This window comes from Mesorhizobium sp. B2-3-15 (assembly GCF_006442875.1).
Taxonomy (GTDB): domain Bacteria; phylum Pseudomonadota; class Alphaproteobacteria; order Rhizobiales; family Rhizobiaceae; genus Mesorhizobium; species Mesorhizobium australicum.
In genome coordinates, this window is sequence record NZ_VFVO01000013.1 from 1 (window position 1) to 114,339 (window position 114,339).

General features: G+C 61.9%; 101 protein-coding genes and 6 pseudogenes. 60 read left to right on the forward strand and 47 right to left on the reverse strand.

Features of this window, described 5'->3' with window-relative positions; translation table 11 throughout:
- Positions 1–240: 240 nt before the first annotated feature.
- Positions 241–447, forward strand: a complete 207-nt coding sequence (locus tag FJ954_RS24060; protein ID WP_246681135.1) for a hypothetical protein — start codon at positions 241–243, stop codon at positions 445–447.
- Positions 448–607: 160 nt separating this feature from the next.
- On the opposite strand, the gene FJ954_RS24065 is transcribed toward FJ954_RS24060, so the two are convergent.
- From FJ954_RS24065 to FJ954_RS24075, 3 genes are all read right to left on the reverse strand, one after another.
- Positions 608–838, reverse strand: coding sequence for a hypothetical protein (locus FJ954_RS24065; RefSeq protein ID WP_246681136.1), 231 nt, complete (start codon positions 836–838; stop codon positions 608–610).
- A 121-nt stretch (positions 839–959) separates the two neighbouring features.
- Positions 960–1,178: a hypothetical protein gene (locus FJ954_RS24070; protein WP_140663629.1), complete on the reverse strand. Its 219-nt coding sequence runs from the start codon at positions 1,176–1,178 to the stop codon at positions 960–962.
- A 1,336-nt stretch (positions 1,179–2,514) separates the two neighbouring features.
- On the reverse strand, positions 2,515–3,384 hold the full coding sequence (locus tag FJ954_RS24075) for an SDR family oxidoreductase (RefSeq protein WP_140663998.1): 870 nt from the start codon (positions 3,382–3,384) through the stop codon (positions 2,515–2,517).
- 790 nt (positions 3,385–4,174) lie between these two features.
- On the opposite strand from FJ954_RS24075, the gene FJ954_RS24085 reads away from it, so the two are divergent.
- Both FJ954_RS24085 and FJ954_RS24090 read left to right on the forward strand, forming a co-directional pair.
- A complete protein-coding gene (locus tag FJ954_RS24085) occupies positions 4,175–5,350 on the forward strand; it encodes a zinc-dependent alcohol dehydrogenase (protein ID WP_140663633.1) in 1,176 nt (391 codons plus the stop codon).
- 9 nt (positions 5,351–5,359) lie between these two features.
- Entirely contained in the window at positions 5,360–5,908 is a 549-nt protein-coding gene (locus FJ954_RS24090) for a hypothetical protein (RefSeq protein WP_140663635.1), read from the forward strand.
- Between the two features lie 176 nt (positions 5,909–6,084).
- Here the strand turns inward: FJ954_RS24090 and FJ954_RS24095 are convergent, their stop codons facing one another.
- On the reverse strand, positions 6,085–6,345 hold the full coding sequence (locus tag FJ954_RS24095; RefSeq protein ID WP_140663637.1) for a hypothetical protein: 261 nt from the start codon (positions 6,343–6,345) through the stop codon (positions 6,085–6,087).
- Positions 6,346–6,770: 425 nt separating this feature from the next.
- Here FJ954_RS24095 and sdhD point away from each other — a divergent pair, with 425 nt between their 5' ends.
- On the forward strand, positions 6,771–7,160 hold the full coding sequence (gene sdhD / locus FJ954_RS24100) for a succinate dehydrogenase, hydrophobic membrane anchor protein (RefSeq protein WP_015316581.1): 390 nt from the start codon (positions 6,771–6,773) through the stop codon (positions 7,158–7,160).
- A gap of 89 nt (positions 7,161–7,249) precedes the next feature.
- Here the strand turns inward: sdhD and ctaD are convergent, their stop codons facing one another.
- Complete coding sequence (gene ctaD, locus FJ954_RS24105) at positions 7,250–8,908, reverse strand: cytochrome c oxidase subunit I (RefSeq protein WP_140663638.1); 1,659 nt, start codon at positions 8,906–8,908, stop codon at positions 7,250–7,252.
- A 307-nt stretch (positions 8,909–9,215) separates the two neighbouring features.
- Here ctaD and FJ954_RS24110 point away from each other — a divergent pair, with 307 nt between their 5' ends.
- Positions 9,216–10,043, forward strand: a complete 828-nt coding sequence (locus FJ954_RS24110) for a DUF2243 domain-containing protein (protein WP_140663640.1) — start codon at positions 9,216–9,218, stop codon at positions 10,041–10,043.
- Between the two features lie 21 nt (positions 10,044–10,064).
- Here the strand turns inward: FJ954_RS24110 and FJ954_RS32120 are convergent, their stop codons facing one another.
- Entirely contained in the window at positions 10,065–10,478 is a 414-nt protein-coding gene (locus FJ954_RS32120) for a hypothetical protein (RefSeq protein WP_245262972.1), read from the reverse strand.
- On the opposite strand from FJ954_RS32120, the gene FJ954_RS32125 reads away from it, so the two are divergent.
- Together FJ954_RS32125 and FJ954_RS31700 are read left to right on the forward strand one after the other, a co-directional pair.
- Positions 10,468–10,809: a hypothetical protein gene (locus FJ954_RS32125; RefSeq protein ID WP_246681137.1), complete on the forward strand. Its 342-nt coding sequence runs from the start codon at positions 10,468–10,470 to the stop codon at positions 10,807–10,809. The two genes, FJ954_RS32120 and FJ954_RS32125, sit on opposite strands and share 11 nt — an antisense overlap.
- Positions 10,810–10,852: 43 nt before the next feature.
- The gene (locus FJ954_RS31700; RefSeq protein WP_051041272.1) at positions 10,853–11,122 is read left to right on the forward strand and encodes a hypothetical protein; all 270 of its coding nucleotides are present in this window, start codon (positions 10,853–10,855) and stop codon (positions 11,120–11,122) included.
- Positions 11,123–11,262: 140 nt separating this feature from the next.
- Here the strand turns inward: FJ954_RS31700 and FJ954_RS24120 are convergent, their stop codons facing one another.
- Positions 11,263–12,990, reverse strand: a complete 1,728-nt coding sequence (locus tag FJ954_RS24120; protein WP_140663642.1) for a hypothetical protein — start codon at positions 12,988–12,990, stop codon at positions 11,263–11,265.
- Positions 12,991–13,161: 171 nt separating this feature from the next.
- Positions 13,162–13,621: pseudogene (locus FJ954_RS24125) on the reverse strand (transposase); the annotation flags it as partial.
- Between the two features lie 718 nt (positions 13,622–14,339).
- Here FJ954_RS24125 and FJ954_RS24135 point away from each other — a divergent pair.
- From FJ954_RS24135 to FJ954_RS24160, 6 genes are all read left to right on the forward strand, one after another.
- Complete coding sequence (locus tag FJ954_RS24135; RefSeq protein WP_015316575.1) at positions 14,340–15,533, forward strand: glycosyltransferase family 1 protein; 1,194 nt, start codon at positions 14,340–14,342, stop codon at positions 15,531–15,533.
- On the forward strand, positions 15,526–16,686 hold the full coding sequence (gene glf, locus FJ954_RS24140; protein ID WP_140663645.1) for a UDP-galactopyranose mutase: 1,161 nt from the start codon (positions 15,526–15,528) through the stop codon (positions 16,684–16,686). Before FJ954_RS24135 ends, glf begins: the two co-directional genes overlap by 8 nt.
- A 15-nt stretch (positions 16,687–16,701) precedes the next feature.
- Positions 16,702–18,891 carry a sugar nucleotide-binding protein gene (locus tag FJ954_RS24145; protein WP_224720449.1) on the forward strand — a complete coding sequence of 730 codons (2,190 nt, stop codon included), beginning with the start codon at positions 16,702–16,704 and terminating at the stop codon, positions 18,889–18,891.
- Between the two features lie 28 nt (positions 18,892–18,919).
- Positions 18,920–20,104 carry a beta-glucosidase gene (locus FJ954_RS24150; RefSeq protein ID WP_140663647.1) on the forward strand — a complete coding sequence of 395 codons (1,185 nt, stop codon included), beginning with the start codon at positions 18,920–18,922 and terminating at the stop codon, positions 20,102–20,104.
- Positions 20,076–21,866 (forward strand): ABC transporter ATP-binding protein, encoded by a 1,791-nt coding sequence (locus tag FJ954_RS24155; protein WP_140663649.1) that lies wholly within the window; start codon positions 20,076–20,078, stop codon positions 21,864–21,866. The genes FJ954_RS24150 and FJ954_RS24155 overlap by 29 nt, the downstream gene beginning before the upstream one ends.
- A gap of 173 nt (positions 21,867–22,039) precedes the next feature.
- A complete protein-coding gene (locus FJ954_RS24160; protein WP_140663651.1) occupies positions 22,040–22,810 on the forward strand; it encodes a DUF3383 domain-containing protein in 771 nt (256 codons plus the stop codon).
- Here the strand turns inward: FJ954_RS24160 and FJ954_RS24165 are convergent.
- From FJ954_RS24165 to FJ954_RS24180, 4 genes are all read right to left on the reverse strand, one after another.
- Positions 22,800–23,396 (reverse strand): response regulator, encoded by a 597-nt coding sequence (locus tag FJ954_RS24165; RefSeq protein ID WP_181173032.1) that lies wholly within the window; start codon positions 23,394–23,396, stop codon positions 22,800–22,802. The genes FJ954_RS24160 and FJ954_RS24165 overlap by 11 nt on opposite strands.
- 719 nt (positions 23,397–24,115) lie before the next feature.
- Entirely contained in the window at positions 24,116–25,336 is a 1,221-nt protein-coding gene (locus tag FJ954_RS24170; RefSeq protein WP_140663655.1) for a cation:proton antiporter, read from the reverse strand.
- A gap of 89 nt (positions 25,337–25,425) precedes the next feature.
- Positions 25,426–27,522 carry a pyrroloquinoline quinone-dependent dehydrogenase gene (locus FJ954_RS24175; protein ID WP_140663657.1) on the reverse strand — a complete coding sequence of 699 codons (2,097 nt, stop codon included), beginning with the start codon at positions 27,520–27,522 and terminating at the stop codon, positions 25,426–25,428.
- The gene (locus tag FJ954_RS24180) at positions 27,519–27,893 is read right to left on the reverse strand and encodes a hypothetical protein (RefSeq protein ID WP_140663659.1); all 375 of its coding nucleotides are present in this window, start codon (positions 27,891–27,893) and stop codon (positions 27,519–27,521) included. The genes FJ954_RS24175 and FJ954_RS24180 overlap by 4 nt, the downstream gene beginning before the upstream one ends.
- A gap of 294 nt (positions 27,894–28,187) precedes the next feature.
- Here FJ954_RS24180 and FJ954_RS31860 point away from each other — a divergent pair, with 294 nt between their 5' ends.
- Positions 28,188–28,700, forward strand: a complete 513-nt coding sequence (locus tag FJ954_RS31860) for a hypothetical protein (RefSeq protein WP_210243330.1) — start codon at positions 28,188–28,190, stop codon at positions 28,698–28,700.
- Here FJ954_RS31860 and FJ954_RS24190 read toward each other — a convergent pair.
- The 5 genes from FJ954_RS24190 to FJ954_RS24210 form a co-directional block, all read right to left on the reverse strand.
- Complete coding sequence (locus FJ954_RS24190) at positions 28,684–29,553, reverse strand: hypothetical protein (protein WP_210243331.1); 870 nt, start codon at positions 29,551–29,553, stop codon at positions 28,684–28,686. The two genes, FJ954_RS31860 and FJ954_RS24190, sit on opposite strands and share 17 nt — an antisense overlap.
- Before the next feature lie 63 nt (positions 29,554–29,616).
- Positions 29,617–30,351, reverse strand: a complete 735-nt coding sequence (locus FJ954_RS24195; protein ID WP_140663661.1) for a hypothetical protein — start codon at positions 30,349–30,351, stop codon at positions 29,617–29,619.
- Positions 30,327–30,578 carry a hypothetical protein gene (locus FJ954_RS24200; RefSeq protein ID WP_140663663.1) on the reverse strand — a complete coding sequence of 84 codons (252 nt, stop codon included), beginning with the start codon at positions 30,576–30,578 and terminating at the stop codon, positions 30,327–30,329. Before FJ954_RS24200 ends, FJ954_RS24195 begins: the two co-directional genes overlap by 25 nt.
- Before the next feature lie 74 nt (positions 30,579–30,652).
- A complete protein-coding gene (locus FJ954_RS24205; protein WP_140663665.1) occupies positions 30,653–31,390 on the reverse strand; it encodes a hypothetical protein in 738 nt (245 codons plus the stop codon).
- Positions 31,360–32,325 carry a DUF2213 domain-containing protein gene (locus tag FJ954_RS24210; protein WP_246681139.1) on the reverse strand — a complete coding sequence of 322 codons (966 nt, stop codon included), beginning with the start codon at positions 32,323–32,325 and terminating at the stop codon, positions 31,360–31,362. The genes FJ954_RS24205 and FJ954_RS24210 overlap by 31 nt, the downstream gene beginning before the upstream one ends.
- Positions 32,326–32,678: 353 nt before the next feature.
- On the opposite strand from FJ954_RS24210, the gene FJ954_RS24220 reads away from it, so the two are divergent.
- Genes FJ954_RS24220 through FJ954_RS24230 form a run of 3 tightly spaced genes read left to right on the forward strand, consistent with a single transcriptional unit; the run spans position 32,679 to position 33,930 of the window.
- On the forward strand, positions 32,679–32,957 hold the full coding sequence (locus tag FJ954_RS24220) for a type II toxin-antitoxin system RelE/ParE family toxin (RefSeq protein ID WP_140663671.1): 279 nt from the start codon (positions 32,679–32,681) through the stop codon (positions 32,955–32,957).
- The gene (locus tag FJ954_RS24225) at positions 32,957–33,268 is read left to right on the forward strand and encodes a HigA family addiction module antitoxin (RefSeq protein ID WP_140663673.1); all 312 of its coding nucleotides are present in this window, start codon (positions 32,957–32,959) and stop codon (positions 33,266–33,268) included. Before FJ954_RS24220 ends, FJ954_RS24225 begins: the two co-directional genes overlap by 1 nt.
- A 5-nt stretch (positions 33,269–33,273) precedes the next feature.
- Positions 33,274–33,930: a hypothetical protein gene (locus tag FJ954_RS24230; protein WP_140663675.1), complete on the forward strand. Its 657-nt coding sequence runs from the start codon at positions 33,274–33,276 to the stop codon at positions 33,928–33,930.
- Between the two features lies 1 nt (position 33,931).
- Here FJ954_RS24230 and FJ954_RS24235 read toward each other — a convergent pair whose 3' ends face one another.
- Positions 33,932–34,519: a phage minor head protein gene (locus tag FJ954_RS24235; protein WP_210242406.1), complete on the reverse strand. Its 588-nt coding sequence runs from the start codon at positions 34,517–34,519 to the stop codon at positions 33,932–33,934.
- Between the two features lie 744 nt (positions 34,520–35,263).
- On the opposite strand from FJ954_RS24235, the gene FJ954_RS24240 reads away from it, so the two are divergent.
- Positions 35,264–36,736, forward strand: coding sequence for a protein adenylyltransferase SelO (locus FJ954_RS24240; RefSeq protein ID WP_140664003.1), 1,473 nt, complete (start codon positions 35,264–35,266; stop codon positions 36,734–36,736).
- Positions 36,737–37,387: 651 nt separating this feature from the next.
- Here the strand turns inward: FJ954_RS24240 and FJ954_RS24250 are convergent.
- The 4 genes and pseudogenes from FJ954_RS24250 to FJ954_RS24265 all read right to left on the reverse strand — a co-directional run bounded on the left by FJ954_RS24250 (position 37,388) and on the right by FJ954_RS24265 (position 41,214).
- On the reverse strand, positions 37,388–37,906 hold the full coding sequence (locus FJ954_RS24250) for a TMEM175 family protein (protein WP_246671869.1): 519 nt from the start codon (positions 37,904–37,906) through the stop codon (positions 37,388–37,390).
- Positions 37,907–39,632: 1,726 nt separating this feature from the next.
- Positions 39,633–39,880 (reverse strand): annotated as a pseudogene (locus tag FJ954_RS32130) (hypothetical protein).
- An 80-nt stretch (positions 39,881–39,960) separates the two neighbouring features.
- On the reverse strand, positions 39,961–40,164 hold the full coding sequence (locus FJ954_RS24260; RefSeq protein ID WP_246681140.1) for a hypothetical protein: 204 nt from the start codon (positions 40,162–40,164) through the stop codon (positions 39,961–39,963).
- Between the two features lie 846 nt (positions 40,165–41,010).
- The gene (locus tag FJ954_RS24265) at positions 41,011–41,214 is read right to left on the reverse strand and encodes a hypothetical protein (protein WP_140663680.1); all 204 of its coding nucleotides are present in this window, start codon (positions 41,212–41,214) and stop codon (positions 41,011–41,013) included.
- Positions 41,215–41,927: 713 nt separating this feature from the next.
- Here FJ954_RS24265 and FJ954_RS32135 point away from each other — a divergent pair.
- A pseudogene (locus FJ954_RS32135) lies at positions 41,928–42,558 on the forward strand (LysR substrate-binding domain-containing protein).
- Between the two features lie 613 nt (positions 42,559–43,171).
- Here FJ954_RS32135 and FJ954_RS24285 read toward each other — a convergent pair.
- Positions 43,172–44,074: a GNAT family N-acetyltransferase gene (locus FJ954_RS24285; protein WP_140663685.1), complete on the reverse strand. Its 903-nt coding sequence runs from the start codon at positions 44,072–44,074 to the stop codon at positions 43,172–43,174.
- A gap of 240 nt (positions 44,075–44,314) precedes the next feature.
- On the opposite strand from FJ954_RS24285, the gene argE reads away from it, so the two are divergent.
- The 6 genes from argE to FJ954_RS24315 all read left to right on the forward strand — a co-directional run bounded on the left by argE (position 44,315) and on the right by FJ954_RS24315 (position 50,892).
- Positions 44,315–45,439, forward strand: coding sequence for an acetylornithine deacetylase (argE, locus tag FJ954_RS24290; protein WP_140663687.1), 1,125 nt, complete (start codon positions 44,315–44,317; stop codon positions 45,437–45,439).
- Between the two features lie 12 nt (positions 45,440–45,451).
- Positions 45,452–46,375: a glyoxylate/hydroxypyruvate reductase A gene (locus tag FJ954_RS24295; RefSeq protein ID WP_140663689.1), complete on the forward strand. Its 924-nt coding sequence runs from the start codon at positions 45,452–45,454 to the stop codon at positions 46,373–46,375.
- Positions 46,376–46,398: 23 nt separating this feature from the next.
- Positions 46,399–46,752, forward strand: coding sequence for a cupin domain-containing protein (locus FJ954_RS24300; RefSeq protein ID WP_140664006.1), 354 nt, complete (start codon positions 46,399–46,401; stop codon positions 46,750–46,752).
- A gap of 147 nt (positions 46,753–46,899) precedes the next feature.
- On the forward strand, positions 46,900–48,363 hold the full coding sequence (locus FJ954_RS24305; protein ID WP_140663691.1) for an aldehyde dehydrogenase family protein: 1,464 nt from the start codon (positions 46,900–46,902) through the stop codon (positions 48,361–48,363).
- Positions 48,364–48,373: 10 nt separating this feature from the next.
- Positions 48,374–49,417, forward strand: a complete 1,044-nt coding sequence (locus FJ954_RS24310; RefSeq protein WP_140663693.1) for a tartrate dehydrogenase — start codon at positions 48,374–48,376, stop codon at positions 49,415–49,417.
- A 17-nt stretch (positions 49,418–49,434) separates the two neighbouring features.
- Entirely contained in the window at positions 49,435–50,892 is a 1,458-nt protein-coding gene (locus FJ954_RS24315) for an NAD-dependent succinate-semialdehyde dehydrogenase (protein WP_140663695.1), read from the forward strand.
- A 35-nt stretch (positions 50,893–50,927) separates the two neighbouring features.
- Here the strand turns inward: FJ954_RS24315 and FJ954_RS24320 are convergent, their stop codons facing one another.
- Together FJ954_RS24320 and FJ954_RS24325 are read right to left on the reverse strand one after the other, a co-directional pair.
- Positions 50,928–52,202, reverse strand: coding sequence for an FAD-binding oxidoreductase (locus tag FJ954_RS24320; RefSeq protein WP_140663697.1), 1,275 nt, complete (start codon positions 52,200–52,202; stop codon positions 50,928–50,930).
- Positions 52,203–52,218: 16 nt separating this feature from the next.
- The gene (locus FJ954_RS24325) at positions 52,219–52,887 is read right to left on the reverse strand and encodes a haloacid dehalogenase type II (RefSeq protein ID WP_140663699.1); all 669 of its coding nucleotides are present in this window, start codon (positions 52,885–52,887) and stop codon (positions 52,219–52,221) included.
- On the opposite strand from FJ954_RS24325, the gene FJ954_RS31715 reads away from it, so the two are divergent.
- From FJ954_RS31715 to FJ954_RS24360, 8 genes are all read left to right on the forward strand, one after another.
- Complete coding sequence (locus tag FJ954_RS31715) at positions 52,886–53,026, forward strand: hypothetical protein (protein ID WP_181173042.1); 141 nt, start codon at positions 52,886–52,888, stop codon at positions 53,024–53,026. The two genes, FJ954_RS24325 and FJ954_RS31715, sit on opposite strands and share 2 nt — an antisense overlap.
- Before the next feature lie 181 nt (positions 53,027–53,207).
- Positions 53,208–54,047, forward strand: coding sequence for a GNAT family N-acetyltransferase (locus FJ954_RS24330; protein ID WP_140663701.1), 840 nt, complete (start codon positions 53,208–53,210; stop codon positions 54,045–54,047).
- Between the two features lie 13 nt (positions 54,048–54,060).
- Positions 54,061–55,434: an aspartate aminotransferase family protein gene (locus tag FJ954_RS24335; protein WP_140663703.1), complete on the forward strand. Its 1,374-nt coding sequence runs from the start codon at positions 54,061–54,063 to the stop codon at positions 55,432–55,434.
- A 237-nt stretch (positions 55,435–55,671) separates the two neighbouring features.
- Positions 55,672–56,394, forward strand: a complete 723-nt coding sequence (locus FJ954_RS24340) for an HAD-IA family hydrolase (RefSeq protein WP_140663704.1) — start codon at positions 55,672–55,674, stop codon at positions 56,392–56,394.
- Between the two features lie 63 nt (positions 56,395–56,457).
- Complete coding sequence (locus FJ954_RS24345) at positions 56,458–58,068, forward strand: ABC transporter substrate-binding protein (protein ID WP_140663706.1); 1,611 nt, start codon at positions 56,458–56,460, stop codon at positions 58,066–58,068.
- Between the two features lie 86 nt (positions 58,069–58,154).
- Positions 58,155–59,105: an ABC transporter permease gene (locus tag FJ954_RS24350; protein ID WP_140663708.1), complete on the forward strand. Its 951-nt coding sequence runs from the start codon at positions 58,155–58,157 to the stop codon at positions 59,103–59,105.
- Positions 59,106–59,107: 2 nt separating this feature from the next.
- Complete coding sequence (locus FJ954_RS24355) at positions 59,108–59,953, forward strand: ABC transporter permease (protein WP_140664008.1); 846 nt, start codon at positions 59,108–59,110, stop codon at positions 59,951–59,953.
- Positions 59,950–61,605 (forward strand): ABC transporter ATP-binding protein, encoded by a 1,656-nt coding sequence (locus FJ954_RS24360; RefSeq protein ID WP_140663710.1) that lies wholly within the window; start codon positions 59,950–59,952, stop codon positions 61,603–61,605. Before FJ954_RS24355 ends, FJ954_RS24360 begins: the two co-directional genes overlap by 4 nt.
- Before the next feature lie 39 nt (positions 61,606–61,644).
- Here FJ954_RS24360 and FJ954_RS24365 read toward each other — a convergent pair whose 3' ends face one another.
- From FJ954_RS24365 to FJ954_RS24370, 3 genes are read right to left on the reverse strand one after another with little or no spacing between them, the layout of a single operon-like run.
- Positions 61,645–62,121, reverse strand: a complete 477-nt coding sequence (locus tag FJ954_RS24365) for an Lrp/AsnC family transcriptional regulator (RefSeq protein ID WP_140663712.1) — start codon at positions 62,119–62,121, stop codon at positions 61,645–61,647.
- 9 nt (positions 62,122–62,130) lie between these two features.
- Positions 62,131–62,661 (reverse strand): hypothetical protein, encoded by a 531-nt coding sequence (locus FJ954_RS32395; protein WP_318011848.1) that lies wholly within the window; start codon positions 62,659–62,661, stop codon positions 62,131–62,133.
- Positions 62,662–62,698: 37 nt separating this feature from the next.
- Positions 62,699–64,162: an NADH:flavin oxidoreductase gene (locus tag FJ954_RS24370; RefSeq protein ID WP_348641143.1), complete on the reverse strand. Its 1,464-nt coding sequence runs from the start codon at positions 64,160–64,162 to the stop codon at positions 62,699–62,701.
- 91 nt (positions 64,163–64,253) lie between these two features.
- Between FJ954_RS24370 and FJ954_RS24375 the strand changes: the two genes are divergently transcribed.
- On the forward strand, positions 64,254–65,114 hold the full coding sequence (locus FJ954_RS24375; RefSeq protein ID WP_246681141.1) for a LysR family transcriptional regulator: 861 nt from the start codon (positions 64,254–64,256) through the stop codon (positions 65,112–65,114).
- A 100-nt stretch (positions 65,115–65,214) separates the two neighbouring features.
- On the opposite strand, the gene FJ954_RS24380 is transcribed toward FJ954_RS24375, so the two are convergent.
- Positions 65,215–65,691 carry an Lrp/AsnC family transcriptional regulator gene (locus tag FJ954_RS24380; RefSeq protein WP_127327820.1) on the reverse strand — a complete coding sequence of 159 codons (477 nt, stop codon included), beginning with the start codon at positions 65,689–65,691 and terminating at the stop codon, positions 65,215–65,217.
- 221 nt (positions 65,692–65,912) lie between these two features.
- Between FJ954_RS24380 and FJ954_RS24385 the strand changes: the two genes are divergently transcribed.
- Positions 65,913–67,238, forward strand: coding sequence for an FAD-binding oxidoreductase (locus FJ954_RS24385; RefSeq protein WP_140663714.1), 1,326 nt, complete (start codon positions 65,913–65,915; stop codon positions 67,236–67,238).
- Positions 67,239–67,279: 41 nt separating this feature from the next.
- Here FJ954_RS24385 and FJ954_RS24390 read toward each other — a convergent pair whose 3' ends face one another.
- From FJ954_RS24390 to FJ954_RS24410, 5 genes are all read right to left on the reverse strand, one after another.
- On the reverse strand, positions 67,280–68,641 hold the full coding sequence (locus FJ954_RS24390; RefSeq protein ID WP_140663716.1) for an FAD/NAD(P)-binding oxidoreductase: 1,362 nt from the start codon (positions 68,639–68,641) through the stop codon (positions 67,280–67,282).
- On the reverse strand, positions 68,638–68,940 hold the full coding sequence (locus FJ954_RS24395) for a (2Fe-2S)-binding protein (RefSeq protein WP_140663718.1): 303 nt from the start codon (positions 68,938–68,940) through the stop codon (positions 68,638–68,640). The genes FJ954_RS24390 and FJ954_RS24395 overlap by 4 nt, the downstream gene beginning before the upstream one ends.
- Complete coding sequence (locus tag FJ954_RS24400; protein WP_140663719.1) at positions 68,937–70,922, reverse strand: hydantoinase B/oxoprolinase family protein; 1,986 nt, start codon at positions 70,920–70,922, stop codon at positions 68,937–68,939. The genes FJ954_RS24395 and FJ954_RS24400 overlap by 4 nt, the downstream gene beginning before the upstream one ends.
- Before the next feature lie 4 nt (positions 70,923–70,926).
- Positions 70,927–73,005 carry a hydantoinase/oxoprolinase family protein gene (locus FJ954_RS24405; protein ID WP_140663721.1) on the reverse strand — a complete coding sequence of 693 codons (2,079 nt, stop codon included), beginning with the start codon at positions 73,003–73,005 and terminating at the stop codon, positions 70,927–70,929.
- Positions 73,006–73,094: 89 nt separating this feature from the next.
- Positions 73,095–74,000 (reverse strand): LysR family transcriptional regulator, encoded by a 906-nt coding sequence (locus tag FJ954_RS24410; RefSeq protein WP_140663722.1) that lies wholly within the window; start codon positions 73,998–74,000, stop codon positions 73,095–73,097.
- Between the two features lie 115 nt (positions 74,001–74,115).
- Between FJ954_RS24410 and FJ954_RS24415 the strand changes: the two genes are divergently transcribed.
- The 4 genes and pseudogenes from FJ954_RS24415 (at position 74,116) to FJ954_RS24430 (ending at position 78,298) form a co-directional block, all read left to right on the forward strand.
- Entirely contained in the window at positions 74,116–75,237 is a 1,122-nt protein-coding gene (locus FJ954_RS24415; protein WP_140663724.1) for an FAD-binding oxidoreductase, read from the forward strand.
- Between the two features lie 255 nt (positions 75,238–75,492).
- Positions 75,493–76,398, forward strand: coding sequence for a serine hydrolase (locus FJ954_RS24420; RefSeq protein ID WP_140663725.1), 906 nt, complete (start codon positions 75,493–75,495; stop codon positions 76,396–76,398).
- Between the two features lie 402 nt (positions 76,399–76,800).
- A pseudogene (locus tag FJ954_RS24425) lies at positions 76,801–77,199 on the forward strand (AGE family epimerase/isomerase); the annotation flags it as partial.
- 175 nt (positions 77,200–77,374) lie between these two features.
- Complete coding sequence (locus tag FJ954_RS24430; RefSeq protein ID WP_140663727.1) at positions 77,375–78,298, forward strand: nucleotidyltransferase and HEPN domain-containing protein; 924 nt, start codon at positions 77,375–77,377, stop codon at positions 78,296–78,298.
- 249 nt (positions 78,299–78,547) lie between these two features.
- Here FJ954_RS24430 and FJ954_RS24435 read toward each other — a convergent pair whose 3' ends face one another.
- The 3 genes and pseudogenes from FJ954_RS24435 to FJ954_RS24445 form a co-directional block, all read right to left on the reverse strand.
- Positions 78,548–79,633, reverse strand: a complete 1,086-nt coding sequence (locus FJ954_RS24435; RefSeq protein WP_210242405.1) for a recombinase zinc beta ribbon domain-containing protein — start codon at positions 79,631–79,633, stop codon at positions 78,548–78,550.
- Positions 79,634–79,922: 289 nt separating this feature from the next.
- Positions 79,923–80,414 carry a DUF4142 domain-containing protein gene (locus FJ954_RS24440; protein ID WP_140663729.1) on the reverse strand — a complete coding sequence of 164 codons (492 nt, stop codon included), beginning with the start codon at positions 80,412–80,414 and terminating at the stop codon, positions 79,923–79,925.
- 190 nt (positions 80,415–80,604) lie between these two features.
- Positions 80,605–80,829, reverse strand: a pseudogene (locus tag FJ954_RS24445) (efflux RND transporter periplasmic adaptor subunit); the annotation flags it as partial.
- A 343-nt stretch (positions 80,830–81,172) separates the two neighbouring features.
- On the opposite strand from FJ954_RS24445, the gene FJ954_RS24450 reads away from it, so the two are divergent.
- Together FJ954_RS24450 and FJ954_RS24455 are read left to right on the forward strand one after the other, a co-directional pair.
- A complete protein-coding gene (locus FJ954_RS24450) occupies positions 81,173–81,916 on the forward strand; it encodes a cytochrome c oxidase assembly protein (RefSeq protein ID WP_246681142.1) in 744 nt (247 codons plus the stop codon).
- Positions 81,897–82,310, forward strand: coding sequence for a c-type cytochrome (locus FJ954_RS24455; protein ID WP_140663731.1), 414 nt, complete (start codon positions 81,897–81,899; stop codon positions 82,308–82,310). Before FJ954_RS24450 ends, FJ954_RS24455 begins: the two co-directional genes overlap by 20 nt.
- Before the next feature lie 3 nt (positions 82,311–82,313).
- Here the strand turns inward: FJ954_RS24455 and FJ954_RS24460 are convergent, their stop codons facing one another.
- Genes FJ954_RS24460 through FJ954_RS24475 form a run of 4 tightly spaced genes read right to left on the reverse strand, consistent with a single transcriptional unit; the run spans position 82,314 to position 86,009 of the window.
- On the reverse strand, positions 82,314–83,120 hold the full coding sequence (locus FJ954_RS24460; RefSeq protein ID WP_140663733.1) for an ABC transporter permease: 807 nt from the start codon (positions 83,118–83,120) through the stop codon (positions 82,314–82,316).
- The gene (locus FJ954_RS24465; protein WP_140663735.1) at positions 83,117–83,842 is read right to left on the reverse strand and encodes an ABC transporter ATP-binding protein; all 726 of its coding nucleotides are present in this window, start codon (positions 83,840–83,842) and stop codon (positions 83,117–83,119) included. Before FJ954_RS24465 ends, FJ954_RS24460 begins: the two co-directional genes overlap by 4 nt.
- Positions 83,839–84,801, reverse strand: a complete 963-nt coding sequence (locus tag FJ954_RS24470) for a PQQ-dependent catabolism-associated beta-propeller protein (protein WP_140663736.1) — start codon at positions 84,799–84,801, stop codon at positions 83,839–83,841. The genes FJ954_RS24465 and FJ954_RS24470 overlap by 4 nt, the downstream gene beginning before the upstream one ends.
- Positions 84,789–86,009 carry an ABC transporter substrate-binding protein gene (locus FJ954_RS24475; RefSeq protein WP_140663738.1) on the reverse strand — a complete coding sequence of 407 codons (1,221 nt, stop codon included), beginning with the start codon at positions 86,007–86,009 and terminating at the stop codon, positions 84,789–84,791. The genes FJ954_RS24470 and FJ954_RS24475 overlap by 13 nt, the downstream gene beginning before the upstream one ends.
- Before the next feature lie 951 nt (positions 86,010–86,960).
- Here FJ954_RS24475 and pqqB point away from each other — a divergent pair.
- From pqqB to FJ954_RS24530, 10 genes are all read left to right on the forward strand, one after another.
- Entirely contained in the window at positions 86,961–87,899 is a 939-nt protein-coding gene (pqqB, locus tag FJ954_RS24485) for a pyrroloquinoline quinone biosynthesis protein PqqB (RefSeq protein WP_140663742.1), read from the forward strand.
- Positions 87,896–88,654: a pyrroloquinoline-quinone synthase PqqC gene (gene pqqC / locus FJ954_RS24490; RefSeq protein ID WP_140663744.1), complete on the forward strand. Its 759-nt coding sequence runs from the start codon at positions 87,896–87,898 to the stop codon at positions 88,652–88,654. The genes pqqB and pqqC overlap by 4 nt, the downstream gene beginning before the upstream one ends.
- On the forward strand, positions 88,651–88,947 hold the full coding sequence (pqqD, locus tag FJ954_RS24495; RefSeq protein ID WP_015316539.1) for a pyrroloquinoline quinone biosynthesis peptide chaperone PqqD: 297 nt from the start codon (positions 88,651–88,653) through the stop codon (positions 88,945–88,947). The genes pqqC and pqqD overlap by 4 nt, the downstream gene beginning before the upstream one ends.
- Positions 88,944–90,065, forward strand: a complete 1,122-nt coding sequence (gene pqqE / locus FJ954_RS24500; RefSeq protein WP_140663746.1) for a pyrroloquinoline quinone biosynthesis protein PqqE — start codon at positions 88,944–88,946, stop codon at positions 90,063–90,065. Before pqqD ends, pqqE begins: the two co-directional genes overlap by 4 nt.
- Positions 90,066–91,021: 956 nt before the next feature.
- Positions 91,022–92,017 carry a glycosyltransferase family A protein gene (locus FJ954_RS24505; protein ID WP_140663748.1) on the forward strand — a complete coding sequence of 332 codons (996 nt, stop codon included), beginning with the start codon at positions 91,022–91,024 and terminating at the stop codon, positions 92,015–92,017.
- A gap of 8 nt (positions 92,018–92,025) precedes the next feature.
- On the forward strand, positions 92,026–93,804 hold the full coding sequence (locus tag FJ954_RS24510) for an ABC transporter ATP-binding protein (RefSeq protein WP_246681149.1): 1,779 nt from the start codon (positions 92,026–92,028) through the stop codon (positions 93,802–93,804).
- A 4-nt stretch (positions 93,805–93,808) separates the two neighbouring features.
- Positions 93,809–95,032, forward strand: coding sequence for a glycosyltransferase (locus tag FJ954_RS24515; protein ID WP_140663750.1), 1,224 nt, complete (start codon positions 93,809–93,811; stop codon positions 95,030–95,032).
- Complete coding sequence (locus tag FJ954_RS24520; RefSeq protein ID WP_140663752.1) at positions 95,029–96,408, forward strand: glycosyltransferase; 1,380 nt, start codon at positions 95,029–95,031, stop codon at positions 96,406–96,408. Before FJ954_RS24515 ends, FJ954_RS24520 begins: the two co-directional genes overlap by 4 nt.
- A complete protein-coding gene (locus tag FJ954_RS24525) occupies positions 96,326–97,066 on the forward strand; it encodes a class I SAM-dependent methyltransferase (protein WP_140663754.1) in 741 nt (246 codons plus the stop codon). Before FJ954_RS24520 ends, FJ954_RS24525 begins: the two co-directional genes overlap by 83 nt.
- Before the next feature lie 120 nt (positions 97,067–97,186).
- Complete coding sequence (locus tag FJ954_RS24530) at positions 97,187–98,302, forward strand: glycosyltransferase family 4 protein (protein ID WP_246681143.1); 1,116 nt, start codon at positions 97,187–97,189, stop codon at positions 98,300–98,302.
- A 10-nt stretch (positions 98,303–98,312) separates the two neighbouring features.
- Here FJ954_RS24530 and galE read toward each other — a convergent pair whose 3' ends face one another.
- Positions 98,313–99,296, reverse strand: coding sequence for a UDP-glucose 4-epimerase GalE (gene galE / locus FJ954_RS24535; RefSeq protein ID WP_140663758.1), 984 nt, complete (start codon positions 99,294–99,296; stop codon positions 98,313–98,315).
- Positions 99,293–100,267, reverse strand: a complete 975-nt coding sequence (locus FJ954_RS24540) for a UDP-glucuronic acid decarboxylase family protein (protein ID WP_140663759.1) — start codon at positions 100,265–100,267, stop codon at positions 99,293–99,295. Before FJ954_RS24540 ends, galE begins: the two co-directional genes overlap by 4 nt.
- Positions 100,268–100,557: 290 nt before the next feature.
- Here FJ954_RS24540 and FJ954_RS24545 point away from each other — a divergent pair, with 290 nt between their 5' ends.
- The 6 genes and pseudogenes from FJ954_RS24545 (at position 100,558) to FJ954_RS24575 (ending at position 106,356) form a co-directional block, all read left to right on the forward strand.
- A complete protein-coding gene (locus FJ954_RS24545) occupies positions 100,558–100,803 on the forward strand; it encodes a hypothetical protein (protein WP_140663761.1) in 246 nt (81 codons plus the stop codon).
- Positions 100,804–101,056: 253 nt separating this feature from the next.
- The gene (locus tag FJ954_RS32140; protein ID WP_224720459.1) at positions 101,057–101,221 is read left to right on the forward strand and encodes a hypothetical protein; all 165 of its coding nucleotides are present in this window, start codon (positions 101,057–101,059) and stop codon (positions 101,219–101,221) included.
- Positions 101,222–102,030: 809 nt separating this feature from the next.
- A complete protein-coding gene (locus tag FJ954_RS24555; protein ID WP_224720460.1) occupies positions 102,031–102,390 on the forward strand; it encodes a hypothetical protein in 360 nt (119 codons plus the stop codon).
- Between the two features lie 431 nt (positions 102,391–102,821).
- The gene (gene ligD / locus FJ954_RS24565; RefSeq protein ID WP_246671868.1) at positions 102,822–104,714 is read left to right on the forward strand and encodes a DNA ligase D; all 1,893 of its coding nucleotides are present in this window, start codon (positions 102,822–102,824) and stop codon (positions 104,712–104,714) included.
- A gap of 65 nt (positions 104,715–104,779) precedes the next feature.
- Positions 104,780–105,226 (forward strand): annotated as a pseudogene (locus tag FJ954_RS24570) (AGE family epimerase/isomerase); the annotation flags it as partial.
- Between the two features lie 206 nt (positions 105,227–105,432).
- Complete coding sequence (locus FJ954_RS24575) at positions 105,433–106,356, forward strand: nucleotidyltransferase and HEPN domain-containing protein (protein WP_140663767.1); 924 nt, start codon at positions 105,433–105,435, stop codon at positions 106,354–106,356.
- Between the two features lie 57 nt (positions 106,357–106,413).
- On the opposite strand, the gene FJ954_RS24580 is transcribed toward FJ954_RS24575, so the two are convergent.
- The 4 genes from FJ954_RS24580 to FJ954_RS24595 form a co-directional block, all read right to left on the reverse strand.
- The gene (locus FJ954_RS24580) at positions 106,414–107,178 is read right to left on the reverse strand and encodes an AAA family ATPase (protein ID WP_140663769.1); all 765 of its coding nucleotides are present in this window, start codon (positions 107,176–107,178) and stop codon (positions 106,414–106,416) included.
- A complete protein-coding gene (locus FJ954_RS24585; protein WP_140663771.1) occupies positions 107,175–107,993 on the reverse strand; it encodes a hypothetical protein in 819 nt (272 codons plus the stop codon). The genes FJ954_RS24580 and FJ954_RS24585 overlap by 4 nt, the downstream gene beginning before the upstream one ends.
- Positions 107,994–108,042: 49 nt before the next feature.
- Positions 108,043–108,957, reverse strand: a complete 915-nt coding sequence (locus FJ954_RS24590; RefSeq protein WP_140663773.1) for a hypothetical protein — start codon at positions 108,955–108,957, stop codon at positions 108,043–108,045.
- A 601-nt stretch (positions 108,958–109,558) separates the two neighbouring features.
- Entirely contained in the window at positions 109,559–110,482 is a 924-nt protein-coding gene (locus FJ954_RS24595; RefSeq protein WP_140663775.1) for an SMP-30/gluconolactonase/LRE family protein, read from the reverse strand.
- 133 nt (positions 110,483–110,615) lie between these two features.
- Here FJ954_RS24595 and FJ954_RS24600 point away from each other — a divergent pair, with 133 nt between their 5' ends.
- Genes FJ954_RS24600 through FJ954_RS24610 form a run of 3 tightly spaced genes read left to right on the forward strand, consistent with a single transcriptional unit; the run spans position 110,616 to position 114,309 of the window.
- Positions 110,616–112,109, forward strand: coding sequence for a sugar ABC transporter ATP-binding protein (locus FJ954_RS24600; protein ID WP_140663777.1), 1,494 nt, complete (start codon positions 110,616–110,618; stop codon positions 112,107–112,109).
- A gap of 9 nt (positions 112,110–112,118) precedes the next feature.
- The gene (locus FJ954_RS24605; protein ID WP_140663779.1) at positions 112,119–113,198 is read left to right on the forward strand and encodes an ABC transporter permease; all 1,080 of its coding nucleotides are present in this window, start codon (positions 112,119–112,121) and stop codon (positions 113,196–113,198) included.
- A 13-nt stretch (positions 113,199–113,211) separates the two neighbouring features.
- Positions 113,212–114,309 carry a substrate-binding domain-containing protein gene (locus tag FJ954_RS24610; RefSeq protein WP_140663781.1) on the forward strand — a complete coding sequence of 366 codons (1,098 nt, stop codon included), beginning with the start codon at positions 113,212–113,214 and terminating at the stop codon, positions 114,307–114,309.
- Positions 114,310–114,339: the final 30 nt, after the last annotated feature.

A 114,339-nucleotide genomic window follows, 5' to 3' on the forward strand; every position in this document is an offset into this window, starting at 1 on the left:
CGCTGGATCGCTTTTGGAGAGCGGCTTGCAGCCGTGCAGCGGCCAGCAAAACGCTGTCCGGGGTCGGTTCGGGGGGACTGGCCTTTCCATGTTTTATAACAAATGTTAGTTCCGATTGTTCCGGCTGAGGCTGCTGGCGCGTGTGTCTACGGCGCAGTGTTTTCAAGTCGCGAGCTGGCCGGAACCAAAGCGGAGAATGAGTATTTCCTAATGGAAGGGGGCTCCCAGGGACGCGACACAATGGATGGACATTTCGAACTGGAGCTAGCTAAGGCCAGGCTGAGCGTGAGCCAAACTGAATCCGACCTGAAACGCCTCGAGCGGATAACGGACAAGCGCTATGGCGTGGGCATCGATCTCGCCCTCTGCGACACAATAAGAGGCGCCCAGCGGCGTGTCGGCGAAGCAAGAGCGCACCTGACGAGGATCAAGGCCGGCAAAGCCTGATCTCGCATTAGAAAAGCAAACGCCCACTGGTGCGAGCCAATAGCCAGTCACGGACGACGGTCGCCCGCATTCGATCAGCCCTGGCTTCTGGACCCCTCATATGGAGTGGCCTGTCAGGCCTGTCGGGGTTTTGTTACCGCCCCCTACGGCTGGGTAGTGCCTAAATCCGAACGACCCTATCCAGCCTTAAGCGTATCCGCTGGCCTTCCGCATAGGACAGCGCAAAAGATTCCAGTATAAATGACCGGGTGAGTTCCCGGTCTTTCTCAAGCACGCGGACGAACCATTCTCCGCAGGCCTCGAACACTTCAATGCAAGGCAGAGCCTTGCCGTTCTGCATCACGACAACATCATCCATCACAGCTCCCTTGAAGGCAACGCGCAACGTCATTTCTACACGTCCGTTGAAATCTGTCTTTCAATTACAAAAGACATACAACTTCGATTCTACAGTGCCGGACTGTTGAGGACATAAGGCGCTGCTGGTGGGCCGAGATTTACCCGCGCTAAGTTTAGTCCAGCTTCTGGATCCGGCCCTTTTCGATGTGGAACGCCCCGCTGTTCCCGCCTTGGCGTTCGAAATCCGACTGAATTTCGTCCCATGTGCCAAGATACTGGCCGCACTCGGCGCAGTTGATCGGCGTTGAAGGTTGAGCGTCTCCAGGAATCTGCAGGCGGATCGTGCCGCAGTATGGGCATTCCAGGAGATGGTCCAGGTACTTACCGGCCATGGTTGCTTCCAATGCACTCCGCACAGAGTTCTAGCGAGAAGAGTTCAAACGCAAGGATGTTGTCCCGCTCCGGCGCCGAAAAATTTCAATCGCTTAAGGGGCACGATTATCATATGTTAATCCCTGAAGCGCCGAAACGGGACGCGACGATGACAGGTAAGAAGCCGCCGCAGGACAGCCTCATCGAAAGGCTTATCCGAGAGACCGGGATAGCGAGGCGCAAGCGACAGAGCTTGTCCTGTTGCTGGGCAGAGAGTGGAATTCGCTCGTTCGCGAGGCGAAACTCCTTCTGGGCGAAAAATAGCATGCCGGCCAGTTCTGATTGTACATGCGAGGCTCGACGGAAAAAGCCCGCCGGCCGAGCCAGCGGGCAAGGGTCACTTGGGAAGGCCGCTGGAGTGGACGGCCCGATCCCGAACACTCGTGTCCGGTAAATGTTCCATAGCTAAATTAGTCCACCAACAGTCCAGCTTGCAGTTAGTCGCGATGGTGACCTTCGCCAGCAAGTCTCTGAACAATACCGTCGCAACGGTGGTGGTGTGTTCCGAACCCGTCGGCCACCAAGGGGGACGGCGGCGGCGCGGGCGTGAGGCTGCGGAGAATCTGGCGTGATCTTCAGCAGATATCAGGCGGGCGGTGGCAACGACATGCCCGACCCGGCAGTACAGACGAAAGTCGCTCGCACTTGATCAGCGCTGGCTTCTCACATCACACGTTGCTCAGGCCGGATACGGCTACCTGGGCAGCGATGCTACCCAGGCGTTCGCGCTTCTGCAGTTCTGCCTTTTCATCGGCCTTCTTCACGGTAACTCTCCCCCGCGTTGTCCCTCAGCGTAAAAAACTGGCTTTGTCGACAAAGCTTGTCAAGCAATGAAATGGCCCGCTGCCACGAGGGGAAAGCAGCGGGCCGGTGCGCCACGGGCGGGGAGCATGAGTATGGCGCCTGTGGGTGGAACTTCGGCTAATCCAACTTGTTCCGGAAGGATATGGCTCATGGTGCGCAATTGGCCAACCGACATAGTGAGCTGATCCGCTCAGCATATTTGTGGCGGAGAGTCCTTGAATGGCGGCGCCGCTGTCGCCCATGGGAGACGGAAGGCTGCTGACGTTCCAAACGTGAGATCTCTTACCTCAGTATGAATACCCGGCAATTAGCATAGGCGGCAGGATCATCATCACCAAAAACTTTGGTGACGACATGATGGGTATGATCACATGCTCGCCTTCTTGATGATCATCGTCGCCATCGCCAAGCGTGATTGTTCTTTGCCGAGTCCACGCTGGGAGCCGCCCCTGACTCAGCATCTGGTGGCGGGGCTGGCGACGGCTGCACCGACTACATCAGGCGGCCACCGGTGACCGCAATGACAGCTCCGGTGATATAGCTTGCGCCTGCCGTGGCAAGCAGAACGTAGGTGGCCGCCAACTCGGCCGGATGGGCGGGGCGTCCGATGGGCGTGTTGCGACCGAACTCGGCGACCTTTTCCGGTGGCATCGTTGAAGGGATCAGGGGAGTCCAGACGGGGCCGGGGGCGACGGCGTTGACACGGACGCCGCGCTTGGCGACCATTTTAGACAGTCCCTTGGTCAGATTCACGATAGCGCCCTTGGTGGCGGCGTAGGCCAGGAGCTGTGGGGACGGATCGGCTGCCTGGATTGACGCGGTGTTGATGATGCTGGCACCATTGCCCATGTGCCGCAATGCTGCTTTTGACAAAAAGAACTGGCTGTAAATGTTCGTCCTGAACGTCTGATCCAGCTCTTCCGCAGAGAGCTCCGCAATATCGTCAAGCGTGGCTTGGTGAGCAGCGTTGTTGACCAGGATGTCGACTTGCCCCAACTGACGCATGGCCGCCTCGACTATGTCTACGCAATGCCTTTCGTCCCCGACGTCGCCGGCAACAAGAACGGCACGCCTGCCCGCTTTCTCCACCCAGTCGGCCGTCTCGCGCGCGTCGTCGTGTTCATTCAGGTAAGACAAGACAATATCGGCACCCTCCCTGGCAAAAGCAATGGCCACTGCGCGACCGATCCCGGAGTCCCCACCCGTGATAATAGCCGTTTTGCCTTCAAGCTTGCCACTCCCCTCGTAACTGTGCTCCCCGTGATCGGGCCGCGGGGACATTGCGTTCGTCTGGCCCGGAGCACGCTGCTGTTGCTTCGGCAGTTTCTCTTGCAGGTCGGGGGTGTCCACATCAGAGATCATATTCATTCGTCTCCTTAACCGCTGCGCCCAACCACTCGAAGACCGGGATGTTCCACTGAGCCGTCGCTTAAGGACTTCAAGCGCAAGCGCCGGCCGCCCCCTCGCATCCCGTTACCATCTTCGCAGAAGGCGGTTGCACGCGCGAATACCTGGCCACGCGCTGGTCTGTCTGGCGGACAAGACTGGCGGCGCATCCAAGATGCTATGAGCAAATTTTTGGGTGCATTGCCAGAAGCCGGCACGATGAGGGCGTGCCTGTCAGGATCAGACAATTTCAACCCTAGGAAACACACAAAAAGCTCGCTGATCAGGGTGCTGGTCCACGAATATCTGCTTGCCTGCCTCACGCTCAAGCGCGTCTTGAGTGTCACGGTAGTTTCAAGAAAGTTCACGCCCTGGATTGCCAAGCAGTCACCGCGATGGATGCGGCTCATGCCAAATCAGCTCCGCTGATCCCAATGTCGCCGTCAAAGATCTTCGGAACAGTCGTGCCCTGATGTCGAGCCCTGTTTCTCTCGGCGTCCAGCAATTCATACTCCCCAGCTAAGCCGTTCATGAACAGCTTGAGTAGGTGTGCAGCCAAGCGCTCCCGCTGTGGCGACTTGGACGCGACACCGCGCTCGTTACTGATCGTCTCTGGAATGGCTCCAAAATTCTCTCCACGCACCGGAACATCGGTCCGCCGTTGCGGTTCGACAGGCAGCGGACACAGTCGATCCAAAGAAGCATCGGCCCGCTTACGACAGGCGCGAGGTCCCACCCCTAGATCTTGCGGGCAGAGGAGCAAGCTATGCGGGCGTTGGTCTGGCACGGCAAGGAAGACATACGCTGCGATCAGGTTTCCGATCCGGAAATTGTGGATGAGCGTGACGCCATCATCAGGGTGACGAGTTGTGCGATTTGCGGCTCCGACCTTCACCTCTACCATAATTTTGTGCCGGCCATGCTGCCCGGCGACATCATGGGCCACGAGATGATGGGGGAGGTCGTGGAGGTCGGGAAGGGAGTCAACGGCGCTCTGAAGAAAGGCGACCGGATCGTCGTGCCGTTCACCATAATCTGCGGCGAGTGCGACCAGTGCAAGCGACAGAACTTTTCGGTTTGCGAACGCACGAACCGTAAGAAGAATCTCGGTGACAAGGTGTTCGGGCACACCACCGCGGGTCTGTTTGGATACACTCATCTGACCGGCGGCTATCCCGGGGGACAGGCGGAGTACATGCGGGTGCCGTTCGCCGACGCCACGCACGTGAAGGTGCCTGACAGCCTTACCGACGAGCAGGTCCTCTTCCTCGGCGACATCTTTCCCACAGGATGGCAAGCCGCGGCTCAGTGCGAAATAGAGCCCACCGATACCGTTGCGGTGTGGGGCTGCGGCCCAGTTGGGCAGATGGCGATACGCAGCGCCCTGCTGCTCGGCGCGAAACAGGTGGTGGCGATCGATTGCCTGCCGGAACGGCTGTCGATGGCCGCGGCAGGCGGTGCCATAGCCATCAATTTTGCCGAGGAAAGTGTCGTTGAACGGCTGCAGGAACTCACCGGTGGGATGGGTCCTGAGAAGTGCATCGATTGCGTCGGCATGGAAAGCCACGTCTCGCTGGCCCAGCCCGATACCCTCTACGATCGCGCAAAGCAGTTGATGCTGATGGAAAATGATCGACCGCACGTTCTGCGTGAGATGATTTATGTCTGCCGGCCGGCCGGCGTGATCTCGATCCCCGGCGTCTACAGCGGGCTGGTCGACAAGCTCCCGATGGGACCGGCAATGAACAAGGGGCTCACGTTCCGCATGGGACAGACCCATGTCAACCGTTGGACCGAGGATCTGTTACGCCGCATCGAAGATGGCCAGATCGACCCGTCCTTCGTCATCACCCATACCGTCGGGCTTGAGCAGGGACCCGAAATGTACAAGGTGTTTCGCGACAAGCAGGACAGCTGCATCAAGGTTGTACTGAAACCGTAGGAAATCGTCATGACCGTGGTTGCTAAAGTTTCCAACATCACCCGATCGCCTGGCGATCCCAAAGTCCTGAAGGCTGGGCCGAGTGTGGTCGGCGCCTCCGACGGCCTTGCCCGCAAGCTCGGCTGGTTCAGCATCGTGCTTGGTGCCGTCGAGTTGCTTGGCGCCGAGCGGATGGCCGGCGCGCTCGGGATGAGCGGCAAGGAAGGGCTGATCCGCGCCTATGGGGCGCGAGAAATAAGCAGCGGCATACTCTCGCTTTCGGTGGACAAGCATGCCGGGCTGTGGAGTCGGGTGGCTGGCGACGGCCTGGACATCGCGACATTGCTGACGGCGTATCGGGATGACAACCCAAAGCGCGACAATGTGGGCCTTGCGCTTGCCATGGTCGCCGGTCTTGCACTGCTCGACATCATCGGTGCGAAAGGGGTGACCGGGCGCCACTCACGCAACGGAACCAAGCCGCGCGACTACAGCGATCGCAGCGGCTTTCCCCGAGGCGCTGCAGTAGCCCGAGACCTTGCCCGCTCGCAGCGCCGCCGGGAGGCCGGCGCAGCCTGACAGAGTTGCCGAGCCCGTGGCGGCATGGACCCGCGACAGGTCGTGTCCCAGAGGGGGTTGGTCTCGGCGACCCTACGTTGATAGAACAGGCTGGGCCGTGATCATGACCGTCGAGTGGCCGTTCTGTGCGTCAGAAGCATCGGGGCACGGTAGCCCGCAATGTGTTCGGGCGATCCTCAGGCCGAGCCGCTTTCGGGCAAGTCGGTCTCTTCCGCCACCTCTTTTCGCAGATCTCGGCGCAAGCGTTCCGCTTCGTCGGAATTGTTTTCGTCGTCAGTCCGCTCAAGTTCGCGATCGATCGTCTCGCGCGAGCCTTCCACCGGATCCTGTTGCGGAGATGTTTTCGGGCCGGTTTCCATCTTGCCTTTGTTCGGAACGGCGCAGTCGAGAGATTTCGACATCTTTAGCTTCCCTTCGTCTGCCAACATGACCGACATTTGGAATGAGTATCGTCGGACCCTGCCGAACCGGATCGTCGATGATTTGTTCCGGGCTAAACCCCGGTTTCGTTTTGCCCGTCCGCATCAGGCGATGCCCCTCCCCCGTTCCAAGTTTCGCTGAAATTCCTGTGTTTGGCGCCACCGTTGCAACGGAACTACAGCCGCGCAGAGTCGAACCGGTGAAGGCCCCGCTGGTCAAGCAGACCGATGCGGGTCCGCCTCAGCATCTCGCTGCTTGAAAGCGAGTTGTGGAAAGCTGGCAGTCGCAGGAACATTTGATGGCGTTCAGGGTATCAGCTAACAGCCTATAAAGCCCGCCTCGCTGGACTTGAGAGCGTGCTTGCAACCTATGCACCCATCGGGCGTTGGACAGCAACAGCTCGGGTGATGCGCAACGCACCAAGTGATTTGCGGGAAGCAATATGGCTGACAGGCGCTCAATCAGAACTCCGCTGGCTCGAGTGCGGGGCCTTGGATCGGCTAAACATGGAACCGAAGCGTTCATACTGGAACGGCTGACATCTGCTGCACTGTTGATCCTGGTCATTTACATCGTCGCGGTCGTTATCAGGCTGATCGGAGAGCCTCGAGATGTCGTCGTGCGCGTCATCGGGTCGATCTATGTCGCACCCGCCCTCATCGCCTTCATTTTGGTCAACTGCATCCACATGCGGCTGGGCATGCAATCGATCATCGAAGACTACTGCCACGCGACCGTGCTGAAATCGGTTCTGCTGATCGCCAACTGGTTGTTTTGCTGGGCGGTAGCCCTCGTCAGCTGTTTCGCCGTGCTCGTGATCAGCTTCCGATAGGCGGAGGTTCTCCCTTCAAGATCACGGCCTGCGCGGCGCGCCTTCCAACTCAGCACCGTCCCGTCACCTGTCGCGCGCGGCAGCCGCCATCATTCGATTCTCGGGAGCTTGTCCCATTGATGGAAAGGGGGTGGAGAGGTCAACTCCCACTCCAATGTGGTGGCTCCTGCTCCCCATGGGTTCATGCCGGCCGCCCTTCGCCGGGAGAAAGCCTCCAAGATGCCGAAGAGGAAAACCACGACACTCGCGGCCGACAAATATGATCCGTACGATGAAATCATGTTCCAGCCGGCGAATGCGTCGGGATAGTCGATATAGCGACGCGGCATGCCCGCCAGGCCAAGGAAGTGATGGGGGAAGAAGACGAGGTTGACACCGACGAAGGTCGTCCAGAAATGGATTCCAGCCAGAAGCGGGTTGTACAGATAGCCCGTCATTTTCGGGAACCAGTAATACCAGCCCGCGAATATGCCGAAGATCGCTCCGAGTGAAAGTATGTAGTGGAAATGCGCGACGACAAAATATGTGTCGTGCAATTCACGGTCGAGGCCGGCATTTGCGAGTTGGACGCCCGTCACCCCGCCAACAGTAAAGAGGAATATGAAGCCGAGCGCCCAGAGCATCGGCGTCCGCAGGCTGACTGAACCGCCCCACATAGTCGCGATCCAGGAGAACACTTTTATCCCGGTCGGCACTGCGATCACCATTGTCGCGAAGGTGAAGTAGCGCTGAGTGTCGAGGCCTATTCCGCTTGTGTACATGTGGTGTGCCCAGACGACGAAGCCGATCGCCCCGATCGCCACGATTGCGTATACCATCCCGAGATACCCGAAGATCGGCCTTCGCGAGAAAGTCGAGATCACCTGACTTACGATGCCGAAGGCGGGCAGGATCATGATGTACACTTCCGGATGGCCGAAGAACCAGAAGAGATGCTGGTAAAGCAGCGGGTCGCCTCCGCCGTCCGGCGCGAAGAACGTGGTTCCGAAATTGCGGTCGGTCAGGAGCATGGTGATGGCGCCGGCCAACACCGGCAGAGCTAGCAGCAGCAGAAAGCCGGTGATGAGGATCGACCACACAAACAGGGGCATCTTGTGCAGCGTCATCCCCGGCGCGCGCATGTTGAAGATGGTCGTAATAAAATTGATAGCCCCCAGTATAGAGGAGGCACCCGCAATGTGCAGCGACAAGATAACCAGATCGACCGCGGGACCGGGATGGCCGGAGGTCGACAGTGGCGGGTAGAGAAACCAGCCGGTCCCGGAGCCATAGCCGCCCGGCACGCTGGGCACGAAGATTGACAACAAAAGCAGCATGAATGCCGGTGGCAGCAGCCAGAACGAAACGTTGTTCATACGTGGGAACGCCATGTCGGGGGCGCCGATCATGATCGGAACCATCCAGTTGGCGAAGCCGCCGATCAGGGCGGGCATTACGGTGTAGAAGATCATGATCAGCGCGTGGGCCGTCGTGAAGACGTTATAGAGTTGCTTGCCCGCATCGATGGCCTCGTCGCCTTGATAGCCGTAGATCATCGACGCCAGTCCGGGGAAAAACTGGATCCCGGGTTGCTGCAGCTCAATTCGCATGCTCACCGACAAAAGCATACCGATGACGCCCGCGAGGAAAGCGAAGATCAGATAGAGTGTACCGATGTCCTTGTGGTTGGTCGAGAACAGCCACCGGGTAATGCCGCTTGGCCTGTGGTCGTCGCGACTGCCCAGATCTGTTGCGATATGTTCACTCATGACCGTCTCCGCTTGGGCCGTCCGTCAACCAGCACCGAACCGTGCTGGCAGTTGAATGTTCCCCCCACAGACCTGCGTCTGGAACATTCAACGGAAGCCATGGTTTGGCTCAGCGCAGCATCACCCTGCGGAGGAGGATCAGCATTCATGCTGGCGATAATTGCTGCGGCAATGGTTCTGACGACGGTGGTTGGTGGGCTGATATCCGCCTTCTCGATCGAGGCGCGTCACGGCCTCCACGACCCCACGCTAGACCAGTCCACGCCTACGCGACGGCCCACCCCGGCCTGGAGGCAGTGGTCCTGACATGGATGCGATTGCCGAGACGTTCGATCGGAGAATCCGAGCAGGGTGGCTGCTGCTCGGCTTCGCGCTCGGTGGGTTTCTCGACGGCATCGTCCTGCATCAGATCCTGCAATGGCATCATCTTCTCTCGGGCCTCGCCGACCCGGCGGGCTCCAACCTGCGCTTCCAGATCATGGCCGACGGCCTCTTTCACCTTTTCATGTATGTGCTCGCGGTGGCCGGCGCAGTGCTGCTTGTGGCCGCGAGGGCGGCCGGCGCGCGGCCTGGGACCACGACTGAGATCCTGCGGGTTGCCTTGGTCGGGTTCGGCGTCTGGCATATTTTTGATGCCGTTTTGTTCCATTGGCTGCTAGGGCTGCATCGGATCAAGATGAACAGCGACATGCCGCTCGCCTGGGATATGGCGTGGCTCGTCATCTTCGGCATTGTGCCCCTTCTTATGGTGGTGGTGCTGCCCAACCGCGGCGGACCGGCACGCGGCGCGTCGGCAGCGCTTACCAGCATCGTCTTGCTTGCAGGATTGGCAGCGGGCGCCGGCCCGCTCTTCAACGGTGCCGCCAATTCGGTCATCGTCTTTCGGGGCGGCATGGAACCAGCGACGATGATGCGGGCCATTCAAGTCGCCGACGCCCGTCTGAAATGGGTCGACGGCAGCGGCACCGTCTGGGCGGTCGACCGCGTCTCGTGGCGCGGGTTGGTGATCCTTTACGTGCGCGGCGCCCTAGTCGTCAGCACGACGCCAATTATTGCCGGATGCCTCGCCTGGACCGATCCCGCCGGAGCGAGCCCTGACTTCAGATCGCTGCGAGCCATACCTGACAGCCTATGACTTTCGAACCGGACAGGAGCATCAAGCATGCAACTCGCCAAGAGCAGGCATGGGCGAATCTTGAATTCGCGCATCGTCGTGGTCGGCAGTGGCTTTGCCGGTCTGAAGGTTGCCAAGGCGCTCGGAAGGCGGAGATCGGGGGTGACGATCATCGACCGCCACAATCACCACCTGTTCCAGCCCTTGCTCTATCAGGTTGCAACCGCCGCCCTGTCGGCGCCTGACATCGCCGAGCCAATCCGCAAGATACTGGGCCGCTGTCCCTCGGTTCAGTTCCTCTTCGGCGATGTCGCTGAGATCGGCACCGAGGGCGGGATGCTTGTGCTGGCCGATGGAACCACGGTTCCCTATACATACTGGTCCCGGCAACCGGTTCGCAGCCGTTTTATGTCGGCCAGGACAGCTGGGCTCAGGTTGTCCGGGCTTGAAGACCATCGAGGATGCCGGCACGATCCGGTCGCGATTGCTGCTGTCGTTCGAGCTTGCGGAATGGATAACCTATCCAGTCGAGCAATCCCGGCTAATGACGATCGCCATCATCGGAGGCGGCCCGACCGGCGTGGAACTCGCGGGCTCGATCGCAGAACTCAGCCGGCACACCCTGGCGCGCGACTTCCGTAACATCCGGCCGGAGAAGACAAGCATCATACTCGCCGATGCCGGCGACCGTCTGCAGCTGGCGGATTCTGCGCCTGGAAAGGCTCTGCGTCGAGGTCGCCCCTCGGCAATCGCGTCGAGGCGGTCGAAGCACAGAAGATCACGGTAGGCGGCAAGGTCATCCCGGTGGCCTTGACGCTCTGGGCCGCGGAGTGGCCGCTTCGCCGCTGGCGGCCCGGCTTGGTTTCGGGCTCGACCGCGGCGGCCGGGTGAAGGTTGCATCCGACCTGCAGGTAATCGGCCGTTCCGACATCTTCGCGCTTGGCGACGTGGCGCTGTTCCTCGACGAGAACGGCCAGCCATTGCCGGACCTTTCACAGGGCGCCAAGCAGGAGGGCGAGCACCTCGGCAGGGCACTGGCACGCCGGGTGGATACCGGCGAGGCGTTGCGGCGCCAGGCTGATCGCCGAGGAACGGGTTGAACCGGGTTCACCATCGTCGCCCGTCGCGGAACAGCCAACCCCGAGAGAGGCGTTGCCAGGGATGCGGGCGCCCTCCCGGCATTGTCCGCGCGCCACCATGAGATTATAGCGCGTGCGTTCGGGGGCTCACCGGGCTGCGCTCAGGGTTGAAAACCAGCCTTCAGCGATCTCAGGAGACGCCCGGCAAACGGTCGTGGTTCAAGAGCCAGCGTGAAAATGCCGGAGGGGTTGAGGAGGGTTTGCGGCCTGGACACCGACAGGGCTGTTTCCCACCCCCAGCTATCGAGCAGCGGGTAGATGGAGTAAGCAAGCAACGGGACGCCAGCCGATGCAGCCGCAGCGCATTCTAGCAGCATCTCCTGGTGCCAGCGCGCGCCATAGTTGAAATAGGGCGTTCCGGTTTCGGTGACCATCATAGGCAGGTGGTAGCGATTGTAGTAGTCGGTGATCACCGCCTCGAGGCCCGCGCGCGCGCCTGAACTGACCTCGCCGGCATAATTCTGGGGCTCGGCACTGAGGTGTTTTCCTTTCGTGTCGAAGTCCTCGTTGTGAGCGTAATAGTCGACCCCGAAAACGGTGTCCCTCTTCATCGTTACCTTGAACTCCCTGTTTAGTTTTCGATGCAGGTCCTGGACTTCCTTCAGCATATGCAGGACCCGCTGCAGGCTGTCCGGCAGCGGCCGGCCGGTCGCCGGGCTGCCGTCGAGATAATGCTTGATGGCCCAATCCAGGGATGTGCGCGACGAGGGCGCGGTCGCGTTCCATTTCGCGAGGTGCTCGGCGGGCGTCATTAGCTCCAGCTTTTCGAAATCCGCTTCGAGCAGCCAGTCCTCTCCAAGAATCAGGTCGCTGCCGAAAAAGCGTATGTGCCGGTTGAACTCATCCCATCCTGGCTTGAAGACCGCTGCCTCGGGGTGGATGTAAAGCATGCGCCGTTTGCTTGGCGCCAGTTCCTCCTCTATGGCAAGCCGCGCCAGCACGGCGGCCTTGGCGACCTGCACGGCACGCTCGATGTAGTAGGTGGTGTGCAACGGGCTTTGCCAACGCGGAAATGCCCCGTTCCACATCTCGCTGTTGAAGCCGATGGTCGTCTCCGGCTCGTTGATCAAGGTCACTGCCTTGATCCTTGGGCCATAGCGATTGATCGCCGCCCGCGAGAAGGCGGCGAAATAGGCTGGCCAGTCCTGATTGAGGTAGTAGCTGGCCCGGCCCTTGGTGCGACCGTCCGGTCCGGCGACCCGGAACCGATCCTCGATGCCGAAATGGTGCAGGTCGAGGCTGACCCGCAGGCCGGCGCGGTCGAGGTCGTCGATCAGCCCGTCATGCGCCAGCCAGGTCTCGTCCCGCTCCGGATCAATCAAGTGGTTCGAGAGGCCAAGCCTGACGTTCAGGATCCCGAGATAAAGCAGACGGGCAGCTAGGACACGCCGCCGCTCGTGGTCAAAGAGGCCTTGGTCGTCGAGGGAATCCCAGCGGTAGCTTTCGTCGCGGGTCAAGGGATTGCCGGATTCGACACCCGTCCAGAGGAAGCTCTTAAGCGACGGCCGCCCATATATCTGCACGTATAAGTCGCTAGTCGCCGCATTCCGCGCGCGCTCGTCGGCTGATGGCGCAACGACCGGTGTCACGGCGCGACTGATCAGGGTCGGCTCATTGAACTGGGGATCTACCGATCGCGGCTCCCGGTCGAGTTGCTCGACAAGAAGGGTCTTCGCTCTTGCCCAGTTGATGAGCGCGGTGTCCGTGTCCCCGGCAAGCGCTGCCCAGCTTTGGGCGAGACTGATAGAAAACAACAGGAGCAACGCGGCGGCGGAACTCAGGCAGGTGTCCGACGGAGCCAGTTTAATGCCGGATGATCGTACGGGCATGGTCTTTCTGCTGCTCACTTAGGCCTCAGGACTTCAGGTCCCCGGGCCGAACTGCAACCTCGCCGCTAAGTTCCTCCTCCGGCAGCGCTTCGATGTGTCGGAATAGTCGAGGGTTCGTGATTGTGCGCGCCAAAGCCGGAGCCTTATTGACGTTCCGTACGCGCTCCGACCATCGCCCTCGATCGGCCGCTCGAGGAAGGCCTTCACCTTGCCGTCGATCTCCTCGCACAGCCGCGAGACCTGGCTCTTGGAGACGCCGCTCATCCCCATGGCCTTGACCAGGTCGTCAACCGATCGGGTCGAGATGCCTTGCACATAAGCTTCCTGGATAACGGCGGTCAGCGCCTTCTCGGCCATGCGGCGCGTTCGAGGAAACCCGGGAGGTAGCTTCCCTTCCTGAGCTTCGGGATGCGCAGCTCGACCGTGCCGGCCCGCGTCTCCCAGTCCCGGTCGCGGTAGCCATTGCGCTGGGCGAGCCGCAGCGGGTTCTTCTCGCCATAGCCACTCCGGTGGCAGCCCCAACCTCCATTTCCATCAGCCGCTCGGCGGCAAAGCCGATCATCTCCCGCAGCAGATCGGCATCCGGGGTCTTCTCCACGAGCGTGCGCAGGTTCATCATGTCGTCGGTCATCGGTGGTCCTTCCGAAGTGGGGTTGGTGTCAACAACCAAACTCTACCGGAAAGCGCCGATGACCACCGACACGCCGCTCACTCGCTACAGCGCTACTAACGGCGCGCTCGTGAGTGGCTTCGTAACCGCCGAGCTACACCACCCGATGGGACACGACCCGACGACACGAAGTTCATTCCAGAAATCGCGGACGCGGCACGCAACCATCCACAAACCTCCGCGGTGCCGGAGCGGTAGCACCGCAGTGTCTGCATCCGGCGTGACGGTCGCGCCAGGATTATCTCAGGGCAGCGCTCCAACGCCGGTGTATTGCAGCCACTTGCGCGTGTTTGCTTGGCGTCCAGATCAGCTGGGTTGCTACCCTTATTGTTGGCTCTGCCCCTCGCTCTGCCTGCAGTACACGCCGCCGCAACGCTTGCTATTGTTCGGCGAGTTCATCCGGAGGGACTGAGCGAACATGTTTCATGGGCGCTGGACGTTTTACGGCTCGATGCCTCGCCTAAACACGGGCGAACGGCTGCATGGGACGTTCGGCCGGGGCCGCTCTGTGAGTACCACCTCAGCACGTCAGGAGATAGAGCTGCCGGCGCGGTATGCCGGCTGCAAACCATAATTCAACATCACTGCCAGCATCATTTAATACATCGTGCGGAACATCCGCGCGACGGCGAGGTTTGGCTGGCACTGAACGCCTCTCATAATATTTCTAAGGACCAAGATGGATATCGATCTTCAGCGTAAAAACAACCACAGGCTGCCACAAATCCGCAGAAGCTTATTGTGCTTCTCTCACCTTAGATGGAACTTCGTTTTTCAAAGACCTCAGCACATTCTAACCCAGGCAAGCCAATGCTACGATGTATTTTTCTTCGAAGAGCCGATTTTTACGGAAGAAACCACTGCCTACCAGAAAAGCTATACGAGCACTGACGGGGTGACGGTGGTCGTGCCGCACATTCCCAGACATCTCAACGGACCGCAGATCACGCGTGCGCAACGCAAGCTGGTTGACGGCTTGGTGGAAAGCCTCGAAGCAACGCCAGCACTGCTGTGGTACTATACGCCCATGGCCCTGCCTCTCAGCCGGCACATTTCCGCTGAGCTTTGCGTCTACGACAACATGGATGAGCTTTCGAGCTTCCGCGCGGCGCCGCCCCGGATGATGGCGCTGGAGCGCGAACTTCTCAGGCGCGCCGATGTCGTCTTCACCGGTGGTCAGAGCCTTTATGAGGCCAAGCAGCATCGTCATCGCAACATCCACCCATTTCCAAGCAGCATCGACAAGGCTCATTTCGGCAAGGCCCGCCTTGCCGGTACGCCGTCTCTCGATCAGGACAGGATCCCCGGCCCCAGGCTTGGTTTCTTCGGCGTCATCGACGAGCGCATGGATCTGGACCTGGTGGATCGCATGGCAGCCTTGCGGCCGGATTGGCAGTTCGTGATGATCGGCCCGGTGGTCAAGATCGACCCGGCAGACCTTCCGCGCCGGCCGAACGTTCACTGGCTGGGCGGCAGGGATTACAACCAGCTTCCTCATTATCTGTCCGGGTGGGACGTCGGCATCATGCCGTTCGCCAGGAACGAGTCGACCCAGTTCATCAGCCCGACCAAGACCCCGGAATTCCTCGCCGCCGGCGTACCGGTGATTTCGACCTCGGTCCGGGATGTTGTCCGGCCGTACGGACAGCTCGGCCTGGTCGAAATCGCGGATACTGCGGAGAAATTCATAGAGCGTGCCGAACATCTGCTGGCTCGCCCGAAGGATGAGTGGCTGCGAAAGGTGGATCGACACCTGTCCGGCATGTCCTGGAGGTCGACCTGGCAGGAAATGCTTTCGCTTATCACGGAGACGCGAGAGCGGCGCACGTCCGGTCCCCAAGCGATACATGCGTCGGAGAGCAGCTATGTTTGATTGGCTGGTTGTCGGCGCCGGCTTTGCCGGGAGTGTGCTCGCCGAGCGCCTCGCCTCCCAGCGGGGAGACCGGGTCCTCGTGGTCGACCGGCGTCCGCATGTCGGCGGCAATGCCTATGACTGCTACGATGAGGCCGGCCTGCTGATCCATAAATATGGACCACACATCTTCCACACCAACTCCGAGCAGGTCTTCGATCATCTTTCGCAGTTCACGGAATGGCGTCCGTATGAGCACAGGGTCCTGGCCGAAGTCGACAAGAAGCTGGTGCCGGTCCCGATCAATCTCGAAACGATCAACACACTGTACGGGCTGGATCTGACGCCGGAGCAGCTCGAGGAGTGGTTCGCTGCGCGCGCCGAGCCGGTCGAGGAAATCAGATCGTCCGAAGACGTGGTGGTGAGTCGTGTCGGGCGTGAGCTCTACGAGAAATTCTTCCGCGGTTATACCCGCAAGCAATGGGGCGTCGACCCCTCGGAACTGGACAAGTCGGTGACCGCGCGCGTGCCGACCCGGACCAATCGCGACGACCGCTATTTCACTGACAAGCTTCAGTACATGCCTGCCGCCGGCTATACTCGCATGTTCGAGCGCATGCTTCATCACCCGAACATCCAGGTCATGCTCAAGACCGACTATTCGCAGATGCGCGAAGAGTTCGCCTACAAGCGGCTGATCTTCACGGGACCGGTCGACGAGTATTTCGGCTACTGCTACGGCCGGCTGCCCTATCGCTCGCTGCGCTTCGAGCACAAGACGCTGCAAAAGGAATGGCACCAGCCGGTGGCCGTCGTGAACTACCCGATGGAGCACGACTACACGCGCGTCACTGAGTACAAGCACCTAACGGGTCAGCAGCATCCCTGGACCAGTTTGACCTTTGAATACCCAACGGCGGACGGCGACCCCTATTACCCCGTACCGACGGCGGAGAACGCCGATCGCTATCGGAGGTACGAGGCCCTGGCGCGTACCACGGAAGACGTCTGGTTCGTCGGCAGGCTGGCTACCTACCGCTACTACAATATGGACCAGGTCGTCGGTCAGGCCCTCGCCACCTACCGGAGAATCGAAGCCTCGGTTCCCAGTGACAACCGCGCCCCTCTTGAGACCGCGGTGTCCAAGATGAGCGGCATTCTGCAAGCGATTTAATGATTGGCGGCGACGATGCGGACCGAGACCATGCAGGCCACGCCGGAGATCTGGGGAGGCGTCGAGTGCAGCATCATTCGGTTGAGGAACCGATGGCGTGACGAATTATCGGAGACGGGACATGCCGGCAGGCTGGACGATCTGGACCGCATCCGGCAGCTTGGCATACGAACGCTCCGGTACCCGCTGCTGTGGGAATCGATCTCGCCGGACAATATCGAAACCGCCGATTTCGCCTGGCACGACAAACGGATGCCGCGGCTGAAAGAGCTAGGCATCGAGGTCATCGCCGGACTGCTACACCATGGCAGCGGCCCCCGCTACACCAATTTGCTCGATCCGGCTTTTCCCGAGCTCCTGGCTCGGCATGCCCGGCGCGTCGCCGAACGCTACCCCGAGATCCGCCGCTTCACCCCCGTGAACGAGCCGCTGACCACAGCCCGTTTCAGCGCTTTGTATGGACATTGGTATCCCCACCGCCGGCACTTGCCAGATTTCGCACGAGCGCTGATCAACCAGTGCCGCGGTGTGGCGCTTGCCATGCGGGCGATCCGCGAGGTGACGCCGCACGCGGCTCTCGTCCAGACCGAGGATCTCGGCAAGACGTTCAGCACGCCATTGCTTGGTTACCAGGCGGATTATGAGAACGAACGCCGCTGGCTGACGTTCGACCTGCTGTTTGGCCGTGTCGAGCGCAGCCATCCATGGTTCTCCCGCCTGATCGATCATGGGATACCGGAGCAGGAGCTCCAGGCCTTCGTCGACGAGCCCTGCCCTCCCGATATTGTGGGGGTCAACTACTATCCGACCAGCGAGCGTTTCCTTGACCACCGCTGCTCCAAGCTCCCAGCTGGAGCCTCGGTCGGCGGCAATGGCCGGCATCACTATGCCGACCTTGAGGCCGTGCGGATGCATCTTCCGCTTGGGTCGGACGGGCCGGAACCCCGCCTGCGCGAGGTCTGTGCGCGTTATGACCGGCCGGTCGCCGTAACCGAAGTTCACCATGGCTGCAGCCGCGACGAACAGCTTCGCTGGCTGAACGAAGTCTGGAGCGCTGCCAATCGGCTCGCTGGCGAAGGCAAGAACATTGCCGCCGTCACCGTCTGGGCCCTGTTCGGATGCGTCGACTGGAACAGCCTGCTGCTGCGCAAAGATGGAGCCTATGAGGCGGGAGCCTTCGACGTCCGCAGTCCATCGCCGCGCATGACCGCCCTGGGAAGTGCGGTACGGGAAATGGCCGGCGGCGCCGGCCTGAAGCATCCGGTTCTCGACAGCCCCGGCTGGTGGCGCCGGGACACGCGGTTCTTCAGCCCACCTTTCGAAACCACCGCCGAACGCAGCGGGGGCGGAGACGCGCGCAAGGTGCTCATCCTCTGCAAGGATGCGGCGCTGGGTAGCGCCTTTTGCCGGATCGCTGCCCACCGGGGGCTGGAATTCATCGCCTTTCCCGCCAATCAGATGGACATCACCGACCCTCATTCCATGCGCCGCCTGCTGCTCAAGTATCGGCCTTGGGCCTTCGTCCACGCCGCCACTCCGCAAGGGGCCGAAGCGGGTCCTGTCGGCTCGATTGGGACGAGCAACGGGCCGGCGGATGGCGCGGTGCTGGCATCTGTCTGTGCCGCCGCCGGTGTTGCGTTGATGACCGTGACGTCGGATGCGCTGGTCGGCAAGACGCTCACCGACCGTTTGGTCGAGAGCAGCCCCATCACCCCGGCATCGGGCATACGCAATCTCAACGCGGCAGCCGAAACGATGGTGATGAAGCATCATCCCGCCGCGCTGGTCATCCGCACGAGCGCCGTCTTCGGACCCTGGAACACCGCAGACGTGCTTTCGCAGCTGCTGGATGAAATCGCAGCCGACCGTTCGCTCCGCTTGCCGGCGGACGCAGTGTGCTCCCCCACTTACCTGCCGGACCTGGCTCACGCCGCGCTCGACCTGTTGATCGATGGCGAGACGGGAATATGGCACCTCGCCAATGACGGCGCGGTCAGTTGGTCCGATTGGGCAAGAGAGGTCGCCCAGTCGGCCGGTCTCGATGCGCGCCTGGTGCTGGGCGATCATGGCCGCGGGGTCCTCGCCCCTGCCGCCCTGGCAAGCGAACGGGGTCAACTCATGCCCTCCCTGGCAAGCGGCATGGGACGCTTCCTCCGGGAGTGTGATGTTCGCTGGAACAAGACCTCGGCTGCCCTCGGCAGCTGAGAAAGCGACTGAAGTCCTAGAGGCCGAGATGAGAGAACCGACAGCGTTTAACAGCTTTTTCCTTGGTGGATTCGAGTGCTCGAGCCATCGCCGGGCCGATGGCGTCCGCCTCGATCTGCTTCGCGCCACCAGCCATGACGAAGCGTCCGAGACCGACTATCGCGAACTCCAGCGTCGGGGGATCCGCACCGTGCGCGACGGGCTGCGCTGGCACCTCATCGAGAAAGAGCCCGGCAACTACGACTGGTCGAGCTTTCTGCCAATGCTGCGCGCCGCCGACGCCACAGGGACACAGGTGGTTTGGGATCTCTGCCACTACGGATGGCCCGACCATATCGACATCTTCTCACCGGAATTCGTCGAGCGCTTCGCCCGCTTCGCGGAAGCCGCAGCCCTGGTCATCCACGCCGAGATCGGCTCGGTGCCGTACTTCTGTCCGGTGAACGAGATTTCATACTGGTCATGGGCGGGTGGCGATACCGGCCGGATCAACCCATTCGCGAACGGCCTTGGAGGCCAATTGAAGCGCATCCTGGTAAGAGCCGCCATCGCTGCTATAGACGCGATCCGACGAATCGATTCCCGGGCCCGCTTCATCACCGCGGAACCGTTGATCAATGTGGTCGGCTATCCTCACGATGTCGAGCATCAGCTCGAGGCGGAGGGTTACAGGCTCTGTCAGTTTGAAGCGCTCGACATGCTTGCCGGGCTTCAGGAACCGGAGCTGGGCGGCCGGCCCGAATACCTCGATATCGTCGGCTTGAACTTCTATCCCGACAATCAATGGCTCCTGCACGGCCCGACAATCCCGTTCGGGCACCATGCCTACAAGCCGCTGGCCGACATGCTCGTTGAAGTCGCACAACGCTACAATCGACCCCTCTCGATGTCCGAAACGGGCGCCGAGCGCACGGCCAGGCCATCGTGGGTGCACTATGTCGTGGCCGAGGTCCTCGAGGCCATGCAGCGGGGCGTCCAGATAGAGGGAATCTGCCTCTATCCAATCATCGACTACCCCGGATGGGACAATGGCCGGATGTGCGATGTCGGCCTGCTCGGCCCGATGGGGGAGCACGGCAGGCGTCCAGTTTGCAAGCGCATGGAGGATGAATTGGGCGAGCAGAGCCGAAAACTGCTGGCGCTTCAGCGCGAACTCACGTCAGGGCCATATGCCGGAGGGACCTATGCGGTATCTGAAGCCACAGGCAAGTAGCCCGCTGCCTCCGTTCCTGGAGGGGTCGGCTGCCTTCATAAGGCATTATGTGCGCAGGCAGCTGCCGCAATTCATCATCCTCGCCGTGCTGGTGATATCGGCCGCGTCCTGCGCTGTCGCCATCCAGTACGTGATGAAGGTGCTCGTCGACGCGATGGCGGGCCCACGCGAAGGCTCAGCCGCGCAGACAGCGCTCGCCATTTTCATCAGCCTCATCGCGGTGGAGAGCATCCTCTGGCGTCTCTGCGGCTGGCTCGGCTGCAAAGCGACCCTCGCGATCGGCGTTCAGATGCGGCTCGATCTGTTCGACTTCCTGAACGGTCAGCCGATGAAGTACTTCGCCGAGAACCTGGCGGGTTCCCTTGGCCAGCGGGTTACCGCGACCGCGGGCAATTTCGGCGCCCTGACTAACATCGTCATCTGGCGGGTCGCGCCGCCGGCTGTCGACTTCATCGGCACCGTCATCGTGTTCACGGTCGTCGACTGGCGGATGGCGGTGGCCCTGGCGTCCGCGGTCGTCGTTATCATGGGCGGCCTGCTTGCCTTCGGGGAACGTGGAAAGCACCTGCACCGCACATATGCATCTTATGCGAACGAAGTCGGTGGAAGCCTGATCGATGTCATCACCAACATGTGGTCTATCAAGGCGTTCTCAGCCCGGTCACGCGAGCACGCAAGGCTGGCAGCGAGCTTTCGAGCCGAAGCCGATGCCCAGCGTGACAGCTGGATGTACACGGAAAAAGCGCGCCTCATCCACGACATTGCACTTTGGGTCATGGCCGGCGGCATGCTCGCCTGGGCGGTCCGGCAATGGAGCCGGGGGGAAATCACGCCCGGCGACGTGGTCCTGGTCAGCGCCTTGACGTTCCGCATTCTTCACGGGTCGCGCGACATGGCGTTGTCGCTCGTCGACATGGTCCAGCATTTCGGGTTCATCGAGGACACGTTGCGCATCATCGGCCAGCCGCAGACCGTGGTCGACCTTCCGGGGGCGCCGGCAATCCGTCCGCATGGCGGGGCGATCGAGTTCCGCAAGGTTTCTTTCACCTACGGCACCGAGGTCGATGCGATCCACAACCTCGACCTGTCCATCCCCGCGGGCCAGAAGGTCGGTATCGTCGGTCCGTCCGGAGCGGGCAAGTCGACTTTCGTCCACCTGCTTCAACGGCTCTACGACGTTCAGGGCGGCCAGATCTTGATTGACGGCCAGCCGATTGCCTCGGTCACACAGGATAGTCTGCGCGAAGCGCTGGCCGTCGTGCCCCAGGAGATCCTGCTGTTTCACCGGACCGTGATGGAGAACATTCGTTTCGCCCGTCCCGAGGCCAGCGATGAAGAAGCCCGCGCCGCTGCCCGGGCCGCTCACTGCGAGGCGTTCATTTCAAGACTGCACGAGGGCTATGACACGGTGGTCGGGGAACGGGGGGTGAAGCTCTCCGGTGGCCAGCGGCAAAGAATCGGGATTGCCCGGGCATTCCTGAAAGCCGCTCCGGTCATCGTTCTCGACGAGGCTACGTCTGCCCTGGATACCGAGTCCGAACTGGTGATCCAGGCCTCGCTGGTCAAGATGTTCCGCGATCGCACGGTGATCGCCGTCGCGCATCGCCTTTCCACGCTTTCCAGCTTCGACCGCATCTTGGTGATGAATGGGGGGCGCGTTGTCGAGGATGGCAACGCGGCGGAGCTCAGAGCTCATGGCGGTCTATTTGCCCGCATGTGGAGGATGCAGGCCGAAGGCCTCACCCTTGACGCGGCTGAATGAAATGCAATTAGGCGAATTCAAAGCATGCAGAAGACCCTATAGCATTCGATTGTGAGGCAACCCCGCATCGCTAACCCCTTCACGAAATCAGAACACCGGCACCGCCTGCAAGGGAATGATCACCATCACAGGCCTCCTGCTGGCAGGCCAGACGAAGTTTGGAATGCCGCTAGTTGCGGGCCGGTCACCTCTCCGGCGCCACAAGCTTCTCGGCTGCGGCTGCGGTGCTCCAGGCTGACCTCAACGCCACGCTGGCCTCGGTCGCGTCGGTGACTGGTGCGATCGCGCCGACAACGGCCGCTGTGGTCGCGTCGATCGCCGGCCACGTCATGACCGTTACCGGCGTCACCTCGGGTACGCTTGTGGCCGGTGCTGTCCTGTCCGGAGCCGGTGTCGCGGCGGGGACGGCGATCACCAATCAGCTGTCGGGCACGCCGGGCGGCATTGGCGAGTATGCGGTCTCGATCGCACAGATCGTCGCCAGCGAGGCGATCTCGGCGACCTATGGCACGCTCACGGTCACTGCGATCGCTTCCGGTACCCTGTCGGTTGGCCAGACCCTTGGCGGTGCCGGCGTGAGCGCAGGCACGCGCATCACGCAGCTCGGCAGCGGTCGGGGCCTTGCCGGCACCTATTTCGTCAACCTGACGCAGACGGTGGCGAGCGGCACGGTCACCGGTTCCGCGACGCCGCTCGGTGTCTCCTTCGAGTCCGTGGCTGGCGGCTTCGTCATCACCTCCGGCATAGCCGGCGAGCCGTCGAGCACGGCTTTTGCGACCGGCACGATTTCGGACGATCTCTTCCTCACCCAGGCGACGGGCGCGGTGCTCTCGCAGGGCGCCGATGCAACGACCCCCGCCGCCTTCATGAACGGCATCATCACCCTCACCCAGAATCGTCCTCCGGCCCCTGGCTTGGGCTCGAAGGACAGATTCAATGCATGAGATTTGCGCCATGGGTGTTCGCCATCTCTCGCATGATCTCGTTGAGCCAGTTCTCCGTGGACTGACCGAGTTGCCTATAGTCGACGTCTCGGATGGCTTGCTCAAGCGTCCGCTCGACCAGCCGGTCAGATGCGTTTACGTCTCCCAGCAACAGACGCGCTGCGAGGCGCAGTTTGGGCAACAGTGTGAAGACGTCGTCTGGCGGAGGGGGCACGGAGGTGTCCGCGTGTTCAGACAGTTGTGCGGGGAAAAGTGCGTGTAGCACGGCCTTGCTGCCTGATGATTTCCGCAAATTGCTGGCGTGGCGAAGATGTTCGGGAATAGGGATGTCGTCGTCGCCACTGAAGAAGACGAACGGGATTCCTCGGCGCATCAACTTGTCCGCAATCGGGAACACGTGTCGACCGTTGAGATTGACGTCCAGGATTGCGGCTTCGGCTTGATCGGTATGTTCAGACGCCTGCTCGACGCTCGCCGCAGGTCCGAGAACAATGGCGCCCATATTGCTGAAAAACTCCGCAAGCTCTCCCGAAATCGACCATTCGTCCTCGACAATCAGAATGTGCAGCCCCCGCAATTCGCGCACGTCCTCATCCTTTCTTCGACGGGAGTTCAGGGTGCAGAGAAGCTAGTTCCCACTCTCTGTCATCCAGCGCCGCCTGCAATTGTTTCGCAAGCACCAGCATGCGAACTGGGACGGGCCCTGGATCTAGACATTCGATTGATCGAGTCGCTTCCCGCGCCCTTGTTGCCAGGCGCTTCAAGCCAGCGGAGCGTTTTGTCATTTGAACCACCACGGGAATAACTTTCAACGTCTTACCCGCTGTATCGTTCCATTTGGGCCGAATGCGACAAATTCGGCGCGTTTCCGAGCGCAACGCACGGTCAGCATACTGAGGGAAACCACGTCAGACGGACTTGAACTGCATTGAGAGCGCGGCGGGCCTCCTGTTCCTCCAGGTTTGACCACGGGTTCAGGCTCAGACTGATGTTGGATGCGCTCCCTGTGGAGTTCGGCAATGCCATTTGATCCGCGACCTTCCGGAATCGTTTGCCACGGTGCGCGGCCGAGAGCACGACCGTCACCGTGCGGATGAGATGTTGAGCGTAGTTCCTCGCATTCTTGCGCTCGCACCCGCTCAGCCTTCTTCGCTCGACGTGCGCTGGGTTCGCAAAATGGTGCATCGCGGTCTCGTGGACAGGCATGCGCCCGCCGCCCGGTGCTGTCCGAGTTGCATCGTCTTTCCAGCACTGCTGACATCACAGCGCCTGAGCAGTCGAAACCCGAGAAGGCTACCGGCTTCTTTACCCGCCGCTGCGGTCGCGTGTAGCCGAAGCCGCGCTTTCGGCGGTCAGCCCCAAGCGTCTGATAACCCACGGCATGGTCAACCCTTGGACAAAGATGGAAAAGGCAACGACTGCGAACGCGGCAACGACTATTTGACTGCGCTCGGCGACGTTTTCAGGAAGGGCCAGCGCCAGGGCCAGAGCAAGGGCACCGCGCAGCCCGCCCCAAACCAAAACATGCTGGTAGCTTGCATCCACCTTCAGGGACGTCGCAGCAAGGAGGGCACAGAAAGGATAGATAGCCAATGTCCTGCCAACCAGCACGAGCATGATGGCGACCGCCGAGGTGCCTGAAAATATCCCAAGTGGCTGATGGGCTTCATGGCCACCGATCAATATGAACACGATCGAATTCGCCAGAAAGGCCGCGTACTCCCAGAACGCCAGAACGTGACTTCTGGCGTTGGCGGAAATCGCGCCTTTCCACCCTACGTTGCCTACAATCAAGCCTGCGGTGAGAGTAGCCAGCACGCCCGACATGCCAAGATCCTCCGCAAGCAGAAACGAACCATAGGCCGCAATCGTCGTCAGGGTTATTTCAACAAGATGATCTTCGGTCCGACCGGCGATCAGAAGGAGCAAGGCTGACACCCCTGCTCCTGAGGCAATCCCACCCGCGATAGTCCACAACAGCGATCCAGCAACGCTAAGGGGCGTCGCCTCGGCGCCTGCCGCGATTCCGGCCAAGATGCCGAAGCCAACTGCGGCTGCGCCGTCGTTGAGCAGACTTTCCGATTCGACAAGAAGAGCGAGGCGGGGCTGAACCTTCATTTCCTTAAAGGCCGCGATGACCGACACCGGATCCGTCGCTGCTATCAGCACGCCGAACAGCCCCGATCCGATCCAAGTCCATCCGAGCAGCAAATGCATGCCAGCCGCGACCACTGCGGCGGCGATCGCGACCCCAGGAAAAGCGAGCAGAACCGTGACCGGCAGGTCCAGTCGAAAATGACGCCATTCGATCGCAAGTGCCGCCTGGAAAATCAGCGGCGGCAAAAACACGGTGAAAATCAGATCCCGGCTGAGGGGGAGTTCGGCAACGCCGGGCATGAAGCCAAGGGCGATACCCGCCGCAACGAGCCCGACACTGTAGGGAAGTTCCAGCCGTCTGGATATCATCGCCACCAAAGAAGCGGTGAGCAAGATCATCCCCAGTGTGAGGATTGGAAGATCATTCATAGCGGCCTCAGATAAGGTCCGATCACACAAGTAGCGCTCTGACGTCGTACTGGACCGCCGACCAACCTCACCGGTGGTGGCGTTGGACATCACGGCCCGGGAAGGGCATAAGCGGCAACCTGATCGCCGACCTGGTCCTTCAGAATGGTGTTCCCGCCGGCCACGAACACCACGTACTCGCGGCCGCGGTACTCGTACACCGCAGGATTGGCCACCGCGGGCGCCTGGACGATGTCGGACCACAGTTCCTGTCCGTTCGCGAGAGAATAGGCGCGCACCTTCGCGTCCATCGAACCCCCGATGAATATCAAACCACCCGCCGTCACGGCGGGGCCACCGATCGTCACCGAGCCGAGGGATTCAGGCATATAGAAGCCCCACTTCTGCGATGCTCCCATCGGCCGGCGCCATTTGACGTCGCCGGTGGTCATGTCGATGGCGGCGATTTCTCCGAAGGGGGGTGCCCAGCACGGCATGCCAAGCCAGTTGAGAGCGTTGTGCAGCGACATGCCGTAGGGTGCGCCCTCTTGCGGATAGTAGCCCTGCTCATTGCCGGAATCGCCGGCGAGCCGTTGGTATTCATCGCGCGGATAGAGCTTGATGGATTGGACGACATGCGAGAAGTTGACCACCGCCGTTTGGGTGCTTGGATCGAAACCGACCCCGCCCCATTGCACTCCGCCCGCCGAATCCGGGTAGGCCAGCACGCCCTCGCCCTTGTGTGTCGGCGGGCTGTACATGCCACGATAGGAGAGGTTGTCCCATAAGCGGGAGCACTCGCCCAGGCCGACGACATCAGCTATTCGCCAGATGGGTGGCTTTTTGGACTGGTCCAGCAGCGGTGCGGGTTTGGTGGGGAACGGCTGCGTGGGAGCGTAGACTTCCCCTTGGACGCTGCCGTCGCCGCCCGGTACAGGGCGTTCATCGATCGGCCAGACGTCTTTTCCGGTGCGCCGGTCGACGACGAACAGAAAGCCCATCTTCGTCGCCTGCATGAGGGCAGGAATTTGTTTGCCCGCCACGGTGATGTCCATAAGCGTAGGCGCCGAGTTGATGTCGTAGTCCCAGATGTCGTGATGGACCCACTGTCGTGACCAGACGACCTTGCCGGTTTCAAGATCTAGTGCGGTGGTGGACGTCGCAAGCGGTATCGGGTCGGCACGATTGCCGCCCCAGTAGTTCGGCGATGGGCTGGAGACCGGGAGGTAAACAAGCCCGAGCCCTTCGTCCACGGACATTGCGGTCCAGACGTTGGCGGTCCCAGTACGTTTTGCGATCTGCGCCGGCAGCGACGAGAACGACCACTGTCGCGCGCCCGTCTGAGGATCCAGCGAGAAAACCGTGCCGGGGGGAGCCTCGGCATAGGCCCAATCCTTTCCAGCCCAGCCGAGGATGACGTGGTCGCCGGCCACGGTGGGCGGCTGCAATAGGGAAAGCGGGTACTTGGCGTTGATGTCGTTCCACTGGTTCACATCCAATACGCCACCCGAGCCAAATTTCTTGCAGAGCTGTCCGGTATCGGCATCGAGCGCAAAGAGGTGCGCATCCATGGTGCCTAGATAGACAATCTTCTGACAGCCCTCGCCCGCCACGGCATTCTTGCTCTGCCAGTAAGCAACGCCACGGTTTTTCAGGGCCGGCTGCGTCAAGGCCTTGAGAGTGGATTTGGACTCGAATTTCCATTTGATCGCCCCTGTGCCCGGGTCGAGCGCAAGCACCCCATAGAAGGGGGTCCCGATATAAAGGGTGTCATTGGCAAAAATGGGGGTTGCGGACCAGACCGACGGTGGCAATGCGCCCGATCCGTCTGACATATCGCCAGTATGCAACTCCCATACTTTGCGGAGCGAACCGACGTTCTCTGCGGTAATCTGTGTAAGCGGAGAGTACTTCTGGCCATTGAGCTGGCCGTGAAAGCTGTTCCAGGTCGGCTGTGGCGGGATCAGCGGGATTGGCTTGGGCTCAGGGAGCGGGGCTGTTGCCGCCTCCTCCGGCGAGCCTGCTTCCCCGGCCAAAGGGCTGGCGCTCCCGCTGCTGTCCTTCGGCTGACTGCCGGCATCCGGTATGCCGCCCGGTTGTGACGCGGGTGAAGTATTGTCATTCTGGGCAGAGACGGAATGAATGCCGAGCCCCAGCAACAGAAAGACGGCAAATGCCAGGCTCGAGCCGAAGACGGCAGTTCTCATCGGGACGTATCCTGAATGTTGGTCTGACGGAAACCCAGGGTGATCAACAGCCCAGCCAGCACAACGGAAACGGCCGCCACGAGCCACCAAGCGTGGAGAAAGATGGCCGCAATGAATGTGCCGAGTGCTCCTAGAAGGCCCAAGACCCACGCTAGGGTGAAAACGACACCACCTCTTCTGAAGCGCAGTACAAGCCCATCCAGCGCAAGAGCCAGGCTGGCGACGAGCACGAGCATGGCTCCGGGGGTTCCGGTTACCCCAGTCAGCGGGGTGGCGAAGTAATAGAACGCGATTGCGAATGCCAGTACCGCCGCTGTGATGACGACGAGCGGGCCACGATGACTAGTGTTCGGCAGTAGTTGTGTTTTCATGAACGTTCCTGCGACGTTTCTTAAGCGACCGGTTTCTTAAGCGACCGTCCGCGGGGGGGGCGTCTTGCGATACGAAGCACGTCGCTAACCCGAGCTCAGCCGGTATGTTCCAACCTCCGCTTCACCATCGCGTGAGCGGCGGACGCGCCAGAGAAATGCGGTTTTTGACATTCTCCGGTCTGGATTGCCTTTCCGGCCTCAACTTCGCGGGCATCATACCACCCAGATATGTGCATACGCTTCAGCACTGGGCGGCTTTCGCACCTCACGAGGCCGGGAGTATAGGGGAGCAATGTGGCGCGGAATTCATCCCAAAGCGGCAACGAACAATGTGGCGCGCAATTCACCCCAAGGCTGGCAGCCGACTATCCGAAAGCCGCTGTCGGAAAGAGCCGCGGCAGGAAGGGCGAGCGCCTGGCGATCGAGCCGGGTCGCCCCTCGCAACGACTGGCGCTCGATGGCGAGATCGGAGCGCACGGCAAGCGCCAGCCGCCGGCGTACGTGAGCGTGCTCGAGTTTGCGCAGTTCAACGACCGAGCCATGCCGTCGCGTTGGCAAGCGCCCTTAGACGCCAACCATCTGGGAAATGCCCATGGGCTGTCGAACTATGGCACCCCAGGTGCCGCTGGTCATCTTCTTCTTCCACGAAGACAGCGCGCGCACGATCGGGTGAGCGCGGAGCTTTTCGTTGAAGGCGCAATAACCCATCTGCTGGCCATCGATCCCATCCGCAATGAACTGTACTTCATTGCCGGCAGCGATGCCGCCCGGGTTGATAGCGGTTTGCCCCCTATATTGCACCGCTGAAACGACGCGAAGGTTCGGAAAATTCTTCTTGAGCAAATCCTCGACATTGACGTTGAACGAGTTCGTCGCGGTCATCGCGAGCTGAGATTCCGGCGACATGGCCCAGTGTCATCTTGGTGTTCTGGTCAACCAGGCCGGCGGTCTGGGTGACGAGCTGGAGCCAGAGCGACTGGAGGTCGGCATAGATTTCGTTCGCAGTCGCGACGATCTGGCCATTGTTGATCCACTTCACGCCCCCATAAGCTTTCGGGGACGGGGTAATCGGCGCGGCGAGGCTCGGATCATTGAGAAGGCCGAAGTTCTGCAGGCCCTGCACGCCCTTAAAGTAGGTGGTGTTCAGAAAGCGGTGAAGCACCGTCACGCCGGCGGCGTCGACCTCGCCGACCCAATTGACGCGGCCAAGACCGGCACGCTCGATTTCCAGCTCGCCGTATTCGGAGATCGTCTGGAAGAGATAGGACTGGCGCTGCGGCCAGTTCATGTTCGCGCCGGCTCGGCCGTTGTCGTTGTAATCGCCGTAGCTCGACACTTCACTAGTCTGCTCGATGACGGGGAACATCGCCGTCTGGTCGATCCAGGTGCCCTTTCGGGTTTCGCCGAAGATCTCGGCGGCCTTAGTGGGGGCAAAGAGGATGCGGTAGACCTCTGGGTCGACCAGCGTGGTCAGGAATGCCGGAATGCCGGCATTCGACGCCGTCGCCAGGGAGGGCTGCGCATCCATCGCAAGATGGTTGGTGCGGAAAGCCTCGACGATGTAGGCTCGTGCTTCGGGAAGATAGATGCCGGCCTGCTCGAACATGGGGCGATGCTGCGTCCACGTCGCGGCGGCCTGATTATAGTCATGGAATTGCATTGTGGTTCTCCTCAACAGACCGCCGCTTCACGGCGCATTGGTTCGAGGTTGATGGGAAAGGGTTTAGCCCTGCGGCCAGGAAGTGATTTTCATCAGCTCGCCCGGTTGGGCAAATGAACGCACGGTCCACTTGGTCTCGACGTTGGTGGCTGCGGTGAGAGCCGCAGCATTGACGACGGTTGACGTCCCCGGCATATGTTCCGACTCCGCCGGTAGGCCGGTGAGCTGCTGGGTGAGCGTGGTGACGGCGGTGATGCCGGCGCCAGTGAGCGTGTCGCCATTGCCGAAGACGCCAACGACGTTGCCGCCAGCCGTGAACACGCCATAGGTGCCGGCAATCACGGTGCCCGGGTCGACATTCTGGTCAGGGATCGACACCGCATAGGTGCCGGTCTTGCCCAGTGAGCCGTCGATTTCGGCGCTGGTGAGCTGCTGCACGATCTTGGTGCCGTTCGCCACGTCGGTACCGGAGATGGTGGTGCCTGAGTAGATCGTGCCGGAGTTGAGAGCGGAGACAGTTAGCACGTTGCCGACGATCGAAGCGACAAAGCCGCTGGTTGCGGCGGCGATCGAGCCGGCCGAGGTGGTTGCGCCATTCGGCGTGACGGTCGGAGCGGCCGTAGACCTGCCATCGGCATAGTTGGCATAGACCTTCTGGCCGTACAGTGCCGGGGTGGCGCCGGAGTTCTTCACCCAGAAGTCGCCTTTGTTGAAGACGGTGATGGGGAAGCCGGCCGGAACCAGCATGGTCGATTCCTGCAGGTAGACCTCGATCAGGCCCTGCTGCTCGCGGTGCACGACGCCGGCGACGGGCCCGGTACCAAAGGGTTGACCACGGCCGGCGCATTGTCGCTGTCGAGCTGGGCATAGTTCAGCCAGGCAAAGCGGCCGACGATCGCGCCCAGCGCACCGCATACCAGCGCGCCAGCGGCGGCCAGGATCGTGCTGCGGGGGTTGCTGGAAGCGAAGTCGCCCTCAACGGCGGGGGCGGGATTGTAGGCGACCTGCGTCTGAAAGCCAGACATGGGCGGTTCTCCTCATAAAGCAGCCGGCATGTTGGCCGGCTCGAAGGGGGTTTCTAGCAATTTAGGCCGCTCGCTTAGAGCGACTTGACAATGTGGGACTTGGCTGCCGGGAACATCTCGTGGAACAAGCTGACGCCTGCAGCGTCCATGGCGACACGGGCGGGCTGCTGCGCCTGGCCGGCGCCAGGCAGAGGCTGGGCCTTAAGGATGGCCGGCAGTGCCGAGGGATGAACTCCGTCGATATTGACGCCTAGCGACGTGAGCGCGGTGCGATAGACGGCATCGGCGCTGTCGTGAGCCATGGCGAGCTTACCGATGTAGGGGCGCACGGCCTCTTCCGCAGCGCGAACCTGGGCGGACTCTTCGCGGGCCTCGCGCTTGGCGCGATCGACAGCAGCCGAAACCGCAGCGGCGATCGCCGTGTCCATGGCCTTCTTGTCGACCTTGTCATCGTCGTCATCGTCCTTCTCCGCGTCTTCGGCGGCTTTCTTCTTTTTGTCCTCTTCCTCGACGGCGTCGTCTTCGGCCTGTTTCTTCTTGGCCTCTTCGTCGTCCTCGTCCTCTTCGTCGTTGGCTTCCTTCACCTCGACCCCGTCGAGCGCGACCAGGAGCGCCTCGAGATCATCGAGCTTGGCGTCAGCGTCCAGCTTGCCCTTGGTCGCCTTGCCGACCGCCTCGATGATGGCGGGCCGCTTGGCCTTGAAATTCTTGGCGGTGATGTCGGCCAGAACCGGGCGCAGATCGATCTTCTGATCGGCGGCCAGCTTGGGCATGACGTGGGCTAGGATCGCGCCGTGGGCGACGGACGCCATGCGCGAAGCAGAGCTGTTTTCTTCATCGTGTTGATCTCCTGTTTGCTGTCGCCGACCACAACATCAGGCCCGGCGCGGCCTTCCTCAACCAAGGCGACGTGATTGGCGGAAATGTCCCGCATCACGCCGTCGTAGGATTCTCCAGCCAGCGTGCCGGGCGTCATGTCGGCCCGGTAGCGATAGCTGCTCGATAGTTCTTTCTGCCGATCCGATTCGATCAGCGCGATTGCAGCGCCATCCCAGATGCTGAGCGGCGCCATGAGGTACGGCGCATGGAACTCGACGGCATCGCCCAGAGCCCCGACAACGGCTTCGCGCGGGTGTTCCTTGGCGCTGACTGGAATGTGCTTGAGCAAGAGCGGCTTGCCGACGAAGGACGGGGCGGCCTTGGCCAGCTCCTCCGCATTGCGATAGAGGCGGAAGACCCGCTCGGGATCCAGCCCCAGCGCTTCGAAAGCCGGGATCTCGCGGCCGTAATAGGGGCAAACGTTGGCCTTGGAGATCGGCGTCATCTCGACGCGCAGATGACCGTCCTGGTCGAACACGCGCACGCTGTTGCGATCCATCGCCAGTGCGTCGTTGGCCTGCTTCGGCCGCGCAACGCCGGTACCCTCGCATTCGTCGCAGACGATCCCAGGACCGGCGAGTTCACCGGTGCCACCGCAAAGCGGGCAATCGGCGGCTGCCATGCCCTCGTCCTTCGTCCATTTCACGAAGTTGGAGCGCAGCTGATCCCACGCCTCGGGAGCCATGTCTGCGGCGATGCCAAGACGCTCGCCCAGCATGTCGCGCAGGCCCGGATGCACCGGCTCAGGCAGCGAGCCCAGAGGGGCCCAGGCATATCCGGAGTGCTCCGCTGACAGCCTGGGCTGGAACTTCTCGACCACCGGCTGCGCATACGTGTAGTGCAGCCAGCCTTGTGGCGTAGGGCGCACTCCAGCAGTTTCGCGGGGCCGGCCTCCAGGAACATCTCAGGCCCTGTCGCTTCCTCTCCCGTCTCGCGCGTGGCCGTCTGGAGCGGCGTTTCGCCTTCCTCAGACTTGCCGCCGGGCCAGCACCAATGGCCGGGCCAGTTGGTGTCGGTCGACGAGCGGCGCAGCACCAGGACATCGCCATCGGGCGCGACCAACATCAGCGAGGCGGCTTGGCCGGCACTGTCCTTGCCGACGAACTCATCGCCGATAGGCTTCGGAATGCCGAGCGTGGACATCAGATCAATTTCCTGTAATGTAAGGCCGCGCCTCACAAACTTGTTGACTTGGAATGTGTAAGGCGTTACCTTACAAACATGCTCAAGTCTTTCCGAAACAAAGCCCTGCAACGCTTCTTCGAGACCGGCAGTCCGCGCGGTCTCAGCGTGCAAGACGACAAGCGTGTCGCCCGCATCCTTCGGGCCTTGGAAGCAGCCTCAAAGCCGGAAGACATGGACCTTCCCGGCTATCGCTTCCACGGCCTTTCGGGCGATCAGAAGGGGCGCTATTCTGTTCGAGTGAACGGAAATTGGCGCATCACCTTCGGTTTTGACGGCGAAGACGTTATCGAGGTCGAACTAGAGGATTACCACTGATGAACACGGCACCCATCAAGCGCGGCCTGCCCGCGATGCATCCCGGAGAGCTTCTGCGCGAGGACGTCATCCCGGCGCTCGACAAGTCGAAGACCGAGATCGCCAAGCTGCTCGGCATTTCCCGGCGCACGCTCTACGACATCCTGGACGAAAAGCAGCCCGTCACGGTCCCCATGGCGTTGCGCCTCGGCAAGCTGGTTGGCAACGGTCCGGTGCTCTGGCTCAACCTCCAGCGCAACTATGATCTGGAACAGGCCGAGAGGGCGCTCAGCGCCGAGATCGAGGCGATCCCGACGCTGACCGCGGCGTGAGGCGCATGGCAACCGATCGGTTGGACCGTCTGGCAATTTTTCTAGCGGCAGGGACAGGCGGGTTCTGTCTCGGTGCGTTGCTGGCGCCGGCGATGGTGAACCAGCGAATTCAATGGGAAACACTCGCGACCGGCGTTCTGGCCATTGCTGCTGCGGCGTGGTCTGTGCGTGCGGCTATGAAGCTGGACCGTGAGCAGGGACGCCGCCACAACGACACTCAACGGTTAACGCTGCGGGCAGACCGAGCGAGTGCCGCCCGTGCAGCTTATCTGGCCGGCGACTTCTTCGACATGACGTACTTGGCCGAAGTTGATGAGCTTCTCGCTGACGCTGGACCGGAAACGGTGATGGCGTCCAATGCGAGACTCGTTCAGCGGGCTCGAGATTGGAAAGTAGACATCCGAGGCAAGTTGAACTCTGTCCTCATCACCGAGGCCAGGCCGCTCTTCGACCCGATGACAGCGGTGCACTACGACACCCTCGAACAGTTATCGGACGAGATCGAACATCCGCTGGACGCGCTTGATGCTGTGGGCGCTTTCGAAGATGTCGAGCTGATGCTTGACCGGCGCTCTGCCGTCGTCACGGTGATGGAAGACATTCGCGCACACCTTAAAATGTTCGCTGACGACCTTGCGGAACTTGGGCAGACCTTTTTGTAGGTCACGAAAACCCCTTGATGACTGGCTTCCCGACACAGCGGCAACCCGGCTCCTCACCTGGTCGGATGAAGCGTTTGACCGCTGGGTCGTACCAGCCAGTCGAAATCTTGTAGCGGACCTTTTTACGGCCAGCCGCAACGTGCGTGGGGCGAGGTTCTTTCCCGCCGCCGCTGTGGTGCCATTCGGCTTCGTCGATGCCGAGTTCCAACTGGCGTGCGGTATTGAAGGCCGCCGTCGCCTTGTTGTTCTGGTCGAGCGCGATGAAGGCCGCGCGCCGCTTCGTAATGCCCGAGTAGCGCTCCAGCTCAGCCACTAGGCCGGCAAGATCGCGGCCGGTCTGCACCGACCGCATGACCGCGCCTTCGACCTGGTCGAAATACTGCGACGGGATCGACTTGATCAGCGACACGTTGGCGTGGACCGTCGCGTCGACAACGTCGCGCATCGCTGCCGTCATCTTGAATTCGACCGAGATGCCGCCATCGCGAAGGATCTTGCGGAGCGCCTGGCTCGATCGCTTTTCCACCGAGAGCGCGAAATAGTCGCCCAGCTGCAACGAAGCCACGTCGAAGCGCTTGGTCCACTGCACAGCGAGTTTGCGGATCGATCGGCGCAGCGCATCCGCCGGCGTCTCGTCCGCGCCATACGGGGCGTATTGGCCCGGTAGGAGGCTTTCAGCCAGTAGATCACGCTCTGGCTCATGGCCTCGATCAGCGCGGTCACCTTGCCCCTGTAGGCGGCTTCAATCCCGGCGTTGGGTCGGACGGGGCGAAGCACCTTTTCGTTGCGCTTTGCGGTCCGTCGGCTTTGCAGGCTGGACATCGCGATCCCTCAGCGTCTCGGCGATCTCGTGATCGTCGGGCGCCTGTGCTTTGAGCATTTCGAAGAGGTTGGAACTCAAACCGTGATCTCGCAGACCGGTACCTCAAACCGATGCGCCCGAGTTCGCTTACCACCACCATCTCACGTGCCTTCGGCAACCGATCGCGCCGACTGGGACCGCTCGAGGCGCGGTACGACAATGCGTTGAGAATGCGATCATTGGACGGTGGCCTGGACTTTGAAACATTGGCTCTCAGCTGCTCGGCGGGATGTTCGGGTTGCTGCGACCGTGTTGGGGCAGCATGCTGGTCCCAGGCCTCGCCTCGGGTTGTTAAGGGCCGGGTCTGATTCCAACTCTTATCCGGTGCCGAGCCGAGGATTCGATGGCACCAGCGACGTTGCGTCCCTATATCAACGAATGCCCCCCGAACGGGGCCGACCGGCCCCTTCACTTGAGAGCCAGCTCGCCGTGACCTTGCCTGCCACTGCTGAACAATCCCGAGGCACCCAGATGCAGCTTCCCGCCCTGCGCAACAGCTATGCACAATTGCCCGAGCGCTTCTTCGCGCAAACAGGTCCGCAGCCGGTGTCCGAACCTCGGCTGATCCGCTTCAACCGACCCCTCGCCGAGGAACTAGGGCTCGACGCCGACCAGTTCACCAGCCCGGACGGAGTGGAGATGCTTGCCGGCAGCAGATTTCCGGAAGGCCTGCAGCCAGTCGCCTTGGCCTATGCGGGCCACCAGTTCGGTAATTTCGTGCCTCAGCTCGGCGACGGTCGCGCCCTCCTGCTTGGCGAAGTGGTGGACGTCAACGGCATCCGCCGCGACATACAGCTGAAGGGATCGGGGCCGACGCGGTTCTCGCGCAACGGTGACGGCCGCGCCGCACTGGGTCCTGTCCTACGTGAGTATGTGGTCAGCGAAGCGATGGCGGCGCTGGGCATCCCGACGACGCGAACCTTGGCGGCGGTGCTCACCGGCGACCCCGTGCATCGCGAGGTCCGGCTGCCCGGCGCCGTGCTGACACGAGTGGCGGCAAGCCATATCCGGATCGGCACCTTCCAATATTTCGCCGCGCGCCACGACACCGAGGGGCTCAAGATCCTCGCTGACTATGCCATTGAGCGTCATTTCCCGCACTTGTTAGGGCAAGCACGGCGGTACCGCGCTTTGCTGGACGCCGTGGTCACAGCACAAGCGGATCTGGTGGCGCGCTGGATGCTTGTCGGCTTCATCCACGGCGTCATGAACACCGACAACATGGCGATCTCGGGCGAGACCATCGACTATGGCCCATGCGCCTTCATGGACGCCTATGACCCCGGCACGGTGTTCAGCTCGATCGACCGCGTCGGCCGCTACGCCTATGCCAACCAGCCTCGCATCGCCACATGGAACCTTGCGCGCCTTGCCGAGACGCTGCTGCCGCTCATGAGCACGGATGAGAATGAAGCTGTCGCAGAAGCCGAAGAAGTGCTGAGGTCGTTCCAGCCCTCCTATGAGGCTGTGTTGCAGCGCGGGTTCCGCAGAAAACTCGGATTGCTGACCGAGGCGGAGGCCGACCTGCAGCTCGCGGCTGATTTCCTCGATGTGCTGGCTCGCGGCGAAGCCGACTTTACGCTCGGCTTCCGACGCCTGGGCGACGACCTCGACGCCTCGGAAGGTCAGGGCACGGCCCGGGAGCTGTTTAGGGATCCAGCCGCATTCGACGCCTGGTCGGTGCGGTGGCGCGAGCGGATCGCAAGTGAAGCAGCCGACACTGTTACGCGACGGGCGGTCATGCATGCCGTCAATCCCAAATTCATCCCTCGCAACCATCGCCTTGAGGCGATGATACAAGCGGCGCTGGGCGGCGACTTCACACCCTTCGATGAGATTCTGAGGGTCGTGAGCCATCCCTTCGATGAGCAGCCAGAAATGGAAGGCTATGCTGACCCGCCACGCCCGGATGAACGCGTCCTACAGACATTCTGCGGCACATGAGACATTCATGATGGAGGTCTAACATGTGCAAATGCGGGAGCGCTTTTCGCACGCTATCGTGGTGGCTACTACTCTCGGAAGGATGCGAACTGTGACAATTATAGAATTAGCATTCGAATTGCTGGCACGGAAGCTAGTAGACCACACCGGAATATCCGACGAAGATGCTCGTGACCTTGTCGCAGCCATGGGCGCTGACTGGTCATCGCTCGTGCGGGCAGCGAGGGTGATGAAAGAGATTTAGGTCTTTCAATCTTTCGGCAATTAGCCGCAGGCCATGGAAAGGCCGATCCTCCCGATCCGGTACCGGATAGCATTCTTTTGGCGGCTGCAAAGTTGCAAGCGGGTTCCGGCAAAGATTGTAAAGGAGTGATGGAGGCCGACGCAGCGCCCGAGAGCTATCGCGCGGCCCCAGTCGCGAACGCCGCCAGCTTGATCGCATCGAAACAGGCGCCGGCAAGTTGAGCCTTTACTGTTGATCCAGCACCCTCCAGAACCTCTCCATGCCGCAAGGTGGCGGGCTTTTCGAGTTGGACTTGATCCGGCGCCGCCGCCACGCCGCACAAAAGGTCGTCGCGATGGCCCCGCGAGATTCAGGCAGTCCCTTGTCACCCCCGAGCCTGGGGCCTGAGATAGACTGCCAGGCAACAACTACAGATCCCCAGTCCGACGATTGGGTAGCTCAATGCCAAGATAGCGGCGAGCCCAAAAAGGCTGCATGACCCGCTGCACTTGTGGTGACACCTCCTCCTCTGGCAACGGATCAATGAGTTCGCGGATCAACAATAGATATGTCAGGTTAACCAGGAAGAACACGGTCGCATAGAAGGCGACCGGCTGCGGTGCCAACTCGCTTACGGCCATCCATGCCGTGGCCAGGGGGAGCAGCGAGACTGAGAACAGGTGCGCGAAATTGTACCACATTAAGGATGCCGTGCTCTCTTTCGCGTAGCGCAAGAGATGATGGTGGTTCGCCCAGACAATCGCAATGAAGAGATAGCTTACACCGTAGCTAAGCCAGGTTTCCCATGATGCCAAAAGGGCTTCGAGCGTCGGCACTTCCGGCGGGCGCAGGTCCAAAACTAGAACTGTGATCAGTACGGCGAACACGCCATCGGAAAATGCGTTCAGCCTTTCCAGGCCAGGTGAAGGTATCACGTGCGTCCCCATTTTATTCCTGAGCTAATGCTAACCCATTCCAGTCGCTGCTCAATAGACACCCCGGCTTCATTGGCCCAAGGACCCCCCTCGCCGCCATTACTCTAGTTGCGCGGCTGGCAATTTTGCCCGGTCCTTCGTCGTGGTATCTCGATCCGCAATGACACGAGACAGTCGCATGCTGATTATCAAGGTTGCGGTCGTGGTTCTTTCTTTGTGGCGGCCGCCGAGCTGGTGATCGGGTAGTGGTCAGTCCGAAATTCAGCCCCGATCACAATATGCGCGCCGGTCCAGCCTTATCGACAGGCACTGCGCTTGCTTGAGGAGGCCCAGGCAGAAACCTGCCGGCAATCCGTCGCGTTCGCAGCCTTTGTCAAAGCCGCAAGAGATCAGGACATGGTTGTTGTTTCTGATCAGCCGAGTGAGGCCCTCAAGCGCCTCGACGCTGGCAAGCTCGATCTGCGACCAAGATTGCCAGTTGCCGCGCTCGGTTTGAGCAACAAGCGCACAGCGCGTCCAGCCTGCGAGGCAAGCCCGCGCCCCTCGGCAGAAAAGCGCGGGCCGACCAAGTTTGCCCTTGGCCAGCAGCGCGGAGGGACGTCGGAGTGCGCTGCGTTGGCCCAAACTTGCATTGAACCAAGCTGTTCCCGCAAAGCAAAAAAGGCCGCCGTTGGGAGCCCGCGGTCAGGTTAGAAGTGTCGCGGCAAAAAGCCACCCGTACCAAGCCGGGCGACCGAAAGCAAATGTTAGACTGCTCTAATGGATGATTCGAATGTTGGGCGACCGTGGCCTATCAGGTGCGAGAAATCTTGTCGGGGCGAATGCTTGCCGAGTATCACGTCGAGGCCAGCACCTCTTTCAGAGCCGCCGAGCAGGCTACAGGGCGCCCGCTGACGCTTCACAGATGGGGTGAGTATTTCCTTGAAGTGACAGACGAGCGGAGCGGGCGAGTATCCACATATCAGTACGCCGACTTGCCCTACTGAGCAGTTCGAGTTGTGGGGACAAGTATCAATAAGAAAGCTCGCCACCAGACAGGCAGCGGGCGGGTGGTAACGCTAGACCTTTTCCGTCAGCCGGTCGGTCCGGTGTGACCGTGATCGATGAATAAGTTCGGGCCGTAGCGGACAAACGTTCACGCTTGGTCAGAACGGGCTTCGCGTATGTTTTTCTTCATCGCGCAGCTCACACCTTGCTCGGGCGGATACGGGAACGAGCTGATCGATTCCAACGCACTCTCGCTGACTGTTGAGCGACGTCTCGCGATAAATTTCAATCCTTACTGGGAACCATCATCAAATGTTAATCGTTGACCGCGCCGAAACGGGGACGCGACGATGCAGGGGACAGTGAGAAGCCGCCGCAGGCCAGCCTTATCGAAAGGCTTATCCGAGAGACCGGGATTAGCGAGGAGCAAGCCATAGAGCTTGTCCTTTTTCTGGGAAGAGAGTGGAGTTCGCTAGTTCGCGAAGCGAAACTCCTTCTGGGCAAAAAATAGCATGCCAGCCAGTTATGATTGTACATGCGAGGCCGGCTGAAAAAGCCCGCCAGCCAGAGCCAGCGGGCAGTCACTTGGGAAGGCTGAAGTAGGCGGCCCGCGCCCGAACCCGCAGTCTGATATGTGTTCCACGGCTAAATTAGTTTGCCATCAGTCCCGGTCCGTGTGCCTCGATCCGGGAGTGCTCCGGAGCCGCGGGCGCGGTGGAAACAGGTCAACCCGGCAACTGGGCCGTCCACATCAATCGCTTGAGGAAAGCGCAGGCCGCACAGGCCCGGTGGCATTCCACTGGATGAACTCGACTTCCTTGCGCGTCGCTTCCCGCACGGACTTCAACAGCGCATCATGCAGGGTGCGCGTCGCGCGGTAATGGTGCAGTGTGGCGATATAAACGGCTTTATGATGCTTTTGTGCAGCGCTTCCGCCGCCATCAGAAAGCGCTCGATTTCAGCCTGGGAAAGCTGTTTTGATGGTTTGGACCTAGCCATTGGCAAACTCCGTTTTAGGGGGTTCGCCGCAACAGGGAGGATTATATTCCCCTTCTTTGAATAGTTGGCAAGCCCTATCGTCAATCGGCCAAGCTGCCATCACGGTGCTGCATCGCCTGCAGAATGACTTCGAAGACGCTGCCGACCTCGTCGGTGATCTCCACCGGGTCGATGCCGTCGCGCTCGGCCGCTCGCATCGCCTCGCTGGCGAGGTCGCTCGCCGCGATCGGATCGTCCGTTTGGCAGATGCTCTGCCATCCACCGGTCGAGGAAATTGGCACCACGAGTGCTCATCGGGGCATAAGCCGCCCGGAGACATTAGGTTCCGCTTATCCTTCCAGTCGCCGAAGAGCGGCCTGCGCGGATTTCAGATTTTCGAGTAAGCTTTCAAGCAGCAGCTCGTCCTGCTCTGTCGGCCGCCCACTCCCCCTCCCGCTTCAATATCTGATCTTGGATGGACAAGGCGACGGATGCTCTTTAATCTCCATTCTGGACTCATACTAGAACAACAGGGACTAGCCATGCCCCCACGGCTGGGTAGCGTCCATGGTGGAGGCTAGCTGCTTGGTGTCCCACCGCCTAAAACCGCGTTCAATAAGCAGAACGATGCATATCCCGATCGCGATATACATCCCGGCGCGTGCTACGATGCTGCGCAGGTCACCGTTGAAAATCATGTACAAGATATGGCCGAGGAAGACGCCAACCGCCCCGCCGCGTCCATAGCCTATGATCTGTGCACCATATCAGTGCCTCTCCGTTTTGCCTGCGGCTGGGGTAGCGCCACTTAATCGCCCTCAGAGGTGCCGGCCTGTATCGCCGACAAGAATCGCCTCTGCTGGCTTGAACGCAAAAAGCCCGCCGGCCGGAGCCAGCGGGCAAGCCACTTGGGAAGGCCGCGGGAGTGGTGCGGCCAGCTCCCGAACCATGGTCGCAGCCAGATGTTCCGCAGCCCTTGAAAGAGCCCGCCGCCTTTCCCCAGGGGGGGTTCGTTGTCTTCGGCGTTTGTGGCGCCCTCTGCGCGGATGCACGCTCGACGACTGCGCGAAATCTGTCGGGTCGCTTCGAGTCTTAGGCGTGCGCTCAAAGGAGCCGTTTCAATTGCTTTGTGCACGTGACAATATAGTCTCCTAGGGGTGCCGCGCTTTTGCTGCCGATACTGCGGCAACCTTGTTATTCTCACGTCTAGCGCTTGCTCGCTGCCGCGCCGCTGCGATCATCTCGCTCTTCGTCGTAGGGAACCCAGCAAGCCCGTACGCATTCACAATCGAGCCGAAGCGCTTCGTGAAAACCTTGCATTTCGGCAGGCCGCTGGCAGCGTTGATCAAAGCCATCGTGACGAATCCAAATTCGGCATGCAGTCGGCGGACGCCGTCTAGAAGTTCATCATCTGAGTAGTATTTGCCCCGTAGGCCAGTTGGCGGGCACTCAAAACCAACGGCCCTGTAGGCGGTCAGGAGGCTGCCGAAGTGCGCGGAATAGCATGCGAGGATGGTGTGTAGCGGCACTCGTTGATAGTATCTTGTGAGAGCTTCTTTTTAGATCGGAAGAGCCGCTTCAGCTTCTTCAGCATGTCCGCTTCCTGCAAGGGATAGATCCGTTGCGAACGAAGCTCCCGCTGCGCCCGAGCAAACGTTTTGGGAGCCACTATAGGTTCCATCACCTTGCATAATGAACTTCAGGCGCATCAACTCACTCCGGCAACCGTCAACTCAATAAGCATTAGCTAAAATAGTTCCGGAACATTTAGCATGGCGGATGTTGCGGGCCGCATGACAAAGCTAGCCGACTTGGCCCTCCGATTCCCGGCAAACTGCACGGAGAGCAGCACCTCGATGAGCATCTTCACTTCTGCCCGCATTGCGGTCAGCGGGTCGATCAACGCGATCTGCGGCAATCTTCTGGCATGAGCGGCCTGGTCATGAACCGCTGGAGCCTGAGGCGAAGGTGATCGAATTTCCTAAACGGAAATCCAGCGAGGACGGAAATCCATGATGGGTGCGAGTCAGTCGGCCAAGCTGCCATCGCGGTGCTGCACTTGCGGCGGATGGCGGCGGACATCCAGCAGTTGGAGGCGGGTCGGCTAATCGTTGGCGCTTACCCGGCGCTAGCCAGTTATGTGCTACCCCGCTTTGTCGGGACGTTCGCCCGATGCCACCCCAAGCTGCGGCTGTCGCTGGAGCCGGAAGCTTCCGTACGGATCGCTGAGCTCGCTGCCAGCAAGCAACTCGACATTGGCTTGATGACAATGCCGGTGGTCGACCCGGCGACCACCTGCTCTCATCTTTGAGACGGCTTCGGTCTGCGTACTGCCGACGGGACATCCCTTGAGCGAGAAGGATGCGATCGAAGCTGCTGATATCCGCGATCGAAGCTTCATCGCACTTGGACGCGAGGACGGCTCGCGCCAAGCCATCGACCGCAGCCTCGAGAACGCGGGAGTTCGCGTCGAGGTGCGCTTCGAGGCTCATTATAGCGACGCCGCTTGTGCTCTCGTGGCTGAGCGGCTTGGCGTCTCCATCCTCGACAAGGTCAGCGGAACGCTCGCCATCAAGCCGTTCCTTCCCTACGTGGCCTGCCATGTCTACTTAACCCGCAGCCGCACGCATATGCCGTCCCTCCTCCAAGATCAGTTGGAGCGGGAGTTCCGCGTCTATCTGGAAGAGCACTTTTCGTAAAAACACATCAGCTGCTCAAATGTGCAGCAAAGGAACGAGGGGTTGGCAGCACCCTCGGGGGATGTCCCGTTTGGGGCGCGTATCAGGGTTCGTGCTGACGCGCTATCAGGAAGGCATATGTCCCGGAAGTGATGCCTCCCAAACTGTCCAAATGCCGAATCTAGTGTCCCGCTTTGTCCATAAGCGCGCGCAACTCGGGCTGAGACGTGACCCAAAAAAGTTCGAAAAGCTTCCAAAAACCCCAGTCGATGGCGAATTGTAGAACCGTCTGACGTACGGCTCTCCGTTGGCTAGGGGTTCGTTCGGCTTTTGCAGTTCCTGATTCGTGCGGGCATATATCCGACCTGTAGGTGCGGCCATTCATGTGTCGCTGCCACAATGCCATTCGCGCGGCTCAGGCCCAATCGTAAGCTCGCACTTGAGGTGCACGGCCCCAGTCGGTTTTCCTGATCCGGCGGCATCAACCGGCTTCGTGCGTTAGCTCCTGCCCGCACTTTCCAAACTCGTCAGTGATCGCTCGCCTTTGGTTCGGTTTATGCGATGAGCGGCTCCCTGTAGCGCTCGCCGTTCGCTGGACACGAGTCCCTAAGTGCACGGTTCGGGGGAGACTGAATTACCCAAAAGTTTGACTGGCGAGGGCATAGGTCACCGGTGCAACTGCGCCGTCGATGCCAAAATCGGAGAGGTGTTTGCCCAGCGACATGGTGAGCACCGTGTCGAAAACTGGCATTCCGCTGTGCGACAGAAAGGCAGCGAACTCGCCATTGTCCATGTGGGTGTCGATACGCAGGAAAGACCCCGCATGGTCGGCCACGTGCGGCCGGACGATCGCCACGGCGTCGGCGTCGCTTTCCGCCACGACCGGCCCCACGACATGGCCCCGTCCGAACGGCCGGCAGAGCGCGAATGCGTTCAGCTTATCGCCCTTGAAAAGACCATAGCCGGCCGAGTGTGCGAAAAGCTTCTCGATGAGCGCCGCCCGCCTCACGCCAAACCCTGCCGCGTCGAGCGCGATCACGGCGGGAATATCATTTTCGACTAAACTCCGGACTTCGCCGCGGGTATTTTCCTGCCCAACTGTCGTCTGCGCACGGACGATGCCCTGGCATTGATAAACGGTCTTCTCCGGCTGGAAGTCGAGCGAGAGATAGAGCCGCCTTGCCGCGCGCGTTGCGTTGAGGCGCAAGTCGCGGCCGACGACCTTGTCGAAGACCCGCTTCATCAACCATTGCCCCGCCCCCAGCGTCTGGAGTCGCGGTGAGGTGATGACCATGCCCACGGTGGCGAAATCGGTACCATGGGCGAACCACATGGCCGAGCCGAGAACCCGGCCGATCTCATCGAGCGCCACCAACCCCTGCCCCGACTCACGCACGAATTGCCAATCCTCGGCGCGATGCGGCCACCCCACGGAGAGCGAGAGCGCGTGCAAACGGTCCAGTTCGACGTCTTCGATGTCGCCAATCCGCATCGAGAAGGTATCGATTTTCAAGCTTCCGGACGGCTTCAATTCCATGCCCCTGCAAGATTTCCGCAACCAGAGCGCCACGCACCGATGGCCACCCTCTGCCGCCAACGCTAAACGAGCAGACCGATACGATTTGCTCGAAAGCCGCGCAGCAACGCAAGATTCAACTGAAACATTTCAGCTTTCGGCACGCAATCGCGAAAGAACGCAGGCATCCTCTTTGGAAATCTGGCAGCATATGGTCGACGGCACCGATCCCGGCCAATCCGAAACGCTTTGAGGGCTGGAATGGACGTCTTCGACATCCTCGATCGTCTCGTCGCCTTTCCATCGGTCGCCGGCAGGCCGAACGGCGACGTCGCCGGCTGGATCGAGGCCTATCTCGCGGAACAGGGAATCCAGGTCACCGTGCTTCCAGGTCCGGAAGGCGATCGTTCCAATCTTTTCGCGACGATCGGCCCTGCCGATAACCCGGGCTACATACTGTCCGGCCACATGGACGTTGTTCCCGCCAGCGAGCCGCAATGGAGCTCGAGCCCTTTCGCGCTGCGCAAGGAGGGCGAACGGCTCTACGGACGAGGCACCACGGACATGAAGGGGTTTCTTGCCGCAGCACTCGCGGCCGCTCCCAGGCTTGCGGGACTGCGCCTTGCCAGGCCCATCCACCTCGCCTTCTCCTATGACGAGGAAGTGGGATGTCGCGGCGTGCCGCATTTGATCGCCCGCCTTCCCGAACTTTGCGCCAAGCCGCTCGGCGTCATCGTCGGCGAGCCGAGCGGCATGCGCGCCGTGCGCGGCCACAAGGGCAAGGCAGCCGCCCGCGTATCCATCAAGGGACGTGCGGGGCATTCCTCAAGACCCGATCTCGGCCTCAACGCCATCCATGCCATGGCCGCTGTGCTGGGCGCGGCCGTGAACGAGGCTGAACGGCTGACGCACGGTCCATTCGACCCTGCCTTCGAGCCATCCTACTCCTCGCTGCAAGCTGGCGTCGTCGCGGGCGGACATCAGGTCAACATCATCCCCGACACCTGCACGCTGGACCTGGAGGCACGCGCCATACCTGGCGTCGACCCGGCGAGCCTGCTGGCGCCTGTGAGGGCACGCGCAGAGGCTCTCGCGGCGGATGGCTTTCGCACCGAGTGGAGTCCGATGAGCGCCTATCCGGCGATGTCGCTGCCGCCGGACGCGCCACTCGCTGGACTGCTGCACGCCTTGACCGGCGAGGTGCCGCTTGCCGCCGTCAGCTACGGTACGGAGGCCGGACTTTACCAGGCCGCCGGGCTCGATGCGATCATCTGCGGCCCCGGCGACATCGACCGCGCCCACAAGCCGGACGAATACATCCTTGCCAGCGAACTTGCCGCCTGCCAGCGATTGATCGAAGCGCTGGGCGCCCGCTGCGCGGCTTGAAAGGGAACTGGAATGACATTCCTGTTCAATTCCGATGCGCGCCGCGGGGCGGTCTTCGCCGATGCCTTCGCGAGAGACCTGCCGGACGTCCCCTTGACGATGAATGCCGCAACGGTCAATCCCGACACCGTGCGTTACCTGATCAGTTGGACCGTGCCGGATAATCTCGCCCGCTACAGGAACCTGGAAATCCTGTTCTCCATCGGCGCCGGCGTCGACCAGTTTCGCCTCGATGCGGTGCCTGCGAAGGTGAAGATCGTGCGCATGATCGAGCAAGGCATCGTACGCATGATGCAGGAATATGTGACGCTTGCCGTGCTCGGGCTCCACCGCAACCTGCCTGGATATCTGGCGCAGCAGCGCGCCCGCGAATGGGCCGATATCGCGCAGCCGCAGGCCGGGTCGCGTCGGGTTGGCGTGCTCGGCCTCGGGCAGCTTGGCCAAGCCGTCCTCGATCGCCTGAAGCCCTTCGGCTTCCCGCTTGCAGGATGGAGCCGCTCGCCGCGGCGGATCGAGGGCGTGACCTGTCATCATGGCGAGCCCGGATTGAACGAGATGCTTGCGGCCAGCGACATTTTGATCTGCCTGCTGCCGCTGACCGAGGAGACGCGGAGTTTCCTCGATGCCGGCCTGTTTGCGAAACTGCCCGAGGGCGCGGCGCTCGTCCACACCGGCCGGGGGCCGCAGCTCGACCAGGAAGCCCTTGTCGCCGCACTCGACAGCGGCCACATTTCGGCGGCGATGATCGACGTCACCGATCCCGAACCGCTGCCGGCGGGCCATCCGTTCTGGTCGCATCCGAAGATCATTCTGACCCCGCATGTCGCCAGCGTCACCCAGCCCGCCAGCGCCGCACAGGCCGTTGTCGAAAACATCAAGCGTTACCGCGCCGGTCTTGACCCCATCGGGCTCGTCGACCGGTCGCGCGGCTATTGAATTTCAACATGAAAGGCTATCCCTTGTCCCTGCTCAAGACCGTCGATACCAGCCCTGCCTTCCAGCCGCGCGAATCCGGGGCGCTGCCCGAACGGCTGATTTCCGGCAACCCCGCCTTCAAGACCTGGGCTCAGGATGTCGCCAAGGGCGACCTCGTCCATACCGGCGTCTGGGAGGCGACGCCTGGCCAAACGCGCTCGATCAAGGGCGAGACTTTCGAGTTCTGCCACATCCTCTCCGGCGTGATCGAAATCACGCCCGACGGCGGCAAAACGGTGACCTACCGCGCCGGCGACAGCTTCGTGATGAAACCTGGCTTCACCGGCATTTGGAAGACCATCGAAACGGTCCGCAAGATCTACGTAACCGTGGGGTAGCGGGAGCGCGAGGGCGCCGGCCTCCGCAACAGATTTTGCCGTCTGTCATCGCCGGCACACAACAATCATCCGCGACCGATCGTCGAACGGTGCATGCTGCGCCAGAGCCCGCGCTAGGCTCCTGCAGAATATTCCAGAGTGGGTGCCATGGGCCTGAGCTTCGACCCGGATACCGTCTCCCTTCCCGTCGGCCATTTCATTGGCGGGGAACTGATCGCGGCCGAGGGTGCGATCGAGATGCACCGACCGTCGGACGGCAAGGCATATGCCGCTTGCCCGGTGGCCGGCGTCGACATGGTCGACCGTGCCGTTGAAAGCGCCAACGCGGCGCTGAAGTCCAGCAACTGGGGCGGCGTTCGGCCGCGCGAACGGACGAAGGCACTCCAGGCCTGGGCCGACCTGATCGAAGCGGAAGCCGAAACGCTGGCCAGGATCGAGGCGCTGTGCTCCACCCGGCCTGTCGGCCAGCTCGTCGCCGGCGACATCGCGATAACCGCCGAGCAGATCCGTTTCTTTGCCGAATTCGCCGACAAGGAAGGCAGCGAGCTCGTGCCGACCGACGACGCCACTCTCGGCATGATCATGAGCGAGCCCTATGGCGTGGTCGGCGCGATCACGCCCTGGAATTTTCCCATCTCGATGGCCGGATGGAAGCTCGGTCCGGCATTGGCCGCGGGCAATGCGGTCGTGCTGAAGCCATCGGAGATGACGCCCTTTTCGGCAGTCTACATGGCGCAACTCGCCGTCAAAGCGGGCCTGCCGGCAGGGCTCATAAACGTGGTGCTGGGAGACGGTCCGACGACCGGCACGGCGCTGACCGGCCATCTCGATATCGCCAAGATCAGCTTCACCGGCTCGACCCGCGCCGGATCGGCAATCATGGAGAACGTGGCCCGCACCGGCGTCAAGCCGATGACGCTGGAACTCGGCGGCAAGAGCCCGCAGATCGTCTTTGCCGATGCCGATCTGGACAAGGCGGCAACGGCCGTCGCCGGCAGCGTCACTTTCAATGCCGGCCAGGCCTGCGTCGCCGGCACACGCCTGATCGTCGAGAGGAGCGTGGCCGACAGGCTGGCGGCCGCGATCCTGGAGAGGATGAAGGCTGTGCGCCCCGGCCCGACCTGGGACGAGGCAACGCAATATTCGCCTGTTATCTCGGAGCGGCAGCGGGCGCGTGTCGACTGCATCGTGCGGGCCGCGATCGACGCCGGCGGCGAATGCCTGACCGGTGGCGGCGTCATGGACAGCCCCGGCTATTTCTACCAGCCGACGCTGATCGCCGATGTCGACCAGGCCAATCCGGCGATTGTCGAGGAAATCTTCGGCCCGGTCCTGACCATTCAGACCTTCGAGACGGAGGAAGAGGCGCTGGCGCTGTCCAGCCATCCAACCTACGGGCTGGCTTCCGGCCTGTTCACTTCCGACCTGTCCCGCACGATCCGCTTCGCGCGCAAGCTTGAGGCGGGCACCGTCTGGGTCAATCGCTACAGCCGCTCGCGCGACCATATCCTGCCGACCGGAGGCTACAAGCGCTCCGGCATCGGCAAGGATCTCGGCCGCGAGGCCTATCTCGCCAACCGCAGGACCAAGAGCGTCCTGATCAGCCTCTAGAGAGATGCCGATGAAGTCCTATTCGATTGCCCTGATTCCCGGTGACGGCATCGGCAGCGATGTGACCGCCGCCGCCTGGACGGTGCTGGAAACGGTGGCCGGAAACTTCGGCTTTGCGCTGACCGGAACCGAGTTCCCCTGGTCCTGCAAATTCTTCAAGGATACCGGCCGCATGATGCCGCAGGACGGCATCGAGACCTTGCGCGGCTTCGACGCCATCCTGCTCGGCGCGGTCGGCTGGCCGGCGGAAGTGCCGGATTCCGTCTCGCTACACGGTCTGCTGCTGCCGATCCGCAAGGCGTTCGTGCAGTACGCCAACATCCGGCCGCATCGCCTGCTGCCGGGCGTCACGGGACCGCTGCGGGCGGAGAACTTCGACATATTGTGCATCCGCGAGAATACCGAAGGTGAATATTCTGGTGCCGGCGGGCGCGTGCATCAAGGCACGCTGGACGAGGTCGCCGTGGAGACCTCGATCTTCACCCGCGCCGGCGTCGAGCGCATCCTGCGCTTCGGCTTCGAGCAGGCGCGGGCAAGGCGAGGCAAACTTGCCTCCGTCACCAAGTCCAACGCGCAGAAATACTCGATGGTGTTCTGGGACGAGATCACGCGAAAGCTGGCCGCGGACTATCCTAATATCGAAGTCACCAGCTATCATGTCGACGCGCTTGCCGCGCGCATGATCATGGCGCCGGAGAGTCTCGACGTGGTCGTTGCCTCCAACCTGTTCGGCGATATCCTCACCGACATCGGCGCGGCAATCCAGGGCGGGCTCGGCTATGCCGCCTGCGCCAACATCAATCCCGGCCGCTCGGCACCATCCATGTTCGAGCCGGTGCACGGCTCGGCGCCCGACATTGCCCATCTCGGCATCGCCAATCCGGTCGCCGCCATCTGGTCCGGCGCCATGATGCTCGATCATCTCGGTGAAAAGGCAGCGGCCGACCGCGTCATCAAGGGGGTCGAGGCTGCAACCGCCAGAGGCATAGGCACCATTCCCGGCAAGGACCGGACGGAGGCCATCACGGCCGCCGTCGTCGCCGCGCTCACGTGATTGCAAGGTCGTATCCGATGAAAAACCTCAGAGACAAAGGCCTCTTCCGCGAAGCCGGCCTGATCGGCGGCGAATGGGTTGCTGCCGGCTCCGGCAGGACGGTCGACGTCATCGATCCGGCAACCCAGGTGGCGATCGGCACGGTGCCCGACATGGCCGGTCCGGAAACGCATGCGGCCATAGAGGGCGCGGCTGCCGCCTATGGGGACTGGAAGAAGAAAACCAACGCCGAGCGTGCTACGCTGCTGGAGGCATGGCATGGCCTGATGCTTGCGCATCTGGACGATCTCGCGCTGATCCTGACGACGGAACAGGGCAAATCGCTGGACGAAGCCAAAGGCGAGATCCGTTACGGTGCGTCCTTCGTCAAATGGTTCGCGGAGGAAGCGCGCCGCATCAATGGCCACACCATCCCCTCACCCACCTCCGACCGCCGCATCATCGTGCTGAAAGAACCGGTTGGCGTTTGCGGCATCATTACGCCGTGGAACTTCCCCAATGCGATGATCACCCGCAAGGTCGCGCCGGCACTGGCCGCCGGCTGCACGGTGGTGATCAAGCCATCCGAGTTCACGCCCTATTCGGCGCTGGCGCTCGGCGTGCTTGCCGAACGCGCCGGCATCCCCGCCGGCGTCATCAACATCGTCACCGGCATGCCCACGGAGATCGGCAAAGAAATCATGGCGAACGAGGCCGTCCGCAAGATCTCCTTCACCGGCTCGACGCGGGTCGGCTCGCTGCTGATGCGCGGGGCCGCCGACAGCGTGAAGCGGCTCAGCCTCGAACTCGGCGGCAACGCGCCCTTCATCGTCTTCGACGACGCCGATCTCGACCTCGCCATCGAGGGTGCACTCGTCTCGAAGTTCAGAAACGGCGGCCAAACCTGCGTCTGCGCCAACCGCATCCTCGTCCAGTCCGGCGTCTATGAAGCCTTCGCCGCCAAGCTATGCGCCCGCGTCAACGCCATGACGGTCGGACCGGGCACGCAGCCCGGCGTCGCCATCGGGCCGATGATCAACATGGCAGCGGTCGAGAAGATAAACCGCCACGTCGAGGACGCGCTCGCCAAGGGTGCTGCGATCATCACCGAGAAGCCGGCATTGCCCGACGGTCCTCAATATGTCGCGCCGCTGGTGCTGACCGGCGCCACGAAAGAGATGCAGCTTGCCGGTGAGGAAACGTTCGGCCCGGTCGCGCCGCTTTTCCGGTTCGAGACGGAAGAGGAGGCGATCGCGCTGGCCAACGGCACGCCCTACGGGCTTGCTTCCTACTTCTACACCGAAAACCTGAAACGCGCCTGGCGCGTCGGCGAGGCGTTGGAGTTCGGCATGGTGGGGTTGAACACCGGCTCGGTTTCGATCGAGGTCGCCCCTTTCGGCGGCGTCAAGCTGTCCGGCCTCGGGCGAGAGGGCGCGCAGGCCGGCATCGAGGAGTATCTCGAGATGAAGAGCTTTCACATCGGCGGGCTCAGCTGAGGCAATTTTTTGCCCAAGCCGGGCCAGACCGGCGATCACTGAATCCGGTCGAGCGCCTTGTAGTAGAGGCCGACCATCGGCAGGAACCAGGGCTTGCCGGAGTAACCGGGAATGGACGGCCATTCGAGCCCCTTCATCGGATTGCGGTCCTCGCGGCCGAGCATGGCATCGGCCAGGATCATGCCGAGATGGGTGGAAAGCTGCGCACCGTGGCCGGAATAGCCCATCGCGAACCAGACACCGTCATGGTAGCCGGCGCGCGGGAAGCGGTCCTTGGTCATGTCGACCAGCCCGCCCCAGCAATAATCGATCTCGACCTTGGCCAGCTGCGGAAAGATCGCCGCGAGGCCTGCCCGCAAGATCTCTCCGCTCCTGGCGTCGGAGCGCTGGTCCGATGTCGCCGAAAAGCGCGCGCGGCCGCCGAAGATCAGGCGCCTGTCGGGCGAAAGCCGGAAGTAGTTGCCGATGTTCATCGAGGTCACGCATGTCCGGTTGCCGGGCATGGTGGCGGCGATCTCGGCGTCGCTCAACGGCCGCGTGGCGATGATGAAGCTGCCGACGGAGATGATCCGGCGGCGGAAATAGCCGAAATCAGGCGTCGTATAGGCGCCGGTCGCCACCAGCACATTATCGGCGCTGATCCGGCCACGCGAGGTGGTCAGCTCATGCCTGCCGCCGGCCTGCTTGCGGCCCGTCACCGCCGCGTTCTCGTGGATCTCGGCGCCGTGGCGGGCGGCTGAAGTGGCGAGACCCGCGACATAGCGGCCCATATGCATCATGGCGCTCTTCTTCGACAGCATCGCGCCGTGGAAGGGTGAACCGATCTCGGACTTGAGATCCGTCGCCGACAGCAGCGCCGTGTCCGGATCCACCTCGGCGTGAAGGGCTTCGAAATTGCGGGCGATTGATGCAAAATGCTGCGGCTTGGAGGCGAGCTTCAGCTTGCCGGCGCGGCGGAAATTGCAGTCGATGCCTTCCTCCGCGACCAGCGCCTCTATGGTGTCGACGGAGTCGTCCAGCGCCCGGTAGAGCGCGATTGCGCGGTCCTTGCCGAGCTCCGCCTTGGCGGAGAGATAGCCGTGGGCAAGGCCGTTGTTGAGGTGCCCGCCATTGCGGCCGGATGCGCCCCAGCCCACCCACTCCGCCTCCAGCACGACCACCTTGGCGCCGGCCTTCGCCAATTGGCGCGCGGCGGCGAGACCGGTGAAGCCACCGCCGATGACGGCGGCATCGTAGTGCCCCTCGACCGGGCCTTGCGCCCCGCCGGAAAAGGCAGGGGCGGTGTCGTGCCAGTAGGAGACGAACTTCATCGGGAATCCGCCTGTTTCAGAGACCGACCACGCCTGCAAGACCCGAAATGTCCGATATTTCGACATAGCCGTAATACGGGTTGGCTGGTTCGTGGCCGCGATTGACCCAGACCTTGTTCTTGATGCCGAGGTCGTGTGCCGACATCAGGTCGTAGCGGAAAGAGGACGAACAGTGAAGAACGTCCTCGGGGCCGCAGCCCAGCCTGTCGAACATATACTCGAAGGCTTGAAAACGAGGCTTGTAGGCCTGCGCCTCCTCAGCCGTGTAGACGGCATGGAACGGCGCACCAAGCTTTTCGACATTGGACATGATCTGCGCGTTCATGGCGTTGGACAGGATGACCAACGGAATTTCCTTGGCGACCTTCGCCAGGCCGGCCGGAACGTCGGCGTGCGGCCCCCAGGTCGGGACGCGCTCATAGATCACTCTGGCATCGTCGGCGCTGAAGGCAACGCCGTTGCGCTTGCAGGCGCGCTCGAGCGCATTGTGGACGACATCGGCATAGGGCTTCCAGTCGCCCATGATCTCGTCGAGCCGATACGCCGCGAAATTCTTGATGAACTCCTGCATGCGCGGCTCATCGAGCCGGCTGCCATAGAGATCGCGCGCCGCTTCCGCCATCTGGAAAAAGGTCAACGTGCCGTAGCAGTCGAAGGTGATGTATTTGGGCCTGAAGGAAGCCATGTCCGTCGATCTCCGGTGGAAGCACATCCGCGCTGGGATGTATTTCATCATAGGGCCGCCGGTGGCGACCCACCTGACCGAAATCGCCCTCCCGAAAGCAGAAAGTTCCGTATCCACCCGCTGGTTTGGCACGCTGTAGCATCTGGCGTGCCGATCGCGGCGCCGCGACCGGCGTGAAACGCATCCGCCGCGGCCAGTGCCAGCACAAGATGCGGTGCACCGCTTGCGCTACGGCGAAAGATACCGCCGAAGCCGATGCCTTCAGATGATCTGCGGCGCGCCGATGGCCGAGACTTGGGCACTAAACGGAAGGATGCCTCATGCAGCAGGGCGAGATCGAACTCCAGACCTTCGGGCCGGACCATATCGAGGGCGCCGTAGCGCTTTCTCGCCAGGAGAATTGGCCGCATCGCCCGCAGGACTGGCAGATGGCGCTGCAGCTCTCGAACGGTGCGGTCGCGCTCGACGACCAGGGCCGCGTCACCGGAACCATCCTGGTAACGCCCTATGGCATGGATTGCGCCATGATCAACATGGTGATCGTCGACAGGACTGTGCGGGGCAAGGGGCTTGGTCGCCGGCTGATGGATCAGGCCTTCGCCCTTGCCGGCGACCGTCCGTTGCGGCTCGTCGCGACAGCGGACGGCATTCCTCTCTATGAAAAGCTCGGCTTCGTGCCGTCCGGTACGATCCGGCAACATCAGGGCAGCGTTTCCAAGCTTGGTGCGCCCGACGGCGTGGAAGCTGCGGACACCGCCGATCTCCCGGACATCAAGGCGCTGGACCGCGACGCCTACGGCGCCGACCGTGAAGCTCTCATCGATGCGCTGGCGGAGCGCGGCCAATTCGCCGTCATCCGCCGCAACGGCGCCATCGAGGCCTATGCCGCAATCCGCCCGTTCGGACGCGGCGAGGTGATCGGTCCGGTCATCGCGGGAAGTACCGACGAGGCTAAGGCCCTGATCGGCTTCTTTGCCGCGCCACGTCCCGGCGCCTTCCTGCGCGTCGATACCGGCAGCGGGACCGGCATCGCCGGCTGGCTGGAGGACATCGGCCTCGCCCATGTCGGCGGTGGCGTGGCCATGGACCGTCCACCCAAGACGAACATGGAACAGGCATGGCCAAGAGTTTACGCCCTCGCCAACCAGGCGCTGGGCTAGTCCGGAGGATAGAATGCTCGCCAATTCCCTGATCGAACTCGACCGCGCCCATCTCGTCCACCCGGTCTCTTCATACCGTGGTCATGAGGCGCAAGGCGTGCGCGTCTTGAAATCGGCGAAGGGGGCGACCGTGACCGATGCGTCCGGCCGGCAACTTCTCGACGGTTTCGCGGGACTGTGGTGCGTCAATGCCGGCTACGGCCACGACAGCATCGTCGAGGCGGCTGCCCGGCAGATGCGCGAGCTTCCCTACGCCACCGCCTATTTCGACCTCGGCTCTGAGCCGGCCATCCGGCTCGCATCGGAACTGGCCGAGCGCGCGCCCGGAGATCTCAATCACGTCTTCTTCACACTTGGCGGGTCGGACGCGGTCGATAGCACGATCCGTTTCGTCCGCTACTACTGGAATGCCAGGGGCGAGCCAAAGCGCGACCAGTTCATTTCCATCGAGCAGGGCTATCACGGCTCGTCGGTGGTCGGCGCGGGCCTGACCGCCCTGCCCGCCTTTCACGCCGGTTTCGGCATTCCCTTCGAATGGCAGCACAAGATCCCCTCCCCCTATCCCTATCGCAACCCGGTGGGCGAGGAAGGGAACGCGATCATCGCCGCATCACTCGCCGCGCTGAAGGCCAAGATCGAGGAGATCGGGCCGGAGCGGGTCGCTGCCTTCTATGCCGAGCCGATCCAGGGCTCAGGCGGCGTCATTGTTCCACCGAAAAGCTGGATCAAGGCGATGCGCGAGCTCTGCCGGGAATACGGCATCCTGTTCATCGCCGACGAGGTGATCACCGGCTTCGGCCGCACGGGACCCTTGTTCGCCTGTACCGATGAGGACATCGTTCCCGATTTCATGACGACCGCGAAGGGGCTGACCTCGGGCTATGTTCCCATGGGCGCCGTGTTCATGGCCGATCATGTCTACGACGTCATCGCCGATGGCGCGGGCTCCTCGGCGGTCGGTCACGGCTACACCTATTCCGCTCATCCCGTCAGCGCCGCCGTCGCGCTCGAAGTGTTGAAGCTCTATGAAGCCGGCCTTCTGGAGAATGGCATCAAGGCCGGCGCTCGCCTGATGGGGGGCTTGGAGGGCCTGAGGGACCACCCGCTCGTCGGCGATGTGCGCGGCCGCGGCATGCTTGCCGCGATCGAACTGGTGGTCGACAAGCGGAAGAAGACACCGCTTCCGGCGTCGGCCATGCCGGCGCGGCGCGTCTTCGACAGGGCATGGGACAATGGCCTGATCATCCGTGCCTTTGCGCATGGGGTTATCGGCTATGCACCGCCGCTCTGCTGCACCGACGGCGACATCGATGCGATCATCGAGCGCACGCGCCGGACGCTCGACCAGACACTGGACGATCCCGACATCCGCCAGGCCCTGGCATGACGGCAGACCAATGCCCCGTGTTTCGAAATAGCGCCGGGGCAGACGATTTCGCAATTTTGTGCCGCCCCCTCGCGCCTTTTCGGCGAATCCAGCGCGGGGGAAGTGCCAGACTGCTTATAAGACAAGGCCAGAAAGCTTGGATTTCCGGGCCTTCGAAAAAGGCCGACGCCCCTGACAGCACGGAATTTTGTTCTGTTCAACACATGCAATTCGGCCGTACGCAGAGGAGACCCAGTCTTGGCCAGGGGCTTTAGCGAATTCAAATACATGACCTTCGATGTCGTCGGCACGCTGATCGACTTCGAAGGCGGGATAACGACCTGCCTGGCCGGAATCGCCGCCGAGGCCGGCGTTTCGCTCGATGGTGAGGAAGCGCTGAGCCTTTACCGGCAGGCCCGCTACATGCCCGATGCGAGCCTGTTTCCCGACGATCTCCTACGTGTCTACATGGTCATCGCGCCACGGCTCGGCCTGCCGGCCGAGGAGAAATACGGCATCCGCCTGCGGGACTCCGCCAGCGTCTGGCAAGGCTTTCCTGACAGCGCGGCGGCATTGGCCGAGCTTGCGAAATCGCACAGGCTGATCGCCATGACCAATGCTCGGCGCTGGGCGCTCGATCATTTCGAGAAGCAACTCGGATCGCCCTTCTTCGCCACCTTCACGGCCGACGATACCGGCACGGAAAAACCGGACCCGGCCTTTTTCCAGAAGGTCTTCGATTTCGTCGCCTCAAGGGGCGACAGCAAGGATGACATCCTGCACGTCGCGCAAAGCCAGTATCACGATATCGGCATATCCCGGGCGCTTGGCTTGACCAACTGCTGGATCGAGCGCCGGCATGCCCAGAAGGGCTATGGCGGCACGATCGAGCCCGAGCGCTTCACCGTGCCGGACTACCACTTCACCTCAATGGCCGCGTCGGCGTCGGCCGTACGGGAAAGCCTGAAGCAACGAACCTGAGCCCAAGCCCGGAAAGCCGCGTCAAGACGAGCAAGCCGGAAAACAAACAGAAAGGGGAATGATATGACCGACAAGATCACGAACTGGACCAGCGCAGACGATGCCATGGTCGAAAATGCCATTCGGCGGGGCGCGAGCCGCCGCGAACTCCTCAAGATGCTGTTGGCCGGCGGCGCCGCGGTTGCCGCGGGCAGCATGGTGCTTGGCCGCGCCACCAATGCCGTCGCCGCCACGCCGGTTTCCGGCGGCAGCTTCAAGGCCGCCGGCTGGTCGTCCTCGACCGCCGACACGCTCGATCCGGCAAAGGCGTCGCTGTCGACCGACTATGTCCGCTGCTGCTCGCTCTACAACCGCCTGACTTTCCTCGACAAGGATGGCGTCACGCAGATGGAGTTGGCCGAAAGCTTCGACAGCAAGGACGCCAAGACCTGGACGGTGAAGCTGCGTAAGGGCGTCACCTTCCACGACGGCAAGGCCCTCACCGCCGACGACGTCGTCTTCTCGATGAAGCGCCATCTCGATCCGGCGATCGGTTCCAAGGTCGCCAAGATCGCCGCGCAGATGACCGGTTTCAAGGCCGTCGACAAGTCCACGGTCGAAATCACGCTCGCCGATCCGAATGCCGACCTTCCGACCATCCTGGCGCTGCATCACTTCATGATCATCGCCGATGGCACCACCGACTTCTCCAAAGGCAACGGCACCGGCGCCTTTGTGCTGCAAACGTTCGAACCAGGCGTGCGGTCGGTCGTCACCAAGAACAAGAACTACTGGAAATCCGGCAAGCCCTACCTCGACTCGTTCGAATTCATCGCCATCAGCGATGACAGCGCCCGCGTGAACGCCCTGCTTTCCGGTGACATCAACTTCGCCGCCTCGATCAATCCGCGCGCGATGAAGCTCATCGGCGGCCAGCAGGGCTTCGAATTGTCGAAGACGACCTCGGGCAACTACACCGACCTCAACATTCGGCTCGACATGGATCCCGGCAACAAGGCCGACTTCGTGACCGGCATGAAATACCTCGTCAACCGCGAGCAGATCGTCAAATCGGCATTGCGCGGCCTTGGCGAAGTCGGCAACGACCAGCCCGTCTCACCGGCGAACATCTTCCACAATGCCGACCTCAAGCCGAAGGCCTTCGACCCGGACAAGGCCAAATTCCACTTCCAGAAGTCGGGCCTGCTCGGTCAGTCCATCCCCGTGGTCGCCTCCGATGCCGCGACCTCGTCGATCGACATGGCGGTGATCATCCAAGCCGCCGGTGCCGATATCGGCATGAAGCTCGATGTCCAGCGCGTCCCGTCCGACGGCTACTGGGACAATTACTGGCTCAAGGCGCCGGTCCATTTCGGCAACATCAATCCACGCCCGACGCCGGACATCCTGTTCTCGCTGCTCTACGCCTCCAACGCGCCCTGGAACGAAAGCCAGTACAAGTCGGAGAAGTTCGACAAGCTGATGATCGAGGCGCGCGGCTCGCTCGACCAGGCCAAGCGCAAGGAAATCTACGGCCAGATGCAGACCATGGTCTCCGAAGAGGCCGGCACCATCATCCCAGCCTACATTTCCAACGTCGATGCCCTCTCCAGCAAGGTGAAGGGTTTGGAGGCGAACCCGCTCGGTGGCATGATGGGCTACGCAATGGCGGAATATCTCTGGCTCGAAGCCTGAGAGGCGCCTGCCAGGGACCGGACAGCCGGTCCCTGGCACTTATTGCGCAACATGGCTTGGCCGAACGCAACCGCAGGAGCGCTTCCATGACGTCTGGGGTTCTAAACCTCGTGTTGAAGCGGCTGGCAATCGCGGTCATCACGCTTCTGATCGTCCTGTTCGCCGTTTTTTTCGCCACCAGCATGCTGCCCGGCGACACCGCGTCGATCCTGCTCGGCCAGGCGGCGACACCCGAAGCCGTCGCCGGCCTGCGCGAGGCCATGCATCTCAACGATCCGGCAATCCTGCGCTTCCTGCGCTGGCTTCTCGGCCTGCTCCACGGCGATCTCGGCACCTCCTATGCCAATGAGATGCCGGTCGCGGCACTGATCGGCGGGCGCTTCATCAACACCATGGAGCTCGCCGGCATCACCACGCTGCTCTCGGTCCCCCTGGCGCTGACGCTGGGCATCACCGCCGCCATGCTGCGCGGCTCGCTCTACGACCGCACCGTCACCATTCTTTCGATCGGCGTCATCTCGGTGCCGGAATTCATGGTCGCCACGCTGGCGGTCCTGCTTTTCGCCGTTTATCTCAAATGGCTGCCAGCGCTTTCCTCGGTCAATGAGGCGCATACGCTGACCGACCTCGTGCGCATCTATGCAATGCCGGTGATCACGCTCACCTTCGTCATCTCCGCCCAGATGATCCGCATGACCCGCGCCGCGGTGATCGAAACGCTCTCCACGCCTTATGTCGAGATGGCGCTTCTCAAAGGCGCCTCACGCGGCCGCATGGTGCTCAAGCACGCACTCCCCAATGCGCTCGGGCCAATCGTCAACGCGGTTGCGCTGTCGCTGTCCTATCTGGTCGGCGGCGTCATCATCGTGGAGACGATCTTCAACTATCCCGGCATCGCCAAGCTGATGGTCGATGCCGTCGCGACCCGCGACCTGCCGCTGATCCAGAGCTGCGCGATGATCTTCTGCCTTGGCTATCTCTTGCTCATCACCGTCGCCGACATCATCGCCATCATGTCCAACCCGAGGCTCAGGTGACGATGGCGCGCGTGGCAGCTTCCCGACGGTCATTTCTTGGCCACAGCTACAATCTCGTGGGCGTCGTGGCCGCGCTGGTCATCCTGGCGTGGACGCTGATCGCCATCTTCGCGCCTTGCATCATTCCCCATTCGATCGGCGATATCGTCGACGACGATTATTTCGGCCCGATGCGTCAGGGCCTATGGCTCGGCTCGGACTATCTGGGCCGCGACATGCTCTCGCGGGTGCTGATGGGCGCGCGCTACACCGTCGGCATATCGCTCGCAGCCGTCGCCATCGCCTGCTTCTCGGGCGTCGTGCTGGGGATGATCGCTGCCGTCACCGGCGGCTGGCTCGACAGCTGCCTTAGCCGCTTCCTCGATGCCATGAACTCCATCCCCAGCAAGCTGTTCGGCCTTGTGGTCGTCGCCGCTGTCGGCTCGTCGATCCCGGCGCTGATCCTGACGCTCGCCGTCATCTATATTCCCGGCGCCTACCGTTTCGCGCGGGCGCTCGCGGTCAACATCAACAGCATGGACTTCATGACCGTCGCTCGCGTCCGCGGCGAAAGCACCGCCTATCTCATCGGGTCCGAGATCCTACCCAATATCATGCGCCCGGTTCTGGCCGACTTCGGCCTGCGCTTCGTCTTCATCGTGCTCTTGCTCTCAGGCCTGTCCTTCCTCGGGCTCGGCCTGCAGCCGCCGCTCGCCGACTGGGGCGCGCTGGTGCGCGAGAACATCGGCGGCCTGCCCTTCGCGGCGCCCGCGGTCATCATTCCGTCGCTGGCGATCGCCAGCCTCACCATCAGCGTCAACCTGCTGATCGACAACCTGCCGCAGAAGATCAGGGACAGGGACGCATGACCAATCTCGTCGAGGTCAGGAACCTAAGGATCGAGGCGACGACCGACGCCGGTCGTGTCGTCGAAATCATCAAGGGCGTCAGCCTCGACATCGCCGATGGCGAGATCGTCGCCCTGATCGGTGAGAGCGGTTCCGGCAAGACGACGATCGCGCTCTCGCTGATGGGCTATGCGCGGCCTGGCTGCCGGATTACCGGCGGCGAAATCAATGTCAACGGCAAGAACATGGCGGCATTTTCCGAAAAGCAGCGCGCCAGGTTGCGCGGCACCGACATTGCCTATGTTCCGCAAAGTGCCGCCGCCTCCTTCAACCCCTCGTCCACCATCATGGAGCAGGTGATCGAGGTTACGCGCATCCACGGGCTGATGTCGCCCGAGCAGGCGCGCAAGCGCGCGGTCGAGCTGTTCCGGGCCTTGTCGTTGCCGGATCCGGAAGGGATCGGCGCGCGCTACCCGCACCAGGTTTCGGGCGGGCAATTGCAGCGGCTGTCGGCGGCCATGGCGCTCATCGGCGATCCCAAGCTGATGATCTTCGACGAGCCGACGACGGCACTCGACGTGACGACGCAGATCGACGTGCTGAAGGCATTCAAGTCGGTCATGCGGGCGGGCGGAATAGCGGGGGTCTACGTTTCCCACGACCTCGCCGTCGTCGCCCAGATCGCCGACCACATCGTCGTGCTGAAGGGCGGCGAAGTGCAGGAGACAGGCACCACGGCTCAGATACTTTCGGCTGCCCAGCACCCCTATACGCGCGAACTGCTGGCTGCCTTCGAGCCGAAACCGCGGCAAGCGCATGCGGACGCGGATGCCGGGACGAAAGAGCTGCTGCGTATCGACAATGTGACCGCCGGCTACGGCGCGGTGCGGGGTGACGGACTGCCGATTATCCGCGCGGTTGATTCCGTCACCCTAGTCGTCGAGAAGGGACGCAATCTCGGCGTCATCGGCGAATCCGGCTGCGGAAAATCGACGCTGGCGCGCGTCATCGCCGGCATCCATCCGGCGGCGGCCGGCGACATCGTCTTCGACGGCAAGGAATTGGAGCGCACTGCGGGGAAACGCAGCCAGGACCAGCTGCGCGAGATGCAGATCGTGTTCCAGTATGCCGACACCGCGCTCAATCCAGCCAAGCCGGTGGAGGACATCATCTCCCGCCCGCTGGCCTTCTATCACGGGCTCGACAGACAGGCGCGCTCGAAGCGCGTCGACGAACTGCTCGACATGGTTCGCCTGCCGAGGGGCCTGCGCTATCGCCGTCCGTCGGAGCTCTCGGGTGGCCAGAAGCAACGCGTGAACTTCGCGCGCGCTCTGGCGGCCGACCCCAAGCTCATCATCTGCGACGAAATCACCTCGGCGCTCGACACGGTGGTCGCGGCCGCGGTGATCCAACTGCTCAAGGAGTTGCAGCGCGAGTTGGGCCTTTCCTATATTTTCATCAGCCACGACCTCTCCGTCGTCGAAGCGATCTGCGACGAAATCATGGTCATGTATAATGGGCAGCGGGTGGAGCAGATCACGCCCGACAAGTTGCAGGCGCCCACCCACCCCTATTCCAAGCTTCTGTTCTCCTCCGTGCCGAAGCTCGATCCGACGTGGCTCGATGGCCTCGTCCGCGATCCCGAGCTTGTCAGCCAATACGGCCATCGCTAGAGCCGCTCAGCATTTTACGGAAACGGTGAGCCGCTCTGACTACATCGGGAACAGGCTGGGCAACGGCATGTGCGCCTTGACGATGGGAGATTTCAGCACCACGAAGCTGAAACACTTGTCGATGCCGATATCCATGTCGCTCAGCCGCTCCATGATCTCCTGATACTCGCCGATGCCGGCGGCCACGAATTTCATCAAATAGTCGTAGCGGGCGGAAACGCGGTGGCATTCGACGGCCGCATCAACCTTGTCGACGGCGGCAAGGAAACGCGCGAAGTCGATCTGTCGATGGTTCTTTAGCGTGACTTCCGTGAAGACGGTGAGCGTCCGTCCCAGCTTTGCGATGTCGATCTGCGCCGAATAGCGCACGATATAGCCTTCAGCCTGCAGCTTCTTTACCCGCATCAGGCATGGGCTGGGGGAGAGACTGACCCGTTCGGCCAACTCCACATTTGTGATGCGGCCGTTCTTCTGCAGCTCGTACAGAATCTTGATGTCGATCCGATCGAGTTTCATGGGCCTTGTCTACAATTGCGAGCAGAGCCGGTAGGCCTCATAGATCGACGAGTAGATGTCCCGGCTGGCGACCGCGTCTCCTATGCGGTGCAGGACGAACGATCCGGCAGCTTGGGAACTATTATCCCCGTCCGTTGCCGTTCCCGTCATCAGCGCTATGTCGGTGACGCCGTTGTTGGCGGAGCGCGCACGCAGTTCCTGGTAGGTATCCTCCATGGGCACGGTGCCGCGCTCGACAATGAGTTGGGCCGCGGTCATTTCTGTTTCCGCACCAGTGAGTTCATGCCGGAACGTGGCGGCGATGCCGTTGCCCTGGCGCGCTGCCTTGACCAGACGCATATCGCTGACGACGCGGATGCCGCGTTCCGAGGCGCGTTTGCGGAAACTCACCCGGTCCGGATAGGGCGTCTCGATCGCCAGCGTGTCGTCCGCTATGGCCAGGCTGGCCACGCGCCCGTGTTGGGCGAGATGCAGGGCGCAGGAAATTGCGGCCTGGCGTCCGGTCTCGTCGTAGATCAGCACATCGTGCTTCGCCGGCACGACTCCGGTCAGGACGTCCCATACGCTGTCGCAATGTTCAGCGAACGCCGCCGGTGGCGACGATGACCGCGCCCGGTTCCGCAGCAATGACGATTTCTGCCTCCGCATAGGTGTTGAGACGGACTTCCACTGCAAGCCGCGCGAGTTCGTCTACGCGCCAGTCGACTATGCCGATGAGATCCCTGCGATCGGACGCCGAGGCCGCGATGAGCACTTGCCCACCAAGCCGCGCCCCAGCTTCGAGCAGGCTCACTCTGTGGCCGCGCTCGGCGGCGACCCTTGCCGCTTCCATCCCGCTCGGGCCACCGCCGATCACTACCACCCGTTTCGGCGTTTCAGCCCGCATGATGGTATGGCTGATGATCGTTTCATGGCCGCTCGCCGGGTTGTGAATGCACTGCACCTTCTTGTAGAGGCAGTAGGACGCGCCGACACACGGGCGAATGCGTTCTTCTTCGCCGCGCATCACGTTGTTGACGATATGGGGGTCGGCAATATGCGCTCGGGTCATGCCGACCAGGTCGACAAGGTTCTCGCGGATGGCATGGCGGGCCGTCGCTATGTCCCGAATGCCTGCGGCGTGGATCACGGGCAGCCTGGTTTCCCGTTTGAACTGTCCGACCAGCGGCAAGAACGGCGCGCTCTGGCTGAACATGCCGGGCATGTTCTGCTCAGCCAGCGACAGATCGGTGTCCATGCGGCCAAAGATGCAGTTGAAGAAGTCGATATGGCCTTCCCGCTCGAACAGCCTGGCGAAGGCAAGGCATTCCTCGAAATCCGAGCCATCCTCGACCGCCTCGTCGATCACGAACCGGATGCCGACAGCGAAGTCGTCGCCCACCGCGCGGCGGATCGCCTCGTGAACCATCAGGCCGAAGCGTGCGCGGTTTTCCAGCGAGCCGCCGAAGCCATCCGTGCGCCTGTTGGTTCTGAGCGAGAGGAATTGCCCGATCAGATGGCCGCCGGTGACGGTTTCGACGCCGTCCAGACCGCCGTCCACGCAGCGCCTAGCGGCACTGGCGTAATCCTTGATGATCCTGTCGATGTCGGCGGCGTCCATCTCCTTTGGAAAATTCCGGTTCCGCGTCTCGCGAACGCGTGACGGCGCCACCGGCGGCAGCCAGTTTCCGGCATAGGCGGTAGCGCGCCGGCCAAGGTGTGAGACCTGGCACATGATGGCAGCGCCATGGCGATGCACCCGCTGCGACAGCGACTGGAGATGAGGCACGATGCGGTCGGTCGAGAGGTCCAACTGACCGCCGCCCCAGCTCGAGTCGGGCGACGTCATGGCCGAGCTGCCCACCATGGTCATCACCAGGCCGCCGCGCGCTTTCTCCTCGTGGTAGCGTTGGTAGCGCTCGAGCGGCAGGCCGCCATCGTCCAGCATCGAGGCATGGCTGGTGCTGACGACGCGGTTGCGCAGCGTCAGACCCTTGAGCCGAAACGGCTGAAGCAGAGGATCGCTGGATGTGCTGCCCGCTTGAGATGCCGCTGCCTTCACGTCCTGCTCCCCCATTCATCAGGGTTATACTTCGCCATTTCCGAGATCGTAGAAAGCTTGTAAATTGTTGGGGTCGCTATACGCTGGGCGTATGGCTGGTTTCGCAAAACTCGTTCCTTCCGCGCGCGGACTGCTTGTCTTCGAAGCTGCTGTCCGGTCGGGTAGCTTCACGGCGGCGGCGCGCGAGTTCAACGTCACGCAATCATCGATCAGCCGCAGCATTGCCCAGCTCGAGGCCGATTTTGGTGTTGCTCTTTTCACGCGGGGTCCTGCGGGGTTGACCCCGACCCCGGAGGGACGTGCCCTCTATTCGGCGGTGCGGGAGGGATTTGACGGCATTGCGGAGGCGATCCGCAGGATCAGGCAGAACAGCGCTGCAAAGCCGGTGGTGACTCTTTCCCTTTCGAGTTCTCTGGCAACCTATTGGTTCGTTCCGAGGTTAGGGGCATTCAACACCAGGTTTCCTGACGTCGACCTGTGGTTCGAACTGATCGCGGGCGTTCTGCGAGGACCCGCCGAGACTGTCGACCTTGCCACGAGGCTGATGACGACACCCACTATCACCATTGGGCATTCTCGCCGGAGATCATCGTTCCGGTGTGCAGCCATCCTATTTGTCGGCCCACGGCCGGCTGATCCATGCCGGAACCGGGGAAGGTCATGCCTTGCTTCACCTGACCGACGCCAAGGAGCAGTGGCTGGACGCCTGGGGCAGTGTGGCGGACCGCAAGACCAGCAGGGCAAAGTGGCTCGAATTCTCGGACTACGCGGTCGTGCTTCAAGCCGCGATGAACGGGGAAGGCGTGGCGCTCGGCTGGCTCAGCAACGTTTCAAGGGCATTGCTTCAGGGAACCCTTGTCCCGGCCTCGGACAGGCAGATCAAGACGGGTCGGATCCATCAGCTGATAGCGCCGCGCTCAAGGCCGGTACGGCCTGTCGTCTGCCTGGATGATCGCCGAGATGCAAGCCGAATTGAAGGCACTGCACCGGATATTGCGGCCGGACGCCTTGTAGCGGGCCGCAGGCGACAAGCGCGGCGCGGTCGCCGCGGACTACCTCGGAAACAGGCTGGGCAGCGGCATGTGCGCCTTGACGATCGGCGACTTCAGCACCACGAAGCTGAAATACTTGTCGATGCCGATATCCATGTCGGTCAGCCGCTCCATGATGGTCTGGTACTCGGCGATGCCGGCGGTCACGAACTTCATCAAATAGTCGTAGCCACCCGACACGAGGTGGCATTCGATGACCTGGTCGATCTTCTCAACCACGGCGAGAAAGCGGGCGAAATCCACCTGGCGATGGTTCTTCAAGGTGATTTCGGTAAACACGGTCAGCGTTTGGCCGAGCTTGCCGATATTGATCTGCGCGGAATAGCCCTCGATGTAGCCCTCCGATTGCAATCTCTTGACCCGCATCAGGCACGGGCTTGGCGACAGGTGCACCAGATCAGCCAGTTCCACGTTGGTGATGCGGCCATTCTTCTGCAACTCGTACAGAATCTTGATATCGATCCGATCCAGTTTCACTGTCGTCTCCGCAGAACATGCCGCAGCACAAAATGCTGCCTTGCTCATAGACATTGACACTACCACAGCCCGTGGGTCTGTCCATCCAAGCGGAGAGCGCTTTGAAACGCAGCGGCTCCCGATTTTGACTGCGTTGCCGGAATAAAATTCTGCTTCGGCCGCAACTGCGGCAGCGGCTGCCTGCGCAACGCGTTAAATTGGCGCGTCAAGGCAGAGAGACCATGCGCGCACCCCTACAGAAAATCGAGACATCCGGAGACCTGCCACGGATCGCGGACGCGGTGGTGATCGGCGGCGGCATCGTCGGTATCTTCGCGGCCTACTACCTGGCACGGCGCGGCATGAAGGTGGCGCTCGTCGAAAAGGGACGCATCGGCGCCGAGCAGTCTTCCAGGAACTGGGGATGGTGCCGCCAGCAGAACCGCGACGCGCGCGAGTTGCCGATGGCGACAAGAAGCATCGACCTGTGGGGCAGCTTTGCGGCGGAAACCGGCGAAGAAACCGGCTTTCGCCGCTGCGGCCTGCTCTATCTCAGCAACGACGATGCGGAACTGGCCGGCTGGGTGCGCTGGCGTGACTTCGCCAAAACGGCTGGCGTCACGACGCATATGCTCGACGGCGCCGAGGCCTGCGAGCGGGGCCGCGCCACTGGCCGGACATGGAAGGGCGGCGTCTTCTCGCCCACCGACGGCACCGCCGATCCGTCGCGGGCAGCACCCGCGGTCGCCCGCGCCATCCTCAAGCTTGGCGGCTCAGTGCACCAGAATTGCGCCGCGCGCGGTATCGAGACCGAAGGCGGCCGCCTGAGCGGCGTGGTCACCGAAAGCGGAACGATCCGGACCAAGATGGCTGTGCTGGCCGGCGGTGCCTGGGCCTCCTCCTTTTGCCGGCAGTTCGGTTTCCGTTTTCCGCAGGCGTCGATCCGCTCGTCCATTCTGTCCGTCTCGCCAGGCGCGGAAGGTCTGCCGGATGCGCTGCACACGAAAGGGATCTCGGTCACGCGTCGCGGCGACGGCGGCTACACGCTCGCCATAAGCGGACGCGGGCGCGTGGACGTTACGCCGCAGCAGTTGCGCTTCTCCTCGCAGTTCCTGCCGATGTTCCTGAAACGGTGGCGCAGCCTCGCGCCTGGCGGCCTGCAGGGCATGCGCTCGGGTCACGAAACGCTCCGACACTGGCGGCTCGACCAGCCGACACCGATGGAGCGGATGCGCATCCTCGACCCGGTTCCGGACCAGGCGACCATCCGCCTGGCCCACGCCCGGGCGCTCGAGCTGCTGCCGGCACTGCGCCAGACCAGGATCAGCGCGACCTGGGCCGGCTACATCGACAGCACGCCCGACGGTGTGCCTGCCATTGGGGAGATCCATATCGTTCCGGGTTTCTTTTTGGCTGCCGGGTTCTCGGGGCATGGCTTCGGCATCGGACCCGGCGCCGGGCATCTCGTCGCCGATCTGATGACCGGCTCCAAACCGATTGTCGATCCGCAATCCTATGATCCCAGGCGCTTCGACGCTTCGTCTTGGGGGAAGGTCGCCGACTTCTAGACGTGATACAGGCAGACATACCAGGTCGGCCCAGAATCGCATCAGCCGTCCCGCAGAAAGGCGCCGATAGGCGCCGGGCGGACAGGCGCTTGCCCGCGGAACCGACCGACAGCGCCAGGCGTGCAGCCGGTCTGCGCCGCGATGAGTTCGACGGCGGCCAGCTGACAATAGCGCCCCTGGCATCGCCCCATGCCGACGCGCGACAGCGATTTCACCCTGTTGGCTTCGCTACCGCCGAAATCAGTGCTCTGGCGTAGGGCCGCGGCGGTCACGTTCTCGCAGCGGCAGACGACCGCGTCGGGGAGTGCCCGCGCCATCGCCGTCGGCCAGGGAAAGGCGCGAGCCAGGCCGCGGGCAAAGCGTTCGAGCCGTGCGAGTTTGCGCAAATCGGACGCGGTGGAGGGCGCTGGAAATCCGAGATCGGCAAGGCACGCCACCGCGGCAAGACGCCCCGCGATCTCCGCGCCGTCTGCTCCCAGAAGACGAACTCCATCGCCCGCAAGATAGACTCCGTTGCCGGCGCGGCCCATCTCATCGGTCTTTGGCAGCCATTGCCGCCACTGCTCGTCATAAATGAAGGCACATCCCGCCAGGTCGGCGAGATGCGTTTCGGCCCGCAAGTGCCAGCCCATGCCTATCGTGTCGCATAGCGTGAGATGTTCCCTGCCGCCGGCGTCGTGCCAGCGGATCGCGGTGACACCTTTGCCGTCGGCCTCGATCCGTTCGAGCGTCACGCCGGCATGATAGCGGCCGCCGAGCCTCGCCCGCGGGGCGAGACCGCGCAGCGCGACCAGCGGCCGGGCGGCAAGGTCCCAGAGTCCCCGCATCTGCTGGCGCCGGGAAGAGGTGTCGAGCACCGCCACCACATCCGCTCCAGCCTTGACGAGTTGGGCGCCAACCAGCGTCAGCAAAGGCCCCGATCCGATCAGGACGATGCGCTGCCCCAGCGCCACGCCCTGCGCCTTGAGCGCGATCTGCGCCGCGCCAAGGCTGTAGACGCCGGCACTCTGCCAGCCCGGGACCGGAGCGACACGGTCGGATGCGCCCGTCGCAAGGATCAGGCGGTCATAGCTGACCAGCTGTACGCCGCCCTCCCCCAACACGTGCAGCCGCCCCTCCTGCAAGGCGATGACCGAGCTTGCCGCGCAATGGGTGAGGCGCCCCTCTTCGGCCAGCCGGTCGAAGAGGGCATGCAATGCGACCGCTTTCGCCGCCTCCGACCCGTAGAGCTGCTCCGGCGTGCGGACGAACCCGGCAGGTGGGCGGCGGTAGATCTGCCCGCCGGCGCGCTGCCCTTCATCGATCACCACCGGGTGGAGCCCGGCCTCGACCAGCATGGCCGCGGCCCTTATGCCGGCGGGACCGGCGCCGACGATCACGATCCGCGGCGAGGTCTCGCTCACGGCCAGCTCTCCGGCTCCGTTGTGCGCAACCGCATGCCTTCGGTGATCGGGGCCGAGCACGCGCGGATGCGCGGTCCCTCGTCCTGCCATATCCAGCAATCCTGGCAGGCTCCCATCAGGCAGAACCCGGCGCGCCACTCGGGTCCGAACTCGGATTTTCGCAGCGCGTGTCCTGATGCCAGCATGGCGGTCAGCACGGTGTCGCCCGCCAATGCGCTACACATCTGTCCGTCGAGAAAGAAATGCAGGTGCGCCCGCCCGAATTCGGCCAGCCGGACGATGCGGCCGGCGGTGATCATTCCGCCGCCTCTCGCACCGGGCCAGGACGAGGCAGTTCCGGGAACCGTTCGCAAACAGCGTCGAACGCCTGCTGGACGCCTTCCGGCCCCGAACGGCCCTTCATGCGGCGGAAGATCTCCGTCTTGGTGAAGAACCGCCAGTGGATCGGCAAATCTCCCAGTATGGCCGTGAGCCGGTCATAGGCGGCCGGCGTCCACTGCGCTTCGTAGCCGTCGCGCTCCGGACCGAAATGGAAATGGCCGGCGGCAGGCGCCTGCCGCGCGCGCAATTGCCCCGTTGCCTGCTCGTCGCTCTCGCCGCCGCGGATGACGACGCCATAGCCGTGCTCGGCCGCAGCCGGCGAGACATAGCCTCGCCGCACATCCTGCGCGACCCGCCAGGGTTCGCGTTGATGCGGATCGCCGCGCCCGCCGCCTCCGGCGGAGCGTATCTCAAGCACGTCGCCGGGCTGCAGCACAGTGGTGTCGATGTTGCCCAGCCGCCGCTCATGCTCGGTCCCTGGATTGACGATCATGTCCGACAGGCCGGCCGCCTTGCCGCCCAGCACGCCCCAGGGACGAAAGAAGCTGCGGTCGCGGTTGCGCGCCGTGATCCTGGAATCGGGGGCAAAGACACGGAAGGCCATTTCGGTCGCCAACCCGCCGCGCCAACGCCCCGCCCCGCCGCTATCCCTGGCGAGCCCGTATTTCACGAATTCGACCGGGGTCTCGGTCTCGGTGATCTCGATCGGCGTGTTCTTGAGATAGGCGGCATCCGCGCCCGATCCATTGGTTCCGTCGCGATGCGGCATCGCCCCGCCGCCGCCGACCACGGGATTCACCGCCGTGATGACGGTCCGGTAAGTGCGCTCGTCCGTGGTCATGACATTGACGATGCAGTTGTTGCCGGCCGGAGCTGCTGGCAGGCGCTCCGGCACCGTTTGCGAGAAGGCGCCGAAGATGACCGACCGCAGCCGGGCGCAGGTGAGCGAGCGCATGCCCACGGCGGCGGGGTGTACCGGGTTCAGCACGGAGCCCCGGGGCGTGATGCAGGTAAACGGCCGGGTAAGGCCGGTGTTGAGCAGGATCTTCGGGTTGAGCGTGTAGAGCACGTAGTAGACGCCAACCAGCAGCATGGTGTGTCGCGGGTCACCGCCCGAAGGCACGTTGAGCGAGGAGCCGAGCTGCGGATCGGAGCCGGTGAAGTCGAGCACCGCCTCGTCGCCCTTGATCGTCAGCGTCAGCTTCAGCCGGCACGGATTGGCCTCGACGGAATCCTCATCGGCATAGTCGCAGAAATCCCATGTGCCGTCGGGCATGGAGCGCAGCACGTCGCGCGCCTGCGCTTCCGCCTGGTCGAGAAGAGCGGAAACGCCTTCGATGAAGCCTGCCTTGCCGAACTTCCTCACCATTGCCTGGATCTTGCGCTCGCCGGTGTTAAGCGCGCCGACCAGCGCCTTGATGTCGCCGATGTTGAGGTCGGGCTTGCGCACATTGGTGCTCATGATCCGCAGGATAGTCTCGTCGAAGACGCCCTCTCTCACCAGCTTCATCGGGGGAAAGCGGATGCCTTCCTGATGGATTTCGGTCAGCGCCCGGCTGAGCGAAGCCGGCACGGCGCCACCCATATCGGTGTTGTGGATATGCCCGCCGGTCCAGGCGACGATCTCGCCATCGACGAAGACCGGCTTCCAAAGATGCGTGTCGGGCGCGTGCGTGGCGACGTGTCCGGAATAGGGATCGTTGGTGAAGGCAATATCTCCCGGCCGGTAGTCATCGACCATGGCGATCGCGCGGTGATACGAAAGCCCCGGATACCAGGTGGCGCCGAGCTCCATCGGCACGGCGAAGGTCGCGCCTGAACGGTCCATCAGCATCACGGTAAAGTCCTGCGTCTCCTTGACGAAGGCGGAGTGCGCGGTGCGGTGCAGCGTGTGCGCCATGTTCTCTGCGGCCGCGCGGGCATGGTTCGCCAGAACCTGAAGGTTTGTCCGGTCAAACAAGGCATCACTCCGGGAAGGTCAGCAAAAGGTTGAGATGGCGGTCGACCCTTGCCTGCGCTCCCGCGGGAATGGCAAAGGTGGTGTCTTCCTGAACGACCACGGCAGGCCCGTGAAACATGCTGCCCGGCACGAGGGCTTGCCGGTCGTGGAGGTCGACAGTCTCGACGCTCGCGCCCGTGTAGACGGAGAGCCGGCGCGCCGGAATGGCCGGAGCATCGACCTCGTCGATTTCCGGGAAGGAGAGTTTCGGCCCTGCGCCTATGGCCGATAGCCGGACATTCACAAGTTCGATCCCGCCCTCCGGGTCGTGGAAATCGTAGAGCCGCTCATGGGTGAGGTGGAAGGCCTGCGCGATGGCGGCCACATTGCCCTCCGCCAGCCATTCCGGCTGAAGGACGACCTCGATCTCATAACTCTGCCCGACATAGCGCATGTCGCAGGTGAGACTGAGCTCCGCCGCCGCATCGTGCCCCTGCGCCGCGAGCCAGTCGCGGCCCTCGCGCGTCAACGCCTCGAAGGCTTCGCGAATTCCGGCAAGCGCCACGCCAGACAGCGGGCTGAAGATGGTGCGAATGAAGTCCCCGCGCAAATCCGCCACCAGTCCGCCCAGCGCCGACACCACACCGGGCCGGCGGGGCGCCATGACGCGCTTCATGCCGAGTTCGCGGGCAAGGAATGCGCCCAGCATCGGCCCGCCGCCGCCGAAGGGCATCAGCGTGAAATCGCGCAAGTCCACGCCGGCGCGCGAGGCAAGCTTCTCGACCTCGACGAACATCTCCGACACCGCGATGTCGAGGATCGCCTGCGCGGTCTGCTCGATGGGGCGGTCGAGCCGGGCGGCAAGCTCGCCGACCGCGCGATGCGCCAGGCCGGTGTCGATCCGCAACTGGCCATAGGCCATCTCGCTGTGACCGAGCCATCCGCACACCACCATGGCGTCCGTCACCGTCGGCCTCTCGCCGCCACGACCATAGCACGCCGGTCCTGGCGTCGAACCGGCCGATTCCGGTCCGACCCGCAGCACCCCTTGTGCATCGACACTGGCGATCGAGCCGCCGCCGACACCGATCGAGCTTACCGACACGGAAGGGATGTGGAGCGGAAATTCGCCGATCAGTTCGCCGGTGCCGAATTGCGGCTCGCCATCGATAATGAGCGCGAAATCGGCCGAGGTCCCGCCAATGTCGAGGGTCAGGATCCTGTCCTCTCCGGCCTGGCGCGCCAGCCACGAGGCGCCCATGACACCGGAGGCTGTCCCCGACAAAAGCATGTTCACGCAGGCGCGCTTGCCTTCGGCAGCGTTCATCAGCCCGCCATTCGATTTGGTCAGCATGGGGCGGGCGGGTACACTGTGGTCCTTCAGCCGCTCTTCCAACGCCGTCAGATAGCCGGAGACGCGCGGATGGACATAGCCGTTGAGGATGGCGGTCGAGCTGCGCTCATATTCACGGATGACCGGCCAGACCTCGGCCGAGGAGAAGACGAACAGGTCGGGCGCAAGACGCGTGATCCTCGCCTTCACCGAAGCTTCCTGAGCGGCATTGCGCCAGGAATGGAGGAAGGACACGATGATGCCTTGCGCTCCGTTCGCTTTCGCCACCGCCACCGCCTTTTCCACCGCCGCCATGTCCGGCGCCCGGGACTCGCTGCCATCGGCACGCATGCGGGCCGGAATGCCGAAAACCATGTCGCGCGATATCAGCGGGTCCGGCCGCGAGCAGAACAGCGAATACATGTCCGGCATGCGCAGCCGCGCCAGTTCGATGACGTCCTCGAAGCCGGCATTGGTGAACAGCGCCAGCGGTGCGCCCTTGCGCTGGATGATGGTGTTGATGCCAACGGTCGTACCGTGCACGAAGCGCGTCATGCGGGCAGGATCAAAGCCTTCACGCTCGGCCATAAGCGTGAGGCCCGTTATCAGTTCGGCACCCGGATCTTCCGGCGTCGTCAGCACTTTCAGCGAGGCGACGCGCCCCGAATTTGCTTCGAGCGCGCAGAAATCGATGAATGTGCCACCGATATCAACGCCGACCTTCCAGTCGGCTTCGTTGCTCGCCTCGTCCGCCACGATGGCACCATCCATGATGCGTCCCTTCCTGTCTGCCAACCAAAGCTGACACGACAGGATGGCCAGGGTCCAAGACGTATGACGAGCGGGACTATAAGTCTTGCTTATGCCCTTGCTCTGTCACCGCCCAGCACGGCGGAACAGGCCGCGCGGACTTGCTCGCGCATCATCTCATCGGCCCGCGAAAGCGCCCGCGTGCGCGAGGTCAGCAGCGCGATCGGAAATTCCGGCCCCGCCGCGAGCGGCCTGACGGCAAGGCCGGCAAACTGGTGCCATGGCAGCAGCGCGTCGACGAGCGCGACACCCAGGCCGGCCTGGACGAAGCCGACGGCCGAGATGGAGACGTCGATCTCGAGCGACGGCGAAAGCACCACACCCTGCGCGCGGGCAGCGTGGGCCAGTTCGTCGGCGGGACGGGTGTTTGCGCGATAGGATATCAACTCTTCGCCGGCGAGATCGGCGAGCGTCAGCTCGGTCTTCCCGGCCAACGCATGCCCCGTGGGCAGCAGGCATGAGAAGCCGACGCTGCCGATCACTTCCGCGTCGATATCGGGAGGCAGGCGGTCGTCCATGGCGACGCCGAGGCTGGCATCGCCGGCGCGCAGCATGTCGATGATCGCGGCGATCGGCGCCATGTGGGACCGTAGCAAAATGTCGGGATGCTGCGCCCGGAAGCTGGTGAAGGCGCGCGGCAAGATCGCCATGGACGGCGGCGGCGAGGCCGCGACCCGCACCAGCCCCGTCCGGCCCAGCCGAAGGTCGGTGGTCTTGCGGCGCAAGCCCTCCAGCCCCGCCGACAGCCGCTCGGCATCGGCGAAGATCTCGAGCGCCTCCGGGGTCGGCCGCAGCCGGCCCTTGACGCGCTCGAACAGCGTGAAGCCGAGTTCGTCCTCGGTGTGGATCACGATCTGGCTCAAAGCGGGTTGGGAAATGTTCAGCATCCGCGCCGCGGCGGTCACCGTGCCCGCGCGCATGACGGCGATGAACACTTCGAGCTGACGGGCCCGCATTGCCACTCCATAGGTTCGGCTTATGGCTGTTGTCCAAACTCATCTTTGACGCAATGAAGCGGTGCCGACAAGATCGGCGTCTTCAGGGAGTATCCGCTCCGCACAAGGAATAACCATGGACGTGATCGTGCTGGGCGGTGGACTGATGGGGACGGCTTCAGCCTATTTCCTCGCGAGGCGCGGCGCGCGCGTGACGCTGGTCGAGCGCAAGCGGATCGGCACCGGGGCGACCGTCGCCTCCTTTGGCAACATCCGGCGCACGGGGCGCCATCTGTCCCAGCTTCCGCTGGCCCACCGCTCGCTCAGGCTGTGGGGCGAGGCTGAAGAGATGCTTGGCCGCAACGTCGAGTTCCGCGCCACCGGCCATATCCGGCTGATCTTCGATGAAGGAAGCCTTGCCGATATGCGGGCCTATGCCCAAGCCGCGCGGCCGTGGGGGCTCGAGCTGGAAGAACTCGGCCCGCGTGAGATCCGTTCCCGGTTTCCCGGCCTCGGCCCTGACTCGATCGGAGCGTCGTTCTCTCCGCAAGATGGCAGCGGCAATCCACGGCTGATCGCACCCGCCTTTGCCGAGGCGGCCCGCAAACTGGGGGCGCAAATCATCGAGGGAGCTGAGGTCGAGAAGATCACCCACACGGGTTCTGGTTTCCTTGTCACCAGTTCGAAGGGTGCATTCGCCGCCGAGTGCCTGCTCAACACCGCCGGAGCCTGGGGCGCGCGCATTGCCGCACAGTTTGGCGAAGAGGTCCCGCTCGACGCCCGCGGTCCGCAGATGGGTGTGACCGAGCCGCTGCCGCATCGGATTCTGCCGGTGGTCGGCATCTGGACGCGCGACAAGGACCATGGCGCCTATTTGCGTCAGGTCGAGCGGGGCAACATCGTTTTCGGCGGCGCCGCCGAAAGGGTGTCGGTGAACCTCGATCCCGGCCATGCGGCCGCCGATCCCATGCGCCTTCCCCTGCAATTGCGCGCCGTCGCGCGGTTGTTGCCGGCAATCGCGCGGGTCGCGGTCATCCGTACATGGTCCGGCTGCGAGGGCTATATCAGGGACATGCTGCCGGTCATGGGCCGCTCGGCCACGACGCCAGGCCTGTTCCACGCCTTCGGCTTCAGCGGACATGGCTTCCAGCTTGGTCCGGGCGTGGGCGACGCCATGGCCGAGCTCATCGCGACCGACCGTTGCGAAACGCCGCTCGACGATTTCATGATCAACCGCTTCAGCCGCGCTGCTGCATGATGGTTACAGAGAAGAATCGGGTCGCACGAAACGGTTGTGACGCGGTCATCCGTAGCTCTATAACCCTCGACAACACTCAATGCGTTGCAGTTCGCGCTCGCTCATCGATGACCGGTTTTGGGATCAGTGCTTTGCTGCCCTGAACGAATATGTGAGGCGCAAAGCTTCCGTTCAAAACGTAGCACACTTGGAGTCGTGCTGACGCGCCATGGCGCACTTGCCAGAAGTCGATGCGTTCAAAGCAGATTGGAGCGGTTGGCGAGGAAATCGTGCGCACAGCGTTGGACGGCTTCGCCTCCCGCGGGCTGGCGGAAGACAAATTCGCTTTCACGCTGTTGGTCCATCCCTGGGGGGGAAGAGAAAGCCTATGGCGAGGGTGGGACGCTGCCGACAGGTTACTCCTACAACGGCGATGCCCCCTTCTATCCCTGCAGCGTAATCAAGGTCTTCTATCTTGTCGCCACGCAGGCTGCCCTTGACGCAGGAAAAGTCCAGGCGACGCCTGAGCTGGAGCGGGCCATGCACGATATGATCAAGTGGTCGAGCAACAACGCCACCAACTACGTCATCGATACTTTGACCGGGACGACCGGCGACACCGAGCTGGGCGAAGAGGAGATGCGGCGCTGGATGGCGGCCCGAAACGGCATCAACGCCTATTTCAAGCAGCTCGCCTTGCCGGAATTCGACGGCATCAATGTCTGTCAGAAACTGATGGACGATGACCGCTATGGCCGCGAAAAGATATTCGTCGAGGTTGGTGGCAACAACCACAACCGCCTCACGGCCGACGCCTCCGCGTCCGTCTTTTCTCGCATCATGGATGGCGCGATGATTTCGCCGGAACGCTCGCGCATTATGGCCGACTTCTTGTATCGGCCGCGCGACCCCGGCTTCGTCAAACGCCCGTTGTCGCAGGTGCTCAACTATATGGGCGCGGACCTGCCGGAGGGGGCCAAACTGTGGTCGAAAGCAGGCTGGACGGGCTGGACAGGCGATCCCCGCGCGAGCTACCGCCGCCACGACGCCATTCATGTCGAGCTGGCGGACGGCAAGCGGTTCACCTGCGTCGTCTTCACTCAAGGCGAGCAGATCTCGGCGAACGTGACAATCCTGCTTGCCATAGGAAAGCACACTGCCGAGCTCGTCGCGGCCCTCTAGCGAGTCAACGAGGCCGGTTACGGACTCCGTCCAAAAAGCCGATGTGATCGGAACGATGCTTCTGCTGCAATGCCCGCCTGCCCTGCCCCGGGGCGTCGATCCAGGAGTTCGACACCCCCGCTCCCTCACCGACCTCGATGCCTTCGAGGCAAATCTCCGTCGTTCGGCGGGGCTCGTCACTGCCGCGTTTGCGCCTGCGTCAGCACGCGATGGCCCATAAATCGCCCGTCCCGTCTTCAAATCCAGCAGAAGGTGCACGATCGGCGCAGCGCATCCAGCGAGCCTTGGAATCTCTTAGGCAGATCATTGTCCTATGGCCGGTCGCAGAAATTCTTGCTGCTTCGAAACTGTCCACTCTCCGAGCGGCGACTTTGAGACATGCGGCTTTCGAAGGCCGTTGCGAAGGGCGGCTTCTTCTACACGCTGGACTGGGCCGACAAGCCGGCATTCCGGTTCAAGCCCTGGTGGCCGATCGCCGAGGCTGCGGGCGCGGCCTCCTTCCTGGTCGAGCACCGCCCGAGCGCCTTCCATGAACAATGGTGCCGGCGCATCTCGAACACCATCGCCGTGGCCTATATAGACCGCGAGCATGGCGGATGGTTCGAGGAGCTGGATGAGGGATTGCGCCGGCGCATTCGCTGTTTGTCGGCAAGGCCGGCTTGTACCACGGGACTGCAGGCGTGCGTGATACCACTCTATCCGGCGCAAGGGAGCCTAACGAACGTGATCAGCAAACTGACGATCCCCCAACAAAGATTTCTTAGCCCGTACCGGAACCGCAACTCACCGAGGCGGCTGTGACTCGAATCAGGACCACGGCGCCTTTACTCTCTCCCGACATCACAACTCCTCTGGAAGAACATGTTTATATTTTTGCAACATCTTTTACGTTGCTTGGCGCGGCCGGAAGGGGCTATTTACAGAACGAAAGCTTGGCCTTGCCTATCAATGCCATATGGGCGATAGATCATTGTTCATGAAATCCAGCATCGACCACCTTCCTCCCCCGAAGCAGCGTGAGCTCAAAAAGGCAGTCGAGCTACTGCTTGGGGAGTTCGACGACGCTGTGAGAGGAGGAACCGCCGATTTCAAGAAGCGCGGGCGCATTCTGAAGATCATACTCTTTGGATCCTATGCCCGCGGCGGCTGGGTCGACGAGCCGCATACCAAGAAGGGCTACCGTTCCGATTTCGATCTGCTGGTGGTGGTCAACAATCGAAAGCTGACCGACTTCGCCAGCTATTGGCAGCCTGCAGCCGACCGTCTGATGCGTGAGATCAATACGCCCGTTAGTTTCATCGTGCACTCGCGCCGGGAAGTGAACTCGGCGCTTAAGGAAGGCCAGTACTTCTTCGTCGACATTCGCCGCGAAGGAATCGTGCTCTACGAGCTTGACGACGAGCCGCTGGCAGACCCGACACCGGTACAACCCGTCGAGGCCTTTCGAGTGGCGACTGAACATTTGGAGGACCGTATCCCTCATGCAAGGAAGTTCGCGAAGGGTGCAACATTCTACCGGAATGAAAAGGACTACAAGGAAGCGGCGTTTCTCCTTCATCAATCCATCGAGCAAGCGTACTCGGCATTGTTGCTAGTCCTGACGAACTACAGCCCTGCCTCTCACAACTTAAAATTTCTTCGGAGCCTTGCCGAGGATCAGGTCCAGGAACTTGCCGAAGCATGGCCTCGTGACCAACAGCGCTTCGTCGCCTGGTTCAACGTTCTCAATGAGGCTTATGTCAAAGCGCGCTACTCGCGACATTTCGAGATCACGAATGAAGCACTTCAATGGCTCGCAGAGCGCGTCTCGGATCTTATCGATCGGATTGAATCAATATGCCGATCCCGACTTGAAAAGTTGAAAAACGAAGCAAGCACCGCAGTTCTGCGAGCCTGTTGAGGGCATGCTAGTATCAATTCCAGACTGCCATCTATGCACCTTCAGAGTACAAAAAGCAAAAGACTTGCGCCTATACGTTTCGACGTCAGCAGCCCGAGTGCCAAAACTACTTCAAGGCAGCAGGATATGATCAGGATTAAGGAGGATTTGCTCCAGCACTCCCATCGAGTGTGCTGCATCCACCCTCTGCCGCGCCGCGCGGATTGGTGCCCGTCAAACAAAAAAGCCGCCTCGATCAGATCGAGACGGTTAATGATTATGGTTGCGGGAACCCGCAACCCCTTTTGTCATAACATCGTCGGCCTGGTCATTTGGGTCAGATTTCGCGAGTTCGAGAATGCCGAACAGCTCGCCACGTAGCTCAGCATGAACCTCGCCTCGCTTGTCGCCTGGCGTGAGCACGATCTCTCCGATCAGCGAGCGCACCGCCTCGGCGGCTGGACGTCCGTCCTCGTGATCGGCGAGTGCTTGCGTGAGTTGCTCGACCCGCTTGCGGTAGAGAGTGGCGATATTGGGATGCAGGTCGGGCACGTCAGTGGGCGCCGACGCCAGACGCGCGGTGATCTCCGCCTTCTGCCTCTCCAGGTCTTCCATTCTCGCCTTCATCGCAGGTTGGCAAAGGCCATCCTCGATCGCGGCCATGATGCCCGCGATGGCGCGCTCGATCTTGTCGAGCGCCTTACGGTCTTGTTCGCCTTGCGCGCGACGCTCTTGGTTGAGGCGGTTGGTCTCCTGCGCATAGGCTCTGATCGCCTCGGCCACGGCCTCGGCCGAGACGAGCCTTTCCTTCAGGCCCGCGAGGACCCGTTGCTCAATCTTCTTGCGGGCGATTGTGCGGCCGTTGTCGCAGATACCCCGGCGCTGATGGTTGAGACACGCATAGCGGTCGCGTGTGAACAGGACATAGCGCCCGCCGCAGCGGCCGCAGGTGAGCAAGCCGGAAAGCAGAGAGACCGGACGCCTCATGGTGTGCTGTTTCCTCGCCCGGGCCTTGCGCGTGCCGATCGCCACCGCCTCGAACTGGCTGGCGACGGATTTCTGTCTCTCCTTCACGGCCTGCCACAGTTCGTCCCCCACCATCCTGAGATGCGGCACCTCGGTGCGGATCCATTTGGCTGGCGGATTGGCCCGTGAGACGCGCTTACCGGTGGCGGGATCCTTAACGAAGTGCAGGCGGTTCCAAATCAGCACACCGGTATAGAGCTCGTTGTTGATGACGCCGGTTCCCGGATGGCATGCCCGCGCACGCTGGTGTCGCCCCAGTGTCGACTGAGCGGGCAATACGAAGCCCAGCATGCTCTCTGCGGCAAGGAAAACATATAGGACGATGTACATCAGCTGGGAGAGCGTTCCCGAAAGTCCACCTCTGGCGTCAATTGCCGGCCTCCTGTCAGCCGCCAGACGATCCGGACTAGAATTAGGACGGCGAACAGGATCCCGAGTGAGACATGAGTGCCCTCCAACAGGGGCGCCAAGTTCGGTCACGCGGCGTGACGTAGTTCCATACCAGCGAAGTACCGAACAACAGGACGACAAAAACCACCGTCAGCCAATGAAACCAGAGTGTCGGCCGGTCGTAGTATTCCAGCTCGATCGTCCGACTTTCGACGCCGGACTTCGCTCATCACGGTTTGGCCAGCGACTGCGCCATTTTCAAGTGCTTCTCAAGTGTCGGCAAGGTCTTCTTGGCGAGCTTAGCGACCTTGCTGCTGCCGGTCTTCACCTCATCCTGGAACTCGGCGATATCCTTCTGGTGGTCTGACACCATGTAGGTTGTAAACTCCTGATCGAAAGCCGCCCCCGAAAGTCCGTTCAGCTTCGTCATCTCGGCCGTCGCTTCGTCGGTGAGATCGTCGGTTTCAGCAACACCCAGTTTCTTGCCGACCGCCAGTGCCTGCTTCTTGGCCTTGCCATGGTCTTTTACGAGCGTTTGGCCGAATGCCTTGACGCCTTTGCTGTCGCCCTTTTGCCTGGCAAGGGTACCAAGAGCGACTTCGGAATTGTCGCCTTTGATGGTGTCGGTCAGAAAATCTGAATCGCTTTTGGCGAGTGCCTGGTTGCTGGCAATGATGCCGGCTGCGAATGCTACGGCAGCGAAGATGCGATGTGTGGTCATGACAGAGAGCCTTTCGGAGAGCTACGAGCCGACCCGAACGGATGCTCACGATCCTTGTTCCATCAACCGCCAAAAAAACGCCCCAAGGGTCGTGACGGTCAGGAGTGAGGAGGGACGTCAGAGGGAGAAACACCGGCCACCACGCTCAAACACAAAAAACCCGCGCGCGCCCTGTCCCAGTTCAGGAGGCCCCCAGATTTTTCTCATCCATCTGCAGCACCGGTTGCATGTCTCCGGCCGGCGCGAGAACGAGCAGCGCCGCTCCAGGCTCGACGTTGCGTGTGATCAGGATATCGTCGTGCGGCGACTTTGTCGTGGCGTAGCCCAGACGTGCCTGGGCAGTGGCGAGGTTCGCCTTCGCTTGATTGAGTTGAGTTTCCGCCATCACATAGCCGCTCCCGCCCGGCTGCGAGGTTGGTGGCTCCCTCGGAGGCTTGGTTCGTGCCGAATCCTGACCTGAAGAGATCCTCAGCCCGCTGGTAGCGCCCTGCGTGTCGACCAGATTGGCGTCCGCCTGCTTGAGAGCCTGCTAAGGCGGAGCCCTTGTGTTCTTGCGGGTCGGGGTTTGATGTGAACCGGCCGCCGGAGTGTTTCCTCTTCGACACGGTTGATCCGGCTCCTCGCCTTGACGCATGGAGCCGGATCGCAGAGCGATCAGTCGTCCTGCTGGATGACGACAGGCCGATTGTGGTGGTGACGGTGCATCGAACTGGTGACGACGACGGTGTCCGTCGGTGGTGACGGTGCCGCCACGAGCGATGGCCGTTGTCGTAGAATGCTTCCTGGCCGTGATGCCGGTGGTGGCGCTTTTCTTCACCGCCGGCTGGGGCGTGCTGACCGGAGCGCTGGTCAGCCCGATCCATGCGCTTGGCGAACGGGTGTTTGCCGCCCACATGATCGAGCATGAACTGCTGATGGCGGTAGCGGCGCCACTCCTTGTCGCCGCCTGCCCCGGCGCAGCCCTGATATGGGCATTGCCGACCGGACTTCGCCGAGGGACGGGAAGGCTCACGCACGGCAGGATTCCCCAGGCGATCTGGACCGTGGCCAGCCGCCCCCTCAACGCAACCGTCATCCACGGTATCGCGATCTGGATCTGGCACGTTCCCGTCCTGTTCGAGGCAGCGCTTCAGCAGGGCGTGCTGCACTACGCCCAGCATGCGAGCTTCCTCGGCACAGCCCTGCTGTTCTGGTGGGGGATTCTGCCGCGTTCCGGCCGCCAGCAGGCCTATGGCAGCGCGGTCATGCATCTCTTCTTCACGTCACTGCACACTGGTCTGCTCGGCGTGCTGCTGCTGTTGTCGCCCAGACTCTGGTACCCGCAGAATGCCGCCGGCGCGGCGCTCTGGGGTCTAACCCCGATCGAGGACCAGCAGCTCGCCGGACTGGTGATGTGGGTTCCGGCTGGCCTGATCTATGGCGGAGCCGCCTTGCTGCTTGCCGGCCTTTGGATAAGTAAGAGCGGAATCAGGGAGGCAAGCCATGCGCTCCGGCCTGGCTAGGATGGTGGGCAGCGCGCTCGCCGCGATCCTGCTGCTGACCGCGGCAGTCGCCGCAGCGACCTTGTGGTCCGACCGGCGCGATCGTGTTCGCCACGAATCGGACATGGCGACCGGCGGCTTGGAAGCGCGCGCCATTCCGATCATGATCGCGAACGGCTGCTCCGGATGCCATACGATCCCCGGCGTGCCGGGGGCACAAGGCCAGGTTGGTCCGCGCCTCGATTCCAGCCTTGCCGACCGGGTCTTTATCGCCGGCATACTGGCGAACAATCCGGAGAACCTGATCCGCTGGATACGAGCGGCCAGGGAGATCAATCCGCACACGGCCATGCCATCGACGGGGATCACAGAGCAGCAGGCGCGTGATATCGCTGCCTACCTCTACGCCCTGTAATGATCAGCCCTCGCCGCCGCGCCGGGACCACAGGCCGCGGCCGGGGTCGTAGCCGACCACCGCCGCCAGGAAAAACACGACGAGGCAGGCGAGAACGACAAGGGCGGAAACGAGATCGAAGCGCAGATAGAGAGTGAAGCGTATCAGTTCGACCGCCGAACTGAACGGGTTCCATGCGGCGATCGTAGCCAGCACCGGCCCTGCCTCGGCGAGCCGCCATATCGGATAAAGCGCCGTCGAGGCGAAGAACGTCGGGAAGATGACGAAGTTCATCACGCCGGCGAAGTTCTCCATCTGCGTCGAAACTGACGATACCAGCAACCCGAACGCGCCCAGCATCAGGCCTGACAGGACCAGCGCCGGAAACACGGCGAGGTAGCCTAGAACCGGCGGGCGCACGTCCCAATAACGCGCGATCAGCAAGAACAGATAGACCAGCGGCAGACCGACGATGACGCTCGCCAGCAGCCGCGCGGCAAGCAGATACCAGCGTGGAAGCGGCGCGGTCAGCAACAGGCGCATGCTGCCCGTCTCACGGTCATAGACCATCGCCAGCGAGCTTGCCATGGCATGGAAGAGCAGCATCATGGCGGCCAGCCCGGGGACGACATAGACCTCGTAGAGCACGTAGGTCTGATAGGGCGGCGTGATTGACAGGCCAAGCACCGAGCGGAAGCCGGCGGCGAAGATGGCGAGCCAGACCAAAGGCCGTATGATCGCCGAGAGCAGCCGGCCGCGCTGCCGAAGCGTTCGCAACATCTCCCTGCGCAGGATTCCCAACAGCGCCCGCAGCGCGTGACGTGTCTTCATGCCGTCTCCGTCAGCAGATCGAATGCATCGGCCAGGCTGCCGACCGCAAGATCCGCGGCGACGCGGCCGGCGCCGCCGGCCCAGCGCAGCCTGCCCTTGTGCAGCACCACCAGGTCGTCGCCGGCCGACACCTCTTCCAGGAAATGCGTCGCCCAGAGAACAGCAATACCTCGTTCGCGGCATAGCGCGCGTACGTGCTGCTCGATCGCCCGGCGCCCAGGCACGTCGAGCCCGGTCGTCGGTTCATCGAGCAGCAGGATACGCGGCCGGTGCATCAGCGCACGAGCGATTTCGACGCGCCGCCGCTGACCGCCCGATAGCGAACGGACCGGCTCGTCGCACCTGTCGAGGACCTCCAGCCGGTCGAGTTCCTCGCGCAATCTCGTTTCGCTGATGCCGGTCTCCAGCCCATGCAGTGAGGCGTGATAGCGCAGATTTTCGGCAGCGGTGAGGTCGAGGTCGAGCGTCTGCTGCTGGAAGACCACGCCCATCTGGGCAAGTGCGGCGGCCGGATCGGTCCGCATGGAGTGGCCGAACACATCGATCTGGCCGGATCGGGCATGATAGAGGCCGGTGACCAGCGAGAACAACGTCGTCTTGCCGGCTCCGTTGCGTCCAAGCAGTACGCACATTCCGCCTTCAGCGACCGAGAACGACACGGCATCGAGGACCCGCCGCTCTCCGAAGCTGTGTCCGAGGCCCTCGAGCGACAGCGCCTTCATGGACCGATCACCACTCCCCAGGGGCCGCGTCCCACCGGCACCGACTTCACCACCTCCTCATTCTCCAGATCGATGAACGAGATGTCGCCGGAATTGCCATTAGCGCTGACCAGGCGCTTCTGGTCATCGGACAGCGCCAAGTGCCACGGCCGCTGGCCGACGAGATAGAGGCGGCGCACCGCCAGCGTCTTGGTGTCGACCTCTGCAACCCGGTTGGCCGGACCGAGCGCGACATAGGCAGTGGCGCCGTCGTGTGCCATTTCGATGCCGACCGCCTGGACGCCCTCGCGGCGGATGCCGGGGACCTCGAACTCGACTTTGCCGGTCTCAGCACGAGACGTGGTGTCGAAGACGGTTACCGTTCCGCGTATTTCGGAAGACACCCAAAGCTGCTTTCCATCCGGCGAGAACGCCGCAGCGCGCGGGCGGGTGTCGACCAAGAGATTGTCGACGAGGTCGAGCGTGCCGGCATCTATGAGATGCACCATGCTGGTGGTCTCCGAGGTGCAGGCAACGTAGCGGCCGTCGGCACTGACCGCCATGCCCTCGGGTTCGACGCCGACGTCGACCGTACCAATAACCTTGGCGGACGCGACATCGACCACCGAGACCAGATTGTCGTTCTCATTGGCGACGAACAGCCGTTTGCCGTCGGGATGCACGACAAAAAACTCCGGATCGGCTCCCGAGGGGAGTTGGCCGGTCACCTGCCGTTTGGCGAGATCGAGAACGTCGATCCGGTTGTCGTCGCCAACAGCAACGAAGAGCACTTTCTTGTCTGCCGAAAGCGCCATTCCGCGCGGGCGCCTTCCGACATTGATGGTCGTGGACAGGTTCATACTGGCGCCATCCACCACCGCCACCGTGTTGTCCTGCTCGTTCGATACGTAGATCGTCTCGGCGGCGGCAGGTCCGGCCACGATGGACATCGAAAGCAGGATCGCGATCAGAACCTGCATGCGCTTTCCTCCAGGTCGATGCCCAGCGTGTCGAGCGGCGTGCGCTGGTGCAGGAAACCCGGCTGCGGCGAACTGGAGACGAGCAGTCGCGGTCCGGCTATGAGGACGGGTTGCCGCATCTGGCCGTCCCATGGCCGGAAGCTCAGACCCTGTCCTTTGAATCCGGCGAGCAGGAAATCGTTGCTGCGGAGATACTTTCCGATCGCAATCGGATCGAGGCTGTGCAGGCGCGTTGCCGCCTCGCCGATGCTTCGCACGGCGAGCCAGGCGGCGTAGTCGCTGGGCAGCATCCAGCGCCCGGCCTGCTTGTGGAAGCGATCCTGGAGTTGCGTGGCACCCCACTCTTCGTTGACCGCGCTCCAGCCGGTCGCGACCAGACCCTGCGTCCCGGCGACCGGCCGCGGAAATGCGGTTCGGCCTTCGAGATAGGCGCCAAACTCGTCCGCCTCGTCGGCAACGACGAGCACATCATAGTCGCTGACCTGCGTGGCAGCGGGAATCTCGGTCTGCAGCGTGACATGTCCGGTATCGGCGCGCCCGTTGGCGGGCCTGAACGTCCAGGGCTGGTCGATGGTGATCTCTGCTCCGAAACGCGTCGCCGCGCGTCGAAAGGCAACCGCCATCGCCTGGTCCTCGGGATGCGCCCCGACCAGCAGGAACCAGTGCTGCCAGCGCTTCCAGACGAGATATTGCGCCAGCCCGTCAGCGAGCATCGCGCGGCTCGGAATGGTGTGTAGCACGTTCTTGCGGCAATCCTCCTGGCGGAGCCGCTCGTCAGGAGCGCGACTGTTGAACAGCGTCATCCTCTCGGCGCCTGGAGCGTCGCTCGCCTGCAGCAAACGGGCGGCATCGAGATCGGCGATGAGGAAGCTGATGCCGGCGGCCGCGAATTCCTTGACCGCTTCGGCTGGCATCTCGCCGGGCTTGAGGGTGATTTCCTGCAACCGGAATTGCTGACCGAGAAAGCGGCCGGTGCTGGCATTGTCGGCGATGCCGAGCCGGGCACCTTGCAGGCCGTCGTCGGTGACGACCTCGTCCAGTGGCCCGAGCGGTAGAGGCGGTTTGCGCTGTTCGCCGAGATAGCCGATCACCATCGTCTGGGGCTCGCCAAGCCCGGGCGCGACCAAAGCGAGCAGCACGAGAAACGTCAGCGCCAGCCTCATTCGGCCCAAGGCGGGCAAGCCAAGTGGGACGTCAAAAATCGGCATGTGCGCTCCAGGATGGAAGCGACCCTAATATTTTGGACAAAGGAATGTTCCTGGATTCCAACAAAGTGAGCCCGCCCCATTTCCGCATTTGGGGCGGGCTCCATGCCTTGGACCGGTAGAGGGAGGACCGACCCCGACCCCAACTGCTGGAAATCCGATCGTTCCTTGGCCGCGCTCTTTCCCAAGTCGCAGCCGGCCCCCTGAGCGGCACGCCTGCTCTCACCGCTTCTCGCTTGCGGCTACCGGCGGGCCAGCGCCCAGCTGGTCTAGCTTTGCAAGCGTTTCAACTCTATCAGGAACGATCATGAAGCGTGGCGATGCTCCTTCTCGGCACCGGTCGGTCGACGGTGCTTTTGACCGGTCACTACGACACGGTGGCAACGCGCGATTACGGCGCGCTTGAAATCTGGCCACCCGGCCTGAAGCTTTGACACGCGCATTGCGCGATTCTTTGGCGGGGACCGATGCGCCAGCCGCCCGACTAGCTCGGGCCTTTGGCATGCATCACTATGAACGCACGAGGCGTGACCGCATTCATATTTGACGATCGGATTACCGGTTGCGGCTCGACATTTCACGCCTGTTCGAGGAAAGTTAAGGCTGGTTCATTTGGAAAACCGGGCTGGTGATGAAGGAACAACTGAAGCTGCATCACGTTGTATCCTCCAAGAGTGCCCATTTTCAGGTAATGGCATCGATAGCGTGACCGGCCCGTTCGGCTGGCGCAAGAGGAGAACGCGATGAAGAAGATCTGGAAGAAACCGATCATGTGTCAGGTCGCCGCCGGTTTAGAGATTTCGCGATACCTGCCCGCAGAAAATCCGCCCAAGAAGTAGGCTGCAATTGCATGTGCCCTTCAACGGCGGCATGCAATGCCTTGTCCGTAGGAAAATTGAACGCGGTTGCTTTTGAGAACGTCCTGCTAGTTCCATAGGGCTTCGGAGCGATGGTATGCTCGTGAAGATCATCGGATCGGCGGCGGGAGGCGGCTTTCCGCAGTGGAATTGCAATTATCGTTTGAGCCGCGCGGCTCGCAGCGGGATGCCCGGCGTTCGTCCACGAACCCAATCATCCATTGCCGTGTCGGGTGACGGGGCAGGCTGGGTTCTCTTCAATGCGTCGCCCGACATTCGCCAGCAGATTGCGCAAACGCCTGAACTGCAGCCGCCAGCCGATGCGCCGCCGCGCTCGACGCCTATCCGCGCCGTGGTGCTGACCAACGCCGACGTGGACCATGTCGCCGGCCTGCTCAGCCTGCGTGAACGACAGCCGTTCGCAATCTATGGAACAGCACAGGTGCTGGAGACGCTGGAGGCGAATTCGATTTTCAACGTTCTCGATCCGTCGATCGTATCTCGGCGCCTGCTGGGGCCGACGGGCGAACTGGCGATCCGCGACGCGTATGGCCGCGAAACTGGCGTTGTGGTCGACAGCTTTCCCGTACCTGGGAAGATCGCGCTCTACCTCGAGCAAAAGGCCGATCCCAGCGCCGATTTCAGTTCCGACAGGGGTGACACAATCGGAGTCCGCATCACTGCGACCGGCAGGTGCGGCGCCATCTTCTACATTCCGGGCTGCGCGCGCATCGATGCCGCCCTGCGCACTCGTGTTGCTGATGCCGCCTGCCTGCTGTTCGACGGCACCGTCTACACGGACGACGAGATGATTATTGCCCGCGTCGGCCAGAAAACCGGCGCGCGCATGGGGCACATCGCAATCTCTGGAGAGGAGGGCTCGATTGCCGGCTTAGCCGATGTGAAAATCGGCCGTCGTATCTTCGTCCATATCAACAACACCAATCCTATTCTCGACGAGAATTCCGCCGAACACGCGGCGGTCAGAGTGGCTGGTTGGGAAGTCGCCAGCGATGGGATGGAGATGGAATTTTGAGCGATTTCCACGAGGCTGCGAAAGATGGCCTGTCCAGGAGCGAGTTCGAAGCCGTGCTGCGGCAGGTCGGTGAAGAACGTTATCACAACCGACATCCTTTCCATCACAGTATGACCAGTGGCGCTCTGTCGAAAGCCGAAATGCAGGCCTGGGCGCTCAACCGTTATTGCTACCAGGCCGTCATTCCGCGCAAGGACGCCATGATCCTGGCGCGTGCCGAAGATCCGGCGTTTCGCGCCGCGTGGCGCAAACGCATCGAGGATCATGACGGCGACGACGGCTGGAGCGGCGGCATCGCGCGCTGGCTGCATCTGGCCACCGCACTGGGGCTCGACGCCGAAGCGGTCAGGAGCGAGCGTCTGGCGCTGCCGGCGACCCGTTTCGCGGTGGGCGCCTACCTTTCCTTCTGCACCAACCGTACGCTGCTCGAGGCGGTCGCATCGTCACTCACGGAGATGTTCTCGCCCCGCATCATCGGCGAACGAGTGCCGGCGATGCTGGCCAGATACGACTACATTACGCAAGACACGCTGGCCTATTTCAGCTGGCGGCCCGAACAGGCATCACGCGACGCGGACTTCGCGCTCGCCTACGTGCTAGAACATGCCGACACGGCCGAACGTCAGCAGCAGGCGATCGATGCGCTGGTGTTCAAATGCGACATATTGTGGGCGATGCTCGACGCACTTCAGCATGCCTATGGCGCGCCTGGAAACATACCGCCCGGCGCCTTCCGCCCGGAGGCGGGCTCATGACGGGACTGCGCGAAAGAGCCATCGTGTCGTTGCGATCGGCGCCGTCACTGCCGAAGCATGTTCGCATCCAGTACGACCCTGTGCGGCGGGCCTTCGCCGTGCTTTCGCCGGAGAAAGTCTTCTGGCCGGACGAGGTCAGCCTCGACATCTTGCGCCGCTGCGACGGGAGATCCACGGTCGGCCACATCATCGCCGACCTTGCGGCCGACTATGACGCCGGTCAGGATGCGGTAGCGGCCGACGTCATCGCCTTCCTGCAGGAATGGTCGGACAACCTTCTGGTGAAACTATGACCGAGCCTCTCCTGCCTCCGATCGGCATGTTGGCGGAACTGACGCATCGCTGTCCGCTGCAATGCCCTTACTGCTCCAATCCGCTCGAATTGCTGAAGGCCAATCGGGAGCTCGACACGCGGACCTGGCTCGATCTGTTCTCGCAGGCCGCCGATCTGGGCGTTCTCCAGGTGCACCTGTCTGGCGGCGAGCCGACGCTTCGCCGCGACCTTGAGCAACTGATCGCCGCGCTTTCGTCGCGCGGTATCTACACCAACCTCATCACCGCTGGTGTTGGCATTGCCGAAGGCCGTATCGAAGCCTTTGCCGAAGCCGGTCTCGACCACCTGCAACTGAGCTTTCAGGGTGCCCGTCAGCCGACCACCGACCGTGTCGCCAACCACAGCGGCAGCCACGAAAAGAAGCTGAAGACGGCACACCGCGCCCGCGCGGCCGGGCTGCCACTCACCATCAACGCACCGATCCATCGTCACAACATCGAGGAGGTACCCGAATTCATCGATCTGGCTCTTTCCTTGGGCGCCGACCGGCTCGAGATCGCCAACGTGCAGTATGCCGGCTGGGCGCTGGCCAATCGCGATATGCTGATGCCCGAATGTGGCGCGATAGACCGGCAGGCGGACATCGTCGCAGCCGCGCGCGAAAGGCTCGCCGGCATTATGAACATCGATTTTGTCACGCCGGATTATTTCGCCACATATCCCAAGCCATGCATGGGCGGTTGGGCGCGCGACGCGTTAGTGGTTACCCCGGACGGTACTGTATTGCCGTGCCACGCCGCGCAGACGATTCCTTCGCTTCGCTTCGAACGTTTTGGAGCGAAACCGCTGGCCGACATCTGGGCCGCTTCACCCGCATTCAATGCCTTTCGCGGCACCGAATGGATGCAGGAGCCATGCCGAAGCTGCGAGCGGCGTGAGATCGATTGGGGCGGCTGCAGATGTCAGGCGTTGGCGATTGTCGGCGATGCCGCTGCGACAGATCCGGTCTGCATCAAGTCGGAGGCACACGCGCGCATGGCTGCGCTGGTCGATGAAACCCGGCGCAACGTCGCCAATGCCGCAGGGGACGAAGCTTTCATCTATCGCCGGATAGGAATCGTGAATGACATTGCGTGACATAGGTCCGCGGAACGATCTCAGGAACTCGATGTGAACCAACGCCGATCCTTCATAGGGTCACGCAGGGCGACGCCAGGATCACCGTCATCCGGGGGTGGATGGCCATCCGATGGTTCGGCTCGTTCGGGCGAACGCAGCGCTCTCAGATGTTTCCGCGCTTCTAGCCACGCGGACAGCTTGGCCGGATCGAGCCTTCTCTCCTAGGTGCAGGCCCCGCACCTCGCTGCCCCCTGGAGCACGCGTTTCTCGCGCAGAAACGATGGCCACGCGGCGGGTTTGCTTGATGCGGTGCCATGGCGAACCCTACTCGTCTATTCGAATGACGCCAGTCCACACAGCCACGATGCTATGGCGATCGCCTTCGCCCGCAGGATAGGCAGACAACCAGTAGCGCCCTCTCCTCCTCTCTCGGCTAACCGTCGCGGCTTGAGTGCGGCTGCGGGTGAGTCCTGTCTCTCATTGCAGCCCTGCCGATCTCTTCTCCGTCGCGCATTGGCGTCGCAAGGCAGGTCGGAGCTTTATGTCGGTCGCTGAGGTTGGCTCGTGAAGACGCGCCAGTACCTCATCAGGATCCCGGTCAGTTAAAGGCTGCGTAGTAAGACGCCCGCCTCTTGAACAGCCAATCTCAGCTTAGCGGTGGGCGGGACGCCGCGCCGGACGGCGGCGTTCGCGGTAACGGCGCGCGCTGGCGGTTCAAGCGCTGTTTCGGGCCGTAAGAAAAACTGATCCTGCAAACCGGACTTTAGAGAGAATTAAATTAGCAATATTGCGCATTGCGGTGTAATTTTGTGTTGCAGTGCAGCATGCCGCCGTGACTCACACTTCCAGGTTCCCGCACGACGGCGTAGTCGGCAGAGCCATCGAGGCTAGGGGGTGCGTGTCGCGGAGAGGCTCGCCGGGCGCCCGGTTACAATGCCTGTCTAGCCAACTGTTTGCGGAGACAACAGAGGCCCATGATCAAAGACAATGCCACGGTGGGCGTCGTGGTGCCGATGTTCAATGCGGAACGAACGATTCGCGCGACCCTGAACAGCATCTGCGGGCAACAATACCAGGCGCTGGACATTGTCGTCGTCGACGACGGGTCGACGGACCTTTCTGCCTCAATTGTGGCCTCCCATGCTGAACAGGATAGCCGTATCCGCCTGATAACGCAGTCGAACGGCGGCGTTGCGAATGCGCGCAATCGTGGAGTTGCTTCCACCGATGCGGAGTTCCTGGCGTTTGTGGACGCCGACGATCTTTGGGCCCCATCCAAAATCGCGCTTCAGATGTGCACCTTACAGCAAGGCGGCTCTTCGGCAGGCCTGGCATATTGCTGGTTCGCCGATATAGACGGCGACGGCCGGGTATTCTCATTGCATAACCGGCCCGATGCCGAGGGTCGCGTGCTCCAACGCATGTGCAGGACGAATTTTGTTGGCAACGGAAGTTCAATGCTGGTCCGACGCGCCGCGTTCGAGCGAGCGGGAGGCTTCGACCCTTCCTTGAGGGCCAGGAACGCACAAGGCTGCGAGGACCTGCTGATGTGCCTCAGAATAGCCGAAAGGTACGAGTTTCGCGTCGTCCCTCAGTACCTCGTGGGTTACCGGATGACGAACGCCAACATGTCGAGCGATGTCATGCAGATGCTTCGTTCTTGTGAAATTGTCCTTGCCGAGTTTCGCCAGAAGTACCCGCAGTTCGGGGACGATCTCGACGATCATCTGATCGACATGCTGCATTGGCTCGCCGTAAGAGCCTTGATCTCCGGGCGGCTTTCGGCAGCGTATGGCCTGATGAAGAAACTCTTTCTTACGGAGCCAGGGACGGCGATTTCTCGCCTGCCAAGAATGATGGACATTTATTGCCGTGCCAGACTGGTCCCTCGGTGGGTCAAAATCCGAGTGAAAGGGATGCGAAACAAGAACGCCGAGTTCCAACCCCACTACGCAGAGAGCATCTGGTGAGAACGGTCGTGCGATTGCGGCGGCTCTTTCGCCTGGCGGCGGCGCCAGCCTGGGCTGGGCCGACCGTGGTGGGGCTTGGACTGGTCGCAGCGGTTCTGGAAGGTACGGGTCTCGTTCTGTTCATTCCGCTGCTGCAGAGCCTGGGAGCCTCGCCGCCACAGCCCGGCAGATGGCAGCCCGTCTTTGACAGGCTCCTGTCGCCCATCCCGCATCATTACCTAACCGCCTTCCTGGTCGGAGCGCTTTGCGTCAGCATCGTCCTAAAAAATGCGGTCCATCTCGCCAACACCTGGGTAACCAGATACATCGACGGCCTCGTCGCGCACCGGTTGCGATCCAGGGTTTTCGATCAGACGATAAGTTCGTGCATCGACTACCGTGTCGAGAACAGACGAACGGACATCATCACGACGATTGCCAACAATACCTGGAAGGTCAGCCAAGGCCTGAGCCTGGCCTACCGGTTGATGGTCTGCCTTTGTACCTTCGGCGTCTTCGTTCTCTTGATGCTATTGATCTCAGTCCGATTGACCTTTTTTTCGATGATTTTCCTGCTTTTCGGAGCAATGGCCATTCGTCTGGCCACGCGGCGCGCTGACGAGACCGGCAAGGCCGTCGTCGAGGAAAACAAGCAGTTCGGCCTCAGGATGTGGGAAAGCATCAATTCATTGCAATTGATCCGTGCCTTCGCACAGGAATCCTACGAGCATGACCGGTTCGTTCATACATCGGACAGGGTAAGGCGTCGTCTGTTGAGGCTCGACATGCTTTGGGCGACCCCCGGGCCTGTCTCGGAGATCTCGATCACGATCCTGATCGGTGCACTGGTTCTCATTGCCGAATCCGCAAGCATAGGAATCGCGGCTCTCGCCGCTTTCCTGTCGCTGCTTTATCGTCTCCAGGGGCCCACACGGGAATTGCTGCAGTCGAAGATTGCGCTGGACGGGCTTGCGGGCGCGATTGACGATGTGGACGAGTTCCTGCGCACAACGCAAACGCCGTTTCTCAGCCAAGGCTATCTGCCGGCGCCTGCACTCAAGACGGCCGTCGAATTTCGCGATGTCTGCTTTCGGTATGCGCCCGATCAGCCTTTGGCGCTGAAGGATGTGTCTTTCAGTATCCCCGCCGGCAAGACCACGGCAATCGTTGGCGAGTCGGGTGCCGGCAAGTCGACCGTCATGGCCCTGCTCTTTCGCTTCATGGACCCGACGTCGGGGGAAGTCCTTGCCGACGGTATCCCGCTCTTAGGTTTCGAGTTGCGCAGTTGGCGCAAGCGGCTGTCGCTGATGTCCCAGGAGGTATACCTGTTCAACGACACCATCGCGGCCAACATCGCTTACGGCGATTTCGACGCCGGTGAGCACGAACTGCGCCAAGCGGCCCGCATTGCGAAGGCTGACGATTTCATCCGCTCGCTTCCGGAGGGCTACGAGACGCAGATCGGCGACCAGGGAATGCGCGTGTCAGGGGGCCAGAGGCAGCGGATCGCGCTGGCCCGGACCATACTTCGCAATCCCGACATTCTCCTTTTGGACGAAGCCACGAATGCGCTCGACGGCGAGACGGAACAGGCGTTCCAGATCGCCCTCGAGCAATACTCGCACGATCGCACCGTGGTTGTCATTGCGCATCGCCTGTCCACCGTCCAGGCCGCTGACCAGATCATCGTGATGTCCAAGGGACGGGTGGTCGAGATTGGTTCGCCGGATCAACTTCTGAAGCGAGCGGGCCATTTTTCAAAACTTCACGAGTTTCAAAACGGTCGTGTTGCCATGGGTGCGAACTAAGGCGATGGGCTACAAGATTGTCGACATCGAACTGTCAAGTCCGCTGGCCCCGATTGAGCTTGCGCCAGAGCACGAGGGCGTTGGTCTCATTGCCCGCTGGCAGGGCCGGCTTGTCGGCTTTGAGATGATCGCGCTCGCCTCCGCCGCGATGCTGTCGGCGGAGCGACTGAAATCCATTGCCGATGAACGTTTCGCCGATCGCATCCTGGTCGCGAAGATGGATCAGGAATTACTGCGCCGAAGACCGGTTGGGCAATTGCCCCTGCCGAGCCTCTCCATCGCGATATGTACGAAAGACCGCGCCGAACGTCTTTCGAGGTTGCTGGGTTCGCTCGAAAGCATCCGACGCACAACCGCTTTTCCGAGCGTCGAAGTCGTCGTGGTGGACAATGCGTCTGTGGATTCAGCCACACGCGAAGCAGTCGAGCGCTTCGAGGACGTTCGTTACGTGTTCGAACCGAGGCCCGGGCTTGATTTTGCACGAAACGCGGCTCTTCACTCGGGCACCGGTGGCCTGATTGCCTATCTTGACGATGACGTGGTCGTCGACCGCAACTGGCTTGACGGGCTTGCCAAAGCCTGCCGGGACAATCCCGGTGCCGGCGGCTTTACGGGTTTGGTGCTGCCGCTTCGCCTGGACACCGAGGCGCAGATCTTTTTCGAACGAAGGGGCGGATTTGGCCGCGGCTTCAGGCGCAATGAATTCCACAACACCCGTTTCGACAATGCGCTGCACCCGGTAGGGTCTGGTATTCTCGGCGCCGGCTGCAACATGGCTTTCGACCGCACGCTGCTCGTATCGCTGGGCGGTTTCGACGAAGCCCTCGATACCGGAGCACCGCTGCCTGGCGGTGGCGATCTCGACATTTTCTATCGCGTGCTGCGTTCGGGCAGGGCCATGATCTATGAACCGGAGTATGCCGTTTACCACGAGCATCGCGAGACGATCGACCAATTGAGACGGCAATATTGGACATGGGGACTTGGTATGATGGCCTTTCTTGTCAAAAGCCGTCGGACCGACGGAGAGCTCAGGGCACGTCACCGTGCCATGGTTTGCTGGTGGTTTTTCGATCGGCTGAAAGCGCTGGCACGGGCCGCGCGCAAGCTTCAAGGTCGTGATTTTCGTTTCGGCATTGCAGAGTTGTGGGGTGGAATCTGCGGCCTGGCAGGCGAATATGATCGCTCACGTATCCGCGTGCAGAGAATCCGGGAGCAAAACCGGTGAATGGCGAGGCCTTCCGTGTCAGGCAAATCGATCTCGGCTCCGCCTGTGCGGACGCCGATGTGGGAGATACCCCTTCGCTATCGATCTTCTGGTGGAAGGACTTGCCGCTGGGAATGCGAGCGTCCTTGCCTGACGAATTGCCCTACAGCGAGGCAAGTCTGCGGCAGTTCGCGGCGGAGTTTTCGGCAGCACAATTGGCCGCCCGCAGCACCTCGCTGGGCGCCCCCTTGCGGGCGACCTATGAAGGATCGCCAAAGTCCGCTCTCTGTTTGACGGCGGCGCTCGAGGCCAAGGACCTTGTCGGCCGCCTTGATGAACTTGCAACTGCGTCTTCCGCGTCGGCCCGGCACATCTCAGTCGTAATTTGCACGCGCGACCGCGGCCCCGCCCTGGCGGAGTGCCTTCAAAGCGTTGCAAGGCAACGCAGCGCCCCGGGCGAAGTCATCGTCGTTGATAACTCCCGCGACGGCAACGCTCGGCTGGTATGTGTCGGCTTTCCTGAGATCCGTTACGTTCATGAGCCGCGGCCCGGATTGAGTGTTGCCCGATCCGCCGGCATCCGGGAAAGCCGTCAAGACATCATCGCGTTCACGGACGACGACGTCGAGGTTCATGCTGGCTGGACTGCCGAAATCGCACGCGCCTTTGAAGAAAGGGACGTCGAGGCCCTGACCGGCCTGGTGCTGCCAGCGCGGCTCGATACGATCGCCCAACGCCGTTTCCAGTTCGACATGGGCGGTTTTGGGTCCACCTTCGTGCCGCTTCTCTTCGACCACCGCTTCTTCGAAGAGACCCGGCCAAGCGGAGCGCATGTTTGGAAAATCGGCGCCGGGGCCAACATGGCCTTCCGGCGATCGGCCTTCGATCGGGTAGGCTCGTTCGACGAGCGCCTCGGCGCCGGTGCTGCCGGATGTTCCGAAGATTCGGAGCTATGGTACCGGCTGCTGGCCGCAGGAGGGACTTGCCTGTATGAACCTCGCGCCGTTGTCTTCCATCATCATCGCCGCGATTGGCCGGGCTTCCGACGGCAAATAAGAGCCTACATGAAGGGCCACGTCGCAGCTCTTGTCACGCAATATGACAATTTTGGCAATCGCGGAAACATCGATCGCATCTGGAAGCAGCTGCCCGCATATTTCTTGAGAACATTCGTCAAGGCGCTTTTCGAAGGCCCCCCCGGCAGGACCAGTATCCTCGCGGCAGAAGTCGAAGGCTGGCTGGCTGGTCTTCAATTCCTCGTCCGTTTCGGCTGGCGAAAACGGCGAACATCAAATTGGTTGAGGAAGAAAATCGATGATCCGCAAGGCGCCGCTCGGACAATTCCTGTCTCGAAATCCCTTTCCAAACGCTCTGACGGACGGCCTTTTCTACCGTGAGAAGATGCGCGCAATTCATCGCGTCGCGCCCGCGGCGATCGACGGGCCCGGCCGGATACTGGAAATTGGAGGCGGGCGCAGCGGGATGGCAAGTATCCTCTATCCGAACGCTGAAGTCGTTAACCTCGATCTCGATCCCGAGTTGGGCAACTACCAGCCAGATTGGGCGAGGTCGACCTTCGTCTGCGGCGATGCCTGTGACCTCCCCTTCGCGAATGACAGTTTCGACGTGGCGACGCTCTTCGACGTGCTTGAACACATCGAGGATGACCGTAGTGCCGCACAAGAGGCCTTGAGGGTCGTGCGCCCAGGCGGGTATGTTCTTGTCTCGACGCCACATGCGGAGTGGCATTACCCTTATTTCCGCTTCATGAAGCCCTATTGCCCGCATGAAAGCGAACTGATGCAGGAATGGGGTCACGTTCGTCGCGGCTATTGGGATCCCGAACTCGCAGCGCTCTTCGACCGTGCGCCGGAACGCCGCGCCACATTTATCAACCCAGTGACGGCACTCTTTCACGACGTCGCATTTTCTCGTCTGGGACGCCGTCGCCGCAAGATACTTTACGCTCTTGCGGCGCCGATCACGGCTGTCGGCTACGTGCTGCACCACCGCTCGACACGCGGCACGGAGACGGCTTTTTCCTGGCGTAAATGAATTTTGGGGCATTTGATGGGCCGCCGCGCTTCCCTCGTCATCGCCCTCTTTCCATGGGGCGACGTCCTGGAGGAATTCCTCGATCCGATAGGATTGCGGCTTAAGGATTTCGTCGAACAGATGACCGGCGGCTGGCTGTTCGGTTACGTCTCCGCCCTGCAACTGGCCGGCCACAGGCCGGTCATTGTGTGCGCTTCCGAGCATGCCTCGCAGATAGAATGCCACTACCATGCCGGCACGGGCGCGCCGATCTGGGTCGTTCCCGGCGCGCGCGCGCGTGAAGGTCACTCCGCAGCGGGTCACAGTCTGCGGCGCTGGTCCGCGACGCCGCTCCCGGCATTCCGGAAGGTGCTCGCCCGATCGCAATGTGATGCAATTCTCGTTCAGGAATATGAATATACGCGGTTCGATGCGCTTGCCTGGCTGGCAGTCCGTAACCGCATTCCGCTCTATGCAACGTTCCAGGGCGGCGACCGGACGCTCTCCTGGATAGAGGCGATCGCCAGGCAGGCTTCTCTCCGTGCCTGCAGCGGCCTGATCGTCGCATCGGCAGCGGAGCGTGAACGCCTCGCCAAAGCTTACCCGCACATGGCGCTCAACATCGCAAATATCCCCAACCCCATCGATTGCGGAGAGTGGATAGCAATCGAGCGTCGGCAGGCGCGGCAAGATCTCGGTTTGGCGAGCGGGAATTTCATCGTTGTCAACCACGGACGCATCGACGTTCGCCGGAAGGGGCTCGATGTGCTCCTGAACGCATGGTCCCTCTTTTCGGGCGATGCTTCGTCAGAACTGGTTATCATAGGCTCGGGGCAGGACCGAGACGTTTTTGCCAGGCTGTTGAGCGAGGCCGCTCTACCCAATGCGAGATGGCTTTGCGACTACACCACGGACCGGGCTTTGATACGGCGTTGGCTTTCGGCGGCGGATGCCTATGTCATAGCGTCCCGCACCGAAGGTATGCCCGTTGCGCCGTTGGAGGCGATGGCCTGCGGCCTTCCGATCGTTGCCACCGACGCACAGGGCCTACCCGACATCTTGGCAAACGGCGAGGCATCCGGCGGCCTCATTGTTCCAAGGGACGAGCCGGCGGCCATTGCACAGGCGCTGAAGAAACTTAACGACGATCCGATTATGCGAGAGCGCCTCGGACAGGCGGCGCGAAAGCGGATAGAGGGAAACTTTTCGCTCGGCGCGGTTGCTGGCGCACTTGATCGCTTGCTGACCGCGCGGTAGCCCACATCCGCTATATTTTTTCCAATCGGCTGCGATACCAAGCCAGTGCTGTCTCGACGATCCTGTCGATGCCCGATTGTTCGGGCACCCAACCGAGTTCCCGCTCGGCCTTGCCGGCCGCGGCAACAAGCGCTGGCGGGTCGCCTGGCCTGCGCGGCCCGTAAGCCACCGGAAGCGGTATCCCCGAAGTCCGTCTGACGGCGTCGACCAGTTCGGCCACCGTTGTACCGGCTCCGGTTCCGAGGTTGTAGACGTGGACGCCCTTGTCCCGGAGAAGCTTCTCCCCTGCCAGGACGTGGGCGCGCGCGAGATCGACAACGTGGACGTAGTCCCGCACGGCGGTTCCGTCGCGGGTATCGAAATCGGCTCCGTTGATGACGAAGGTGCGGCCTGGCCTCACTGCCGCCTCTATGGCCAGCGGGATGACATGTGTTTCCGGTTCATGCTTTTCGCCGATTTCGCCGTCGGGGTCGCATCCGGCCGCATTGAAATACCGAAGCACGACCGCATTGAGGCCACGAGCAAGCGAGATATCCTCGACCATTCTCTCTATGATGAATTTGGACCAGCCGTAGGGATTGATGGGCGACTGCCGATGCGTTTCGTCTATCGGAGACCGCGTCGGAATCCCGTAAGTTGCGCAGGTGCTCGAAAAGATCAGCTTGTCCAGGCCGGCCTTCAGCATTTCCTCGAGCAGGACCAACGTGCCGAAACTGTTGTTTCGGTAGTAAAGCTCCGGCCGCTCGACTGACTCGCCAACGTAAGCGTAGGCAGCGAAATGCGCCACAGCGTCCGGCCGATACTGGTGCAGGGCGACCCCCACAGCCGCGGCGTCGGAAATATCCGCCTCGATCAACGGTCCCCATTTCACCGCGTCGCGCCAGCCGCGCGAAAGGTTGTCAAAGGCAACAACCGACCATCCAGATTCCGCAAATGCCTTGCAGCAGTGCGACCCGATATAGCCGGCCCCGCCAGTGACCAGGACCGTCTTCATTCGGCTGCGGCGGGCCGAATGTGCCCAGATGAAACCACGTCCTCGAAATACGCAATGGTCTTGGCAAGGCCAGCACGCAATGCAGTTCTTGGCTTCCATTTGAGTTCGCGGGAAGCATATCGGATATCGGGCTGCCGCTGCTTTGGATCGTCGACGGGTAGAGGCGAAAATCTGATCTTCGATCGGCTTCCGGTAAGTTCGATCACCAGATTTGCGAGCTCGAGCATCGTGAATTCCGCCGGGTTGCCGAGATTGACAGGACCGGTGATGTCGTCGGCAGTCTGCATAAGACGTACCAGACCGTCGATGAGGTCCTCGACGTAGCAGAATGAACGCGTCTGCTGGCCAGTGCCGTAGACCGTTATCGGCTTGTTTTGCAGCGCCTGCACGATGAAATTGGAAACGACACGACCGTCGTCGGGACGCATCCTTGGACCGTAGGTATTGAAAATACGGGCTACCTTGATCTTCAGCTTGTGCTGTCGCCAATAGTCGAAAAACAGAGTCTCGGCACATCGCTTGCCTTCGTCATAGCAGGAACGAGGGCCAATCGGGTTCACTCTGCCCCAATAGTCTTCCAATTGCGGATGAACTTCAGGGTCGCCGTAGACTTCGGAGGTGGACGCCTGCAGAATCTGTGCGCGAACCCGCTTGGCCAGTCCGAGCATATTGATCGCGCCATGAACGCTGGTCTTCGTCGTCTGGACGGGGTCGGACTGATAGTGGACGGGGCTCGCCGGACAGGCGAGATTGTATATTTCGTCAACTTCTACGTAGAGTGGAAACGTCACGTCATGACGAATAATCTCGAACGATCGGTCATCGAGGAGATGAGAGACGTTTCTGCGGCTTCCTGTGAAGAAGTTATCTGCGCAAACTACCTGATGGCCCTCAGCAAGGAGCCGCTCGCACAAAAATGAGCCCAGGAAACCTGCGCCGCCTGTCACCAGGCTTTGTTTCGCCTGCTGCATTTTCAGGGTCTCCGGCTAATCTTAGACAGGACTAATATATTAAACTGACGCAGGGCCATATGCCACCGGCCTGCTTTCAATTTACGTTACGGGCAAGACATTGTTCTCGATGGACCAGGGGCTGCGATTATCGCTCAAAGGCGGCTGGAGCGTCCTATTTGCACGCCAGGGTAGCCCTTCTGCAATCAAAAGCTGGACATCGGGCTTTCCCCTTGGTGGGGCGCCTGCTATTTCGAACGCGTTCACAGAAAGTGCCACGCGTTCGGACAGCTGATTAGCGGATCAAGGTGATGAAGAGCGACACCCTCTCCTACCCCCCACGTGGCCTGTCGCGGGATGAAGCTGCCCGCTACGTCGGCGTAGGCGTAACAAAGTTCGACCAGATGGTCTTGGACGGGCGGATGCCAAAGCCAAAGAAAATCGACACTCGTGTGATCTGGGATCGTCTTAAACTGGAGGCTGCGTTCGCGGATCTGCCCGGCGACGATGACGACAATATCGTCGACTTTCTCTTGAAAGGGAATCATCGAGGGTAATAGCCTGGTTCTGCCATGGAACAGCGTCTTAAAGACGAATACCCAGGTGTGTCCTCCTATAAGGATCGTCATGGGAAGACGCGCTGGCGCTACCGCGCCAATGGGCGCCTGGTGCCGCTGCCTGCCCCGAACGAGAGAGGTTTCAAGGAAGCCTATCGGGCTGCTGTCGAGGGTCGCAAGATACGAAAAGCGCCGGTTGTCACAACGCCGGGTGCTTGCCTTGCCAGGGACGTTCGGAGCAGCCGAAAGGAGATTGAAGGCATCGGTGAAGTGGCTCGCTCATGATGACAGCACGAGATTCAAGAACAGCCGCCTGATCGAGGAATTTCTGGCGTTGCGGGTGGTCCCGGACCATCCGCTGACATGGCGCGACGTGCCCGTTAAGAACTTGCGGCGCGGCCACGTGAAGAGCTTCTAGGGCACTTCATCGCGACACCACGCAAGGCCAAGCTCCTGCTGGTCGCGATACGTAAGCGCGTCTATGTCGCGATGAGACTGGACTGGATTGAAATCGATCCTACCGCGGCAGTCGAGTGGCGTCCTGCCTACACGGGCTGGAAGGCTTGGCCTAATGAAGCAATGCAGAAGTATGAGCAGCGCTGGCCGCTGGGTACGGCTGCGCGCACCTGTCACGGGCTGGCGCTCTGGCTAGGCAATAGCGCTGGTTCTGTAGCGAGGCCGAGGCGAAGGCCGCCGGATGGTGACGAGCAAGGCGATGACGAAGGAGGGCAAAAAAACCTAGCGTCTGGGATAGGCAGCGGTTCGCAACACCACAGCCCTGTTGAATGGCTGGATCGATGAGCTGCGAATCACTGCGGCGCGCTAGCGCCGCGCCGGGGGTCGCCGTAACAGCATGAAATCATAGTTGATCCTTGCGCGGCTCGATTCGGCCGCGTTAACGATGTTTGTTCGGGTTTGTTTAAATCGCAGCGCAGATTGTCATCGCATGTGGAAGATCAACCCGATTTGCGCCGCTCTTCTGCTGACGCCTCTCGCTTTCGCTGTCGCGTTGTTCGTGCTCGCCACGATCTCAGACCGGACGCATCCCCCTCAGCCTGATCCCAGGTTCACGTCGTCTATTCGATAGGGGAGGATGCACGCTGTCGCGCGTCTCGTGGCCATACTGTGATTCTAAGATGACTGCGGTATGCGGATGTTCAGCCGTGGCCATTGCCAATTTTAGCGGACCGCGCACTAGTCGCCAGCATGGTGGCTGGACACGTTGAAATGGTCCTGTTTGAGCAATCGATCGCCGATAGCGATGGCTTACAGCGACCGTTTTCCGACAGGGTGGCCGATGCTGCGGATAAAACGGCGGGATCTGTCTTGTTCGACGTCCGCATCGATGGGGACGCCAACATTCAGCGGATGGCCGCAATAGGGTACGGTGAAGCGGATGCGGCGATAGTCGTGCTCGAGAAGGGTGGCCGCCTCAGATGCGCGTCAGTAAATGGTGACGCTTCTCATTTCGTCGCCGAACTGGCTGCTTGGGAATCGTATCCGTTGAGCGAGCATGTGCGCGCTGAGTACCGCGGAACCGCAATGACCCTGCTGGCGAAGCTGCGCAGTTCCGGACACTTCAAATAATCAGGGATTCACCGAGTTGCCGCCCACGAGGCTGCGTAGCCCCGACACCTATATCCCAGACCTTCACATCAACAACATCAACGTCACGACGCGAGAAGGTGAAACGCCGAATTCTTGCCCGGCTCAGGATCGCAAGCCATCCCAGAGCGTTACAAGTGGAACGTCGTGACGGCGCGCCTGTGGAACAGGGGAGACGATAATAGCAGACAACAAATTCGAAGCGCGGCGCCGCAGACCGTCGGCAGGTCTCCGGCGGTGAAGGCTGCGAGGGCGATTATTTCGCGCGCAAGTATCAGGAGAGCAGGCCGAAGACCTGATTACGCGGTCGGCAACGATCGCGACATGCTCAACGACGGCGCGGAGAAACGAAGATATAGCTGGGTGTTGGAAATGATGCATTGCACAGTTCGGTCTGAACAGGGTCAACTCAAGTGAGCAAGTCAGCTTTGCGTCGGCCCTCAGTCAAAGGATCTTCATCTCCCCTTGCGGAGCCGGCGTCCGACGGCGCAGCCAAACTCGCGCCGCCCGCATTCCGGCCGGTCCAGCTCGCAAAACTGGTGGACACGGTTCCTCCCGGCGACCGCTGGATCCACGAAATGAAATATGATGGCTACCGTATTCTTGTCGCTGTGGGCGGCGGCGAGGCGCGCGCCTATACGCGCTCCGGTCTGGACTGGTCGGACCGCTTTCCCTCGATCCTCTCCGAGGCACGCACACTTAACGTTCGCTCCGCCCTCATCGACGGAGAGGCCGTCGTCATCGACACCGAGGGACGATCCAGTTTTCAGGCGCTGCAGAACGCGTTGAAGGCTGCTCCCGCGAGCATCGATTTTTATGCCTTCGACCTGCTCCAACTCGACGGGGAAGACCTGACGAGGCTGCCGCTGCTGGAGCGTAAGGAGAAACTGGAGACAATCCTCCCGACGAAGAGCCCCATCCTTCGCTACTCCGATCATATCCAGGGCCGGGGGGAAGAATTGCTGAACCGCTTCTGCGGCGCCGGCCTCGAGGGGGTTATCTCGAAGCTGGCGGATTCGGACTATGTTGGCGCCCGCGATGGAAGCTGGCTGAAGATCAAGTGCATCAAACGTCAGGAATTCGTGCTCGTCGGCTGGACCCCGTCAGACAAGGATCGCGCGTTTCGATCGCTGATCCTTGGGGTCCATGATGGCGGAAAGCTGCGCTATGCCGGCAAGGTCGGGACCGGTTTCGATACTTCCGAGATGGTCCGGCTGATGAAGACCATGGCGCCACTCGAGCAGAAGGCCGCCACGGTCGAAGCGCCGCGCGCGGAGGTTCGCGGCGCGCACTGGCTGCGTCCCATGCTTGTCGCCGAGATCGCCTTCACCGAGATGACCAACGAAGGAACACTGCGTCATCCAAGCTATCTCGGCCTGCGCGAGGACAAGAAACCGGAAGCGGTCGTGCTCGAGACGGAACACCGCACAGCGACACTGCCGCCGCCGGCAATCGCGATTAGCAATCGCGACCGCGTGATCTACCCTGAATCCAACATCACCAAGGGTCAGCTTGCCGATCATTACCGCGACGTCGCCGCGATCATGCTTCCCTGGGCCGGCAGCAGGCCGATTAGCCTTGTCCGCTGCCCGCAGGGCCGTGCAAAGAAATGTTTTTTTCAAAAGCACGACGCGGGGAGCTTCGGCGACAAGGTCCATCACGTCGGGATCACCGAAAAGGATGGTCACGAGGAGCCCTATCTTTATGTCGACGACGCCGAGGGGCTTGTGACCTGTGTCCAGATGGGAACGATAGAGTTCCATGGATGGGGAGCGCGCATCGAAGACGTCGAGAAGGCCGACCGCCTTGTCTTTGACCTGGACCCTGACGAGGGATTGGATTTCGAGGCGGTTCGCGCTGCCGCATTCCAGTTCCGGGATATACTGAAATCTCTTGGGTTGACCACCTTCCCGATGCTGACGGGCGGCAAGGGCGTGCATGTAATCGCGCCGCTCACGCCGCGAGCTGAATGGCCTGAGGTAAAAGCCTTCGCCTTAGTGCTTGCACAGGCGGTCGCGCAGAGCGACCCTGCCCACTTCACGGCCGTGTTGTCGAAGGCCAAACGGAAGGGACGGATCTTCGTCGACTATCTGCGCAACCAGCGCGGCGCAACGGCGATCATGCCTTATAGCGCCCGGTCGCGGCCAGGCGCCCCGGTCGCGGCACCAGTCACCTGGGCGGAGATGAAGACAATCGATGCGCCCTCCCGTTTCCATGTCGGCGATGTACCCGAGTTGAAGAAGCGCGCCGCATCGAAGGCCCTCGCGGGATGGGGCCGAGCCGATCAGTTCCTGCCGGATCTATGAAGCCCTGAAGATCGCCACCTATAACGTCAACGTTCGCCTGTTGGTGCTGCTGCAGTGGGGGTGCTGGCCGGCAAGAACAGGACTGGATGTCGGAGGCTGCGGAGACGCTGTTCCGGCGCTCAGTGGAATTGCGATGGGATAAAGCCAGGGGCGGCTTCTTCTCCACGCTAGACTGGGCCGACAAGCCGGCATTCCGTTTCAAGCACTGGTGGCCGATCGCCGAGGCCGCGGGCGCGGCCTCCTTCCTGGTCGAGCACCGCCCGAGCGCCTTCCATGAAGAATGATACCGGCGCATCTGGAACACCATCGCCGAGGCCTGTATAGACCGCGAAAATGGCGGATGGTTCGAGGAGCTGGATAAGGGATTGCAGCCGGCGCATCCGCTGTTTGTCCGCGAGACCGACTTGTACCACGCACTGCAGGCTTGCCTGATACCGATCTATCCGGCGCAAGGGAGCCTAACAAACGTAATCAGCAAACGGTACGACGCTCTCTCAACCAGGATTTCTTAGCGGTCCCGCAACTCACCGAGCCGGCTGTTGCCCGAATCAGGAACTTGCAGACCTGTACTCTCTCGTGATGTCGCGTTTCCTCTAGAATAGTATGTTTATATTTTTGTAACAACTTTTACGTTGCTTGACGCGGCCGTAAGAGGCTATTTAGACAACGAAGGCTTGGCCTTGACTATTCATGCCATATGGGTGGTAGATCATTGTTCATGAAATCCAGCATCGACCACCTTCCTCCCCCGAAGCAGCGTGAGCTCAAAAAGGCAGTCGAGCTACTGCTTGGGGAGTTCGATGACGCTGTGAGAGGAGGAACCGCCGATTTCAAGAAGCGCGGGCGCATTTTGAAGATCATACTCTTTGGATCCTATGCCCGCGGCGGTTGGGTCGACGAGCCGCATACCAAGAAGGGCTACCGTTCCGATTTCGATCTGCTGGTGGTGGTCAACAATCGAAAGCTGACGGACTTCGCCACCTATTGGCAGCCTGCAGCCGACCGTTTGATGCGTGAGATCAATACGCCCGTCAGCTTCATCGTCCACTCGCGCCGGGAGGTGAACACGGCACTAAGAGAGGGGCGATATTTTTTCGTAGATATTCGTCGTGACGGGATCGTCCTGTATGAGCTCGACGAAGAGCCCCTCACGAACCCCGTCGCTTCGGGACCCGCGGAGGCCTTCCGACTGGCAGAGGACTACTACACGGAACGACTCCCGCAAGCTAGGACGTTCGCCGAGGGGGCGGAATTCTTCGCCGCCAGAGGAAGGCTTAAGGAGAGCGCGTTTCTCCTTCATCAATCGATCGAGCAAGCGTACGCGGCATTGTTGCTAGTGCTGACGAACTACAGCCCTGCCTCTCACAACTTGAAATTTCTTCGGAGCCTCGCCGAGGATCAGGTCCAGGAACTTGCCGAAGCATGGCCTCGTGACCAACAGCGCTTCGTCGCGTGGTTCAACGTTCTGAATGAGGCTTATGTGAAAGCGCGGTACTCGCGACATTTCGAGATCACGAATGAGGCACTCCAATGGCTCGCAGAGCGCGTCTCGGATCTTATCGATCGGATTGAATCTATATGCCGATCCCGACTTGAAAATTTGAAAAAAGAGGCGAGCAGTGCAATTCAGCGAGCTGGTTGAGGGCACGGCAGTCTCAATTCCAGTGTGATGTCCGGAATTATCTGTCGTCGTCCGGAATTAAGTGGGGCCGCTGACGTCGTGTGCGAAGTCTTTTCGGCGCTCGTGTAGAAGCTTGAGCGCGTCGCTGCCGCACGACGTGACACGGAGCGTGGTCTCGATCCGGGAAAGACGAATGCTGCCAACGCCGTTGGTAACGGCAGCGCAGTTCTGGAGTAGGTGGCAAAGCGCGCGAAGGGAGGTGTTTTCACCGTAGGTGGCGATTGCCTCGTAGCCGTCGGCCCCCTCAACGTTGTATTCGACGCCGATCCTTATGCAGTCCTCCCGCGTCGGCTGCCCGATCTCGAAACGCATGCCGATACGGCTTTCTATCTGATCCATTGCGTGGATATCGCGCCTCGTGCCCGCTAATCGATGAGTGTTGCCGGCGAGCAGTAAAGGGAAGCCGCAGCGCTCCTGAAGATGCAGCAGCTCCCGCAAAACAGTGGGTGTGAAGTTCTGATATTCGTCCACGAGCAACGGACGCGTCGGGCCGTATCGGGAGCCCAAAAAGTTCATGCAATCCTTCGCAAGATCGTATGTGTGCTTGCTGTCCTTTTGGACGCCGTAGGCGTCGTGCAGCATCAGGAACATCGGCCTGATAGCCTTGGTATGCTGCGCAACCTCACAATAGGCAGCTCCGCTTTCGGCGGCCATCGAGTTGAGCGCTACAGTCTTTCCGAGTCCCGCTTTGCCGACCGCAAGCACCGGATATCGCATCTTGACTGCCGTATCGAATGCGGCCCGCACGGTGAGCACAGCCCGGGTTTCAACGAATATCGTCATCCGACGATCCTCTTCACCAAATCCATCTGAGCGGCTATGCGCTCGTCCTGTTCGCGTCGGCGCTCTTCGGAGAGCAAGGGCTTCTTCGGCATCACGATCCGCGCCAGCCGCCGAGACGGGTCGAATGATAATTTGCCCGCCGGCTCGTTGGGGGTTACTTCAGGTTGATCCTGACCAAGCGCTATCAGCCGAGCTGCAACGTCGATTTTCGGGACCGAGCGAGCCATCTCCACGATCGCGCTGCGATGCGCCCTCGCCCGTGCTGCCGTGCATTGGGCGCCCCGATGATCAAGCGGATGAAGTGCAACATCGGGGGTGGCGATCCCGAGCCTGTTGCCCTTCATGTCCAGCACAAGCAGCTCGGCCGGCGCATGATAGACCGGCTCGCAGACCAGAACCTTATCATGCGTATACCGCCACAGCTCTTCGCAGGACCACCGACGCCCACGGATCTGAAACGCGCCTTGAATCACAGTGCGCTCGACATGGCGCGCTACGGATGCGCGGACCTCATCGCGGCTCATAGTGATCGCTGACCAGCCTGCAGCAACGTGCTGTTGAAAAATGGCGTTGGGCGAAAGTCCCTTGAGGCCGCTCTGCTTTCCCGTGGGCACGCTGTGATAGGCCTTTAGGAGACCGAAGAACGCCGGAACGAAGTCTTCGAAGGTGCCATAGGGCGCAACCGTCCGGCCGATCGCCTCCTGGCGCTTGTTCATACGGTTGCCGGCAATCCAGCCCGGTACTGAGCTCAGATAGCGAGACTCGAAGTCCCCGAACCAGCGTTCGATTGGCTTCGCCGCGGCGTTGTAAGGCAAGCATTGACAACCCTCACCGTGCGAGCCGGCCCATGAAATCCGGGCACGGTCAGTGTCGCGGCGGCGTCCAGGTATACGTCGCGAACCCATATTCCTTGCCGTTATCGATGTAGAGGGCTTCAGGCAGGCCGAAGGCAGGATGCTCCACCATGGCCGCGAAGACTTCGATCACATCACGATTGTTGACGCCGCCGCGCTTGTTAAATGCGATCAGATCACACCAGACGCGCCCGGTCGCCCAATCGAGAAACGCAATCAACTTCGCTGTACAAATCGAGCCCTCAGCCCGCGTCAGGTGGATGTCGATCGGGTGCACGTCTCCGACGACCAATTCCATCGGGCGCATGCCTTCGATGGAGCGCCGGCCGCGGGCGGCTGTCCTCGTAGGCTTTGCGGTTCGTTCGGAACTGGTGGACTTCCGGTAATGCAGCTCTTGCGAAACGAGCGTCCACGGGATCGAACAAGCTTGCTCGAAACTCGCAAAATCGCTGGTGCGGAACCCCCATGACCGGGTGGTCTCTACCAGGAAGTTACGGGCTAATAGCTTGACGTGTCCCCAAGCTGCGCCGGCTGCCAAAAGCCCTCGGATTTCCTGTTTTAGGTCCTCTGCAATTTTGGCCTTTGTGCTAGGGTCGAAGGGTACCAAAGCATCCCACTGCCGACTGATGACTACGCGTTTCTTGCCTTTATCGGCTCGGCCATGCCGGCCTCGGCATGCAATCGGCTTCGGACCTTTTCGAACCGTCGTTTCAATGGGCTTCAACCGGAGTTGCAACTCGGGTGGGAGTGAAGCCAAATTGACGAGATAATGCTTGCCCGCGTTGCCACCCTTACCCTGAACAACGCGCACCTCCAGGGCGTGCCCTCGCCAGTCGCCACGCTGACAGGCCTTCCAAACTGCCTGCCGCGAGATTCCTGCCGACTTGGCGAGCAGGTTGAGTGGGACGAACTCTTTCTTCGACATCGTGCGCTAGTCCCTAGCGGCGGAACGGAAACCACCGGGTAGCAACTGGAGTTATCTCTGTCGTGACAGCCAAACCTTGGATCTCCACGCAGCCTCAGGAGGCCGTATGTCAGCCATTGGCCGCAGTTCGTTTCGCGAGGGTATGGAAGAGTGACCGGTGGGGAGAGCTGGGCCTGGCCGATAGGGGTGCGGCGTTGGTTTACCAATCCTGGGGTCTTGGGTTGACCAATCCGCTGCCAACCGTAAGCGGGTTTACCAACAACGGCGGCCAGGTTCGATGCAAATCCAACCACTTGATGCCAGTCCAGAATTAAATGTCATTGAGGCCATTGGTAAACCTGATCTTAGGATCAGAAACTCCTACCTCGGCCTGAAAATGCTCTTGTTTTCAATCACATAGGCCACACACACGCAAGCCATAATTCCGGACTGGTAAACCCCACGAAATGCCAAATAATTCCGGACATCACACCATGTCACATATTTGTGCGATTCTCGAGCACAAATGAGGAACATAGCCTCCGCCATTGAGCGACTGGGACTATCGGCCAACGTCAGAAGGGAAGCGCATTTGAACCTTGAGCCAGGATCCTCTTCGTCCTCATGCTCGTGCTGCCGCATTGGCGACCACAAAGACTGCGTAGAGTGACTGGCGCGCGGTGATGAACAGGCGGTTGCGCTTGGCGCCGCCGAAGGTCAGGTTCGCCACCGTCTCTGGGATGCGGATCTTGCCGATCAGCGTGCCGTCGGGATCGAGGCAGTGGATGCCGTCGCCAGCGCCCGCCCAGATGCGGCCCGCTGTGTCCACGCGGAACCCGTCGAACAGGCCGGCCGTGCAAGTTGCGAAAACGCCGAGTTCCCCGACCGTCGCATCTTCGACGGCGAACTTGCGGATGTGCCGCGGCCCGTCCTTCTGGTGCGTGATGCCGGTGTCGCCGACATAGAGGATGGCCTCGTCCGGCGAGAAGGCGAGACCGTTTGGCTTGGCCATCGTCGAGACGACCCGCGCCACCTCGCCCGTTAGGGGGTCGGCGCGGTAGACGTGGCAGCCCTCGATCTCCTGCTCGGAGCGGTCGCCCTCATAGTCGGTCGCGATGCCATAGGGCGGATCGGAAAACCACACAGTGCCGTCCGAGCGCACCACCACGTCGTTTGGCGAGTTCAGCCGCTTGCCTTCGAAACGGTCGGCGATCACCGTGATCGATCCGTCATGCTCGGTGCGGGTGACGCGTCGCGCGCGATGCTCGCAGGTGACCAGCCGCCCTTCCGTGTCGACTGTGTTGCCGTTGGCGTTGCTGGAGGGCGCACGAAACACTGAGACCACGCCGTTGGTATCGTCGTATCGCATGATGCGGTCGTTCGGGATGTCCGAGAAAACCAGATACCGCCCGGCCGCGAACCATGCCGGACCTTCCAGCCAGCGCCCGCCCGTCCACAGCCGCTCGACCGCCACATGGCCGACGAAACAGCTCTCGAACCGCTCGTCGAGAACCTCGAAGCCAGTGCCCTCTATGTCTCCGAACATGCCTCATCCTCTGCGAAACCGGAGCTATCGATAGCCTTCGGGGCGAGCCATTTTCAAGACTTGACCCGCAAAAATGTTAGCGATAACATCAGTGCCAATTCAGATCCGTTTGTTTGGCTTGGGAGGGCCATGGATGCGGCCCAAGCTCATAGAATTCATCGACATCTCCAAGCGCTTCGGGGGCACGCTGGCGTTGAAGTCGGTCTCGCTCGACATCCACGAGGGTGAGATCGTTGCGCTGCTGGGCGAGAACGGCGCCGGCAAATCGACTCTTATCAAGACGTTGGCCGGCATCTACAAGCGCGACCAGGGCGCGATCCGCTTTCGCGGCGAGGACTATCATCACCGCCCGCCTCGCCCCAACCTGCCGCAAAAGGTCGCCTTCATCCATCAGGATCTCGGCCTCATCGAATGGATGACGGTGGCCGAGAATGTCGGCATGGCGCAGGGTTTCTCGCGCCGCTCGGGCCTGATCGACTGGCGCGACACCGAGCGTCGTGCCGAGAGCGCCCTGGCCCTGGTCGGCTGCGCCTTCGATCCGGCGACGCGCGTCCAGGATCTTTCGCGCACCGAGAAATCGCTGGTTGCCATCGCCCGCGCGCTCGCTACCGAAGCCGACGTGCTGGTGCTCGACGAGCCGACGGCAAGCTTGCCCGCGGATGAGGTCGAACGCCTGTTCCAGGCACTGCGACCGTTGCGCGAGCGCGGCGTCGGCATGATCTATGTCTCGCACCGCCTGGATGAAGTGTTCCGCATTGCCGATCGGGTCGCCGTCATGCGGGACGGCCGCATGGTGGCGGTCAAGCCGGTCGCCGAGACGACGCCGCAGGAACTGGTCGATCTCATCGTCGGCCGCCCGGCGCACCAGATGTTCGCCAAGTCGCGCTGGCAGGACGGACCCGAGCGGCTGAAGGTCGAGGATTTGCGCTGCGGCAATGTCGGACCGGTCCACTTCGAGGCGCGGTCTGGCGAACTTCTGGGACTGGTTGGCCTGCGTGGTGCTGGACAGGAGGCCGTCGGCCGCGCGCTGTTTGGCGCCGAGCCTTTCGACGGCACTGTATTACTCGACGGCAAACGCCTCGACCTGTCCTCGGTCGGTGCGGCCCTTGCCGCCGGTGTCGGCTTGATTGCGCGCGACCGCACCGAGGAGTCGGTAGCGCTGTCGCTGTCCGTGCGCGAAAACATGTATCTCAATCCGTCCGCCGTCGGCCGCGGGCTTTTCTCCTTCATGACGCCGGCGCGGGAAAGCGAACTGACGCAGGAGCTCGGTACCCGGCTCGGGCTGCGGCCGAACGACCCGCACCTGCCGATCGAGGCGCTTTCCGGCGGTAACCAGCAGAAGGTGGTCGTCGGCCGCTGGCTGGCGACGGGTCGCAAGCTGCTGATCGCCGAGGATCCGACGGCGGGTGTCGATGTCGGCGCCAAGGCCGAAATCTATCGGCTGATCGCGGCAGCTGTCGAAGCCGGACTGGCGGTCGTCGTCGTTTCCACCGATTTCGAGGAAGTAGCGCATATCTGCCATCGCGCGCTCGTCTTCTCGCACAACCGCATCGTGCGCGAACTGGCCGGCGATGCCTTGACGACTGCTACGCTTATCCATGCCGCCTCCGTGTCCGAAGCCGCCTGAGGAGTATCCATGAACTCGATCAAATCGACGGCGCTGGAGCCGACCCGCTCGGAACTCTCAGGGCTCAGCCTTGGCCAGAAGGCGGCGCGCTACCTGCCGGTCTACGGCCTGCCGATCCTGACGCTGCTGCTCATCCTGCTGTTCTCGCTGCTCCTGCCGCGCACCTTCCCGACGCTGCTGAATTTGCGTTCCATCGTCTCCGACAAGGCGATCATCGCCTTGCTGTCGCTGGCGGCGATGATCCCCATGGCCTCGGGCCGCATCGACCTGACGGTCGGCTACGGCATCGTGCTCTGGCATATCCTGGCCATCAGCCTGCAGACCGCCTTCGGCATCCCCTGGCCGATCGCGGTGCTGATCGTCCTGCTGCTCGGCGTCGTGACCGGCTTCATCAACGGCCTGCTGGTCGAGGTGGCACGCATCGATTCCTTCATCGCCACGCTCGGCACCGGCACCGTGCTCTATGCACTCGCCATGTGGTACACGGGCGGCCGGCAGGTTGTCGGCGTGCTTCCCGAAGGCTTCCTCGCCCTCAACGGGACGATGCTGTTCGGCCTGCCGATCACTGGCTACTACGTGATCGTCCTGGCACTGGTGATGTGGCTTGTGCTCGAATACATGCCGATCGGCCGCTACCTCTACGCTATCGGTGCCAATCCCAAGGCTGCAGCGCTCAACGGCATACCGGTGCAGAAATTCGTCATGGGCGCGTTCGTCGCCTCGGGCGCGCTGACGGCGCTTGGCGGCGTGCTGCTCGCCTCCAAGCTCCGCATCGGGCAGGCCAGCGTCGGCCTTGAATATCTGTTGCCGGCGCTGGTCGGCGCCTTCCTGGGATCGACCACCATCAAACCCGGCCGCGTCAATGTCTGGGGCACGATCATCGGCGTCGTCATCCTCGCCGCCGGCATTTCCGGCATCCAGCAGTTCGGTGGCTCGTTCTGGGTCGAGCCGCTCTTCAACGGCGTCACCTTGGTCGTGGCGATCGGCATCGCCGGCTACGCGCAGCGCCGCCGCGGCGCTGTCGTGCCGCCGCCATCCACCGGCCAATCACCCGCGCACCAACCAACAAAGAAAACCTACAATGCTTAATGGGAGAAGAAACATGCATCGCAGAACAGTCCTTCAGCTCGGCGTCGCCTGCCTGGCGCTCAGTATCGCCTCGACCGCCCGGGCCGACCCGATGGCCGACGCCAAGGCAGTGGTCGGCAAATATGCCAGTAAGGTCGACAAATGGGATGGCCCGACGACCGGACCGAAGGGCGCGGCCGGCAAGACGATCGTGGTGCTTGGCGCCGACATGAAGAACGGCGGCATCCTTGGCGTCACCAAGGGCGTCGAGGAAGCAGCGGCAGCCCTCGGCTGGACCGTCAAGACACTTGACGGCGCCGGCTCCATCGGCGGCCGCACCGCGGCCTTCGGCCAAGCGCTGGCGCTCAATCCCGACGGCATTATTATCAACGGGTTCGATGCCGTCGAGCAGAAGCCGGCGCTGGAGCAGGCCAGGGCGGCCAAGATTCCGATGGCGGCATGGCATGCGGCGCCGACGGTCGGTCCGATCGACGATCTCGGCATCATCGCCAACGTCTCGACCGATCCGATGGAAGTGTCGAAGGCTGCCGCCGACTGGGCTTTTGTCGACGCCAAGGGCAAGCCCGGCGTCATCATCTTCACCGACTCGACCTACCAGATCGCCATCGCCAAGGCCGACCGCATGAAGAAGGAAATCGAGGATCTCGGCGGCACAGTGCTCGAATATGTCGACACGCCAATCGCCGAGACCTCGCAACGCATGCCGCAGCTCACCACCTCGCTGCTGCAGAAATACGGCGACCAGTGGACTCACTCATTGGCGATCAACGACCTCTATTTCGACTTCATGGGACCGTCACTGGCGGCGGCCGGAAAGTCCGGCACCGACGCGCCGATCAACGTGGCGGCAGGCGACGGTTCCGAATCGGCTTACCAGCGCATCCGCTCCGGCCAGTTCCAGAAGGTGACGGTTGCCGAACCCCTGAACCTGCAAGGTTGGCAGCTCGTCGATGAGCTCAACCGCGCCATGGCCGGCGATAAATGGTCCGGCTACATCTCGCCGCTGCATGTTGTGACGTCGGACAATGTCGAATTCGACGGCGGGCCGGATAACCGGTTCGATCCGGGCAACGGCTACCGCGACCAGTACAAGAAGATCTGGGGCAAATAGGCGCCGACGAGTACCTCTGCCAACGGGCAG

What these genes read in the sequence shown, in the direction of transcription:
- FJ954_RS24060 (WP_246681135.1), top strand. Translation starts at nt 241, where the DNA reads ATGGATGGACATTTCGAACTGGAGCTAGCTAAGGCCAGGCTGAGCGTG.
- FJ954_RS24065 (WP_246681136.1), bottom strand. Translation starts at nt 838, where the DNA reads ATGACGTTGCGCGTTGCCTTCAAGGGAGCTGTGATGGATGATGTTGTC.
- FJ954_RS24070 (WP_140663629.1), bottom strand. Translation starts at nt 1,178, where the DNA reads ATGGCCGGTAAGTACCTGGACCATCTCCTGGAATGCCCATACTGCGGC.
- FJ954_RS24075 (WP_140663998.1), bottom strand. Translation starts at nt 3,384, where the DNA reads ATGATCTCTGATGTGGACACCCCCGACCTGCAAGAGAAACTGCCGAAG.
- FJ954_RS24085 (WP_140663633.1), top strand. Translation starts at nt 4,175, where the DNA reads ATGCGGGCGTTGGTCTGGCACGGCAAGGAAGACATACGCTGCGATCAG.
- FJ954_RS24090 (WP_140663635.1), top strand. Translation starts at nt 5,360, where the DNA reads ATGACCGTGGTTGCTAAAGTTTCCAACATCACCCGATCGCCTGGCGAT.
- FJ954_RS24095 (WP_140663637.1), bottom strand. Translation starts at nt 6,345, where the DNA reads ATGTCGGTCATGTTGGCAGACGAAGGGAAGCTAAAGATGTCGAAATCT.
- sdhD (WP_015316581.1), top strand. Translation starts at nt 6,771, where the DNA reads ATGGCTGACAGGCGCTCAATCAGAACTCCGCTGGCTCGAGTGCGGGGC.
- ctaD (WP_140663638.1), bottom strand. Translation starts at nt 8,908, where the DNA reads ATGAGTGAACATATCGCAACAGATCTGGGCAGTCGCGACGACCACAGG.
- FJ954_RS24110 (WP_140663640.1), top strand. Translation starts at nt 9,216, where the DNA reads ATGGATGCGATTGCCGAGACGTTCGATCGGAGAATCCGAGCAGGGTGG.
- FJ954_RS32120 (WP_245262972.1), bottom strand. Translation starts at nt 10,478, where the DNA reads ATGGTCTTCAAGCCCGGACAACCTGAGCCCAGCTGTCCTGGCCGACAT.
- FJ954_RS24120 (WP_140663642.1), bottom strand. Translation starts at nt 12,990, where the DNA reads ATGCCCGTACGATCATCCGGCATTAAACTGGCTCCGTCGGACACCTGC.
- FJ954_RS24135 (WP_015316575.1), top strand. Translation starts at nt 14,340, where the DNA reads ATGGATATCGATCTTCAGCGTAAAAACAACCACAGGCTGCCACAAATC.
- glf (WP_140663645.1), top strand. Translation starts at nt 15,526, where the DNA reads ATGTTTGATTGGCTGGTTGTCGGCGCCGGCTTTGCCGGGAGTGTGCTC.
- FJ954_RS24145 (WP_224720449.1), top strand. Translation starts at nt 16,702, where the DNA reads ATGCGGACCGAGACCATGCAGGCCACGCCGGAGATCTGGGGAGGCGTC.
- FJ954_RS24150 (WP_140663647.1), top strand. Translation starts at nt 18,920, where the DNA reads ATGAGAGAACCGACAGCGTTTAACAGCTTTTTCCTTGGTGGATTCGAG.
- FJ954_RS24155 (WP_140663649.1), top strand. Translation starts at nt 20,076, where the DNA reads ATGCGGTATCTGAAGCCACAGGCAAGTAGCCCGCTGCCTCCGTTCCTG.
- FJ954_RS24170 (WP_140663655.1), bottom strand. Translation starts at nt 25,336, where the DNA reads ATGAATGATCTTCCAATCCTCACACTGGGGATGATCTTGCTCACCGCT.
- FJ954_RS24175 (WP_140663657.1), bottom strand. Translation starts at nt 27,522, where the DNA reads ATGAGAACTGCCGTCTTCGGCTCGAGCCTGGCATTTGCCGTCTTTCTG.
- FJ954_RS24180 (WP_140663659.1), bottom strand. Translation starts at nt 27,893, where the DNA reads ATGAAAACACAACTACTGCCGAACACTAGTCATCGTGGCCCGCTCGTC.
- FJ954_RS24190 (WP_210243331.1), bottom strand. Translation starts at nt 29,553, where the DNA reads ATGCAATTCCATGACTATAATCAGGCCGCCGCGACGTGGACGCAGCAT.
- FJ954_RS24200 (WP_140663663.1), bottom strand. Translation starts at nt 30,578, where the DNA reads ATGTCTGGCTTTCAGACGCAGGTCGCCTACAATCCCGCCCCCGCCGTT.
- FJ954_RS24205 (WP_140663665.1), bottom strand. Translation starts at nt 31,390, where the DNA reads ATGGCGTCCGTCGCCCACGGCGCGATCCTAGCCCACGTCATGCCCAAG.
- FJ954_RS24220 (WP_140663671.1), top strand. Translation starts at nt 32,679, where the DNA reads ATGCTCAAGTCTTTCCGAAACAAAGCCCTGCAACGCTTCTTCGAGACC.
- FJ954_RS24225 (WP_140663673.1), top strand. Translation starts at nt 32,957, where the DNA reads ATGAACACGGCACCCATCAAGCGCGGCCTGCCCGCGATGCATCCCGGA.
- FJ954_RS24230 (WP_140663675.1), top strand. Translation starts at nt 33,274, where the DNA reads ATGGCAACCGATCGGTTGGACCGTCTGGCAATTTTTCTAGCGGCAGGG.
- FJ954_RS24240 (WP_140664003.1), top strand. Translation starts at nt 35,264, where the DNA reads ATGCAGCTTCCCGCCCTGCGCAACAGCTATGCACAATTGCCCGAGCGC.
- FJ954_RS24250 (WP_246671869.1), bottom strand. Translation starts at nt 37,906, where the DNA reads ATGGGGACGCACGTGATACCTTCACCTGGCCTGGAAAGGCTGAACGCA.
- FJ954_RS24265 (WP_140663680.1), bottom strand. Translation starts at nt 41,214, where the DNA reads ATGGCTTTGATCAACGCTGCCAGCGGCCTGCCGAAATGCAAGGTTTTC.
- FJ954_RS24285 (WP_140663685.1), bottom strand. Translation starts at nt 44,074, where the DNA reads ATGGAATTGAAGCCGTCCGGAAGCTTGAAAATCGATACCTTCTCGATG.
- argE (WP_140663687.1), top strand. Translation starts at nt 44,315, where the DNA reads ATGGACGTCTTCGACATCCTCGATCGTCTCGTCGCCTTTCCATCGGTC.
- FJ954_RS24295 (WP_140663689.1), top strand. Translation starts at nt 45,452, where the DNA reads ATGACATTCCTGTTCAATTCCGATGCGCGCCGCGGGGCGGTCTTCGCC.
- FJ954_RS24305 (WP_140663691.1), top strand. Translation starts at nt 46,900, where the DNA reads ATGGGCCTGAGCTTCGACCCGGATACCGTCTCCCTTCCCGTCGGCCAT.
- FJ954_RS24310 (WP_140663693.1), top strand. Translation starts at nt 48,374, where the DNA reads ATGAAGTCCTATTCGATTGCCCTGATTCCCGGTGACGGCATCGGCAGC.
- FJ954_RS24315 (WP_140663695.1), top strand. Translation starts at nt 49,435, where the DNA reads ATGAAAAACCTCAGAGACAAAGGCCTCTTCCGCGAAGCCGGCCTGATC.
- FJ954_RS24320 (WP_140663697.1), bottom strand. Translation starts at nt 52,202, where the DNA reads ATGAAGTTCGTCTCCTACTGGCACGACACCGCCCCTGCCTTTTCCGGC.
- FJ954_RS31715 (WP_181173042.1), top strand. Translation starts at nt 52,886, where the DNA reads ATGTCCGTCGATCTCCGGTGGAAGCACATCCGCGCTGGGATGTATTTC.
- FJ954_RS24325 (WP_140663699.1), bottom strand. Translation starts at nt 52,887, where the DNA reads ATGGCTTCCTTCAGGCCCAAATACATCACCTTCGACTGCTACGGCACG.
- FJ954_RS24330 (WP_140663701.1), top strand. Translation starts at nt 53,208, where the DNA reads ATGCAGCAGGGCGAGATCGAACTCCAGACCTTCGGGCCGGACCATATC.
- FJ954_RS24335 (WP_140663703.1), top strand. Translation starts at nt 54,061, where the DNA reads ATGCTCGCCAATTCCCTGATCGAACTCGACCGCGCCCATCTCGTCCAC.
- FJ954_RS24345 (WP_140663706.1), top strand. Translation starts at nt 56,458, where the DNA reads ATGACCGACAAGATCACGAACTGGACCAGCGCAGACGATGCCATGGTC.
- FJ954_RS24350 (WP_140663708.1), top strand. Translation starts at nt 58,155, where the DNA reads ATGACGTCTGGGGTTCTAAACCTCGTGTTGAAGCGGCTGGCAATCGCG.
- FJ954_RS24355 (WP_140664008.1), top strand. Translation starts at nt 59,108, where the DNA reads ATGGCGCGCGTGGCAGCTTCCCGACGGTCATTTCTTGGCCACAGCTAC.
- FJ954_RS24360 (WP_140663710.1), top strand. Translation starts at nt 59,950, where the DNA reads ATGACCAATCTCGTCGAGGTCAGGAACCTAAGGATCGAGGCGACGACC.
- FJ954_RS24365 (WP_140663712.1), bottom strand. Translation starts at nt 62,121, where the DNA reads ATGAAACTCGATCGGATCGACATCAAGATTCTGTACGAGCTGCAGAAG.
- FJ954_RS24375 (WP_246681141.1), top strand. Translation starts at nt 64,254, where the DNA reads ATGGCTGGTTTCGCAAAACTCGTTCCTTCCGCGCGCGGACTGCTTGTC.
- FJ954_RS24385 (WP_140663714.1), top strand. Translation starts at nt 65,913, where the DNA reads ATGCGCGCACCCCTACAGAAAATCGAGACATCCGGAGACCTGCCACGG.
- FJ954_RS24395 (WP_140663718.1), bottom strand. Translation starts at nt 68,940, where the DNA reads ATGATCACCGCCGGCCGCATCGTCCGGCTGGCCGAATTCGGGCGGGCG.
- FJ954_RS24405 (WP_140663721.1), bottom strand. Translation starts at nt 73,005, where the DNA reads ATGGATGGTGCCATCGTGGCGGACGAGGCGAGCAACGAAGCCGACTGG.
- FJ954_RS24410 (WP_140663722.1), bottom strand. Translation starts at nt 74,000, where the DNA reads ATGCGGGCCCGTCAGCTCGAAGTGTTCATCGCCGTCATGCGCGCGGGC.
- FJ954_RS24415 (WP_140663724.1), top strand. Translation starts at nt 74,116, where the DNA reads ATGGACGTGATCGTGCTGGGCGGTGGACTGATGGGGACGGCTTCAGCC.
- FJ954_RS24430 (WP_140663727.1), top strand. Translation starts at nt 77,375, where the DNA reads ATGAAATCCAGCATCGACCACCTTCCTCCCCCGAAGCAGCGTGAGCTC.
- FJ954_RS24435 (WP_210242405.1), bottom strand. Translation starts at nt 79,633, where the DNA reads ATGTACATCGTCCTATATGTTTTCCTTGCCGCAGAGAGCATGCTGGGC.
- FJ954_RS24440 (WP_140663729.1), bottom strand. Translation starts at nt 80,414, where the DNA reads ATGACCACACATCGCATCTTCGCTGCCGTAGCATTCGCAGCCGGCATC.
- FJ954_RS24450 (WP_246681142.1), top strand. Translation starts at nt 81,173, where the DNA reads ATGGCCGTTGTCGTAGAATGCTTCCTGGCCGTGATGCCGGTGGTGGCG.
- FJ954_RS24455 (WP_140663731.1), top strand. Translation starts at nt 81,897, where the DNA reads ATGCGCTCCGGCCTGGCTAGGATGGTGGGCAGCGCGCTCGCCGCGATC.
- FJ954_RS24460 (WP_140663733.1), bottom strand. Translation starts at nt 83,120, where the DNA reads ATGAAGACACGTCACGCGCTGCGGGCGCTGTTGGGAATCCTGCGCAGG.
- FJ954_RS24465 (WP_140663735.1), bottom strand. Translation starts at nt 83,842, where the DNA reads ATGAAGGCGCTGTCGCTCGAGGGCCTCGGACACAGCTTCGGAGAGCGG.
- FJ954_RS24470 (WP_140663736.1), bottom strand. Translation starts at nt 84,801, where the DNA reads ATGCAGGTTCTGATCGCGATCCTGCTTTCGATGTCCATCGTGGCCGGA.
- FJ954_RS24475 (WP_140663738.1), bottom strand. Translation starts at nt 86,009, where the DNA reads ATGCCGATTTTTGACGTCCCACTTGGCTTGCCCGCCTTGGGCCGAATG.
- pqqB (WP_140663742.1), top strand. Translation starts at nt 86,961, where the DNA reads ATGCTCGTGAAGATCATCGGATCGGCGGCGGGAGGCGGCTTTCCGCAG.
- pqqD (WP_015316539.1), top strand. Translation starts at nt 88,651, where the DNA reads ATGACGGGACTGCGCGAAAGAGCCATCGTGTCGTTGCGATCGGCGCCG.
- pqqE (WP_140663746.1), top strand. Translation starts at nt 88,944, where the DNA reads ATGACCGAGCCTCTCCTGCCTCCGATCGGCATGTTGGCGGAACTGACG.
- FJ954_RS24505 (WP_140663748.1), top strand. Translation starts at nt 91,022, where the DNA reads ATGATCAAAGACAATGCCACGGTGGGCGTCGTGGTGCCGATGTTCAAT.
- FJ954_RS24515 (WP_140663750.1), top strand. Translation starts at nt 93,809, where the DNA reads ATGGGCTACAAGATTGTCGACATCGAACTGTCAAGTCCGCTGGCCCCG.
- FJ954_RS24525 (WP_140663754.1), top strand. Translation starts at nt 96,326, where the DNA reads ATGATCCGCAAGGCGCCGCTCGGACAATTCCTGTCTCGAAATCCCTTT.
- FJ954_RS24530 (WP_246681143.1), top strand. Translation starts at nt 97,187, where the DNA reads ATGACCGGCGGCTGGCTGTTCGGTTACGTCTCCGCCCTGCAACTGGCC.
- galE (WP_140663758.1), bottom strand. Translation starts at nt 99,296, where the DNA reads ATGAAGACGGTCCTGGTCACTGGCGGGGCCGGCTATATCGGGTCGCAC.
- FJ954_RS24540 (WP_140663759.1), bottom strand. Translation starts at nt 100,267, where the DNA reads ATGCAGCAGGCGAAACAAAGCCTGGTGACAGGCGGCGCAGGTTTCCTG.
- FJ954_RS24545 (WP_140663761.1), top strand. Translation starts at nt 100,558, where the DNA reads ATGAAGAGCGACACCCTCTCCTACCCCCCACGTGGCCTGTCGCGGGAT.
- FJ954_RS24555 (WP_224720460.1), top strand. Translation starts at nt 102,031, where the DNA reads ATGGTCCTGTTTGAGCAATCGATCGCCGATAGCGATGGCTTACAGCGA.
- FJ954_RS24575 (WP_140663767.1), top strand. Translation starts at nt 105,433, where the DNA reads ATGAAATCCAGCATCGACCACCTTCCTCCCCCGAAGCAGCGTGAGCTC.
- FJ954_RS24580 (WP_140663769.1), bottom strand. Translation starts at nt 107,178, where the DNA reads ATGACGATATTCGTTGAAACCCGGGCTGTGCTCACCGTGCGGGCCGCA.
- FJ954_RS24590 (WP_140663773.1), bottom strand. Translation starts at nt 108,957, where the DNA reads ATGTCGAAGAAAGAGTTCGTCCCACTCAACCTGCTCGCCAAGTCGGCA.
- FJ954_RS24595 (WP_140663775.1), bottom strand. Translation starts at nt 110,482, where the DNA reads ATGTTCGGAGACATAGAGGGCACTGGCTTCGAGGTTCTCGACGAGCGG.
- FJ954_RS24600 (WP_140663777.1), top strand. Translation starts at nt 110,616, where the DNA reads ATGCGGCCCAAGCTCATAGAATTCATCGACATCTCCAAGCGCTTCGGG.
- FJ954_RS24605 (WP_140663779.1), top strand. Translation starts at nt 112,119, where the DNA reads ATGAACTCGATCAAATCGACGGCGCTGGAGCCGACCCGCTCGGAACTC.
- FJ954_RS24610 (WP_140663781.1), top strand. Translation starts at nt 113,212, where the DNA reads ATGCATCGCAGAACAGTCCTTCAGCTCGGCGTCGCCTGCCTGGCGCTC.